This is a genomic window from Natrinema hispanicum, assembly GCF_004217335.1.
Classification (GTDB): Archaea; Halobacteriota; Halobacteria; order Halobacteriales; family Natrialbaceae; genus Natrinema; species Natrinema hispanicum.
Genome location: NZ_SHMP01000005.1, coordinates 111,690 through 223,587, shown reverse-complemented (window position 1 = coordinate 223,587; position 111,898 = coordinate 111,690). Strand labels below are relative to the sequence as shown.

112 protein-coding genes, 1 tRNA gene and 1 other RNA gene (1 of these 114 running past the window's edge) are annotated in these 111,898 nt (G+C 62.9%); 70 read left to right on the top strand and 44 right to left on the bottom strand.

The features are described from left to right. The 10 genes from BDK88_RS13215 to BDK88_RS13170 form a co-directional block, all read left to right on the top strand. A protein-coding gene (locus tag BDK88_RS13215) for a TOBE domain-containing protein (protein ID WP_130501051.1) crosses the window boundary here: on the top strand, window positions 1–241 show its final stretch. Its footprint begins 497 nt before the window's first position; the window shows 241 of its 738 coding nt (coding positions 498–738); its start codon lies off the left edge, out of view; it ends in the stop codon at window positions 239–241. 100 nt (window positions 242–341) lie between these two features. Continuing rightward, window positions 342–785 carry a universal stress protein gene (locus BDK88_RS13210; protein ID WP_130500827.1) on the top strand — a complete coding sequence of 148 codons (444 nt, stop codon included), beginning with the start codon at window positions 342–344 and terminating at the stop codon, window positions 783–785. Window positions 786–946: 161 nt separating this feature from the next. Continuing rightward, window positions 947–1,447, top strand: coding sequence for a universal stress protein (locus BDK88_RS13205; protein WP_130500826.1), 501 nt, complete (start codon window positions 947–949; stop codon window positions 1,445–1,447). Between the two features lie 138 nt (window positions 1,448–1,585). Continuing rightward, window positions 1,586–3,577 carry an acetate--CoA ligase gene (gene acs, locus BDK88_RS13200; RefSeq protein ID WP_130500825.1) on the top strand — a complete coding sequence of 664 codons (1,992 nt, stop codon included), beginning with the start codon at window positions 1,586–1,588 and terminating at the stop codon, window positions 3,575–3,577. Between the two features lie 125 nt (window positions 3,578–3,702). Further along, the gene (locus BDK88_RS13195; RefSeq protein ID WP_130500824.1) at window positions 3,703–5,919 is read left to right on the top strand and encodes a bacterio-opsin activator domain-containing protein; all 2,217 of its coding nucleotides are present in this window, start codon (window positions 3,703–3,705) and stop codon (window positions 5,917–5,919) included. Window positions 5,920–6,257: 338 nt separating this feature from the next. Beyond that, entirely contained in the window at window positions 6,258–8,234 is a 1,977-nt protein-coding gene (gene acs, locus BDK88_RS13190) for an acetate--CoA ligase (RefSeq protein WP_130500823.1), read from the top strand. A 55-nt stretch (window positions 8,235–8,289) separates the two neighbouring features. Continuing rightward, window positions 8,290–8,736: a DUF4212 domain-containing protein gene (locus BDK88_RS13185; protein ID WP_130500822.1), complete on the top strand. Its 447-nt coding sequence runs from the start codon at window positions 8,290–8,292 to the stop codon at window positions 8,734–8,736. Beyond that, complete coding sequence (locus BDK88_RS13180) at window positions 8,733–10,418, top strand: sodium:solute symporter family transporter (protein WP_130500821.1); 1,686 nt, start codon at window positions 8,733–8,735, stop codon at window positions 10,416–10,418. Before BDK88_RS13185 ends, BDK88_RS13180 begins: the two co-directional genes overlap by 4 nt. Before the next feature lie 4 nt (window positions 10,419–10,422). Further along, window positions 10,423–10,884 (top strand): universal stress protein, encoded by a 462-nt coding sequence (locus BDK88_RS13175; RefSeq protein WP_130500820.1) that lies wholly within the window; start codon window positions 10,423–10,425, stop codon window positions 10,882–10,884. Between the two features lie 424 nt (window positions 10,885–11,308). Beyond that, window positions 11,309–11,740: a hypothetical protein gene (locus BDK88_RS13170; protein ID WP_130500819.1), complete on the top strand. Its 432-nt coding sequence runs from the start codon at window positions 11,309–11,311 to the stop codon at window positions 11,738–11,740. A gap of 360 nt (window positions 11,741–12,100) precedes the next feature. Here BDK88_RS13170 and BDK88_RS13165 read toward each other — a convergent pair whose 3' ends face one another. The 4 genes from BDK88_RS13165 to BDK88_RS13150 all read right to left on the bottom strand — a co-directional run bounded on the left by BDK88_RS13165 (window position 12,101) and on the right by BDK88_RS13150 (window position 14,518). Then, on the bottom strand, window positions 12,101–12,316 hold the full coding sequence (locus BDK88_RS13165; RefSeq protein WP_130500818.1) for a hypothetical protein: 216 nt from the start codon (window positions 12,314–12,316) through the stop codon (window positions 12,101–12,103). A 92-nt stretch (window positions 12,317–12,408) separates the two neighbouring features. Further along, complete coding sequence (locus tag BDK88_RS13160) at window positions 12,409–12,774, bottom strand: cupin domain-containing protein (RefSeq protein ID WP_130500817.1); 366 nt, start codon at window positions 12,772–12,774, stop codon at window positions 12,409–12,411. A 52-nt stretch (window positions 12,775–12,826) separates the two neighbouring features. Beyond that, a complete protein-coding gene (locus BDK88_RS13155; RefSeq protein WP_130500816.1) occupies window positions 12,827–13,303 on the bottom strand; it encodes a cupin domain-containing protein in 477 nt (158 codons plus the stop codon). Between the two features lie 57 nt (window positions 13,304–13,360). Continuing rightward, a complete protein-coding gene (locus tag BDK88_RS13150; protein ID WP_130500815.1) occupies window positions 13,361–14,518 on the bottom strand; it encodes a LolA family protein in 1,158 nt (385 codons plus the stop codon). A gap of 101 nt (window positions 14,519–14,619) precedes the next feature. Here BDK88_RS13150 and BDK88_RS13145 point away from each other — a divergent pair, with 101 nt between their 5' ends. Further along, a complete protein-coding gene (locus BDK88_RS13145; RefSeq protein WP_130500814.1) occupies window positions 14,620–15,810 on the top strand; it encodes a M24 family metallopeptidase in 1,191 nt (396 codons plus the stop codon). Window positions 15,811–15,909: 99 nt separating this feature from the next. After that, window positions 15,910–17,313: an FAD-dependent oxidoreductase gene (locus BDK88_RS13140; protein ID WP_130500813.1), complete on the top strand. Its 1,404-nt coding sequence runs from the start codon at window positions 15,910–15,912 to the stop codon at window positions 17,311–17,313. Between the two features lie 130 nt (window positions 17,314–17,443). Here BDK88_RS13140 and BDK88_RS13135 read toward each other — a convergent pair whose 3' ends face one another. Beyond that, window positions 17,444–18,454 (bottom strand): aldo/keto reductase, encoded by a 1,011-nt coding sequence (locus BDK88_RS13135; protein WP_130500812.1) that lies wholly within the window; start codon window positions 18,452–18,454, stop codon window positions 17,444–17,446. Window positions 18,455–18,584: 130 nt separating this feature from the next. Between BDK88_RS13135 and BDK88_RS13130 the strand changes: the two genes are divergently transcribed. Beyond that, window positions 18,585–20,213, top strand: a complete 1,629-nt coding sequence (locus BDK88_RS13130; protein ID WP_130500811.1) for a potassium channel family protein — start codon at window positions 18,585–18,587, stop codon at window positions 20,211–20,213. Here the strand turns inward: BDK88_RS13130 and BDK88_RS13125 are convergent. Then, entirely contained in the window at window positions 20,210–21,163 is a 954-nt protein-coding gene (locus BDK88_RS13125) for a TIGR03557 family F420-dependent LLM class oxidoreductase (RefSeq protein ID WP_130500810.1), read from the bottom strand. The two genes, BDK88_RS13130 and BDK88_RS13125, sit on opposite strands and share 4 nt — an antisense overlap. 141 nt (window positions 21,164–21,304) lie before the next feature. Here BDK88_RS13125 and BDK88_RS13120 point away from each other — a divergent pair, with 141 nt between their 5' ends. The 7 genes from BDK88_RS13120 (at window position 21,305) to BDK88_RS13090 (ending at window position 27,055) form a co-directional block, all read left to right on the top strand. After that, window positions 21,305–22,285, top strand: coding sequence for an ABC transporter ATP-binding protein (locus BDK88_RS13120; protein WP_130500809.1), 981 nt, complete (start codon window positions 21,305–21,307; stop codon window positions 22,283–22,285). Continuing rightward, window positions 22,282–23,055, top strand: coding sequence for an ABC transporter permease (locus tag BDK88_RS13115; protein WP_130500808.1), 774 nt, complete (start codon window positions 22,282–22,284; stop codon window positions 23,053–23,055). Before BDK88_RS13120 ends, BDK88_RS13115 begins: the two co-directional genes overlap by 4 nt. Before the next feature lie 58 nt (window positions 23,056–23,113). Further along, a complete protein-coding gene (gene truD, locus BDK88_RS13110; RefSeq protein WP_130500807.1) occupies window positions 23,114–24,466 on the top strand; it encodes a tRNA pseudouridine(13) synthase TruD in 1,353 nt (450 codons plus the stop codon). Between the two features lie 76 nt (window positions 24,467–24,542). Beyond that, window positions 24,543–24,839, top strand: a complete 297-nt coding sequence (locus tag BDK88_RS13105) for a hypothetical protein (protein WP_130500806.1) — start codon at window positions 24,543–24,545, stop codon at window positions 24,837–24,839. Window positions 24,840–24,908: 69 nt separating this feature from the next. After that, entirely contained in the window at window positions 24,909–25,340 is a 432-nt protein-coding gene (locus BDK88_RS13100; protein WP_130500805.1) for a zinc ribbon domain-containing protein, read from the top strand. Between the two features lie 62 nt (window positions 25,341–25,402). Next, window positions 25,403–26,239, top strand: coding sequence for a 5'/3'-nucleotidase SurE (gene surE, locus BDK88_RS13095; RefSeq protein ID WP_130500804.1), 837 nt, complete (start codon window positions 25,403–25,405; stop codon window positions 26,237–26,239). Window positions 26,240–26,299: 60 nt separating this feature from the next. Beyond that, the gene (locus BDK88_RS13090; protein ID WP_130500803.1) at window positions 26,300–27,055 is read left to right on the top strand and encodes a DUF2103 domain-containing protein; all 756 of its coding nucleotides are present in this window, start codon (window positions 26,300–26,302) and stop codon (window positions 27,053–27,055) included. Here the strand turns inward: BDK88_RS13090 and BDK88_RS13085 are convergent, their stop codons facing one another. Beyond that, complete coding sequence (locus tag BDK88_RS13085) at window positions 27,056–30,526, bottom strand: CARDB domain-containing protein (protein ID WP_130500802.1); 3,471 nt, start codon at window positions 30,524–30,526, stop codon at window positions 27,056–27,058. Window positions 30,527–30,758: 232 nt separating this feature from the next. Here BDK88_RS13085 and BDK88_RS13080 point away from each other — a divergent pair, with 232 nt between their 5' ends. From BDK88_RS13080 to BDK88_RS13055, 6 genes are all read left to right on the top strand, one after another. Next, complete coding sequence (locus tag BDK88_RS13080; RefSeq protein ID WP_130500801.1) at window positions 30,759–30,965, top strand: hypothetical protein; 207 nt, start codon at window positions 30,759–30,761, stop codon at window positions 30,963–30,965. Window positions 30,966–31,039: 74 nt separating this feature from the next. Beyond that, entirely contained in the window at window positions 31,040–31,303 is a 264-nt protein-coding gene (locus BDK88_RS13075) for an eL43 family ribosomal protein (protein WP_092928881.1), read from the top strand. A 19-nt stretch (window positions 31,304–31,322) separates the two neighbouring features. Further along, on the top strand, window positions 31,323–31,457 hold the full coding sequence (locus BDK88_RS13070; protein ID WP_006181151.1) for a DNA-directed RNA polymerase subunit P: 135 nt from the start codon (window positions 31,323–31,325) through the stop codon (window positions 31,455–31,457). Window positions 31,458–31,466: 9 nt separating this feature from the next. Then, entirely contained in the window at window positions 31,467–31,736 is a 270-nt protein-coding gene (locus BDK88_RS13065; RefSeq protein ID WP_130500800.1) for a KEOPS complex subunit Pcc1, read from the top strand. A gap of 284 nt (window positions 31,737–32,020) precedes the next feature. After that, window positions 32,021–32,416, top strand: a complete 396-nt coding sequence (locus tag BDK88_RS13060) for a prefoldin subunit beta (protein ID WP_008009632.1) — start codon at window positions 32,021–32,023, stop codon at window positions 32,414–32,416. Continuing rightward, window positions 32,417–32,671, top strand: coding sequence for a DUF3194 domain-containing protein (locus BDK88_RS13055; RefSeq protein ID WP_130500799.1), 255 nt, complete (start codon window positions 32,417–32,419; stop codon window positions 32,669–32,671). A gap of 175 nt (window positions 32,672–32,846) precedes the next feature. On the opposite strand, the gene BDK88_RS13050 is transcribed toward BDK88_RS13055, so the two are convergent. Continuing rightward, window positions 32,847–35,123, bottom strand: coding sequence for an LUD domain-containing protein (locus BDK88_RS13050; RefSeq protein WP_130500798.1), 2,277 nt, complete (start codon window positions 35,121–35,123; stop codon window positions 32,847–32,849). Between the two features lies 1 nt (window position 35,124). Further along, window positions 35,125–35,631: an LUD domain-containing protein gene (locus BDK88_RS13045; protein ID WP_130500797.1), complete on the bottom strand. Its 507-nt coding sequence runs from the start codon at window positions 35,629–35,631 to the stop codon at window positions 35,125–35,127. 203 nt (window positions 35,632–35,834) lie between these two features. Here BDK88_RS13045 and BDK88_RS13040 point away from each other — a divergent pair, with 203 nt between their 5' ends. The 4 genes from BDK88_RS13040 (at window position 35,835) to BDK88_RS13030 (ending at window position 39,618) form a co-directional block, all read left to right on the top strand. Beyond that, window positions 35,835–36,263 (top strand): hypothetical protein, encoded by a 429-nt coding sequence (locus tag BDK88_RS13040; protein WP_130500796.1) that lies wholly within the window; start codon window positions 35,835–35,837, stop codon window positions 36,261–36,263. Window position 36,264: 1 nt separating this feature from the next. Next, window positions 36,265–37,230, top strand: a complete 966-nt coding sequence (locus BDK88_RS13035; RefSeq protein WP_092928865.1) for an alpha/beta fold hydrolase — start codon at window positions 36,265–36,267, stop codon at window positions 37,228–37,230. Beyond that, on the top strand, window positions 37,175–37,549 hold the full coding sequence (locus BDK88_RS22540) for a DUF7331 family protein (protein ID WP_449406706.1): 375 nt from the start codon (window positions 37,175–37,177) through the stop codon (window positions 37,547–37,549). Before BDK88_RS13035 ends, BDK88_RS22540 begins: the two co-directional genes overlap by 56 nt. 500 nt (window positions 37,550–38,049) lie before the next feature. Further along, a complete protein-coding gene (locus BDK88_RS13030; RefSeq protein ID WP_130500795.1) occupies window positions 38,050–39,618 on the top strand; it encodes a YybS family protein in 1,569 nt (522 codons plus the stop codon). 87 nt (window positions 39,619–39,705) lie between these two features. Here the strand turns inward: BDK88_RS13030 and BDK88_RS13025 are convergent, their stop codons facing one another. Beyond that, entirely contained in the window at window positions 39,706–40,260 is a 555-nt protein-coding gene (locus BDK88_RS13025) for a GMP synthase subunit A (RefSeq protein WP_130500794.1), read from the bottom strand. Window positions 40,261–40,439: 179 nt separating this feature from the next. Here BDK88_RS13025 and BDK88_RS13020 point away from each other — a divergent pair, with 179 nt between their 5' ends. The 4 genes from BDK88_RS13020 to BDK88_RS21225 all read left to right on the top strand — a co-directional run bounded on the left by BDK88_RS13020 (window position 40,440) and on the right by BDK88_RS21225 (window position 43,231). Continuing rightward, window positions 40,440–41,453 carry a thiamine pyrophosphate-dependent dehydrogenase E1 component subunit alpha gene (locus BDK88_RS13020; protein ID WP_130501050.1) on the top strand — a complete coding sequence of 338 codons (1,014 nt, stop codon included), beginning with the start codon at window positions 40,440–40,442 and terminating at the stop codon, window positions 41,451–41,453. Continuing rightward, a complete protein-coding gene (locus BDK88_RS13015) occupies window positions 41,453–42,496 on the top strand; it encodes an alpha-ketoacid dehydrogenase subunit beta (RefSeq protein ID WP_130500793.1) in 1,044 nt (347 codons plus the stop codon). Before BDK88_RS13020 ends, BDK88_RS13015 begins: the two co-directional genes overlap by 1 nt. Next, window positions 42,493–42,756, top strand: coding sequence for a lipoyl domain-containing protein (locus BDK88_RS13010; protein WP_130500792.1), 264 nt, complete (start codon window positions 42,493–42,495; stop codon window positions 42,754–42,756). The genes BDK88_RS13015 and BDK88_RS13010 overlap by 4 nt, the downstream gene beginning before the upstream one ends. Before the next feature lie 334 nt (window positions 42,757–43,090). Beyond that, window positions 43,091–43,231 (top strand): hypothetical protein, encoded by a 141-nt coding sequence (locus BDK88_RS21225; protein WP_165396965.1) that lies wholly within the window; start codon window positions 43,091–43,093, stop codon window positions 43,229–43,231. A gap of 171 nt (window positions 43,232–43,402) precedes the next feature. On the opposite strand, the gene pan1 is transcribed toward BDK88_RS21225, so the two are convergent. Next, window positions 43,403–44,620 carry a proteasome-activating nucleotidase Pan1 gene (pan1, locus tag BDK88_RS13005; RefSeq protein ID WP_130500791.1) on the bottom strand — a complete coding sequence of 406 codons (1,218 nt, stop codon included), beginning with the start codon at window positions 44,618–44,620 and terminating at the stop codon, window positions 43,403–43,405. A gap of 126 nt (window positions 44,621–44,746) precedes the next feature. Between pan1 and BDK88_RS13000 the strand changes: the two genes are divergently transcribed. The 4 genes from BDK88_RS13000 to rad50 all read left to right on the top strand — a co-directional run bounded on the left by BDK88_RS13000 (window position 44,747) and on the right by rad50 (window position 49,954). Next, window positions 44,747–45,016 carry a MarR family transcriptional regulator gene (locus BDK88_RS13000; RefSeq protein WP_008009614.1) on the top strand — a complete coding sequence of 90 codons (270 nt, stop codon included), beginning with the start codon at window positions 44,747–44,749 and terminating at the stop codon, window positions 45,014–45,016. A 196-nt stretch (window positions 45,017–45,212) separates the two neighbouring features. Next, window positions 45,213–45,845 carry a zinc ribbon domain-containing protein gene (locus BDK88_RS12995; protein WP_130500790.1) on the top strand — a complete coding sequence of 211 codons (633 nt, stop codon included), beginning with the start codon at window positions 45,213–45,215 and terminating at the stop codon, window positions 45,843–45,845. Window positions 45,846–45,911: 66 nt separating this feature from the next. Further along, complete coding sequence (gene mre11, locus BDK88_RS12990; RefSeq protein ID WP_130500789.1) at window positions 45,912–47,270, top strand: DNA double-strand break repair protein Mre11; 1,359 nt, start codon at window positions 45,912–45,914, stop codon at window positions 47,268–47,270. Continuing rightward, entirely contained in the window at window positions 47,267–49,954 is a 2,688-nt protein-coding gene (gene rad50, locus BDK88_RS12985) for a DNA double-strand break repair ATPase Rad50 (RefSeq protein ID WP_130500788.1), read from the top strand. The genes mre11 and rad50 overlap by 4 nt, the downstream gene beginning before the upstream one ends. A gap of 112 nt (window positions 49,955–50,066) precedes the next feature. Here rad50 and BDK88_RS12980 read toward each other — a convergent pair whose 3' ends face one another. The 3 genes from BDK88_RS12980 to BDK88_RS21220 form a co-directional block, all read right to left on the bottom strand. Then, window positions 50,067–50,525, bottom strand: coding sequence for a DUF7346 family protein (locus BDK88_RS12980; RefSeq protein ID WP_130500787.1), 459 nt, complete (start codon window positions 50,523–50,525; stop codon window positions 50,067–50,069). Further along, window positions 50,522–51,007, bottom strand: a complete 486-nt coding sequence (locus BDK88_RS12975) for a DUF7322 domain-containing protein (RefSeq protein ID WP_130500786.1) — start codon at window positions 51,005–51,007, stop codon at window positions 50,522–50,524. The genes BDK88_RS12980 and BDK88_RS12975 overlap by 4 nt, the downstream gene beginning before the upstream one ends. A 208-nt stretch (window positions 51,008–51,215) precedes the next feature. Continuing rightward, complete coding sequence (locus BDK88_RS21220) at window positions 51,216–51,392, bottom strand: DUF7331 family protein (protein WP_165396964.1); 177 nt, start codon at window positions 51,390–51,392, stop codon at window positions 51,216–51,218. A gap of 184 nt (window positions 51,393–51,576) precedes the next feature. Between BDK88_RS21220 and BDK88_RS12970 the strand changes: the two genes are divergently transcribed. The 7 genes from BDK88_RS12970 (at window position 51,577) to BDK88_RS12945 (ending at window position 60,589) form a co-directional block, all read left to right on the top strand. Then, window positions 51,577–55,542 (top strand): DNA polymerase domain-containing protein, encoded by a 3,966-nt coding sequence (locus BDK88_RS12970; protein ID WP_130500785.1) that lies wholly within the window; start codon window positions 51,577–51,579, stop codon window positions 55,540–55,542. 222 nt (window positions 55,543–55,764) lie between these two features. Further along, window positions 55,765–56,670, top strand: coding sequence for an ABC transporter ATP-binding protein (locus BDK88_RS12965; protein WP_130500784.1), 906 nt, complete (start codon window positions 55,765–55,767; stop codon window positions 56,668–56,670). A 61-nt stretch (window positions 56,671–56,731) separates the two neighbouring features. Beyond that, window positions 56,732–58,162 carry a Fe-S cluster assembly protein SufB gene (sufB, locus tag BDK88_RS12960; protein WP_092928836.1) on the top strand — a complete coding sequence of 477 codons (1,431 nt, stop codon included), beginning with the start codon at window positions 56,732–56,734 and terminating at the stop codon, window positions 58,160–58,162. Window position 58,163: 1 nt separating this feature from the next. Then, window positions 58,164–59,378 carry a Fe-S cluster assembly protein SufD gene (gene sufD, locus BDK88_RS12955; RefSeq protein ID WP_130500783.1) on the top strand — a complete coding sequence of 405 codons (1,215 nt, stop codon included), beginning with the start codon at window positions 58,164–58,166 and terminating at the stop codon, window positions 59,376–59,378. 160 nt (window positions 59,379–59,538) lie between these two features. Next, window positions 59,539–60,033: a hypothetical protein gene (locus BDK88_RS12950; protein ID WP_008009597.1), complete on the top strand. Its 495-nt coding sequence runs from the start codon at window positions 59,539–59,541 to the stop codon at window positions 60,031–60,033. After that, window positions 60,030–60,164 carry a hypothetical protein gene (locus tag BDK88_RS22110; RefSeq protein WP_277613479.1) on the top strand — a complete coding sequence of 45 codons (135 nt, stop codon included), beginning with the start codon at window positions 60,030–60,032 and terminating at the stop codon, window positions 60,162–60,164. The genes BDK88_RS12950 and BDK88_RS22110 overlap by 4 nt, the downstream gene beginning before the upstream one ends. Continuing rightward, entirely contained in the window at window positions 60,161–60,589 is a 429-nt protein-coding gene (locus BDK88_RS12945; protein ID WP_130500782.1) for a metal-dependent transcriptional regulator, read from the top strand. Before BDK88_RS22110 ends, BDK88_RS12945 begins: the two co-directional genes overlap by 4 nt. Before the next feature lie 86 nt (window positions 60,590–60,675). Here the strand turns inward: BDK88_RS12945 and BDK88_RS12940 are convergent, their stop codons facing one another. From BDK88_RS12940 to BDK88_RS12930, 3 genes are all read right to left on the bottom strand, one after another. Further along, window positions 60,676–62,463 (bottom strand): phospholipase D-like domain-containing protein, encoded by a 1,788-nt coding sequence (locus BDK88_RS12940; protein WP_130500781.1) that lies wholly within the window; start codon window positions 62,461–62,463, stop codon window positions 60,676–60,678. 99 nt (window positions 62,464–62,562) lie between these two features. After that, window positions 62,563–63,900: a HEAT repeat domain-containing protein gene (locus tag BDK88_RS12935; RefSeq protein WP_130500780.1), complete on the bottom strand. Its 1,338-nt coding sequence runs from the start codon at window positions 63,898–63,900 to the stop codon at window positions 62,563–62,565. 66 nt (window positions 63,901–63,966) lie between these two features. Then, the gene (locus BDK88_RS12930; protein ID WP_130500779.1) at window positions 63,967–64,698 is read right to left on the bottom strand and encodes a protein sorting system archaetidylserine synthase; all 732 of its coding nucleotides are present in this window, start codon (window positions 64,696–64,698) and stop codon (window positions 63,967–63,969) included. 106 nt (window positions 64,699–64,804) lie between these two features. Here BDK88_RS12930 and BDK88_RS12925 point away from each other — a divergent pair, with 106 nt between their 5' ends. Beyond that, window positions 64,805–65,242, top strand: coding sequence for a cupredoxin domain-containing protein (locus tag BDK88_RS12925; protein ID WP_130500778.1), 438 nt, complete (start codon window positions 64,805–64,807; stop codon window positions 65,240–65,242). A 208-nt stretch (window positions 65,243–65,450) separates the two neighbouring features. On the opposite strand, the gene BDK88_RS12920 is transcribed toward BDK88_RS12925, so the two are convergent. From BDK88_RS12920 to BDK88_RS12905, 4 genes are read right to left on the bottom strand one after another with little or no spacing between them, the layout of a single operon-like run. Then, window positions 65,451–66,092 carry a 30S ribosomal protein S3ae gene (locus tag BDK88_RS12920; protein WP_130500777.1) on the bottom strand — a complete coding sequence of 214 codons (642 nt, stop codon included), beginning with the start codon at window positions 66,090–66,092 and terminating at the stop codon, window positions 65,451–65,453. After that, window positions 66,089–66,394, bottom strand: coding sequence for a KEOPS complex subunit Pcc1 (locus BDK88_RS12915; RefSeq protein ID WP_130500776.1), 306 nt, complete (start codon window positions 66,392–66,394; stop codon window positions 66,089–66,091). The genes BDK88_RS12920 and BDK88_RS12915 overlap by 4 nt, the downstream gene beginning before the upstream one ends. Next, window positions 66,391–67,584 carry an exonuclease gene (locus BDK88_RS12910; protein ID WP_130500775.1) on the bottom strand — a complete coding sequence of 398 codons (1,194 nt, stop codon included), beginning with the start codon at window positions 67,582–67,584 and terminating at the stop codon, window positions 66,391–66,393. Before BDK88_RS12910 ends, BDK88_RS12915 begins: the two co-directional genes overlap by 4 nt. 6 nt (window positions 67,585–67,590) lie before the next feature. After that, window positions 67,591–68,061, bottom strand: coding sequence for a 30S ribosomal protein S15 (locus BDK88_RS12905; RefSeq protein WP_130500774.1), 471 nt, complete (start codon window positions 68,059–68,061; stop codon window positions 67,591–67,593). Window positions 68,062–68,402: 341 nt separating this feature from the next. Here BDK88_RS12905 and BDK88_RS12900 point away from each other — a divergent pair, with 341 nt between their 5' ends. The 4 genes from BDK88_RS12900 to BDK88_RS12885 all read left to right on the top strand — a co-directional run bounded on the left by BDK88_RS12900 (window position 68,403) and on the right by BDK88_RS12885 (window position 73,110). Continuing rightward, the gene (locus BDK88_RS12900) at window positions 68,403–68,870 is read left to right on the top strand and encodes a DUF5793 family protein (protein ID WP_130500773.1); all 468 of its coding nucleotides are present in this window, start codon (window positions 68,403–68,405) and stop codon (window positions 68,868–68,870) included. Window positions 68,871–69,002: 132 nt separating this feature from the next. Beyond that, a complete protein-coding gene (locus tag BDK88_RS12895) occupies window positions 69,003–70,172 on the top strand; it encodes an ABC transporter ATP-binding protein (RefSeq protein ID WP_130500772.1) in 1,170 nt (389 codons plus the stop codon). 142 nt (window positions 70,173–70,314) lie between these two features. Continuing rightward, on the top strand, window positions 70,315–70,593 hold the full coding sequence (locus tag BDK88_RS12890) for a UPF0058 family protein (RefSeq protein ID WP_092928810.1): 279 nt from the start codon (window positions 70,315–70,317) through the stop codon (window positions 70,591–70,593). A gap of 48 nt (window positions 70,594–70,641) precedes the next feature. Next, complete coding sequence (locus BDK88_RS12885) at window positions 70,642–73,110, top strand: DUF7527 domain-containing protein (RefSeq protein WP_130500771.1); 2,469 nt, start codon at window positions 70,642–70,644, stop codon at window positions 73,108–73,110. A 192-nt stretch (window positions 73,111–73,302) separates the two neighbouring features. On the opposite strand, the gene BDK88_RS12880 is transcribed toward BDK88_RS12885, so the two are convergent. Next, the gene (locus tag BDK88_RS12880; protein ID WP_008009576.1) at window positions 73,303–73,608 is read right to left on the bottom strand and encodes a hypothetical protein; all 306 of its coding nucleotides are present in this window, start codon (window positions 73,606–73,608) and stop codon (window positions 73,303–73,305) included. 307 nt (window positions 73,609–73,915) lie between these two features. Here BDK88_RS12880 and BDK88_RS12875 point away from each other — a divergent pair, with 307 nt between their 5' ends. From BDK88_RS12875 to BDK88_RS12860, 4 genes are all read left to right on the top strand, one after another. Further along, the gene (locus BDK88_RS12875) at window positions 73,916–75,280 is read left to right on the top strand and encodes an adenylosuccinate synthase (RefSeq protein WP_130500770.1); all 1,365 of its coding nucleotides are present in this window, start codon (window positions 73,916–73,918) and stop codon (window positions 75,278–75,280) included. A gap of 159 nt (window positions 75,281–75,439) precedes the next feature. Then, window positions 75,440–77,158, top strand: coding sequence for an MFS transporter (locus tag BDK88_RS12870; RefSeq protein WP_165396963.1), 1,719 nt, complete (start codon window positions 75,440–75,442; stop codon window positions 77,156–77,158). Between the two features lie 108 nt (window positions 77,159–77,266). Beyond that, window positions 77,267–77,461 (top strand): methytransferase partner Trm112, encoded by a 195-nt coding sequence (locus BDK88_RS12865; RefSeq protein WP_008009572.1) that lies wholly within the window; start codon window positions 77,267–77,269, stop codon window positions 77,459–77,461. Window positions 77,462–77,473: 12 nt separating this feature from the next. Continuing rightward, window positions 77,474–78,064, top strand: coding sequence for a DUF7524 family protein (locus BDK88_RS12860; RefSeq protein ID WP_130500769.1), 591 nt, complete (start codon window positions 77,474–77,476; stop codon window positions 78,062–78,064). Between the two features lie 24 nt (window positions 78,065–78,088). Here BDK88_RS12860 and BDK88_RS12855 read toward each other — a convergent pair whose 3' ends face one another. Together BDK88_RS12855 and BDK88_RS12850 are read right to left on the bottom strand one after the other, a co-directional pair. Next, a complete protein-coding gene (locus tag BDK88_RS12855) occupies window positions 78,089–79,213 on the bottom strand; it encodes a DR2241 family protein (RefSeq protein ID WP_130500768.1) in 1,125 nt (374 codons plus the stop codon). 3 nt (window positions 79,214–79,216) lie between these two features. Continuing rightward, window positions 79,217–80,122 (bottom strand): CbiX/SirB N-terminal domain-containing protein, encoded by a 906-nt coding sequence (locus BDK88_RS12850; protein WP_130500767.1) that lies wholly within the window; start codon window positions 80,120–80,122, stop codon window positions 79,217–79,219. Between the two features lie 132 nt (window positions 80,123–80,254). Between BDK88_RS12850 and BDK88_RS12845 the strand changes: the two genes are divergently transcribed. Continuing rightward, on the top strand, window positions 80,255–81,013 hold the full coding sequence (locus tag BDK88_RS12845; RefSeq protein WP_130500766.1) for a DUF2797 domain-containing protein: 759 nt from the start codon (window positions 80,255–80,257) through the stop codon (window positions 81,011–81,013). 170 nt (window positions 81,014–81,183) lie between these two features. Further along, complete coding sequence (locus BDK88_RS12840) at window positions 81,184–81,543, top strand: hypothetical protein (RefSeq protein WP_092934054.1); 360 nt, start codon at window positions 81,184–81,186, stop codon at window positions 81,541–81,543. Window positions 81,544–81,697: 154 nt separating this feature from the next. Here the strand turns inward: BDK88_RS12840 and BDK88_RS12835 are convergent, their stop codons facing one another. From BDK88_RS12835 to BDK88_RS12825, 3 genes are all read right to left on the bottom strand, one after another. Further along, window positions 81,698–83,476, bottom strand: a complete 1,779-nt coding sequence (locus tag BDK88_RS12835) for an ABC transporter substrate-binding protein (RefSeq protein WP_130500765.1) — start codon at window positions 83,474–83,476, stop codon at window positions 81,698–81,700. A 126-nt stretch (window positions 83,477–83,602) separates the two neighbouring features. Then, window positions 83,603–84,454: a phosphatase PAP2 family protein gene (locus BDK88_RS12830; RefSeq protein ID WP_130500764.1), complete on the bottom strand. Its 852-nt coding sequence runs from the start codon at window positions 84,452–84,454 to the stop codon at window positions 83,603–83,605. 5 nt (window positions 84,455–84,459) lie between these two features. Continuing rightward, complete coding sequence (locus BDK88_RS12825; RefSeq protein ID WP_130500763.1) at window positions 84,460–86,289, bottom strand: ABC transporter substrate-binding protein; 1,830 nt, start codon at window positions 86,287–86,289, stop codon at window positions 84,460–84,462. Between the two features lie 209 nt (window positions 86,290–86,498). On the opposite strand from BDK88_RS12825, the gene BDK88_RS12820 reads away from it, so the two are divergent. The 3 genes from BDK88_RS12820 (at window position 86,499) to BDK88_RS12810 (ending at window position 88,025) form a co-directional block, all read left to right on the top strand. Next, window positions 86,499–86,774: a ribonuclease P protein component 4 gene (locus tag BDK88_RS12820; protein WP_130501048.1), complete on the top strand. Its 276-nt coding sequence runs from the start codon at window positions 86,499–86,501 to the stop codon at window positions 86,772–86,774. A gap of 79 nt (window positions 86,775–86,853) precedes the next feature. Next, window positions 86,854–87,102 (top strand): YhbY family RNA-binding protein, encoded by a 249-nt coding sequence (locus BDK88_RS12815; RefSeq protein WP_130500762.1) that lies wholly within the window; start codon window positions 86,854–86,856, stop codon window positions 87,100–87,102. After that, window positions 87,099–88,025, top strand: a complete 927-nt coding sequence (locus BDK88_RS12810; RefSeq protein WP_130500761.1) for a mechanosensitive ion channel family protein — start codon at window positions 87,099–87,101, stop codon at window positions 88,023–88,025. Before BDK88_RS12815 ends, BDK88_RS12810 begins: the two co-directional genes overlap by 4 nt. A 229-nt stretch (window positions 88,026–88,254) precedes the next feature. Here BDK88_RS12810 and ffs read toward each other — a convergent pair. After that, window positions 88,255–88,567: signal recognition particle sRNA (ffs, locus tag BDK88_RS12805), an RNA gene on the bottom strand. Between the two features lie 197 nt (window positions 88,568–88,764). Between ffs and BDK88_RS12800 the strand changes: the two genes are divergently transcribed. Further along, window positions 88,765–89,103, top strand: a complete 339-nt coding sequence (locus BDK88_RS12800; RefSeq protein WP_130500760.1) for a DUF5798 family protein — start codon at window positions 88,765–88,767, stop codon at window positions 89,101–89,103. Between the two features lie 91 nt (window positions 89,104–89,194). Here BDK88_RS12800 and BDK88_RS12795 read toward each other — a convergent pair whose 3' ends face one another. The 5 genes from BDK88_RS12795 to BDK88_RS12775 form a co-directional block, all read right to left on the bottom strand. After that, on the bottom strand, window positions 89,195–89,605 hold the full coding sequence (locus BDK88_RS12795) for a CoA-binding protein (protein WP_130500759.1): 411 nt from the start codon (window positions 89,603–89,605) through the stop codon (window positions 89,195–89,197). 86 nt (window positions 89,606–89,691) lie between these two features. Further along, window positions 89,692–90,747 (bottom strand): M20/M25/M40 family metallo-hydrolase, encoded by a 1,056-nt coding sequence (locus BDK88_RS12790; RefSeq protein WP_130500758.1) that lies wholly within the window; start codon window positions 90,745–90,747, stop codon window positions 89,692–89,694. A 141-nt stretch (window positions 90,748–90,888) separates the two neighbouring features. Then, window positions 90,889–91,521: an RAD55 family ATPase gene (locus BDK88_RS12785; RefSeq protein WP_130500757.1), complete on the bottom strand. Its 633-nt coding sequence runs from the start codon at window positions 91,519–91,521 to the stop codon at window positions 90,889–90,891. A 175-nt stretch (window positions 91,522–91,696) separates the two neighbouring features. Continuing rightward, window positions 91,697–92,557 carry a geranylgeranylglycerol-phosphate geranylgeranyltransferase gene (locus tag BDK88_RS12780; RefSeq protein ID WP_130500756.1) on the bottom strand — a complete coding sequence of 287 codons (861 nt, stop codon included), beginning with the start codon at window positions 92,555–92,557 and terminating at the stop codon, window positions 91,697–91,699. A 135-nt stretch (window positions 92,558–92,692) separates the two neighbouring features. Next, window positions 92,693–92,875, bottom strand: coding sequence for a DUF7511 domain-containing protein (locus tag BDK88_RS12775; RefSeq protein WP_130500755.1), 183 nt, complete (start codon window positions 92,873–92,875; stop codon window positions 92,693–92,695). Between the two features lie 148 nt (window positions 92,876–93,023). On the opposite strand from BDK88_RS12775, the gene BDK88_RS12770 reads away from it, so the two are divergent. The 3 genes from BDK88_RS12770 (at window position 93,024) to BDK88_RS22535 (ending at window position 94,871) form a co-directional block, all read left to right on the top strand. Beyond that, window positions 93,024–93,098: transfer RNA gene (locus BDK88_RS12770), tRNA-Arg, on the top strand. Between the two features lie 552 nt (window positions 93,099–93,650). Then, window positions 93,651–94,607 (top strand): hypothetical protein, encoded by a 957-nt coding sequence (locus BDK88_RS12765; RefSeq protein WP_130500754.1) that lies wholly within the window; start codon window positions 93,651–93,653, stop codon window positions 94,605–94,607. A 27-nt stretch (window positions 94,608–94,634) separates the two neighbouring features. Continuing rightward, a complete protein-coding gene (locus tag BDK88_RS22535; RefSeq protein ID WP_092933933.1) occupies window positions 94,635–94,871 on the top strand; it encodes a DUF7386 family protein in 237 nt (78 codons plus the stop codon). 58 nt (window positions 94,872–94,929) lie between these two features. Here the strand turns inward: BDK88_RS22535 and BDK88_RS12755 are convergent, their stop codons facing one another. The 4 genes from BDK88_RS12755 to BDK88_RS12740 form a co-directional block, all read right to left on the bottom strand. Then, window positions 94,930–95,325 (bottom strand): helix-turn-helix transcriptional regulator, encoded by a 396-nt coding sequence (locus BDK88_RS12755; RefSeq protein ID WP_130500753.1) that lies wholly within the window; start codon window positions 95,323–95,325, stop codon window positions 94,930–94,932. A 205-nt stretch (window positions 95,326–95,530) separates the two neighbouring features. Continuing rightward, window positions 95,531–96,328, bottom strand: coding sequence for a 5'/3'-nucleotidase SurE (gene surE / locus BDK88_RS12750; protein WP_130500752.1), 798 nt, complete (start codon window positions 96,326–96,328; stop codon window positions 95,531–95,533). Between the two features lie 133 nt (window positions 96,329–96,461). Then, the gene (locus tag BDK88_RS12745) at window positions 96,462–98,012 is read right to left on the bottom strand and encodes a class I SAM-dependent methyltransferase (RefSeq protein WP_130500751.1); all 1,551 of its coding nucleotides are present in this window, start codon (window positions 98,010–98,012) and stop codon (window positions 96,462–96,464) included. Next, complete coding sequence (locus tag BDK88_RS12740) at window positions 98,009–98,776, bottom strand: prephenate dehydrogenase/arogenate dehydrogenase family protein (RefSeq protein ID WP_130500750.1); 768 nt, start codon at window positions 98,774–98,776, stop codon at window positions 98,009–98,011. Before BDK88_RS12740 ends, BDK88_RS12745 begins: the two co-directional genes overlap by 4 nt. Before the next feature lie 147 nt (window positions 98,777–98,923). Between BDK88_RS12740 and BDK88_RS12735 the strand changes: the two genes are divergently transcribed. Next, entirely contained in the window at window positions 98,924–99,658 is a 735-nt protein-coding gene (locus BDK88_RS12735) for a histidine kinase N-terminal 7TM domain-containing protein (protein WP_130500749.1), read from the top strand. Between the two features lie 68 nt (window positions 99,659–99,726). Next, window positions 99,727–100,770, top strand: coding sequence for an NAD(P)/FAD-dependent oxidoreductase (locus BDK88_RS12730; protein ID WP_130500748.1), 1,044 nt, complete (start codon window positions 99,727–99,729; stop codon window positions 100,768–100,770). On the opposite strand, the gene trkA is transcribed toward BDK88_RS12730, so the two are convergent. The 6 genes from trkA to BDK88_RS12700 all read right to left on the bottom strand — a co-directional run bounded on the left by trkA (window position 100,765) and on the right by BDK88_RS12700 (window position 106,744). Next, window positions 100,765–102,102, bottom strand: a complete 1,338-nt coding sequence (gene trkA / locus BDK88_RS12725) for a Trk system potassium transporter TrkA (RefSeq protein ID WP_130500747.1) — start codon at window positions 102,100–102,102, stop codon at window positions 100,765–100,767. The two genes, BDK88_RS12730 and trkA, sit on opposite strands and share 6 nt — an antisense overlap. Window positions 102,103–102,256: 154 nt before the next feature. Then, window positions 102,257–102,778, bottom strand: coding sequence for an SRPBCC family protein (locus BDK88_RS12720; RefSeq protein WP_130500746.1), 522 nt, complete (start codon window positions 102,776–102,778; stop codon window positions 102,257–102,259). Window positions 102,779–102,850: 72 nt separating this feature from the next. Beyond that, window positions 102,851–104,038 carry a M48 family metalloprotease gene (locus BDK88_RS12715; protein ID WP_130500745.1) on the bottom strand — a complete coding sequence of 396 codons (1,188 nt, stop codon included), beginning with the start codon at window positions 104,036–104,038 and terminating at the stop codon, window positions 102,851–102,853. A 268-nt stretch (window positions 104,039–104,306) separates the two neighbouring features. Beyond that, on the bottom strand, window positions 104,307–104,828 hold the full coding sequence (locus BDK88_RS12710) for an FKBP-type peptidyl-prolyl cis-trans isomerase (protein WP_130500744.1): 522 nt from the start codon (window positions 104,826–104,828) through the stop codon (window positions 104,307–104,309). Then, the gene (locus tag BDK88_RS12705) at window positions 104,825–106,252 is read right to left on the bottom strand and encodes a sulfite oxidase (RefSeq protein WP_130500743.1); all 1,428 of its coding nucleotides are present in this window, start codon (window positions 106,250–106,252) and stop codon (window positions 104,825–104,827) included. The genes BDK88_RS12710 and BDK88_RS12705 overlap by 4 nt, the downstream gene beginning before the upstream one ends. A gap of 54 nt (window positions 106,253–106,306) precedes the next feature. Further along, window positions 106,307–106,744, bottom strand: coding sequence for a plastocyanin/azurin family copper-binding protein (locus tag BDK88_RS12700; protein WP_242611671.1), 438 nt, complete (start codon window positions 106,742–106,744; stop codon window positions 106,307–106,309). 244 nt (window positions 106,745–106,988) lie between these two features. Between BDK88_RS12700 and BDK88_RS12695 the strand changes: the two genes are divergently transcribed. Further along, on the top strand, window positions 106,989–107,741 hold the full coding sequence (locus BDK88_RS12695) for a helix-turn-helix domain-containing protein (RefSeq protein ID WP_130500742.1): 753 nt from the start codon (window positions 106,989–106,991) through the stop codon (window positions 107,739–107,741). 31 nt (window positions 107,742–107,772) lie between these two features. Here BDK88_RS12695 and BDK88_RS12690 read toward each other — a convergent pair whose 3' ends face one another. After that, a complete protein-coding gene (locus BDK88_RS12690; RefSeq protein ID WP_130500741.1) occupies window positions 107,773–108,009 on the bottom strand; it encodes a DUF2061 domain-containing protein in 237 nt (78 codons plus the stop codon). Between the two features lie 186 nt (window positions 108,010–108,195). On the opposite strand from BDK88_RS12690, the gene BDK88_RS12685 reads away from it, so the two are divergent. From BDK88_RS12685 to BDK88_RS12670, 4 genes are all read left to right on the top strand, one after another. After that, on the top strand, window positions 108,196–108,933 hold the full coding sequence (locus BDK88_RS12685; protein WP_130500740.1) for an NAD(P)/FAD-dependent oxidoreductase: 738 nt from the start codon (window positions 108,196–108,198) through the stop codon (window positions 108,931–108,933). Between the two features lie 138 nt (window positions 108,934–109,071). Continuing rightward, window positions 109,072–109,806, top strand: coding sequence for a competence/damage-inducible protein A (locus BDK88_RS12680; protein ID WP_130500739.1), 735 nt, complete (start codon window positions 109,072–109,074; stop codon window positions 109,804–109,806). Between the two features lie 70 nt (window positions 109,807–109,876). After that, window positions 109,877–111,049 carry a bifunctional phosphopantothenoylcysteine decarboxylase/phosphopantothenate--cysteine ligase CoaBC gene (gene coaBC, locus BDK88_RS12675; protein WP_130500738.1) on the top strand — a complete coding sequence of 391 codons (1,173 nt, stop codon included), beginning with the start codon at window positions 109,877–109,879 and terminating at the stop codon, window positions 111,047–111,049. Window positions 111,050–111,242: 193 nt separating this feature from the next. Next, complete coding sequence (locus tag BDK88_RS12670) at window positions 111,243–111,860, top strand: DUF7344 domain-containing protein (RefSeq protein ID WP_130500737.1); 618 nt, start codon at window positions 111,243–111,245, stop codon at window positions 111,858–111,860. The last annotated feature ends 38 nt before the right edge of the window (window positions 111,861–111,898 follow it).

The following is a 111,898-nucleotide window of genomic DNA, read 5'->3' as shown; positions in this document are numbered from 1 at the left end:
TTCGGGTACCATCACGTGGCTCGATACCGGTGATGCCGTCGTGCGGGTGGGAATTGAACTCGAGCGTGACACAAACGGCGATGGGGCCGACCCACCAGAACTCGTGGCGCTTGTCACCCGCCAGAGCGTCGAGACGTTAGGGCTCGAGCCCGGCCGATCGATCGTCGCCTCGGTGAAGGCAACGGCGGCGCGGGGGATCGCACGGGACGAGTTGGACGCCGTTTCGACCGACGCAAACTGATCGGACTGTCGGGACCGTTGGGTTCGATATCGCCTCGAGCAGTCGTGTGATACCCGGTCGGAGCCACAGCCCTTTCTCGCGGGGGCACCTATTACCACGTATGTACGATTCGATTCTGGTCGCAACTGACGGCAGCGAGACGGCGACGACTGCGGTCGACTACGCGCTCGCGCTCGCAGCGCAGTTCGACTCGCCACTGTACGGTATCGCCGTCGCCGACGACCGGACCGACTACGACACGGGGATCGTCGATCCCGACGAGGCCCTGCAACACCTTCGAAAGCGGGCCACAGACTGGCTCGAGACGGTCGAATCGAAAGCGGCTGACGCCGACGTGGCCGTCGAGACGGTGGTTCGGACCGGCGTCCCCCACGAAGAGATTCTCGCGTACGCAAGCGAGAACGACATCGACGTGATCGTCGTCGGTGCCCGGGGTCGCTCGTCGCTCAAGGGGGCACTGCTCGGCAGCACCATCGATAGGGTCGTCAGGGTCGCCGATCGGACGGTACTGGTCGTCGGTGACGACGATGTCCGGGACCAGTGATACGGACGACTGGACGTCAGTTCCGACACACCCGCATGACGGGCTGTAGGTGCGCTGGGACATAGTGACAGAATCCGTATGAGTGTCAGACAGTACTCGAAACCGAGTCCCCGTTTGCTGGAGGGAGAACATTTACGTCCGCTGTCGTATGACATACCCCTATGTCATTGCTCGTTCCCTTCGACGGGTCGGAGTTGGCCATGAACGCACTCGAGCGCGCCTCCACGTTCGGTGATCTCCTCGACGAAGAAGTCGTCGTTCTGACGGTCATTCCGGACGACGAGGAGTACGCACGGGATCGCGGCTGGATCACGCAGGGCGAACCGTTCGATCCGGAGGCGATTGCCGCAGGTATGCAGACCCGCGCCAAAGAGGTCGCACCGGAAGCGACCGTCCGCTCCGAGCGAGTCAGTTCCGACGAGCCGACCGCAACATCGACGACGAACGTCGTCCGCGAGATCCGACGGGTCGCCGGCGACCTCGAGGCGTCGGTCGTCTTCATCGGTTCCGAGAACGCGGGCTCGGTCATCGCTCCCCAGTCGAGCGTCGGCAGTCCGGTCGCAAACGACCAGCGGTACGACGTCTACGTCGTCCGCGAACCCGGCGACGAGGGCGATTCAGCGGACCGCTCGGATATCGATTCCACCCAGAGCGGATTCTGAGCCCAACGGCACTTGGTCGCCCTGCCGTGGGCCGGACACGATTTAACCGACCGTTTCAGTGATTGCACCGGCGCGTCTCACTGCGCGGTGGTCCAGAGGAACGTTTATTCCTCTGACCGACCACGTTTCGAACGATACATGGTCGAACGAAACGGGCGGAGCCACGAGACCTCGACACCGTCAGGCTCCACCCTCAGTCCTCCCGACTCGTTCGTCGAGCAGGCGAACGTCTCGGATCCGGCGATTCACGAGCGCTTCGAGACGAACTGGCCGGACTGCTGGACGCGTGCGGCCGACCTCCTCTCGTGGGACGACCCCTACGACACCGTCCTCGAGGACGACGACGCCCCCTTCTACCGCTGGTTTTCCGATGGCCGACTGAACGCCGCCTACAACTGTCTGGACCGTCATCTCGAGTCGGGTCGGAAAAATCACGCCGCGATCCGCTGGGAGGGCAAGCAAGGCGAGCGCCGGACCTACACCTATCGGGACCTCTACGTCGAAGTTAACGAGTTCGCAGCAGCACTGCGCGAGCTGGGTGTCGAAGAGGACGACGTCGTGACGATCTATCTGCCGATGATCCCCGAACTGCCGATCGCGATGCTGGCGTGTGCCCGGATCGGTGCACCTCACAGTGTCGTCTTCGCCGGCCTCTCTGCGGACGCGCTCGCGACGCGGATGGACGCCGCAAACAGCGAGTTTCTGATCACCTGCGACGGCTACTACCGGCGTGGTGATGCCTTCAACCAGAAGAGCAAAGCCGATAACGCCCGTATCGGCCTCGAGCAGGACGTCCGGACGGTCGTCGTCGATCGGCTCGGCGAGGATATGCCACACGTTCTCGGCGACGACGAGTGGGACTACCACGAGCTGTGTGACGAGTTCGCAGGCGAGACGGTCGAGCCGGTGTCACGCAACGCCGAAGATATGCTGTTTCTGATGTATACCTCGGGAACGACTGGCCAGCCGAAAGGCGTCGTTCACTCGACGGGCGGCTATCTCGCCCACGTCGCGTGGACGAGCCATGCGGTCCTCGATATCAAACCCGAGGACACCTACTGGTGTGCGGCCGACATCGGCTGGATTACGGGCCACTCTTACATCGTCTACGGGCCGCTTGCGCTCGGGACGACGACAGTCATGTACGAAGGGACGCCCGACTATCCCGACCGGGATCGACTCTGGGAGATCGTCGATCGCAACGCCGTCGACGTCTTCTACACCGCGCCGACGGCGGTCCGCGCGTTCATGAAATGGGGCTCTGATTATCCTGGCCGACACGATCTCTCCTCGCTGCGGTTGCTCGGTACTGTTGGCGAGCCGATCAGTCCCCGTCCCTGGAACTGGTACCGCGAGCATATCGGCGGCGGCGATTGTCCCGTCGTCGATACGTGGTGGCAGACCGAGACCGGCGCAGTGGCGATCTCGACGCTGCCGGGCGTCGACGAGATGAAACCCGGCTCGGCCGGCCCGCCGCTGCCAGGCCTCGACGCTCGCGTGATCGACTCCCAGGGAGAGGCGGTTGAACCCGGCGAAACCGGCTATCTCACGATCGCTCGTCCGTGGCCGGGGATGGCCCGGACACTGTATGACGGCGACGAGCGGTTCGTCACCGAGTACTGGCAGCGCTTTTCCGATCCCGATGCCGACGAGTGGCGCTACTTCAGCGGCGACACGGCCCGGGTCGACGAGGACGGCTACATCACTGTCCTCGGCCGCGTCGACGACGTCATCAACGTCTCCGGCCATCGGCTCGGCACGATGGAGATCGAGGGCGCGATCGCCGACGTCGATGGCGTCGCCGAGGCCGCCGTCGTCGGTCGCTCGAACGAGACCGGCAACACCGAGATCTACGCCTATGTCAGCACCGAACGCGAACGCGAGCCGGATGCGAGCATCCGTGCTGCCATCCTCGAGAGCATCGAGGCAGCGATCGGCCCGATCGCTCGCCCCGCCGAGGTGATCTTCACGCCGGAACTGCCCAAGACCCGCTCGGGCAAGATCATGCGCCGCCTGCTCGAGGACGTCGCCAACGGCGAGGAGCTCGGGGACACGAGCGCACTCCGGAATCCCGAGATCGTCGGTGAGATTCAGGCCGAGGTCGGGGACGGCAGCCATTCCCGCCAGTAACGTTTCGTAAACTCAGATAGTCCGAAATCAATCCGGGTCGTGATTTCTGACTGATCTCGATTACTCCTCACGAGCGCCGGGAAGAGGCGATACAATTATGTTCGCGAAACCAAAAGGACCGAACTATGAGCCTCGAGCAGGGGATGGGAGCGATACTCAGGAGCCAGGAGTACGAGTCGCTTCTCGACGCTGCCGAGACCTACCGCGAGGCGCTGGTGATCCGCCTCTGTGCCGACGTCGGCCTTCGGCCGGCGGAGCTCACGCGGCTCACGATCGACGACATCGAGCAGGTACGGATCGATCCACCACGGTATCTCGTCCGGGTTCCGACCGAGGACGGTGGACGGGATCGAACCGCGTATCTGCCGACGCGTGTCGAACGCGAACTCCGGCGATACGCACGGAGTAACGGGCTCTCGACCGATGACCGGATTTTCTCGGTGACGCCTCGCCGGCTCCAGATGCTGGTCTCCGATGTCGCCGAGCGAGCAAGCGAGCTGTTTAACGACCCTGGCCTCGCCGACCTCTCGACGAGCGATCTCCGACAGTACTTCGCCCACACTGCCTTGGTCGAACACGACGTCAATCCCCGCGTCGTCAAGACAGCGGGCGGCTGGCGCAGTTTCGAGGCCCTCGAGTCCTATTTACCCGAGCCGACCGACACCGAAATCGTCGACGCCTTCGACGCCGTCGAGCGGCCGTCGGGCCCCGGACACGACCGATCCGGCGGCCAGTCGGGGCCAGTGATCGGCGACGACAGCGTCATTCGCCTTTTACTGGCGGCAAGCGATCGGTACGCGTTGCTTCGGCTCGATTCGGATGGCTACGTCGAGCGCTGGAATCGGAGCGCAGCGGCCATGTTTGGGTACCGAGCCGGTGAGATCGTCGGCACGCACGTCTCGACGTTCTATCCCGACGCCGCCGTCGAGGACGGCGCGCCCGAACGAGCGCTGTCGACGGCCATCGAGGAGTCCGGCACCGAGACCGAGGGGTGGCGCATCCACAAGGACGGCTCACAGTTTCGCGCGACCGAGGTCATCTCGCCGCTGCGGGACGATCAGGGCCGTCACCGGGGGTTTGCCGTCTTCGTCCGCGATGTCACGGTCGCCCACGAGGACCTCGCGACCGCTCGCGAAAAGCGAGACGAACTCGATCGACTGTACGCGGTCGCGCGCCGTCATCGAGACGTCACGCACGCGTTACTAGATTCAACAGATCACGAAGAGATCGAAACGTCGACCTGTACCGCCCTCACCGACGGCACGGCCTACGAGTTCGCGTGGATCGACCGCGCGACGATGTCGGACCACCGTCGGGAGTGGCGTGCATCCAGCGGACTCGAGCCTGACGCAGTCGAGCGCGTCCTCCCTGAGGAATGGGACAACGAGCCAGCCACCGGTCCCGACGGCGCGGATTCGGCGACGGCGGCCCAGGCCGGGGACCGGACGGTCCTCGTCGCAACCGACGTGACGGCATCGCTCGAGGACGACACGTTCGAGGGGGCCGTCGCGCGAGTCCCGCTTGCCTACGGCGATACCGTCTACGGGCTCCTCTCGGTCGCGACCGAGCGCCCGGGGGCGTTCGGCGACGACGAGCGGGCCTGGCTCTCGACGATCGGCCGGCACGTCGGCTACGCGATCGCCGCTATCCGCCGGCGAAACCTCCTGTTGTCCGACCGCGTGACGGAACTCGAGGTCGTCTGTCGCGACGAACGGTCGTTCTTCGTCGACGCATCACAACGGCTCGACTGTCGCTTTGAACTCGACTCGCTGGTCCCGATCGACGAGTCGACCCAGCTCTACTACGTCCGTCTCGAGGGGGCGTCACCGGCTGATGTCTTCGAACTCGCCGAGGACGACCCCGGTATCGATGACTGTCGGCTGGTCGAAACCGACGAGGACGGCTGGCGTGTCGAGTTCGTTATCGACGGCTCCTGTCCGATCGTCACGCTGACGGAGTACGGCGTCACCGTCCGCGAGGCGGTCTTCGAGGACGGGACGGGGACGATCACCGGCGACTGTGCAGTCGATGCGGATATTCGGACGATCCTCGACGGCCTTCGATCCGTGTTTCCGGACTCAGAACTGGTCGGGAAACGCGAGACCGAACGAACCGTCCAGACTGCCCGCGAGTTCCGGGAAGGACTCGAAGATCGCCTGACGGACCGCCAGGAGGCGGCGCTTCGCGCGGCGTATTTCGGCGGCTACTACGACTGGCCCAGAGAGAGCACGGCCGAGGAGGTCGCGGACGCGATGGGTGTCTCCTCACCCACGCTGCACAATCACCTGCGAAAGGGCCAACACGAGTTGCTTCGAACGTTCTTGGACGATCCAGACGGTTAGACCGTCCGTTCACGAGACACTGCCGGCAGTTCGGGATCGCGCGACTGTGGTGGGAGGCGTTGGCGCGTACTGTTCGATTTGAGACTAAGTCTCTAGATCCGTCGTTCGATTCGGTATCACTGACGCTCGATATGGTACCGACTGGCACGCACGAGATGCCAGCTTGACATCGAGTGACTCGTCGCACCACCGATTTCACCCCGTTTTTCGCGTGTGAGGGCTGCCTATCACCCCCTAATATAGTCAATATTCCCTATGTCACCCCGCGTGTATCGGGTCGATTTTGCACAACTAGAGGCCGCCTTTACTATGGTAGTCGATAATTGACTGGGTGTACCATGTCACAGGACAATGCCGATCTCGAGGCACGACTCGCGGAGCAGGACACGTTCGAGCCGCCCAAGTCGTTCGTCGAGCAGGCAAATATCACTGACCCTGGGATCTACGAGGAGTTTGAGGAGAATTGGCCGGGCTGCTGGGAGCGTGCGGCCGATCTCCTCTCGTGGGACGAAGAGTACGACGCTGTCCTCGACGACGGCGACGCGCCGTTCTACGAGTGGTTTACCAACGGCGAACTCAACGCCTCGTACAACTGTCTCGACCGGCACGTAGAGGACGGTGCCGGCGACAACGTCGCGATCGAGTGGGAAGGCGAACTCGGCGAGACGCGCACCTACACCTACGAGGAACTGCTGGACGAAGTCGAAGACACCGCCGCGATGCTGCGCGGCCTCGGCGTCGAAGAGGACGACATCGTCACGCTGTACATGCCGATGATTCCGGAGCTGCCGATCGCGATGCTGGCGTGTGCCCGCATCGGCGCTCCCCACAGCGTTGTCTTCGCCGGCTTCTCGGCGGACGCACTCGCAACCCGGATGAACTCGGCCGACAGCGAATACCTCATCACCTGCGACGGCTACTACCGCCGCGGGGACGCGCTCGATCACATCTCGAAGACCAACGAGGGCCTCGAGGGTGTCGAACACGAGGTCTCCGACGTCGTTGTCGTCGACCGACTGGGCGACGATCTCGACCACGAGCTCGCGGACAACCAGCACGACTACGACGACCTCGTCGCCGAGTACGAGGGGTCGACGGTCGAGCCGGTCGCACGCGATTCCGAGGACATGCTGTTCCTGATGTACACCTCGGGCACGACCGGCCAGCCGAAGGGTGTCAAACACACCACCGGCGGCTATCTCGCCTATAGTGCCTGGACGAGCCACGCCGTCCTCGACATCGAGGCCGACGACACCTACTGGTGTTCGGCCGACATCGGCTGGATCACGGGCCACTCCTACATCGTCTACGGGCCACTCGCACTGGGTACCACCAGCGTCATGTACGAGGGCACGCCGGACTACCCCGACAAGGACCGCATGTGGGAGATCGTCGAGAAAAACGAGGTCGACATCTTCTACACCGCACCGACCGCGATCCGCGCGTTCATGAAGTGGGGCGAGGAGTACCCCGCCCAACACGACCTCTCGAGCCTGCGCCTGCTCGGGACCGTCGGGGAGCCGATCAACCCACGCGCGTGGAAGTGGTACTACAAGCACATCGGTAACGAGGAGTGCCCGATCGTCGACACGTGGTGGCAGACCGAAACCGGCGGCATGATGATCACGACGCTGCCCGGTGTCTGTGAGATGAAACCCGGCTCCGCCGGGCCGCCGCTGCCGGGCATCGACGCACAGGTCGTCGACGCCAACGGCGAGGAAGTCGACGCCGGGCAGGCCGGCTACGTCACGGTCAACAACCCGTGGCCCGGCATGCTCCGGACCCTCTACGACAACGACGAGCGGTTCATCCAGGAATACTGGGATGAGTACTCCGACGAGGAAGCCGACGAGTGGGTCTACTTCCCCGAAGACGGCGCGAAGATCGACGAGGACGATTACATCACCATCCTCGGCCGGGTCGACGACGTGATCAACGTCTCCGGTCACCGGCTGGGCACGATGGAGATCGAGTCGGCTGTCGTCGGCGTCGAAGGCGTCGCCGAAGCCGCCGTCGTCGGTGGCGACCACGAGGTCAAAGGCGAGGCCGTCTACGTCTACGCCATCCCCGAAGACGGCTACGAGGGTGGCGAGGAACTCGAGGGGCGCGCCGCCGAGGCAATCCTCGACTCCATCGGTCCGATCGCCAAGCCAGAGGAAATCGTCTTTACACACGAGCTGCCCAAGACGCGCTCGGGCAAGATCATGCGCCGCCTGCTCGAGGACATCGCGAGTGGCAACGAGCTCGGGAACACCTCGACGCTGCGTAACCCGGATGTCGTCGACGACATCGCGGAGCAGGTCTCGACCGACTAACCAACCCATATCTTTTTAAGATAACAAACAAGTCAATAACACGATTCGTCACAATATGCCAGATAATAACAGCCACAATTCGACTGACAAACAGATCGAAACGGACGGGGGGGTGGCCGGACAACCAGGCCAGTCCCACCGAAATACCGACTACCTCAGTGCGGAGATCAACCTGCTGAACCCGAGTACGCCGTTCATGCGCGATCACCTGCGTGTGATCTGGACCGGCTTTATCGCCTGGTTGGTTCTCGTGTTCGGCCCTGTGTTCGCAACGATCGTGGCACCGGGCGTGATGACCTCGCCGATTCCGGTCATCGAGTTCCCACTGCACTACTTCCTGGTGGCCTTCTGTGCCCCATCCGGTGCGCTGGTCCTCTCGGCGTGGTACGCCCGCAAGCGCGATCAGCTGGACGCGAAGTACGGCATCGACCACTCGGAGCCGACGGGAACGGCCGGCAGCGCCGAAGACGCCGCGGCCACTGACGGAGGTGTCGACCAATGACGGGCACGGGAACCCTCCTGCAGTCGGGCCTGCTACCGCAGGGAATGGACGTCTCGTTCAAACTTGCACCGGCTGTCCTCGTTTTGGGGATGCTTGCGATCTTCCTCCTGATCGGCTTCGTGTTCCGCGTGGCCGACACGGAGGACATGTGGGTCGCGGGCCGGTCGATCGGGAACATCGAGAACGGGATGGCGATCGGGGCCAACTGGATGTCGGCCGCATCCTACCTCGGGATGGCGGCACTGATCGCCCTCTCGGGCTTTTACGGACTTGCCTTCGTCGTCGGCTGGACGACGGGATACTTCATCCTGCTCATCTTCATGGCCGCACAGATGCGCCGGTTCGGGAAGTACACCGCACCGGACTTCGTCGGCGACCGATTCAACTCTGACACCGCACGTGGCATCGCAGCAATCACGGCGTTCCTCATCGCGTTCGTCTACGCGATCGGGCAGGCCCGCGGGATGGCCCTTGTCGGCCTGTACATCTTCGGCGACATCGGCTTCGCCGGGCTCAGCGGCTACCAGGCGATGGTCATCGTCATGATGACCATTACGGTCCTCTACCTCACCCTCTCGGGCATGATGGGTGCGACCAAGAACATGGCCGTCCAGTACGTCATCCTTATCGGTGCCTTCCTGGCCGGCATGTACGTGGTCGGCTGGACGCAGGGCTACTCAACGGTGCTCCCGCAGATCGAATACGGGATGCTGATCAGTGAACTCGGCACCGAGTTCAGCGAACCGTTCGCAACCGCCAGCCCGTACCTCTGGATCGCGACGTGTTTCTCGCTGGTCGTCGGGACCTGCGGACTCCCACACGTCCTGGTCCGCTTCTACACGGTTGAAAACGAACGAACTGCCCGCTGGTCGACCGTGACCGGGCTGTTCTTCATCCTCCTGCTGTACCTCGGTGCGCCGGCGTACACGGCCTTCGGTGTGCGGCTGTTCGACGTGAACCCCAACACTGCGACGACGTACGCCGCAGAGGGTGGCATGTCCGCAGCAACTGCCGACGTTCTCGTCGTGGTCGCCGCACAGTTCGCGAACCTTCCACAGTGGTTCGTCGGCTTCGTGGCTGCTGGCGGGATCGCCGCCGCGATCGCGACGACTGCCGGATTGTTCATCACCGGCTCCTCGGCGGTCTCCCACGACATCTACGTGAACCTCATCAATGAGGACGCGACGCAGCGCCAGCAGATCCTCGTCGGTCGGCTGGGCATCGTCGCCCTGGGCGTCCTGACCACGCTGGCTGCACTCGACCCCGCAGCACCGATCGGTGCACTGGTGTCCTACGCGTTCTCGCTGGCCGGCACGGTGCTGTTCCCGATGTTCTTCCTCGGTCTCTGGTGGGAGAACACGAACCGTCAGGGCGCACTCGCCGGGATGCTCACTGGCTTGACCATCTGGTTCATCCCGATGATCAACGAAGTCTTGCCCACGTACATCAGCAACGGTGAGCCGTACGTGGCCGCACTCGCACAGTGGCTGCCGGCGATCGGCTCGGCGCTCATCGGCGTTCCGGTCGTCTTCGCCGTCACCATCATCGTCTCCGTGATGACCGACGAACCGTCGCTCGAGACCAAGAAGATGGTCCGACAGTGTCACAGCCCCGAACCAATGGGCCAGCAGCAGTCTGCAGAAGACGTCGTGACCGACGGCGGCGAACCCCTTGACGACTAAGACAATGTACGAGAAAATACTCGTTCCGACAGACGGCAGCGAAACGTCCGAAGCGGCAGTCGAGCACGCGGTCGACCTCGCTGAAAAGTATCGGGCCGAAGTACACGCCCTGTACGTGGTCGATACCGACTCGATGAGTCTCAGTCTCGGGGCTGAACAGCTCGATCGTATCGAACAGGGTCACTTCGGCGAGATGACCGAGATCAAAGACCGTGCCGACAGCGCCACCGGCTTCGTCGCCGACCGCGCCGCCGAACACGGCCTCGAGACCGTCGAGCACGTCTCAGCGGGCAAACCTCACTCGCTGATCGAGGACTACGTCGAGGACAACGACATCGACCTCGTCGTCATGGGATCGCACGGCCGTTCAGGCATCAAGCGTGCGTTGCTCGGCAGCGTCGCCGAACGAACGCTTCGTAGCGTGACGGCACCAGTGATGGTCGTCGATAGCCGCGACTCGGCATAGACGCAGCGTTTTTCACGGTTTTATTCGACCGCAATACGTCTATTTTCGACTGAAATAATTTGTAGCTGTTAATTCGGACCCGATCGAACTGCGCGGCTGGAAGTCTGGTTACTGCCGATGGAGAACCTGTGCTGTCCAGTCGTCTGACTCGGCTACCCTCGGCACTCAGTTGCGACGGCTTTTGCTTATCAGTAGATAGTAGCGCGGCTTCTGTATCCAGAATTACGTCCGAAACCAAGCCGACAAATCCGGTCACTGCACGTGCGAACTGATCGCTGAAATTCTTTCCAGTTGTAGATGATGTTTATAAGGTCGTGCAGGATACAGAACGCATATCTTCAACGGCCAATCGCTCAGATTTGGCGAGAACGAATGAGTCTGGTCAGAGCACAGGTTTATCAGTTATTCATTTGAGAAAGGCAATATGGGAAAATGTGCGAGATGCGGGACGGAGGATGCAAACCCACCTAAACACAATAGACATCTTGATTACGAGTATTGTGATGAGTGCCAAGAGATGTTCGATTCGGTATGGGAGAACGGTGTCGTAGTTCGGAGTCGGCACTCAAATCGTGCTTTCGATGATCTTCCGTATGAGGTTTCTATTAGGGCAGATGATGTTAATACCACGGAAAACTGGCGCGACAAACGTAATCCACAGAATCAAGTAGAAGCACTTGGTGAAGCAAAGAAAGCCATGGAAACTTATGATTTACCAGGCCTGTTCATATATCAAAAAACAGGTTCAGTTTGGTTGATAGATGAATATCTTGAAACTCATCCGAAAATCCGCGGGGACGTGGAAGACTACAATGATTCATCTGGTGGCGGATTCCTATCAAACATACTCTTTTAATTATCAAATTCAATTAATTTTGTTGGTAGAACTCTCTGAGTCTCGCAGTACGTTTCTGCCAGACACTTGGTAGCTTATTGGTGACCTCGGTAACTCCTCATCCTGTACTGAACGCGGGTTTCACGAGCTGCGCTGAATAACAAAACCGTATTACCAACGACTGTTATCGGAACGACTGAATCGCGTTACACACCGATCGCATCGTCCGCGGTTCTCGCTCCGAACCGCACTCCTATCGTGCGGCCGGTGTGCAGTGACGTTCAGTGGCTACGATAGCCGATCGGAAAACCGTCTTTGGCGGCACGACTCGCTGACAAAACCTCGTCTGGTGTCGCTCCCGACTGCAACCGACAGCGGTCACTACTGTGTTTGTTTCGCGGCTTCGAAACTCCAGACGAGCCCGAAGTACGCGACGATCCCTGCGGCCATGAACATATAGCGGGCCCAGTCTGGCCCATCGAGGAGACGGACGATGAGATCGACCCCCGTCACCCAGAGGATTGCAAAGACCAGATCCGTTAACATTCCCCATCGCTCTTCGCGGGCCGTTTGAATCCACTCGCGAACACCTGTCATCGAACCATCACCCGGCTCGTAACGTTGTCCATTGTGCGACTGTTTCGCAGGGCCACGGAAAAAGCCTATCGGCGTCTCACGATTCCGATCGGCTACTGTTCGTAGAACTCATCGACTTCGGCTGCCGGAAACGACGGCGTTGCGGCGGAGACGTACTCGAGCGGTCGGTCACCGGTGTTCTCGAGGCTGTGTTCGGTGTTTGACGGAATATGCACGAGATCGCCGGCCGCAACTGTGCGCTCGTCGTCGCCGACGGTCATAATGCCAGTGCCGGAGAGGATGACGTAGACCTGTTCCGGGTCGTGTTCGTGTCTCACTTGCCGTGCCCCCGGTTCGACATCGACCCAGGTAATCGTCAGGTCAGTCTCCGAGACCTCGTGCTGTGAGTGGAGGATGTGAGAAACCAGCCCGTCGTTGCGAGTGAGTGCCGGCGCATCGGATTTGTTCACTTTTCTCATATTGGTAGAGAATCATGTATGGGATATAAATTTTCAGGAGCCGACACTATCGTCACTCCTCCCAGTACTCGGTCTCGTCGTCGATGTGGTAGTAGCCCTCGAGCGTCCGTTCTCCGCGGCCGCCCGGCGGTGAGCCGACGAAGACGCCGAACTTGTCCATTTCCGGATAGACAGTGACGTCCGGCTCGTTCATCGTCGAAATCGCGAGATATCGAAGTGGCTCCTCGCTGTCGTTGAGAACTCGGTGCCCGCCACTTTCGTTCGCCGGGAGCGTGACGTAATCGCCGGCCGTCAGCTCTACGAGGCCCGTTTCGGCCTTGAGTTTGCCCTTGCCCGCCAGCACGTAGAGCGCCTCCTCGTTGGCCGTGTGGTAGTGATAGGGCCACGAGCACATTCCCGGCGAGAGTTCATACAGGCTACACCCGAGGTCGGCTGCATCGACGGCGCTCGAGAGTTCCTTCCGACGAAACGTCGTCTCGTCGGGGTCGTACGTTTTCCAGTCGACGGTCGCTTCGTTCGTCTTCTCCATCCCACGACTAGTTGTCCCTTCGGTCACATATTACTGCGGGCCAGTCCCGGCGCACCATCAGGGACAGCCGATCGACGACGCGATCTCGAGCAGCGGCGCGTCGTCGGTGAGACTCGAGACCTCGTAGCTCACGTCATCACAGGTCCAGAACACGCTTTGAATCCCCCCATCGCGACGGTAGGCCGTGTGGCCATCGATCTCGATCGCCTCGAGGACGTCGGGGCTGAACCGCTGGACTTCCCGGACGGCCACGTAGAGTTCGCGTGCGACCACGTTCGGATCGTTGTACCACAACGTCGTCGTCGTCCCGAACCGCTCGGCCTTCTCGACGACGGTGACTCGATCGAGGGTGTACGACGCTGGGACTGCTGGCTCCGGCAGATTATACGGAGCGACGGCTTCGGCAGCCGCTTGCGACTCGAAGACGCCCAACGGCTTGCGCCCGTCGGTGACGACGGTCGCGTCGTTCGGTGGCTGGTACGTGAACGTTCCCGGCTCGAGCCCTTTGTCGATCACGAGATCCTCGTACGTGACGGTCAGCCTGTGGCGGACCTCGCCGTCGATACTGACCGTGTTTCGCTCCCTGATCGGATACCGGTACTCGTCGTCGATCCAGACCTCCCGGGAGACGTCCATTGCGTCGGGATCGCCGGTCGCCCGGAGTGGGACGACGAAGGTCGTCTCCCCGACGACGAGGTCGACCGCTGGGCCGATGTCCTCGACCGGCGGCTTCGTCTCGACGACGTGTGCCTCGCGGCCGTCGACGGTCTCGACGCCGTCGTAGCCCAGCCGGGACTCTTCGAGCAGGCTCTCGAGGACGAGTCGCGTCCGATCGGTGTCGACTTTGTTCGGATGATACTGTTTATCGACGACGTCCTCGGATGGGTCGTACTCCCACGTCGTGGCCCGGTTGGTCACGGTCACAGCGCCGGCCGGGACGTCGGGATCGCTCGACTCGAGGACGTCGATGCGCTGTTTGGCCGGCGGTTGGCGTGCAATCTGCTCGATTCTCTCGACGGTCTCGTCGGGTGTTTCGACCGTCATGGTCCGACGGGCCTGCAGGTCGGTCATGTGGCGGCGCGTCTCGATGGCGTCGCGAACGAGGGTTTCGCTTTCGGGGGGCTCAGTTCCGGACGGCTCGTCGTCACCCGGATAGCTCACACAGCCGGCAAGTGCAGCCGTGACACCCACAGCGAGGAGCCGCCGACGATTCATACGCGGGAGATTACCATCTCTAATGATAAGTGTGTGGGTTCGATCAGTCGATGATGGCCGTGACCCTCGGTGTTTTGTGCGCGGCTCGCACACGTCCAGTCATGAACGTCGATGCTGATCTCGCCGCACTTCGGGAGTTTCTCGCAGCTAACGGGCTGGATGGCTACCTGATCGACGACGACGCCTCGGATTCCGACCAGCGGTACGTCTCGGGGTTTACTGCACCGGACCCCTACCAGACACTCGTCACGCAGGAGGGTGTCTCTCTGCTCGTCTCCGGACTCGAGTACGGCCGCGCGACCGCCGAGGCGAACGCGGACTCGGTTACGCGACGGGCCGCCTACGACTACCAGCAACTAGTGGCCGAGCACGGCCAGTACGAGGGGCGGATTCAGACGATCGCGGCCTTTCTCGCGGATCACAACGTCGCCTCGATCGCCGTGCCACAGGGTTTTCCGACGGGAACCGCCGACGGCCTCCGCGAACACGGCCTTACGATGACGGTCGAATCCGAGGGGATCGTGACTGACATCCGCGCGACGAAAACCGACTGGGAACTCGAGCAGATCCGGGCGAGCCAGCGGGCCAACGAGGCTGCGATGGCCCGCGCCGAGGAACTGATCGCCACCGCCGACATCGAGGACGGAATCCTCGTCTACGACGGCGACCCGCTCACCAGCGAACGCGTCACAGAGGAGATCGAAATCACCCTGTTGCGCCACGGCTGTTCGTTGGACGAGACGATCGTCGCCTGCGGGGCTGACGCCGCGGATCCCCACGACCGGGGCAGCGGGCCGCTCGCAGCCGACGAGCTGATCGTGATCGATATCTTCCCCCGAGACAAGGAGACGGGCTACCACGCCGACATGACTCGCACGTTCGCCCGCGGCGATCCCGGCGCGGCGGCCCGTCGGCGCTACGAGGTCACCCGCGAGGCCTACGACGCTGCCCTCGAGGCCGTCGAGGCTGGCGTCACCGGCGCTGCCGTCCACGGCGCGGCCTGCGATGTGATCGAAGACGCAGGCTACGCGACGCTGCGGAGCGATCCGAACACGGAGACGGGCTTCATCCACAGCACCGGCCACGGCGTTGGCCTCGACGTCCACGAACAGCCAAGCGTCTCACCGGCCGGCGGCGAGTTGCAGCCGGGCCACGTGATTTCGATCGAGCCCGGCATCTACGATCCCGCAGTCGGCGGCGTTCGTATCGAAGACCTGGTCGTCGTCACCGAGGACGGCTACGAGAACCTGACGACGTACCGCGTCGGCCTCGAGCCGACGGCCGGCGAGTGACCGTAGACGGGAGCAGCGGACCCTGACCGTTGCCGGGCTGGCGGTGACGTTCCAGAGCGACTATCAGGTGTCGCGCAGCTACGTGATAGGGTACGAGGAATGACGCTGGCCAACATCGCACGATACGACGAGCGGCGAGCACCATCCATCGGTCAGCGGGCAGTCGTCGTCGGCGGGAGCGTGGCGGGACTCTGTGCGGCACGGGTTCTCCGCGATTCGTTTGCCGAAGTAGTGGTCCTCGAGCGCGACGAGATTCCCAACACGCCAGTGGCCCGCGAGGGGGCACCACAGACGAGCCAGCCACACGCGATGCTCGAGGCCGGGCGGACGACACTCGAGGACTTCTTTCCGGGATTCGGGAACGCGATTCAGTCCGCCGGCGGGCTGCAGCTCGATATGAGCAAAGACTTCGTATGGTACGAGCAGGGAGGGGCCGTCGCGGAGGCGACTGCCGAACTGCCTGCCCTCTATGCGAGCCGGCCCCTGTTCGAGCACGTCATCCGCGAGCGGGTCCGGGAGTTCGACGAGGTCCAGTTACGCGGCGGGTGTCGCGTCCTCGGCTACGAACACGACACCGAGACGGAACGGGTGACGGGAGTACGATTCCGCGACGAGAACGGGCAAGAGACCACTCTCGAGGCACCGCTCGTGGTCGACGCGACCGGCCGACAGAGTCGAACCCCGACGTGGCTCGAGGCGCACGGGTATCCGGTGCCCGATGTCGACGCGGTCGAGATCGACGTCACCTACAGCACCGTCCGGATCGACCGACCGCCGGCGGTCCGGGGTGGCGTGCTCGTCGCACCGGAGCCCCATCGGCCACGCGGTGCGGCGATGCTCCCAATCGAGGACGATCAGTGGGAGGTGATCCTGCAGGGGATTCACGGCGAACAGGCCCCGGCCGACCGCGAGACGGTCCTCGAGTGGGCCGAGACGTTACCGCGGGACGAAATCGGTCGTCGGCTCCGCGAACAGGAGTGGGTCTCTGGGACGTCGCGGTATCCGTTTCCATCCAGCATCCGGCGACACTACGCTTCCCTCGACCGGTTCCCGAAGGGGTTGGTCGTCACGGGCGACGCTCTCGCCAGCTTCAATCCGATCTACGGACAGGGGATGTCGGTCGCCACACTGGACGCACTCGCGTTGCATCACGAACTCGAAGCCGGGTTCGAGGGCCTTGGGTCGCGATTCTTCCGCCGGACGGACGAAATCATCGACGAGGCGTGGAAGATCGCTGTGGGAAAGGATTTCATGTTCGATGAGACGACGGGACCGAAGCCGTTCGGGACCGATCTCTTCAATACGTACGTCGCTCGCCTCCTCCGGCGGGCCCACGACGACGGCAACCTCACCGAGGCGTTCTTCCGCGTGTTCCGACTGGAGCGGTCGGCAACCAGTCTCCTCCGTCCGAGCGTCGTCTGGCGCGTGCTCCGCCCGCGGTTCGGATCGACGACGGCGAACGGCTCCGAGACAGCACCCGCCTCGTCCTCGATGAGAGACTGACACCGACCCCTGTCCGTCGAAGACGGATCGCCGGTTCGACGTCAGGTGACGGGAGCCGCGTACTGGTGCCGTCCCTCGTATGCAGACGCAGAATCGAATCTTGTTTGGCGGAGGGACAACCCGTCGACACTTAGCGATAGCCGTCGTCGTCCCCACCACGCGCGTCGTCGATCCGGGCGAACTGCTCGTCGCTCAACTCGAGGTCGACCGCGCCGACGTTCTCTTCGAGTTGGGCCGGGGTGCGTGCGCCGACGATCGGCACGCAGGTGAATCGATCCTGGTCCATTAGCCATCGCAGGGAGACCTGTGCGGGCGTGGCGTCGAGGTCGTCCGCGACGGACTCGACGGCCTCGAGGACCTCCCAGGCAGTGTCGCTCGTATAGCGATCCTCGAACAGGTCGGTGAGGCTGGCTCGCGAGCCGTCCGGCGCGACGACGGTGCCGTCCTCAGCGCGCTCGTATTTGCCGGTGAGGAAGCCACCGGCAAGCGGCGAGTACGGACAGACCGCGAGATCCTGGTCCGCACAGACATCGAGGTAGTCGCCGACGTCGTCCGTATTGGCCGCGTTGAACATCGGCTGGGTCACGTCGAACCGCTCGAGGCCCTCCACGTCGCTTTCCCACAGCGCCTTGGTGAGCTTCCAGGCGGCCATGCTCGAGGCCCCCAGATAGTTGACTTTCCCCTCGCGAACGAGGTCGGTGAGCGTCCGCAGGGTCTCTTCGATCGGTGTGTCGTCGTCCCAGCGGTGGATGTAGTACAGATCGAGGTAGTCGGTCCCCAGTCGCTCTAAGGTGCCCTCGATCTGGGCGCGGATGTGCTTGCGTCCGAGTCCGGAGTCGTTCGGCCCGGGTTCGCCCCAGCCATCGAAGGGGAAGTAGACTTTCGAGGCGATGACGAAGTCCTCGCGGTCGTGGTCTGCGAGCCACTCGCCGATCCACTCCTCGCTGGTGCCGTCGGGATCGCCGTAGACGTTGGCCGTATCGATGAAGTTGATCCCGTGGTCCCAGGCGGCGTCGAGAAGGTCGTGGGCCTCATCGCGGCCTGTTTCGACGACGCCACCGGTCTCGCGACCGAAGCGCCAGGTGCCGAAGCAGAGTTTCGAGACGGTCGTGCCCGTGTTGCCGAGCGTGGTATACTCCATGGAAGCGGGTTCGGCGGCGACCGCTAAAACGGGTTTGGAAGCGGTGATCGCGCGCCAGCAGGCCGGTCGCGAGCCGCTCAAGGGCAGTGTTTCCGAAGCTACAAACTGCTCGACGGACACCTAACCGATGATGAATTACTGGTGGCGTCGGATCGCGCTCTCACTGGTGGCTGTTTTCGCCCTCGTGTTCGTCTATGCCGGCATCTATCAGGCCGGAATGGCCGCCTTCGAGGGGGTGAACATGTCGTACTTCGAGGCACTCCAGTTCGTGATCGAAGCGTTGACGACCGCCGGCTTCGGCGGCGATTCGGCCGACTGGCAGAGCGCCCCGACGAACCTGATGGTGATCGCGATGAACCTCACTGGCGTCTTGCTCGTCTTCCTTGCACTGCCGCTGCTCGTCGTCCCGCTGTTCCAGCAGGCGCTCGAGGACCGGCCGCCTGAGTCCACCGACCTCACCGATCACGTCGTCATCTGCTCGTACACGCCGCGATCGGACGTGCTCGCAGAGGAACTCGAGGCGGCGAACGTTCCCTACGTCTTCATCGACGACGATCCCGAACTCGTCGTCGAACTCGATCGCGACGGCATCGACGCCATCTACGGCGAACTCGATCAGGCAGAGACGCTTCGTGCGGCAAACGCCACCGACGCCCGGGCGCTCGTCACCGACATCGACGACGAGACCAACGCGATGGTGATCCTCACCGCTCGGGAACTCTCGAGCGAGTTAACGATCGTCAGCGTCGTCGAGGACGCGGACGTCGCGAGCTACCACCGCTACGCTGGAGCCGACGAGATCGTCCGCCCGCGACGGGTACTCGGCCAGAGCCTCGCAACGAAGGCGACGACGGCAGTCTCAACCGAGCTTCGAGACACGATCGAACTCAGCGAGGACTTTACGGTGACCGAGCTGCTCGTTCAGGCACACAGCGACCTCGTCGGCCAGACGATACCGGAGTCGGGCATTCGCGATCGCATGGGGATCACTGTCATCGGCGCGTGGTTCAACGGCGAGTTCGTCCCCGTTCCCGGCCCCGACGACGTGATCGACGACAACACGATCTTGCTCGTCGCGGGCCGTCGTGACGACCTCACGGAACTGAAATCGCGAACGGTGTCGACCCTGCAGCGCCGCCCGGAACGCGTGGTCGTCGGCGGCTACGGCGTCGTCGGCCAAGCCGCGGTGGAAACGCTAGCCGATGAGGGCATCACCACGTTCACGATCGATACCGTCGACGCCGACGGTGTCGATATCGTTGGGAGCGTCACCGACGAACCGGTCCTCGAGACGGCGGGTGTCACCGACGGCCGCTCGGTCGTGCTGACCCTCGACGACGATGCAGCGTCGATCTATGCCACGCTGGTCATCAAACAGATCGCGCCCAGTATCGAGATCATCGTCCGAGCGAACGAAACCGAGAACATTCCGAAGTTCTACCGGGCCGGTGCGGAGTACGTCCTCTCGCTGTCGACGGTGACCGGCCGGATGCTCGCGTCAGTGCTGATCGAAGACGAAGAGGTCCTCACGCCGGAGACGCAGTTCGAGCTCGTCCGGACGGCCGCACCGGAACTCGTCGGCCGAAGCCTCGGAGACGTCGATCTACGGGCGCGGACAGGGTGTACCGTCGTCGCGGCCGAACGCGGCGACGAGTTGCTGACCGATCTCGGGCCGGAGTTTATCATCCGAGAGGACGATACGCTGATCGTCGCGGGCAGCGACGAGGCGATCAACCAGTTCGTCGCGGTTGCAACCTAGAACGACGGTAACACCTCCTCCTCGTAGAACTCGAGTGCCGTCGCTTGCTCCGGGCCGATCTGGTGGTAGTACACGTGGTCGTAGCCGGTATCGATCGCCGCCTCGATGCTGTCGATATGGGCCTGCGGGTCCGGTTCGGTCGTCGTCCCGCTCTCAGCGATGTCTTCTCGCTCGACCAACTGCGCTGCCTGCTCGAAGTGGGCCGGCGTCGACAGCTCCTGGCCGAGTTCGCCCGGAATCGAGCCGTTGGGCCACTGCTCGTAGATCGTGTCGATCGCCTCGTCCTCGCTGTCGGCATAGCAGCCGTGTAACTGGGTGTATTTCGGCCCGTCGCCGCCCGCATCCTCGTAGGCCTCGACTGGCTCCGATTTCGGGCCGGAACACCAGAGCCCGTCCGCGTTGTCGGCGACCCACCGGGCCGTCTGCGACCCGAACGCGCTCCCGATCACCGTCGGCTGGTCGTCGGGGACGGTGTAGAGTCGGGCGTTCTCGACAGTGTAGTGGGTGCCGTGATGGCTCGTCGTCCCGCCCGTCCACAACTTCCGCATGACGTCCATCGCTTCGTCGAGTTTCGCGAGGCGGACGGCGTGTTCGGGCCAGCGCTCGCCGGTGACGTGCTCGTTTAGGTTCTCGCCGGTGCCGACGCCGAACGTAAAGCGGTCGCCGAGCATCTCGTCGATGGTCGCGACGGCGTGGGCGACGTTGACCGGATGGATGCGGGTCGTCGGACAGGTGACGCCGACGCCGACCTCGATTTCGTCGGTCACCGTCGCAATTGCGCCGAGTGTCGACCAGACGAACGGCGATTCCCCCTGTGCGGAGACCCACGGGTGGAAGTGATCCGAGATCGAGACGAAATCGAAGCCAGCCTTCTCGGCGCGACGGGCGATGTCGACCAGTTCCGTCGGGCCGAACTCTTCGCTCGAGAGGGTGTATCCGAGCTGGGGCATTCTCGAGGCAGTACCACAGTCCGGCCGGTAACGGTTGAGCCTGCGACGGCAAGAGCGCGGTTCGTACTCGCGTCGCTCGCGCCGACCCCCGCGGCCGGCCGAATCGAACCCCTTACCCGCGATGCGTGGGAACCGACCCCTATGGAAGCCGTAGTCGAAGCAACGGATCTCGAGAAGACCTACGGCGAGACCGTCGCCCTGTCACGGGCCTCGCTGTCGGTTGCACGCGGCGAGGTCTTCGCACTGATCGGGCCGAACGGGGCCGGGAAGACGACACTCGTCCGCGCGCTGACGGGGACGACCGAACCCGACGACGGTAGCGCGCGAATCCTCGGCGCATCGCCAGCAGCCGTCGATCGCGACCGGCTCGGTGTGTTGCCACAGGAGTTCTCGCCGCCGGGCCGGCTCAGCGCTCGCGAACTGCTCGCGTACTACGCCGGCCTCTACGACGACGCGCGCGACCCCGAGGACGTCCTCGCGGATGTCGGCCTCGTCGACGCCGGCGACACCTGGTACGAGGACCTTTCGGGCGGCCAACAGCGCCGGGCCTGCGTCGGCTCCGCGCTGGTCAACGACCCCGATCTGCTCTTTCTCGACGAGCCGACGACGGGCATCGATCCCGCCGGTCGGCGCACCGTCTGGCGGCTGATCGAGGATCTCGCCGACGCCGGGACGACGGTCGTCCTCACGACACACGACATGGCCGAAGCCGAGCGACTCGCCGACCGCGTCGGCCTGCTCGCCGACGGCTCGCTTGTCGCCCAGGGCACACCCACCGACCTCGTCCGGGACCATGGCGGCTCGAGTCGGCTCACCATCGAGACAGAAGCGGATCCTGACGCCTTTGCCGACCTCGCGTATCCGGTCGACCGACCGGAACGCAGTCGGGGCCGAACCCCCGACAACGCGGTCGTCGTCCGCGATATCGACCCTGCCGCGATCGGGAGCGTCGTCGACTACCTCGAGACACATACCATCGCCTACACCGAGCTCTCGTGGGCCGAACCGGATCTCGAGGACGTCTATCTCGCGCTGGCCGACGCGACCGAACGCGAGCGGACGGATCGCCTCGAGAGCGAGAGCGGAGCCACAGACCTCCCACAGGCGGGTGAGACCGCATGAGCCGGATGGGACGCGTCGGAGCCGAGACGAGCGCCGGCTGGCGATCCTTTGTCCGCCGACGGACGGCAGTCTTCTTTACGTTCTTCTTCCCGGTCATCCTGATCGTTATCTTCGGCGCACTGATCCGCACCGATCCGACGGGAGAGGGACTGTTCACGGAGCCGGCAGCTTACTACGTGCCGGGCTATCTCGCCGTTGTCGTCCTCTTTACGCCGCTGTCGCGGATGGGCAGTGAGGTCGCACGCCACCGCGAGGGCAGTCGGTTCGAGAAACTCGCGACGACGCCCCTTACTCGAGGGGAGTGGTTGCTCGCCCAGACTGCAGTCAACGCCGCGATCATCGGACTGGCGAGCCTGCTCATCCTCGGCCTGGTGATCCTGCTGACTGGCGCACAAATCGCGTTCTCGCCGCTTTTGATTCCGTACATCTTGATCGGCGTCATCTGTTTCTGTGGCGTCGGCGCGATGCTCGGCAGCTACACCGACTCCCAAGACGGCGCGGTCGCCGCCAGCAACGCGATCGGGCTGCCGCTGCTCTTTCTCTCGGAGACGTTCATCTCGCTGTCGCAGCTGCCCGCCTGGTTCGGCCCGCTCGTGAATCTCTCGCCGTTGACCTACTTCGCACGCGGCGTGCGGGCCGCGACGTACACGGGCACAGAGGTGCCCGCGGTCGCCGGCATCGATCCGGCACTCGCGAATCTCGGAATCCTCACTGCACTCGCTGTCGTTGCCTTCGCGCTCGGCGCGCGGTCGATCCCGCGGACGGACTAGTCGGCCGCCGCGAGAACGAACCGATTTAGGCTCCGCACACCAAGCCCCGGCAACCAGCATGCGCCCAGCCCATCCCACCGAGCAGGCCGTCGGTATGGACCACTACGTTAGCGATACCGACGGCGTCGGCGGCCGCCTTCGCGAGGACGACGAACATTTCCGGGTGCGCGAACTCGAGCGCTTCGACACCGAACCCGTCGACGCCTCGATGGACGCCTACCCGCATCTCGTCTTCCGGGCGACGCTGCAGGGTTGGGATACGAACGACTTCGCGTCGCGGGTCTCCGATGCGCTCGGGATCTCTCGCGAACGCGTCAACTGGGCCGGGACGAAAGACAAGTACGCCGTCACCACACAGCTGTTTTCGGTCTACGGTGCTGACCCCGCGGACATCCCCGATATCAATGGGGCCGAGATCGAGGTACTGGGGCGGGCCGGACGAAACCTCGAGTTCGGCGACCTTGCGGGCAACGCCTTCGAACTCGTCGTCAGCGATCCCGACCGACCCGACAACGCCGCCGCGATCACCGACGAACTGCACGCGTTCGGTGGGCTCGAGGACCAAGGGAGCGACGAGGCGACCTCGATCGGCGTCCCCAACTTCTTCGGCCAGCAGCGCTTTGGCAGCCGTCGGCCGGTCACCCACGAGGTCGGCCTCGCGATCGCTCGCGGCGACTGGGAAGGCGCAGTGATGGCCTACCTCGGGAACCCGACGGACGCAGAACCGGAGTCGACCCAGGAAGCCAGAGCCTTCGTCGAGGAAACGCGCGACTGGCAGGAAGCACTCGAGCGAGTTCCCCACCGGCTCCGGTACGAACGCTCGATGATCCACGCGCTCGCCGAGTACGATGGCGAGCCCGGTCCCGACGAGTTCCGGACCGCCCTCGAGCGCGTGCCCTCGAACCTCCAGCGGCTGTTCGTCCACGCAGCCCAGTCGTACGCGTTCAACCTGATGCTCTCCAAGCGGCTCGAGCGCGGCCTGCCGTTCGATCGCCCCGTCGACGGCGATGTGGTCTGCTTTTCCGATACCGACGCTCCCGAGGGCCTCGAATTGCCCGACCCCGACCGACTCCAGCGCGTCGACGAGCGCCGCGTCGACTCGGTGACGCGCCACTGCGAGCGTGGCCGGGCGTTCGTCACCGCACCGCTGGTCGGCACCGAGACGGAGTTGGCCGACGGCGAGCAAGGCGAGATCGAACGCGCCGTCCTCGACGACCTCGGCCTCGAGCCGGCGGATTTCGACCTTCCCGGCGAGTTCCACTCGACGGGCACCCGGCGGGCGATCCTCCTGCGGACGGACTTGTCGCTCGAGACCGACCCGCTGACGCTCTCGTTTGCACTCCCCAAGGGATCGTACGCGACGGTCGTCTCCCGGGAGTACCTGAAAGTCGATCCGGTCGACCTCGGCTAACGCTGTTGTACCCGGCAGCGACGCATCTCGAGACGGTCGCCGAAGCGTTTAGACGGCGGTGCGAGTAGACTCGCACATGATCGGCACGGACGAGACCCGCGAGATCGTCGATTGGCGGAAGACGACCGAAGACGGGCAACCGATGTACGAAATCGAGTACAGCGAGCCGGTTCCGGAGCCGACGGGGCGATCGAAGCCGCTCTTCGGCGCGAGCAGCGGCGGGACGGTACCGGCCGGCGAGCAGTCGTTTCTGCTGCCGGACGGCGAGCGAATTCCCGCGACAGAGGCAGCCTGCGAGGCCGACGGGACCACGCTACGCGTCCGCCACGAGCCATCGACGCTGGCTCGTCTCCGGCGATACCTACCGTGGTGACCGGGGCTGATCTCGACCGCGTGCAGGGTCGCTGACAGCCTTTTGCCTACTCGCGTCCAACGAATACCCATGCGTAGCAAACGCGTCCAACGAGAGATCGACGACCTCGTCGCGCAGGGCTGGCGAATCGAGGAGGAGACGCCCGACCGCGTCGTGATGGTCGACAGAGAGTTCGGCTCAGTCGGCTCGCACATCGTCGTCGCGCTGCTGACGTTCTGGTTCTCGCTGGGCGTTGGAAACGTCGTCTGGGCGGCCTACAACTACGTCTCGAACTCGCGGCGTCGCGTGCTCTGGGAAGACGACGACGCCTGTCCGGCATGTGGGGCCGTTGTGTCGGCGACCGATGACTACTGCCCGTCCTGTGGCGACCCCCTCGAGACTGGCACCGACCCGACCGGCGCGATCACCTGTCCCGACTGTGAGGCGGTCGTCACCGACGGCTCGCGGTACTGCCCGGCCTGCGGGGCAAAACTCTCGAATACGGTCGATACGGCCTCGTAGCGGACGCCGCACTGACGAACCGAACTGATAGGTACATCGACCGCTAGACGGTGTATACGGCAATGGAACTGGATTCTGACCCCCACATTCTCCTGACGAACGACGACGGGATCGACGCACCCGGCATCCGGGCACTGTACGACGCGCTCCAGTCGGTCGGTACGGTCACCGTCGTCGCGCCCGACCGGAACCGCAGCGCTGTCGGCCGCTCGCTCTCATATGGCCGGACGCGATCCTCGCCCGACGACCTTTCGCTGGATCTAGAAGCGGATTCCTTTACCTCACCGGTGCCCCACACCGACCACGAACTCGGCTACGCGGTCGACGGTACCCCCTGTGACTGTGCCATCGTCGGTGTCAATGCCGTAGAGCCCGACCCCGATATCGTCGTCTCGGGCTGTAACTCCGGTGCGAATCTGGGTGCCTACGTCTTCTCCCGGTCGGGGACAGTCAGCGCCGCAATGGAGGCGGCGTTCCTCGAGACGCCGTCGATCGCCGTCTCGATGGACACGCTCGGCTATGACGGGGAGCTCGAGCCGACCGATTTCGAGCGCGCCGCCGAGATCACCGCCACGATCGTCGACGGTGCACCCGGGACCGGCCTGTTCGACCGCGTCGACTACCTGAATGTCAACGTTCCCCGTCCGGGTCTCGAGCCGAACGGCTATGCGATTACGCGCCCGACTCGGGTCTACGAGATGGACGCGACAGTCGACGATGGCAACTTCCAGCTCACGAACAAACTCTGGCAGCAGATGTCCAATCGAGACATTCCCGATCCCGAAGACACCGACCGCCACGCCGTCCTCGCCGGTCAGGTCTCGATCTCGCCGCTTCGTATCCCCTACGACGTCGTCGATACCGAGGCCGTTCGGACGATCATCGATCGCATCCTGTAGCGCCGCGACCGCCGGCGAGGAAACACGGCTGTTTTACACGATCAGTGTCAAGAGACGACTATGGAGTGTCGTCACTGTGCGTCGCCGCTCGAGAAACCTGGCGACTACTGTCTGGTCTGCCGGGATGCCAACACCGAGGCGATCGTCCTCGAGGCGGCACGTGACAGAGCGACCATCACGATGCTCGCGGGTGACGACGAGACACACGGGGACGATTCCCGAGACCCCGACGAGCAGATCCTCGGGAAGACGACGATCACGACGACGCCGGAGGACGGCGAGAACGAGCCGATCGAACTCCGGAACTTTGCGGGCCTGATCGGCGACGAAATCCGCCGGAAGCGCCCCGAGGAGGTCTACGCCGGAGGCACACGGGACGTTATCCGGGCCGTCCGCGAGCGCATCCACTATCCGTTCTACCGCGTCGACGACGACGATCCCGTCGAAGCCGTCCTCGAGCGCCGTGGCAATCGCGCACTCGACGTCGTCGAGACGCCGCCGGCCGAGAAGATCGGCGGCAGCCACACAACGCTCATCGGCGGCCGGACGGGGATGGAGGCGATCCACGCCGTCGCAGGCCATCCCCACGTCAAGAAGGTCATTCCGGGGCCCATCGATGCCGGCGGCAAAGGCTCTCAGTCTGGCATGCGCGCGAAGGTCACCCGCGCCGACAATGGCGGCAACGTTCGAATGTTGCTCCGGGACGGCTCGAGCGTCCAGGAAAATCGCGTCGTGACGACCGCTCGAGATCGGGAGATGGGCGAGCGGATCCGGGCGGATTTGAACGACGTGCTCGCTGACGCGGAGTTTCAGTAGCTATTCTTCGACCGATTCGACTGATTGATTATCCGGCTGCCCATCAACCGGTTCCTCCAGGGTGTCTTCTGTCTGTTCGTCTCCGGGTGAGTCGGGCGATTCCGGTTCCTCGGAGGGGACAGGTTCCTCCGGCGGCTCTGATTCTTCGGGACTGTCTTGCTCTTCCGGTGATCCTGGTTCCTCGGGCGAGTCAGGCTCTTCCGGTGGTCCCGGTTCCTGGGGAGCGTCGGGCTCTTCTGGCGGTTCTGGTTCCTCTGCGTCAGGCTCTTCCGGTTGCTCGTCGGGAGTGCTATCGGGCGATTCGCCAGCCGTTTCGGGCTCAGTCACCGTGAGCTGGGTCGACGCAGTGTCATCGTCGGTGCGCACGGTTGCGGTGCGGTCACCGACATCCGTCGAGGTCGTCGCATACGTCAGCGTGACTGATACCGTCTCGTCGGCAGCGAGTGACACAGATTGGGTGTCGACGCCCTGTTGCTGGCCGATATCCAGGGACACGTTAGTCTCGCCGGCTTCGGTGCCGACGTTCGTCACCTCGGCGGTCACCTCGAGTGTCTCACCGGCCACCACGGGAGCTGTCGTCTCGAGGATGGCGACCGAAAACGCGGGCTCCGAATCTCGATACTCGCCGGCTGGCTCCGTCTCGGCCCGGAGCGTCTCGTCGTAGAGATAGTGCTCGAGGTCGATCTCCCAGACGAGTCGCTCGTCGTTGGTTTGGGGCGTCCACTCGACGGCGAACGAGTGGGTACCGGGCTCGAGCGCGGGCGGTTCGGCCCCAGTTGTTCCCGCGACGAACGCGCCGCCAACGAGTTCGAGATCGTTCGGGTTCTCGTAGCCGAACGTAACTGTGTAGCTGTCGCCTTCTGCGGGCGTGACGTCCTCGAGTGCGATCATCGGCCGCTCGGGCCGGCGTTCGTCGATGCAGTCGTTTGGGTTGCTTTCGCGGCGCTCATCCGATTCGAACCAGTTGAGGAAGACGGTCCCGATAGTCGAGCCGAAGCCGTCGTCTCGGAGTCCGACGATGACCTCGTCGTCAGTCCGCTCGAGGACCCCTTCGTTATCGCTGATCTGGAGCCGAATCGTCCCGGAAAACGGGGCATCGATCGCGTCGCCGATCGTGAGCCCCGGATGGGCGTTGCCGACGCCTACCGAGTCGACGAAGAGCGTCTCGACGGTCAGATCATCGCCGTCTTCGAACGTTCCGGAGACGGTCGCCTGCGTGCAGTCGACGAATTCGATCTCGAAGTCCCTGTCATCGGTACCGTAGACGAGGACCGTCCGTTCGTCCGAGGCAACGGCGCTCTCGACGCGAACCGGGAACTCTTGGTCGTTTTCCACGAGTGCCGTTTCGAACGCCATCGTGACCGTCTCACGGGCACCCGGTTCGAGCCGTATCGACGCGGTATCCACGACGGTTGGATCGTGGCCGACGACGAACTCGAGATCCTGCGTCACGGTGACCTCGCTCGCGTTCTCGACTTCGGCGGTCACCTCGAGGACGTCGCCAGCGTCGACGGGATCGTTCGTCCCGGTGATCGTCACGGTTACATCGACATCGTCTGTGCCGATCACCTCGACGTCGCGGACGGCCGCGTCGTCGTCGCTTTCGACCCGTACGGGAAACGTCTGAGTTCGCCGGACGAGCGCCGTTTCGAATTCGAGACCGACCGTCTCGGTCTCGCCGCCGGCGACCGTCACCGACTGGGAATCGACGAGTTCGGGATCGTGACCGACGATCAGTTCGATTTCCTGGGTCGTCTCCGACTCGGCAGTGTTCTCGAGTGTTGCGGTCACCTCGAGGACATCGCCGGTCGTGACCGGATCGTTCGTCTCGATGTTCGTCACTGCCAGCGGCGGCTCGTCGACGTAGACGAAGACAGGAACCTCGTCCGAATCACTCTCGGTTTCGATCCGGGCCGGGAACTCTTGAGCATTCCTGATGACTGCGGTCTCGTACCCCATCGTGACCGTCTCGGATTCGCCAGACTCGAGCGAAACCACCGCCGTATCGACCACCGTCGGATCGTGACCGACGATCAACTGCACCGCTCGCGTAAGGCCCGTGGTGTGGCTGTTCTCGAACTCGGCAGTCACCTCGAGAAACTCGCCCGTCTGGACCGGTGCGTTGGTCTCCACGATCGTCACGTCCAGTCCGATATCCTCGGTGCCGATCACTTCGACCGTCCGTTCATCGGCGCTGTCTTCGGTTTCGACCCGCGCGGGGAACGTCTGGGTTCGCCGGACGACCGCCGTTTCGAACTCGAGATCGATCGTTTCGGACTCGCCCCCGCCGACCGTTACCGACTGGCTGTCGACGAGTTCGGGATCGTGGCCGACGATCAGATCGACGTCCTGTGTTATTTCGGTGTCGGTCGTGTTCTCGACCGTCGCCGTGACCTCGAGCACCTCGCCGGCGTCGACGGGATCGTTCGTTTCGGTGATCGACACGGCCAGGTCCGCGTCGGTTTCACCGACATCGTCGATCACCCACGGCCGTTCGGACGTGATCGTTCCATCCTCACTGATTACCCAGGTGATGATCGGACAGCCGTGGCAGCCGCTCTCGAGCGTGAGCGTCGCGGTGTCTTCGCTCCCGCTCACCGCTGTCTCACCGAGGATGACATCCGCGTGGCCGAGCCACCAGACGACGCGGTCGAGCGCGCCGTCGGGATGTGCGACATCCAGTTCGAGTTCGATCGATTCGTCGGTGGTCACCGCGAGTGACTCGTCGGCCGGCCGCCTGCCCTCGATGGTCGGCGCTGCGGTCCCGGTTTCCGCCACGGTGATCGTCCACGTCGCTCGACGGGGGTTCTCGTCGCCGACGGCAGCAGCGACCTCGTAGGTGCCTGCCGAGTCGAACGTCGTCTGCCAGTAGTCGGCTCCCCGATGGCCGTAGTACGTGCTAAACCAAGGTCCCATCGACCAACCGACGTACTCGCCATCGACGAACCACTGTGTTCGCCCACCGTACTCCCCAAGTGCGTCGGATTCGACCTCGAAGAGCACCGTCGTCCCCGGCTGTACCGTCAGCTCCGGGTCCGGTGATAGCTGTGCGGTGTCCAATTCCTCGACGGCGAGGACGTCGACAGTGCGTTCAGCCGTGTCGTCGTCGGTCTCGAACCGAATCGTGACCGTCTCGTCCTGGCTGACGGGATAGGTACGATAACTGAAGTAGTCGATCGTCTCGGTTTCACCGGGACCAACCGTCGTTTCGACGGTCGATCGATGTTCGCCCTCGTAAAAACTCTCGACTGTTGCCCGTACTGCCGCCGTACCTGTGTTTTCGACCGCTACGCTCACCTCGAGCAGCGATCCACCTTCGACGGGCGCGTTCGTCTCGACGATTCGAACCCCGGTGGTGCCGTCGTCCTGAACGGCACGCCGCCTCGCGACCTCTCGTTCGATCGCTTCCACACTCCCCGTAAGCGTCGCCGCCAGACCGCCCCCGGCGGCGAGATAGCGTCGTCGCCGCATGGGTACGCTGTCCACGACGGAACCCATAATACATTGTCACCGTTTGCTTGATCGTCATTCTGCAGCGGTAACGAGACGCGAAACAGGTGGATAGGTGCCGTCAGCGAGTCTCAAAGAGGTGTGTCACGCACAGTATCGGCGGGCGCAAATACTGTCAGTACCCAATGGAAGTGACACTTCCTGCTGGTTGTCCGAGCCTTAACCGGACGGCTGTAATTAGATATAATTAGCCATGGTCGAGCGACCGGACGCCGTCCTCACGCTGATCCCGCTGCTGGCGGTCAGTGGCCTCGCCGTTCGCACACTGCTTGCGGTACCGAGTATCGGATCGGGACTGTTCACGACGCCGCTTGCGGCGGCCGGCTATCTCGCTGCACTCGCGCTCATTCTGGTGGAACTGCTGGCGTGGCCGGTCGCCCAGCGGCTCAGTGGGTCGTGATCGGCGTCGATCGCGTTCGCGAATCGACGCGACTCAACAGGTTTAAGAATCCGCTGGCGATAGAGAGCACTACTATGGCCAAGAAAGGACAGGTCGGTAGCGCTGGCCGCTTCGGTGCCCGCTACGGCCGCGTCGCACGACGTCGCGTCAGCGAGATCGAAGACGACATGCAAAACGCCGAAGTCGACGGCGACGACGTCACCCGCGTCGGCACTGGTATCTGGAAGAACGAGGAAACTGGCGAGGTCTTCACCGGCGGTGCCTACCGCCCGGAAACCCCCGCCGGCCGCACCGTCCAGCGCTCCATCCGCGCTGCCCTCTCCGAGGACGACGACTAACACCCCCTTTAGGTCCCGTATGAGTTACAAATGCTCTCGCTGTAAACGCGACGTCCAGCTCGACGAGTACGGTGGCGTCCGCTGTCCCTACTGCGGCCACCGCGTGCTCCTGAAAGAACGCAGCCGCGACGTCAAAGAAGTCGACGTCCAGTAACGCGCCAGCGTGTCTTCTCACGACGCGACCCTCGAGTTCGACTACGAGAGCACCGCGCGTGCCGAACTCGTCGCCGCAAGCGTCGCCCGCGAAATCGGCGAGATCGACGACGACCGCTCGCGGACGACCCTCAAGCGGGACGGCGCTCGCGTTTGCATCGAGATCGATGCCGACGATGTGATCGCCTTACGCGCCGCGTTGAACACCTGGTTTTCGCTGGTCGATGTCGCCGAACGGACTGCCGACGCTGGGTTGGGCGTTCTCGAGTCCAATCAGTAGATAGCGACTCGTTCGCGATCGATACTGGCAGACCTGCAGTCCTTTATCGTCACTTTCAACCCACCGGAGCGGACTCCCGTCAGTCAGTTCCGGTACACCCGCGACCCGCACTGCGGCCCCACCGGCACATCGGGACAGCAGCCCGTATGAATGGTGGCCCAGACCGTGACGTGGCTCGGACTGGAGACCGGAGTGAGCCCGGTCGGGAATCAAAAACGGGGCGGACTCGATCTGGACGAAGCACAAAGCTTGGCTTTATCAGTCCGGAGGGCGAGGGTCGAGGTATGCAAGGAAACCTGCCGCCGGAAGCACAGGAGAAAATCGAACAGCTACAGGATCTGCAGGAGACGGCACAGCAAGTCGCCGTCCAGAAACAGGAAGCGGAAACCGGTCTCACCGAGGCCCAGAACGCCCTCGACGAACTCGAGAACATCGACGAGGAGACGACCATGTACCGCAGCGTCGGCGAACTGCTCGTCGAGACTGACTACGACCAGGCAGAGGAAGACTTAGAGGACAAGGTCGACTCGCTCGAGCTCCGCCTCGAGACCCTCGAGAAGCAGGAAGACCGCGTACAGGACCAGTTCGAGAGCCTGCAGGACGAGCTCGAAGAACTGCTCGGCGGCGGCATGGGCGGCGGTCCGAGCCCAGCTGGCGGTCCCGGCGCTGGCGGCGCATAAATGCCGACTGACGAGCCGACGGCCGACGACGTCGTCCAGACGGCGTCGGACGCTGCGGAAGGCTACGTCTTCTCGCAGTACAAACAGTCGGCCGTTCGCGATCTCGACGTCACCGTGACGTTCGAAGACGGCGTCCTCGAGGTCGACGTCTACCTCAACGTGCCCGAGGACGACGGCGAGGCCGATCCCGAACAGGTCGCCGACGATGCCGCGCTCACGGCTCGGCAAGCGGTCGACGAGCTGTTCGAGGAATAACGACGCAATCCCGCGTTCTGAATAGCCTCTTTCGGCCTCTCTGAGACCCCTTCTCTAGTCAGTGCGGAGCTCGTGGTCTCCGTGTGAGTGGCGTAGCTGTGTTCGGGTGTTCGCCGGTGGACAGTGCCGACGCGGTGAGTGCTACAACTCACTCAAACGGCCGTACCGGCGGCCGCTACAGCCGAGAGCCGGGTGCCAGCAACTCGATCGGATGTGGCACGTCCCGCTCGAGCAATCCCTCGAGTTGGTCGCCACACGACGTGCCAGACGCGACGACCGTTTTGGCACCGGCGACCTGTTGGGCCAGTCGCTCGCCGACATCCACACTGAGTTCGTAGTACTCGCGTTTGTAGCCGAAGGAACCAGCCATCCCACAGCACTCGGCACTCGAGGTGTCGGGCGCGTAGCCACAGCGCTCGAGGACGGCGACCGTCGGTGCCTCGAGATCGAGCGTGCGCTGCTGGCAGTGGGAGTGGTAGGCGACCGGTTCCGCGCCGTTGCCGGTCGACAGCGCCGACGGGTCTGCCCCGTTCTCGAGCAGTCCGTAGACGTACTCACAGATCTCGTAACTATTGTCGCGCAGGCGCTCGAACGACCGCTCGGGCAGCAGCCGCTCGTACTCGCGGTGCATGGCTGCCAGATCAGAGGGTTCGACGACGACGACATCTCGGCCGGCATCGAGGTCCTCAGCCAGCGCAGCGTAGAGCCGGCTGGCCTGCCGGTCTGCGGTCGCGACCATCCCCTGGGAAAGCGCCGCGCGGCCGCTTTCGGGCAGGTCCGGAACGCACACTGGGATGCCCAGCGCCTCGAGCGTTCGGACGGCGGCTTTTCCACGGTCGACGTCGACGTAGTTCGTGTAGATGTCGGGATAGAGGACGACCTCGCGGTCGATATCTGCTTCATTGGCCCGAGACGCTCGTCGACTCGAGGCGGCTTTGCCACCTCGCTTCTCGAACCAGTCGACGAGCGATTCGCGCTGGAACGCGGGCAGCTCGCGCCGCCGGTCGATCCCGAGGGTGCGCTCGAGCAGCCCGCGGATGGGATCGGCGTCGGCCAGCCAGTTCGAGAGCGGTGCGGTCACGCTTGCGGCTTTCGCGACTGTGCCGATGTTGCCGAAAAAGCGCTTGCCGAGGTCGATCCCACCGTCTTCCATGTCGGGTGTGAGACCGTCGACGAGGAAGTCGGTGGCCGCCGGTTCCTCGTTGCGGTTGATCCGATCCCGGACGACGGTGTTGATCCACGGGATGTCGATCTTGACCGGGCAGGCGTCGACACAGCGCGAACAGCCGGTACAGAGGTCGTTGAACTCTGCGGCCGACTCCTGACTGTGGACGCCGGCCTCCCAGCCGGTTGCGATTCCGCCGGAGTAGGTCTCGCCGCCGAAGCCGTGGCCGCCAACGGACTGGAAGTTCACACACGAGTTCGAACAGGCCCCACACCGAATGCAATACAGCGTTTCCCGGAGCTGGTCGTCCTCGCGCATGTCCATGCGGCCGTTGTCCAGCAAGACGAGATGGAAGTCACGGTCCGTCTGCTCTTCATCGCCGGCCGTGATCGGCTCCTCGGGGTCGTCGAAGTCCAGCGTCGGCGAGTCGGTCGGCGGCGAGAGCATCGTCACGTACTGTGCGATCGACTGGCCCGTCGCGCTCTTGGCGATGAGGTCGACGAACGGCTCGAGGTCCGACAGCGTCGGAATCAGCTTCTCGACGCCTGCGATCGCGACATGAGTGTCGGGCGTGACCGCACACTTGCGCGCGTTGCCCTCGTTCGTGACGAGGGTGATCGTCCCACTGTCTGCGACGACGAAGTTCGCGCCGGTGATTCCCACGTCGGCCTCCTGGATGTGATCGGCGAGATAGTCGCGGGCAAACTGGGTGAGTTCTTCGGCTGTTTCCAACGGCTCGTCGGGATCGAATCGCTCGTTGAACAACTCGGCGATCTCCGCGCGCTCGAGGTGCATCGCCGGCCCGACGATGTGTGAGGGCGTATCGTCCGCAACCTGCAGTACCCACTCGCCGAGGTCGGTCTCGGTGACCTCGATTCCCGCAGCTGCGAGCGCGTCGTTGAGATCGATCTCCTCGGTCGTCATGGACTTCGATTTGACGACCGACGGGGTGTCGCCATCGCCAGCGATCCCGTGTTCTTCGGTCTGGGTGTCGACGACATCGGCGACGTACGCGTTCGCATCCGCCGCGTCGTCGGCGACGTAGACGGTGCCGCCGTTTGCTTCGACCGCGTCCCTGACGGTGTCGATTAAATCGGGAAGCCGGTCGATGGCGTCTTCCTTGATCGCCCGCGCCTCGGATCGCAGCGCCTCGAGATCGTCAGCCGCATCGTACGCCTCTCCCCGCTGTGCGTGGAACGAACTCGCTTTCGCGTGGACGGCGTCGCCTTCGGTCTCGAGCAGGTGCCGGATGTGGTCGGCCTGCTGCGACTTGGTTCGCTGAGCCATCTTAGCGGTCCTCCACGACGATCACGTCGACGTCACCGGGGCCGTGGACGCCATGGACGAGATCGCCCATGTCCGCGGTCGCGCTCCGACCGGTCGCGAAGACGACGCTGTCCTGACCCGCCGCGAAGCCGTCGGCGAGACGGTCGAAGCCGGCGCTCAGGTCCGGGACTACGTCGCTTTCTGCGACGACCGCGACGTGGCGATCCGGATAGAGGCTGATCGCTTCTGCGCCGTCGGCCGTCGACTCGACGGCGACGGTACCATACTCCGCGATCGCAAAGCCGACCGGCGTCACGCCCGTTCGGGCGGCCTCGAAGTCGGCACTCGTCGGCTCCGTCGTCACCGATTCGGGGAGCGTGACACCCTCGAACGGCAGCGGCGCGCCGACAGCTGGCTCCTCGACGATCATCTCGATCCGTTCGCTCGCGTCGGCGGCCGGAACGCGCTCGAACCCCACTTCGAGTCCCTCGAGTGCGCGCTCGAACCGGCCGACAGTGTCGACTGTCATCAGTACTCATATCTAAGCGGACGGTGAAGACACTGACGGTCGATTTGGGATGGCGATCGGGCTGTCGACCGCGACGACCAGAGCCGTGTGATGGAGTTCGATAGGCCGTCTATCGATATCCGAGGTTGTATTTAGGGCGAATGTGTTGGGAATTATTGTGTGAGCTACTTCGAGTCGTTCGGCGAACGAGCCATGTGGTTTCGATGAACGATACAGAACTTGGCACCCACGAGTGGTGGGAGTCGTACAAAGAGACCGTCAACAGCGACCCGGAAATGAAAGTGCGAGGCCACGACAAGTTCTCCGAAAACTTCTACGTCGAGATCAGTGACGAGCGCGTCCTCCTCGAGATGGACGGCGGCGAGATCAAACAGCTCGTGCCGAATCCGACAATGAACAACCAGTGGTCGTTCGGCGTCGAGGGCGATCGAGAGGCCTGGGAGGAGTTCGTCCAGGAGACACCACCCGCGTTCAACCACGAAATCATCGCGTCGCACTATCGGACAGCGGTTCGCAACGAGGATGGCCACCTCCAGTTGACCGGCAACAACAAGAAAATCTTCCAGCATCTCCGCGCGTTCCAGCGAACGCTCGATCTGATGCGGGTCGCACACAACGACGGAGGGAGCTAACATGTCGACGACCTACCAGCCAGGCGATGTCGAACCGATCAGTGGATCGTACGTCCACACCGAGGTCGAGGGCGTCAACCACCGGATCTATTTCGAGGAGAACGGCCCCGAAGACGGTATTCCGTTGCTCTGCCAGCACACGGCCGGCAACAACTGTCAGGAGTGGCGTCATCTCCTGACCGACGAGCAGATCACCGAGGAGTTCCGCGTCATCGCCCACGACCTCCCCTATCACGGGAAGTCAGTGCCACCGACGACCCAGAAATGGTGGACCGACGACTACACGATGACCGCTGAGAAGTTTACCGAGACGCTCGTCAACCTCGCCGATGCCCTTGAGCTCGAGGATCCCATCTACATGGGCTCGAGTATGGGCGGCAACATCGCACTCGAGTTAGCTGACTGGTATCCCGAGCGATTCCGAGCGCTGATCGGCCTCGAGTGCGGTGCGCACAGTCCAGGGTTCTACATCGACTGGCTCGACCATCCCGAAGTGAACACGACGGAGGTCAATGCCTACTCGTGTTGGGGGCTGATGGCTCCTCAGAGTCCCGAACAGACCAAGCGCGAGACGATGTACCTCTACGAACAGGGCGCGACGGGGGTGTTCAAAGGCGATCTCTACTACTACTCCGTCGATCACGACTACCGCGACAAACTCGATCAAGTCAACGCCGACGAGTGTCCGCTCTATATTGCCAACGGCGAGTACGACTACCTGACGACGCCGGAAGACGGCCGCCAGACCGCCGCGGGAATCGGCGAGGGTGCGACCGCGATCGAACTCGCCGAGATCGGCCACTTCCCGATGAGCGAACATCCCGAACTGTTCAACGCCTATATCCGGGAGATCCTTGCCGACATCACCGGTGATCGAGACGAGGAACTACCAGACGTCCTCGAGCCGGACGATGTCGGAATCGAACTCCACCAACGGGGTCCCGCACGCGAGAAACCGGCCGAATAGTCATCGAATCGGCGCTGATCGCCGGTCGAGGCGCTTTCGGCCGACCCCGGCGGGATTTCAGTCAGTTTTCGTCCAGCACCTGTTTCAGTCAGTCTACGACTGTGTTCTCTGCTCGTGGCACGCCGGCAAGACACAAGACCTATATCGTATGTGGCTAGTTCTCATCTGTCGCTACCATACTATGTCGGAAGCACCGTCCGAACCCGCCCGATGTGCCGCAACAGAGACAGACGACGGTACTGTTCGTATCTTCGACACAAATAACGATGCGGCCTGGATCGAATCCGATACGACACTCTCGCTCGCTTGGCAGACCTGATGCGCTCTTACCAGCACACAAGAAACCCAGATATCGTTACATACAATTCATGAAACCACCGATGTGATTTCTCGCCTCATGGATTCGGCGCATCGATCTATGATTCAAAAGAATGACTAAGTTGAGCAGATAATACGGCCAGCGTGTAGGGCCGTTTACATACTCCGCCGCGATTAAAACCTGGGGACGCTGATGGACGTACTGGCGCGAGTAGTCGGACTTATCTGCAAGGCAAACTACCCCGGATCCTGGATATCGGTCTTTGGCGCAGGAAGGATTCTCTTGTTTGGACGGTCCAATTCGTACGATCCTATAGCATAGATGCACCAGGGCCTCGTCTATTATTAGATTATGATAGTATTTTTATCTTAGGCAATAGCGACATATATTTATATTTGGTATAAAATATCTGACTTTAGTGAATTCAAAATGATATACAGAATGAGATCGAGCATTCGACCGACGGCGACAGATGGTCCGAACGAATGGGTGATAGAATTATGAGTACCTCAGACGACGTCGAAATAAACAGTTCTCGCGTGAAGATTGGGCTCTACGGTCTGCTTGTGCTCGTCGCTACCATCCTCGCACTTCCAAGGGTTCAAGGCGTGCTCTACTCAACAATTTTCGGCAATCCCAGTATCCTTCAGTGGGGGATTGTGTCGCTGCTGATCACAGTGGTCGCAATAAAGCGAGAGAGCTTTAGATTGCTTGTTACTGCTGCCGTCGTATTTGTGCTCCTCGGCTTGATTGTCGGCCCGATAGCCGGTGGAGCATATGCTCACACAGATATGGCGAATCAGATGCAGAGTGATGCCAAGGAATTAGAGACACTCCCCAACAGCTCAAAAGAGAACGTTAGGGTGCTGCCGCGGAGTGTGTCGGACAATTACGCACAATCTTCAATGCAGTACCCGCAGTACAAACTCAGTTCTTCGGATATAACATATCGAAACGGATCGTACACGTGGTCTTACGGGCTTGAGCCCGACAACCCGATGGTGGCGTTGTCAGGACAGCAGAAAGGTGCCCTGTACGTGGATATAACTGGTACAGAAAAGCAAGTCAATATTGAAGAAACCACGTTCTCGAACGGTCGCGGTCAGTATATTTTCGATTCATACCGATACCAGAGTGTCCTTAGCTCACCGTTCAAGAAACACAATTGGGATACAACGTTCAATGCAAAAGCAAACGGAAAATCGTACATCGCCCACTCGACAACCACCTACAAATGGAAGTTCAGAATGGGACCTATTCCGCAGTTCTACGCGACCCCCCAGCATGGGTCAGTCGAAGTGATGTCGCCAAGTGGCGAAATCGAAAGTCTGTCTCCCGAAGAAGCGCAGGAGTCGAGCCTTCTTCAGGGGCAAAATTTCTACCCATACGACATTGCGATGTTCAAAGTAAAGTCAATGCAATACGTCAATGGGGCGCTTAATAAGTGGCTCTGGAAAGAAGACGTGCTCCAAATCGCTAACCTTCCAGAAGACGGTAACAATTGGCCGATCGCCGTCCCAACAGAGGGTGACTCACCTGGCTTAACGTACTTTATCGCAACCGAGCCAACAGGAAGCGGCAACGGTGTCTATGAGATCTGGACAATCGATGGTCAGACCGGGGAAGCAGCCGTTCAACAGTACAATGAATCACAACTCGGTCCTCAGAAAGCTGTGGACTTCACTGAACGGCGCTCGGAGGTAAATCAGTTGTCGAACGCCAAAGCAATTGCACCAGTCCCCGTCGTGAATGGGGAGACACTCTATTGGCACGTCAAGGTAGTCGCCGAGAGTAATTCTGGGATCATCTATACCGCATTTGTGAACGCTGAAAGTGGCGATGTAACGCTTATCGAAGGAACGGAACCGATCTATGCCTTCCTGACACAATCAGAGGCCGAGGAGATACAGAACGGTACAGAAGCCGACAGCAGTGGTGGAATGTCAGTGAACGTGGTTGTGACCGACGAAGATGGTGAAATCGTAGGGGTGGAAAATATCACTGTTCCCAAAGGAGGGAACTTTGACGTGAGTGTGCAAGATCAATCATCCAATAGATCATCGACGTAGATGTTTAAGTAGTATCTTTTCTATTAGGTAATAGCATGGCATAGAGCCCGTCTGATACCATCGATACGAGGAACTTCGGCCGCGAGATTATTGCGATTCGCAGATCGACAGGAAGTTCTCGAAGATTTCGTCACCTTCCTCGGTATGAGCAACCTCGGGGTGCCACTGCACACCGTAGAGGTCCCGATCGGTGTCGCTCATCGCCTCGACGTCACAGACATCGCTTTTCGCAGTCAGTTCGAACCCCTCGGGCAGTTCTTTGACCTCGTCGGCGTGGCTCGCCCAGACGCGCGTTTCGGGATGCAGTGAGCCGGTTAGGGGGTCGGCTTCGTCGACGATGTCGACCGACACGTCGGCGTACCCGCCGTACTCGCCGCCGCCGACCGTGCCGCCGAGTTCCTCGGCGATCAGTTGCATGCCCAGACAGATACCCAGCACTGGCATGTCCGCCTCGAGGTACTCGGCCGACTTCCCGATGCGGTCCATGTCGGGGCCACCGGAGAGGACGACGCCGTCGGCATCGACCTCCTCGGGTGGCGTGTCGTTGTCGATCAGTTCCGTGTCGACGCCGAGGTCGCGAAGCGCCCGGCGCTCGAGATGGGTGAACTGTCCGTGATTGTCCACCACGACGATTTTCGTCATTGGGTGTCCGTAGCGGGTCACCCGGTAAAAACGGTCCGAAACGCACGCTCACGATGGCTGGATCGGTTCCCCTCCCCGGTGGTTCGGACCGGACACCGTCTGGGGGGACTGCATAGATATTTGTCGACCGGTCTGGTACGTGTCTGGACACCATGGTTGCCGTTAGCGAATTACGAGAGATGTATGAGAACATGGTGACGGCGCGCCAGTACGAAGAACGGTTACAGGAGGAGTACATGGAGGGCAAACAGCCCGCGTTCGATATCTCCGCCGGTCCGATTCCAGGCGAACTCCATCTCGCAGCGGGCCACGAGGCCGCCGGCGCGGGCGTCTGCCAGCACCTCCGGGACGACGATACGGTTACGGCACCGCACCGGCCCCACCACATCGCCATCGCGAAGGGCGTCGACCTGAAGCGAATGACTGCCGAAATATTCGGGCGCGAAAGCGGGCTGAGCGGCGGGAAAGGCGGTCACATGCATCTGTTCGATCCAGCTGTCAACTTCGCATGTAGCGGCATCATCGCCGAGGGCTGTCCGCCTGCAGTCGGTGCCGGCCTGGCCGCCAAAAAACGCAACACCGACAGCGTCGCCGTCGCGTTCCTCGGCGAGGGTGCGATCGATCAGGGAGCGTTCTTGGAGTCGCTCAACCTCGCGAGCGTCCAGAACCTCCCCGTCGTCTTCGTCGTTGAAGACAACGACTGGGCGATCAGCATGCCCAAAGAGCGTGTTACTGACGTCGAGAACGGAGCCCAACGCGCCGACGGGTTCGGACTCTCCGGTGCTCGCGTGGACGCTGACGACGCCGTTGCCGTCTTCGACGCCGCCAGAGAGGCCGTCGGCCGCGCTCGTGACGGGAACGGGCCGACGCTGCTCGAGGTACAGGTCCACCGGCGCATGGGCCATTTCATGGGTGATCCCGAAGCGTATCGCCCGGACGAGGACAAAGACGCCGCCGAGCAGCGGGATTCGATCGAGCGGCTCGAGGCGGACCTTCGGGCCCATGGCGTTGACGACGAGACGATCGACGATCTGCGGTCGCGGGCCCATGATCGCGTCGAAGAGGCGATCGAGTGGGCGAAAGACCAGCCCGAACCAGACCCGGACGACGCCTACGAGGACGTGTTCGTGAATCCGCCCTCGGGCGTGACAGACAGCGAACCGTCGGCCGCGGACACAGGGGGTGATGACTAATGGCACAACAAGAGAAAGACGACGCGAGCGGACAGCAGACCGGCCGGTCGCTGACGATGAGTCGGGCGATGGTCGAGGCGATCGCCCACGAAATGCGCGCGAACGACGAGGTCTTCTACATGGGCGAAGACGTCGCTGACTACGGCGGGATCTTCGACAGCACCGAGGGCCTGTTGGATGAATTCGGCCGTGACCGCATCATGGATGTGCCGATCAGCGAGACGGCGTACCTCGGCGCGGCCGTCGGTGCAGCTCAGGAGGGGATGCGCCCCATTGCGGAGCTCATGTTCGTCGACTTCTTCGGCGTCGCGATGGACCAAATCTACAACCAGATGGCTAAAAATACCTACATGAGCGGCGGGTCGGTGACTGTTCCGATGGTGCTTACCGCTGCCGTAGGTGGAACGTACAACGACGCCGCCCAGCACTCCCAGACGCTCTACGGGACGTTCGCACACCTCCCGGGGATGAAGGTGGTCGTGCCCTCGACCGCCTACGACGCGAAGGGGCTGATGCACAACGCCATCCGCGACGATGATCCAGTCGTCTACATGTTCCACAAGCGGCTGATGGGGATCGGCTGGCTGCCGGCACCTGACGGCCCGAAGACTGGCGTTCCCGAGGACGACTATACGATTCCGTTCGGCAGTGCCGACGTCAAACGCGAGGGCGCAGACGTGACCGTCGTCACCCTCGGGTTGCACGTCCACCGGGCGCTCGAGGCCGCCGAAGACCTCGCCGACGATATCGACGTCGAGGTCGTCGACCTCCGGACGCTCGTGCCTCTTGACACCGAGACCATCCGCGACTCGGTGGCCAAGACTGGTCATCTGGTCGTCGTCGACGAGGACTATCGCTCCTACGGCGTCACCGGCGAGATCATCGCGAGCGTGGCCGAGGCTGGACTCGACGACCTCGAGGGCGTCGAGCGGGTCGCCCTCCCGGACGTGCCGATCCCGTATGCGCGACCGATGGAAGACGAGGTCGTTCCAGGGACGGACGACATCGCGGCTGCCGTTCGCGCCGTTCGAGGGGACGAATGAGCGGGACCGATGACCGCGTTGCCGTCGAGACGAGCGATCGCTGGCCCGACGACGCGGACGAAGATGTCGGCGTCGTCGTCAACTGGTTCGCAGCAGAGGGCGGCCACGTCAAGGAAGGCGACTCGATCTGCGAGTTTCAAGTCGAAAAGGTAAGCGTCGACGTGCCGGCACCGGCCACCGGCACGCTCGCGGAAATCGCGATCGGGGAAGACGAGGAGTTCGAGCGGGGCGATCGACTCGCCTGGATTCAGCCGACATAGTCGTCACCGCTTCTGAACTATCGCAGCCACTGACAGTCATTGCACACCTGATCGCACAACGGCTGTGCGATCAGTGTGTAAATCGTTTCAGCTGTTACTATAGGAGGGTGCGGATCGCGTGCACTGATACGGTCTGCTGTCACGATGTACCGGTGGGCCCGCAGTGCGGGTTGCGGGTGTACCGGAACTGACTGACAGGAGTCCGTATGAAAGACGAAACTAGTCAAGGCGAGGCTTAGAACAGCTACCGCGACTCGACTGGGCTCACAGAAAACGCTACATCGCGAGCCAGCGTTCCGGTACGCTTATGCGAACGTCACCGGATGAACGTGACATGGCAGTCGATCTCAGCGACTTCGAGCATCCAGCGTGGCGTACCGCGGCGGGGATGGGTATCGGGTATGTGCTGATTCTCGCAGTGCTGACTGTGGCGATGTTCGTCGTGCCGTGGCTCGTCTTCTCGGCACTCGTCTAGACATCGCGTCCCATTGTCGACCGATTTTCGACTCCCTCGAGCGTAGCTACGACTTTCGCTACTGACCACTCGCCGATCGGAGCGTGACTGCACTCTCGGCGTTTCAAGTGCCGTTGCTCGACTCGAGTCGAGAGAAAACGAAGAGACAGATCGCCGTCGACCTCGAGAGCGTCAGGCGAAGGTCTTCGAGACGTCCTCGGTATCCTCGGATTCGGCTTGGACCTTGTCCCAGGCGCTGCGGAAGTCCTCCATCCGGATCTCGGTGCGGTCGTCACGGATGGCGAACATGCCGGCTTCGGTACAGACGGCCTTGATGTCAGCACCGGAGGCTTCCTCGGCCTCTTCAGCCAGTTCGGCGAAGTCAACGTCGTCGGCGACGTTCATCCCGCGCGTGTGGATCTCGAAGATGATCTCGCGACCCTCCTGGTTGGGCTTTGGCACTTCGATGAGGCGGTCGAAGCGGCCGGGACGGAGGATGGCTCGATCGAGCATGTCGAAGCGGTTGGTGGCGGCAATGATGCGGATCTCGCCACGCTCCTCGAAGCCGTCCATCTCGGAGAGCAGTTGCATCATCGTCCGCTGGACCTCGGCGTCGCCGGAGGTCTTGGATTCCGTCCGTTTGGCGGCGATCGCGTCGATCTCGTCGATGAAGATGACGGCGGGCTCGTGCTCGCGGGCGACATCGAAGAGGTCGCGGACGAGCTTGGCACCCTCACCGATGAACTTGTGGACCAGCTCCGAGCCAGCCATCTTGATGAAGGTGGCGTCGGTCTGGTTGGCCACGGCTTTGGCGAGCATCGTCTTCCCGGTCCCTGGCGGCCCGTAGAGCAAGACCCCGCTTGGCGGGTCGATCCCGACGTCGTCGAACATCTCGGGTTTCTCTAAGGGCATCTCGACGGTCTCGCGGACCTCTTGCATCTGCTCTTCGAGTCCGCCGATGTCCTCGTAGCTGACATCCGGGCTCTCGGTGACTTCCATCACGCGAGCGCGAACGTCGGTCTCACTCGAGAGTGGCTTGACGATAGACAGCGAGTTGTTGACCGCTACTCGAGCGTCGGGCTCGAGATCGGTGCGCATCTCGTCAGTAACTTCGGTCAGCGCCTCCTGGTTGTTCCCGTGTTGTTTGATGATGACGCCTTCGTCCGTGATCTCCTGGACGGTGGCGACGAACAGCGGGGACTGCTTGAGTTTCTTGTTCTCGTGCGTGAGCCGCTCGAGTTTCTGCTGGTACTTGTTGTTCTCGGCGTTGGCATCGAGGAGTTTGTCGCGCATCTCCTCGTTTTGCGCCTCGAGGATCTCCAGCCGTTCCTCGAGCGCCTGGATTTTCTCCTGTTGGGACGCCTCGTCCTCATCATATGGGAGGTCGACGTCGTCCACAGTGTCGCTCATCACCCGTCCTTTGGGTGTTGGTTCTTAAGAGGCTTCGGGTAGGTTCACTTAACTACGTCGTATTACTACTGAGCATTATATGGAATAGAAAATATTATTACCCCGTATTCGGAATGGTGGAGTAAGATGAGTGCTTCAGAGCCCCTCCAACAGGAGACCAGCGAGCGGGGAACGTGGGACGACGTCCGCGAGCTACCGCCGAGCGCGAAACTCGTCGCGAAAGTTCTCGAATACAACGACACGATGACCCAACAACAGATCGCCGACGAGACGCTGCTGCCGTCCCGGACGGTTCGGTACGCGCTCAACCGACTCGACGAGAAGAACGTCGTCGATTCGCGCTTTTCGTTCTCGGACGCACGCAAGCGTCTCTACAGTCTCGACATCGACGCCTGATCGGCCTCTCGAGTTCGTCGCCGTTGCTCGTTGACGCGAGATCACCGACGTTTCTCTTGGGACCGCTTCGCGCGCCGAACGCGTCTTCTCCGCCGCTTGTCGCACGAACATATTAATAGTGAGGAGTGTCCTCTCTCCGGAAATGATCGACCGATGACCGCGACTGCCACGAGACTCGTTCGACCGGAGCGTAGCGATGAGTGAGGGGTCCCTCGATCCGCACTGTCCGGAGTGTGGGGAACCCGTCGGGCAGACGGCGACGTACTGCATGCACTGTTGGGAAGATCTCCCCACGGAGCCGACGACCGCCGACCACGCGACCGAGCGTCGGTCCGCTGCCGATACGGATGCCGACTCGTTTGCTACTCGCGGAGAGACTGATGCGTTCGCTGACGACGACTCGGAGCGACTGCTGGATCCGGACGGCTTCATTGACAACGCGCTTACTGCCCTCGTCGGCATCGCTGGTGGACTCGTCGTCGGTGTCGTCGAAACCCTCGTGTTGTTGATCGTCACCGAGAGCGGCTGGGTCCTTTTTCTCGGTCCCGTCGTGTGGCTCGGTGCGACCGGCTATCTCGTCCGCTGTCGGACCGTCCAGGAGGCGATCGCGAAGACCTGCTATGCCGTCTCTCTCGTCTTGGTGTCAGTTCCCCTGATCGCGTTCGGGCCCGGCGTCACCGTCGACGGCGGGTCAGGGGGACCCGTTGGTGCCTTCTTTGGATTGTTGCTTCTCGTTGCGATTCCCGCAGGTATCACCGCCGTGATCGGCTGGATCGCCTCGCGGTTCGTGCCGGCCGAGACCGACGGCGAGACGTCTCATTTCGGCTGACGGTCCAGCTTTACTTTCACTCCGGTCACGGAACCCCTTTAGTGCAGGCTGGCCAACCACTGGCCAATGACGCGGGTTATCCACACGGGCGATACCCACATCGGGTACCAGCAGTACAACTCGCCCGAGCGACGACGGGACTTCCTCGAGGCGTTCCGATCGGTCGTCGAGGACGCCGTTGCCGACGACGTCGACGCGGTGGTCCACGCCGGCGACCTCTTTCACGACCGCCGGCCGAGTCTGGTCGATCTGCAGGGAACGATCGACGTGCTCCGGACGCTCTCCGACGCCGACATCCCCTTTCTCGCCGTCGTCGGCAACCACGAGTCGAAACGCGACGCCCAGTGGCTCGATCTCTTTGCGGATCTCGGGCTGGCGACGAGACTCGGTGCCGACCCGGTCGTCGTCGGTGACGCTGCCTTCTACGGCCTTGACTTCGTCCCTCGATCGCGCCGTGACGACCTCGAGTACGCGTTCGAGCCGGTTCCCGAGACGGCCGACCACACCGCTCTCGTGAGCCACGGCCTCTTCGAACCCTTCGCCCACGCAGACTGGAACACCGAGACCGTCCTCGAGCAGTCGACGGTTGATTTCGATGCTGTCCTGCTGGGTGACAACCACACACCGGACACCGCAGAGGTACGTAACACCTGGGTCACCTACTGTGGCTCGACCGAACGGGCAAGTGCCAGCGAACGCGAGGATCGTGGCTACAACATCGTCGAGTTCGACGAGTCGATCGCGATCAGCCGCCGCGGGCTCACCGACACCCGCGAGTTCGTTTTCGTCGACGTCGAACTCGCCGAGGGCGAGGGCATCGATCGCGTCCAGGAGCGCGTCCGCCAGCACGACCTCGTCGACACCGTCGTCATCGTCACGGTCGAGGGCGAAGGCCGCCCGATCACGCCCGCTGCGATCGAAGAACTCGCGATCGACCGCGGGGCGCTCGTCGCTCGCGTCAACGACCGCCGAGAACTTCCCGACGAGGACGACGAGGTGTCGGTCAGCTTCGCCAATCCGGACGACGCCGTCCGGGAGCGAGTCCGCGAACTGGGGCTCAGCGACGCCGCCCTCGAGATCGACGAGACCGTCCGGAGCGGCGATCTCGCCGATTCGAACGTCCGCGAGACCGTCGAGCGACGGGTTCGCGAGTTACTCGATGATGACCGATCGGCCTTCGAGCCCGCGCCGGAACGCGAGCTGGGCGACGAGGACGTAACGACGGTCGCCGACCACCTCGCCGACGAATCCGATTCCCCAGTCGATTCGACCGACACCACCGCTTCCGATGCAGGCGACCGCACCGAGGCGGCAGCCGACTCAGGCGACCGCACCGAGACGGCTGCCGACCGTGCGACCGACGACGACGGCGAGGCTGACGACCCTGCCGACGCCGACACCGCCTCCCTGGGTGATTTCGCATGAGAGTCGACCGCGTTCGCCTGCTGAACTTCAAGTGCTACGGTGACGCCGATCTCGCCCTCGAGCGCGGCGTCACCGTCGTCCACGGCGTCAACGGCAGTGGGAAATCGACGCTGCTCGAGGGCGTCTTCTTTGCGCTCTACGGCTCGAAGGCCCTCGATGATCGCACGTTAGACGACGTCATCACGACCGGCGAAGACGAAAGCGAGGTCGAACTGTGGTTTACTCACGACGGCCGCGAGTACCACGTCGAGCGCCGGCTCAAACTGCGCGGTGATCGCGCGACCACGACGAAATGCGTCCTCGAGACGCCGACCGAGACGATCGAGGGAGCCCGCGACGTGCGCCGCGAAGTGACCGAGCTCCTGCGGATGGACGCCGAGGCGTTCGTCAACTGCGCGTACGTCCGTCAGGGCGAGGTCAACAAGCTCATCCACGCCTCGCCGAGCGACCGCCAGGACATGATCGACGACCTCCTCCAGCTTGGCGCGCTCGAGGACTACCGCGAACGCGCCAGCGACGCCCGACTCGGCGTCAAAACGGTGCTCGACGGCCAGCGCGAGGTACTCGAAGACCTCCAGCAGCAGGTCGAACAAAAGGAAGCACAGGACCTCCACGCGCAACTCAACGACCTCAAGTCCCGCCGCGCCGAGCTCACCGAGGAGATCGACCACTACGAAACACAGCGCGAGCAAGCCCGGAAGACCCTCGAAACTGCCCAAAAGGTCCTCGAGCGCCACGAGGAAACTCGCGCAGAGATCGACACACTCGAGGACGAAATCGCGGCGCTTCAGTCGAAAATCGAAGCCACCGAACGGGAGCGCAAGGATGCAAGCGACGAGATCAGCGAGATCAGAGCGCAACGTGAGGAGCTCGCCGACGAGCGGACCGGACTGCTCGAGACGGTCGGCCTCGAGACTGCCGACCCCGATGAGGAAACGATTCAGGCCCGAATCGAGGAACTCGAGGCCCGCGACGAGGAACTTGCCGACGAGTTACAGGACGTCACGGTGACGATCGAAACCGGCACCGAAGAGATCGAACGACTACGCACGGAGGCCGACGACCTCGAGGCGCAGGCCGAAGCCGCCCGAGACGAAGCCGACGACCTCACAGCGCGAATCGAGGACGACGAGGAGACGATCGCCGAGCGTGAGTCGAAACTCGAGGAGCTCGAGGCAGAGATCGCGGACGCGCGGGCATCGTTCGACGACGCACCCGTCGACTTCGGCGCGGCCGAATCGTACCTCGAATCCCTCGAAGCCGACCGCGAGGAGCTGACGGCGGAACTCAACGACGTCACCGCGGACATCCGGGCCGCCAAGAACGCGATCGAGGAGGGCGAACGGCTGCTCGAGGAAGGAAAATGTCCGGAGTGTGGCCAGCCGGTCGAGGACTCGCCACACGTCGACGTGCTGGACGAGCGTCGCGCGGAGCGTGACGAGTTAGTGGCCGAACGCGAGGAACTCGAAGCCGAACGCACCGAGCTAGATGACCGGATCGACCGCGCCGAGGCGTTGCTCGAGGCCGAGCAGCGAGTCGACCGGCTCGAGGACAACCGCCAGAACGTCGAACAGTTGCTCGCCGAGAAACGCGAGGCCATCGCGGACCGGCGCGACCAGCGCGATCAGTTGCGAGCAGATGCTGACGAGTACGAGTCCGAGGCCGACGCGAAGCGGGCCGCAGCCGACGAACGCGAAGCCGAAGTTGACGACGCGCGGGCCGCCCTCGGCGAGATCAATACCGAGCGCGGGGAGATCAAAGAGACGCTGCAGACCCTCGAGCGGATCGCCGAGATCGCCGACGAGCGGGCTTCCCTCGAGCGCGAAATTGACCAACTTCGCGAGCGCATCGCGGACTGGGAAGAAATGAACGACGAGCGCCGCGAAACGCTGTCGGCAAAGCGCGAGCGCAAGCGCGACCTCGAGTCCGAGTTCGACGACGAGCGGGTCGAAACCGCCCGCGAGGACAAGCAAACCGCCGAGCAGTACATCGAGCAGGTCGAGGAGAAACTCGAAGCCCTCGAAGCCGACCGTGCCGAGGTACAGGGGAAGATCGGCGGTGTCGAGGAGAAACTCGAGGAACTCGAGCGGCTCCGTGAGCGTCTCGACCGCGTCGAGGCACAATGTGAGCACCTCGAGTCGCTGTATGGCGAAGCCGAGACGCTCCAGACGACCTACGGGGAGTTGCGGGCAGAGTTGCGCCAGCGCAACGTCGAGACCTTGGAACGGCTGCTCAACGAGACGTTCGACCTGATCTATCAGAACGACTCCTACGCGGCGATCGACCTCGACGGCGACTACCGACTGACGGTCTATCAGAAAGACGGCGAAGCTCTCGAGCCAGAACAGCTTTCGGGTGGTGAGCGGGCACTCTTTAATCTCAGCCTGCGGTGTGCGATCTACCGGCTGCTAGCCGAAGGCGTCGACGGAACCGCGCCGATGCCGCCGCTGATCCTCGACGAGCCGACAGTTTTCCTCGATTCAGGTCACGTCACACAACTCGTCTCGCTGATCGAATCGATGCGCAACGATTTCGGTGTCGAGCAGATCGTCGTCGTCAGCCACGATCACGAACTCGTCGGGGCGGCCGATTCGCTCGTCCGTGTCGAAAAAGACGCCACGTCGAACCGCTCGCGACTCGAGCGGGGCGAGCCACCAGAGGTGGACCTACTCGCGTCGGACTGAGAAGGTGGAGGCGTGATCGTCTCGTCGCGTCATACGGTCTGCTGGACCGATGTACCGGCGCACCCGCATGACTGGTCGCGGGTGCGCCGGAGCTGACTTCCAGGAGTCCGTATCAGTCAGAACCCGTGTTTTCGTCCGTCGATGCAACTGCTGGTCGAACTGCCTCGAGTGCCGTCTCACAGGTATCCGTAACCTGATAGCCGCGTTCGCCGGCGGTCTCGGTTTCCTCGAGCAGTCCAGCCGCTGTGAGGACTGTCAGCCGGCCGTGCAGGTCACTCTCGCACAAGTCGTAGGCATCGAACAGTGTGCGAACGCCGAGCGGTCCGCTGTCGGCGAGTTCGATCAACAGCCCGAGCGTTTCCTCGTCGTGAACGGTCGTGAGCAGCGTCAACACGGGATCGCCGACGCTGCGAGCGGCCGTCTCGAGGGGTGAGTCTCCGTCAACGCGCTCTAAGCGGTCGTTCTGGACGTAGCACTCGTTGCCGGTTTCGGGGTCGCGAACGAGACTCGCGCTGTCGGAGTGTTTGAGAAGCAGGTATCGTTTTCCGGTGTCGTCCTTGACGGTATTCATTTGCGATCGGATCGGGTTGGTGACTGTTGTTGGACACCGTCCCCCGAAGCCGTTTCGATTGCATCGTCCGCGGACCGACCCTCGTCAGTGGGGTCATCGGCTGCACCACCGTCGCTGTCGGCGCGAAACGCACGGTATCGTCGCCCGGCGAGCCCGAACAGGACGGTGCCGGCCGCGACGAGGGCACCGCCGCGAGTCACGTCGCCTTCAAACACGAGCAGTAAGGCTCCGAGCGAGACGACGAAGAGGGCAGCGTTGACGACCAACACCAGCGCCCAGAACGCCTCCAGGACGTCGCTTGGAACGTCGGTCTCGTCGGTGGACACGTTCGGTATATCGATCGCAGCCGTGGACTCGGCGTCGGCATCCGAGTCGTCGTCGGTCGTCACCTGCGGAATCGTCAACCCGTCGCTGTCGGGGTCGTAGAACTCCTCCTCGGGATCCCACTCCTCGGGTTCGTTCTCGGTCCGGTCGAATACCACACCGAAATCGATGATAAGCGGGCGGAAAAGCGTTCGCTTCGCGATCGGTTTCAGCGAATCGGTCGAAACTGCGTCCCGACGGACACGTCGGTCGCAGTTGTGCGGAGACTGGGTCCGCAGTCCGTCTCATACGGTTTACTGTCAGTCATTGCCGGTGCACCCGCGACCGTCCTTCGGGTGCACCGGTAAACAGTGGCAATAATCCGTCTCAGGCCAGGTCCTCGAGCGTGAGCGTCCGGGAGGTTTCTACCCACGCGAGGGGGTTCTCCGCGTCGTAGAAGACGACGCCGTCGTCGGTCTCGTAGGATTCGATCGTCGCAGTGCCTTCGGGGATGCTACTCAGCTCGCTCCGATCTGCCGGGTCGTCGTTTAGATGGGAAGACATATCCAGTACCCGATTATATGCTATGTGTTACCACGTTAAATGTCTTCTTGCTGCTGCAAGGCTTGTCAGCGACGGGCTCCTCGCCGCCCACGTCGCGTCCCGACCCTCGAATCTGGCTCCGAAGACGGTCTCGGCGAGCGGTGAATCTGGGGGTTTTTACCCGCCGCCTGCCAATCCCAGCACTATGACTGAGGCGGGCCAGACCGGACTCACGGATTTCGGCGGCGAGTCCGGCGACGCTGACGACCGGCCGGCAGAAGAGGCGGTCGCCGTCGCCGGCAACGGCGGGACCGACGCCACGGAGGTGATCGACGTCCTCGAGGAGACCCTCCCCGAACCCGAGGGCGAACTCGAACTCGCAGTGATGCAGGTCGATTATACCATCGCCGGCTACGGCGACGAGGAACGACCGATCATGCACGTCTTCGGGCGCACGCCCGATGGCAACTTAGAGCACGTTCAGGTGGTCGGCTTCAAGCCGTACTTCTATGCACCGACGGAGACGCTCGAGCGGCCACCCGAAGAACAGTACGACCGGCTGACTGGGAGTCGGGAGTACGATCACGACGGCGAGCCCTACGAGAGTATCCGTGGCGAGAAACTCACCAAAATCTTCGGCCAGACGCCACGGGACGTCGGGCAGGTCCGTGACGATTTCGAGCACTACGAAGCCGACATTCTCTTTCCGAACCGATTCCTGATCGACAAGGACATCCGCAGCGGGGTTCGGGTACCCGAACGGCGTGCCGACGACGGCTCGCTTGTCGTTCCCCACGACGAGGTCGAGGCCGCGGACGTCGACGCCAACCCGCGCGTCAATACCTTCGACATCGAGGTCGACGATCGCTCGGGCTTTCCCGAGGACGGTGAAGAACCGATCGTCTGTCTCACCAGCCACGACTCCTATCGTGACGAGTACATTATGTGGCTCTACGAAGCCCCGATCGGCGACGGACCGATTCCCGACGAGATCGACGACTACGACCCGATCGAGGGCGCGATCGACCACGAAGTGCGGAGCTTCGAGAAAGAAGAAGCGATGCTCGAGGCCTTTATCGAGTACATCGAAGCCACCGATCCGGACCTCCTGACCGGGTGGAACTTCGAAGATTTCGACGCGCCCTATTTCCTCGACCGGCTCGAGGAACTCGACGGCCCCCACCACGATTACGATCTCTCGATCGACCGCCTCTCCCGGGTCGACGAGGTCTGGCGCAGCAACTGGGGCGGCCCCGATATCAAAGGCCGGATCGTCTTCGACCTGCTCTATGGCTACCAGCGGATGGTCTTCTCCGAACTCGACTCCTATCGGCTCGACGCCGTCGGTGAAGTCGAACTCGGCGTCGGCAAGGAACGCTACGCCGGCGACATCGGTGACCTCTGGGAGGACGACCCGACTCGGCTGCTCGAGTACAACCTCCGGGACGTCGAACTCTGTGTCGAACTCGACCGCCAGCAGGAGATCATCCCCTTCTGGGACGAGGTGCGATCGTTCGTCGGCTGTAAACTCGAGGACGCCCCCACCCCCGGCGACGCGGTCGACATGTACGTCCTCCACGAGGCCCACGGCCGCTTTGCACTGCCCTCGAAAGGGCAACAGGAGGCCGGCGAGGAGTACGAGGGCGGTGCAGTGTTCGAGCCGATTACGGGCGTCAAAGAGAACGTCACCGTGCTCGACCTCAAATCGCTGTACCCGATGTGTATGACGACGATCAACGCCAGCCCGGAGACGAGGGTCGATCCCGACGAGTACGACGGCGAGACCTACGAAGCGCCCACGGGCACCCACTTCCGGAAGGAACCGGACGGCGTCAACCGCGAGATGATCACGGAACTGCTCGACGAGCGCGAGGAGAAGAAGGCGCTCCGGAACGAACACGAACCCGGGACACCCGAGTACGAGCAGTACGACCGCCAACAGGGTGCAGTGAAGGTTATCATGAACTGCTTTACACCGGATACGGAGGTACTAACTCCAGACGGTGTCCGTGATATTACTGACCTCGAGATCGGCGACGAGGTGTATTCGCTCGATCCAGAGACGGAAAAACTGGAGATCAAGCCCGTCGTCGAAACGCACGCCTATCCCGACTACGACGGCGATCTGATCGATATCGAGACGAGCAAGATCGACTTCCGCGTGACGCCGAATCACCGCATGCTCGTCCGCAAGAACGAGGCGAACGGGATCACCGAAGACGAATACAAGTTCGTCGAGGCCGGCGATCTCGATCGGGCGACGAACTACGAACTTCCACACGACTGGGACGGGCCCGATGGAGAGGAACTAACGGAGGTCGACCTCACAGAACTGATCGACGGTGACTACGAAGTGTGGGTCAGACCGTCCGTTCACGGTCATACGTTCACCGCGGAACTAGGCTGGACGCCACGTCGTGTGCCGAAAGCCGACATCGGACAAACGGGCTACGTGTTCACTGCCGAGGAGTTCGAAAACCATCGCGAGTACATCGAGTCGGTCTGTGAGACGAGTTTCGTTCACCGCGAATCCGGGCGGAAGTGGGTACCACGGACGTACGACGGAGACGACTTCCTCGATCTACTCGCGTGGTTCGTCACGGAAGGAAGCGTCTACACGTCCAACGATAAGCAGTTCGGCGAGAAATTCCGTGGATCTGCAACGACAGTAAATCTGGCACAGGACAAACTGCCGGTCGCTGATGGCGGTGTCGATCAGCACGCGACGATCGGTGAGTTACTCGATGACATGGGTTTCGACTATTACGTCGACGACCGATGCTACACGGTCACGTCGAAACTCCTTGGGGATCTGTTGACATCGCGCTGCGGTGACGGCAGCTTCGAGAAGCAAATCCCCGAGTTCGTCTTCGACTGTAGCAGCCGACAGAAACGACGGTTCCTCGAGGTTCTCATCGACGGTGACGGAGACCGCCAGGTGAACTCGTGGCGGTACTCTACTTCGAGCGATGCCCTCCGAGACGATGTCCTTCGGCTCTGTACCCATCTCGGGCTGACGGCCAACTACAATCGTGATAGTGGCTCGTGGCGGATCTACGTGACCGAAGGTTCGAAGAATACGCTTCGAATGCATCGAAGTTCGTCCCGCAGTACCGCCGAAAACGGCGTGTACTGTGTCACCGTCGAAGACAATCACACGTTGCTTGCAGGCCGAAACGGGACATTCCAGTTCGTCGGTCAATCGTTGTATGGTGTCTCCGGCTGGGACAAATTCAGACTCTATGACAAAGAGGCCGCAGCCGCGATCACGGCAACTGGCCGTGACGTGATCGAATTCACGGACGAAGCGGCAAACGAACTGGACTATCAAGTTACGTATGGGGACACCGACAGCGTCATGCTCGAGCTCGGCCCCGACGTTCCCAAAGACGACGCGCTCGAGCAGTCCTTCGAGATCGAGGAGTACATCAACGGCCGGTACGACGACTTCGCGAGCGAGGAGCTAAACGCCGAACAGCACCGCTTCCAGATCGAGTTCGAAAAACTCTACCGGCGGTTCTTCCAGGCGGGCAAAAAGAAACGCTATGCGGGCCACATCACCTGGAAGGAAGGCAAAGACGTCGACGACATCGACATCGTCGGCTTCGAGTACCAGCGCTCGGATATCGCGCCGATCACCAAAGAAGTACAACACGAGGTCATCGAGATGATCGTCAGAGAAGGTGATGTCGAGGGCGCAAAAGAGTACGTCAACGGCGTCATCGAGGACGTGCTCGCCGGCGACGTCTCACTCGAGGAGATCGCGATCCCCGGCGGGATCGGCAAGCGACTCGACAACTACGACACCGACACGGCACAGGTCCGCGGCGCGAAGTACGCCAACCTCCTGTTGGGGACCAACTTCCAGCGCGGGAGCAAGCCGAAGCGACTCTACCTCGAGCGCGTCGATCCATCGTTTTTCGAGCGCCTCGAAGACGACGAAGGATTCGACGCCCGAACTGACCCACTCTACGGGGCGTTTAAACGCGATCCCGATGTGATCTGTTTCGAGTACGAAGATCAGATTCCGGACGCCTTCAAGGTCGACTACGACACGATGCTCGAGAAGACACTTCAGGGGCCGATCGAGCGAATTCTCGAGGCACTGGGTGTCTCGTGGGAGGAAGTGAAAAGCGGCCAGGAACAGAAAGGGCTCGATTCGTTCATGTGAGACGGCCGGCGGTACCGATTCGGGCCCCGTGAACTGGCGTATATTCGTCGCTCGCGTCTCAGTGGCCGTCATCGCGGCGATTGGTTCGTATGCCGGTCGTTCACGGACAAACCGAACCGTAATTTCCGAATGGGGAACTTATTTTGCTAATACGAGATTGTATCCAATTGGATACGAAACCGTTATGGGTCATACGGCCCATTCATTAGACGACAGAATACTATGGCACGTCTCGAACTACGCAACCTGCACGCGGAAGTAGCGGAGGGCGACGAGAAAATTCTCGAGGGCGTCGATCTCGAAGTCGAGTCCGGCGAGATCCACGCCCTGATGGGGCCGAACGGCTCCGGGAAGTCGACGACTGCGAAGGTCATTGCCGGCCACCCTGCCTACGAGGTCACTGACGGTGAGGTGCTGCTACACCTCGAAGACGAGGAGTTCGGCGAGGACATCGAGATCGACGAGGACCAGCGCACCTGGGACCTGCTCGACCTCGAGCCCAACGAGCGTGCCGCGCTCGGCATTTTCCTCGGCTTCCAGTATCCTGCCGAGATCGAGGGCGTCACGATGACCAACTTCCTGCGGACGGCGCTCAACGCCAAGATCGAAGAGCGCGAGGAGCTCTTCGAGGGCGAAGACGGCGAAGACGACGAGGAGGACGAAGGCTTCGAGACCTCGCCGATGGAAGGCCCCGCGGACGAGGGCGAAGTCGGCGTCGCCGAGTTCCAGGAGATTCTCCAGGAGAAGATGGAGCAACTGGACATGGACGAGAAGTTCGCCCAGCGCTATCTCAACGCCGGCTTCTCCGGCGGGGAGAAAAAGCAGAACGAAGTGCTGCAAGCCGCCATCCTCGAGCCATCGGTCGCCGTCTTAGACGAGATCGACTCCGGGCTCGACATCGACCGGCTGCAGGACGTCTCCGCCGGCATCAACGCCTTGCGCGACGAGCAGGGCACCGGCGTTCTCCAGATCACCCACTACCAGCGTATCCTCGACTACGTCGAGCCCGATCACGTCCACGTGATGCTCGACGGCCAGATCGCCAAAAGCGGCGGGCCAGAGCTCGCCGAGAAGCTCGAGGACAAGGGGTACGACTGGGTCCGCGAGGACGTCTACGGCACCGCGTAACCGGATTCAGCTAGAACAAGCGTAATACCGCTACAGCCGTAACCATAATACTGATCAACCAATGAGTTCCGATCAAGACCACCTACAAGAGACAGACACCGAGGCCCGGTTCGAGTTCAAGAAAGAACAGAACGCCGCGGTCAAATCCGACAAGGGCCTGACCGAGGAGGTCATCCGCATGATCTCCGAGGACAAAGACGAGCCCGACTGGATGCTCGAGCGCCGCCTGCGTGCGCTCAAGCAGTATCAGAACATGCCGATGCCGACGGACTGGCCCGGCCAGCCGGACCTGTCCGAACTGGACATCGAAGAGATCGTCCCCTATATCCGCCCGGACGTCGACAAGCGCGAAGGCGTCGACGACTGGACGGAGCTGCCCGACGAGATCAAAGACACCTTCGACAAGCTGGGTATTCCGGAAGCCGAGAAGAACGCTCTCTCGGGCGTCGGTGCCCAGTACGAGTCGGAGGTCGTCTACCAGAACATGCAAGAACAGTGGGAGGAGAAGGGTGTCATCTTCATGAACATGGACCGCGCGGTCCAGGAACACCCCGAGCTCGTCAAAGAGCACTTCATGACCTCCTGTGTGCCGCCAAGCGACAACAAGTTCGCGGCGCTGCACGGCGCTGTCTGGTCCGGCGGCTCGTTCGTCTACGTCCCCGAAGGCGTCACCGTCGAGATGCCCGTGCAGGCCTACTTCCGCATGAACTCGGAAGGGATGGGCCAGTTCGAGCACACGCTCATTATCGCCGAGGAAGGAGCTGAAGTCCACTACATCGAGGGCTGTTCCGCACCGAAGTACGGCACCCACAACCTGCACTCGGGTGGCGTCGAGGTCTTCGTCGGCGAAGACGCTCACGTCCAGTACTCGACGGTGCAGAACTGGTCGAAAAACACCTTCAACCTCAACACCAAGCGTGCCATCGTCGAAGCAAACGGCACGATGGAGTGGGTCTCGGGCAGCATGGGCTCGAAAGCCACCATGCTCTACCCGTGTTCGATCCTCAAGGGTCGCGGCGCAACCGACACTCACATCACCATCGCCTTCGCCGGCGAGGGCCAGGACATCGACACCGGCGCGAAGGTCTACCACAACGCGCCCGACACGAGTTCGACCATCGAGTCCAAGTCGATCTCCAAAGACGGCGGCCGCACCAACTACCGCGGCCTCGTCCACATCGCAGACGGTGCCGAGAACTCCTCGACTGCCGTCGAGTGTGACGCGCTGATGTTCGACAACGAGTCGACGTCGGACACCATGCCGTACATGGAGATCGAGGAATCGAAAGTCGACGTCGCACACGAGGCGACCGTCGGCAAGATCGGCGACGAGGACATCTTCTACCTCCAGTCCCGTGGGCTGGACGACGACGACGCCAAGAAGATGATCGTCGCCGGCTTCATCGAGCCGATTACGGAAGAACTGCCGATCGAGTACGCGGTCGAACTGAATCGCTTGATCGAACTCGAGATGGAGGGAAGCCTCGGATAATATGAGCACGCAGGTACATGCCAATCTGACGGAAGAACAGGTACGCCAAATTTCGGGCGAGTTAGACGAGCCCGACTGGCTCGTAGAGACACGTCTTGAGGCCCTCGACGCGCTCGAGGAACTCGATATGCCCGATGTCATCCGGACGCCGGGTCGGGACTGGACGAACCTCCACGAACTCGACTTCGAGTCGCTCGTGGATCCGCTCAACGCAGCGGAGAACAAAGACCAGGTCGGTCCTGACGAGGTCGACGTGCTGTCGTGGGCCGACGCCGTCGACGAACATGAGGAGCTGCTGAAAGAGCACTTCGGCTCTATCGTCGACCCACAGGAGAACTACCTGACGGCACTCTCGACTGCCCTCTTTAGCACCGGGACCGTCATCTACGTCCCCGAGGGCGTCGATGCCGAAGACGTCACCGTCCGAACCGAGCAAAACTCCCGCTCGCTGTTCAACTACACGCTCGTCGTCACCGAGGAATCGTCCTCGGTCACAATCCTCGAGCGTCAGTCCACCGGCCGGGAGGCCGACGAACAGTACTACAGCGGCGTCGTCGAAATCGCCGCCGGCGAGAACAGCTACGTCCAGTACGGCAGCCTCCAGAATCTCTCTGAGGACGCCTACAACTTCACCGTCAAGCGCGGCGTCGCCGACACCTACGCCACGATCGATTGGATCGAGGGGAACCTCGGCACGCAGCTGACCAAGACGGAGGTCTCGACGGAGCTTAGCGGCGATAGCTCCGAAACGCAGATCGTCGGTGCATTCTACGGCCACAACGACCAGCACTTCGACCTCGACGCGAAGGTCTGGCACCGTGCCGAGCACACGACCGCAGATCTCGTGACCCGTGGCGTCACCGACGACGTCGCCCGCTCGGTCTACGAGGGTGTTCAGGACGTCGGCAAAGAGGCCTGGGACACCAGCTCCTACCAGCGTGAGAACACGCTGATGCTCTCCGACGAGAGCGAGGCCGACGCCTCCCCGAAGCTGATCATCAACAACCACGACACCGAGGCCAGCCACTCCGCGACGGTCGGTCAGATCGACCAAGAGGATCTCCTCTACATGACCTCCCGCGGTGTCGACCCGCGGTCGGCCCGCAATATGCTCGTCGACGGCTTCTTCGTGCCCGTCCTCGAGGAGATCGACGTCGACGAACTCCGCGACGACCTCGAAGCGCTGATCGGCGCGCGTCTTCGCAAGCGAGAGTAAACGAGCGAGTGAACGGCTCGTGGGATCGAAGATCCCACGGCGACTCCGTCAGCGCGACTAACTGCGCTCACAGCGCGTTCGAATCGCAGGTGCCTGTTCTGCCCTTTTTCTCGATTCGTGCTCCGAGACGACTAAGTAACAGCGGCCCGCTTGTCGAGATATGAGTCTGGGACAGCGTGTCTCGAGCGACCATCAGCTGACCCGGTTGCTACAGATCGGGGTCGTGCTGGAAGAAGTCGTCGAGTCACGCGCCGCCCTCCATATCGACTCGCTCCCGCCGGAAGAGCGAGCGGAATTCGACGCGGAAGTGGAGGAGTTACTCGCGGAAGCCGCCGCGGAGTCGGCCGACCACCGCGAGCGACTCGAGGCGCTGATCGACGATCTCGAGGCTGACACGGTCGAATACGAGGAAATCAACGCACTAGTCGACGCCCAGTACGGGCCGCCGGAAGACACTGACGGCGTCCTCTACGACCAACTGGCCAACGAGGAGACTGCATACAAGTTCTACGACGACCTGATAACAGCGATCGAGGCCTCCGACACCGAGTTCGCAGTCGATCGCGATCGACTGCTCGAGACGCTCTCCGAGATCCGCGAGGAGGAAAAAGAGGGTGTCCAAGAAGTGACCGAAATCATGGAGCACAGAGCATGAGCGAGAGACGGGAACCCGCGTCGATCACCACCGGCGAGACGCCGTTCGACGCCTGTACCGGGACCCGGGCGCGGTTACACCGGCGCAACACGGCCGGAGCAGACACCGGCACCGACGGAGGGATGGCATGAACACTGCAGATCAATATCTCAAGGCGATCTATCTGGCTCAGCGCATCGAAGACGGCCCCGCATCGACCGGCACGCTCGCGGATTTGCTCGACGTGAGCCCTGCGAGTGTCAACGAAATGGTCGGCAAACTCCAGGATCGCGACCTCGTCGAACACGAGAAGTACAAGGGCGCAAGCTTGACCGACGAGGGCCTCGAGCGTGCTCATGACGCCCTCCAGACCTACTGCATCATCGAACGCTTCCTCGCGAACGTCCTCGAAGTCGAGGAGTTCCGCGAGGAAGCACGCGCACTCGAGAGCGTCATCGACGACACCGTCGCAGAGCGTCTGGATACGATCATCGACCGGCCCGAGCAGTGTCCCGACTGTTTCGACCCCGAGGCCGATCACTGCGAACTCCTCGAGATCAGCGGCCGCGCGGACTGATTTCCCTACGGACTTCTGTCAGTCAGTTCCGGTACACCCGCATGACGGACTGTGGGCACGCCGGGACACAGTGACAGCAGACCGTCTCAGGTATATTCGGATGGGGGACCTCCGAAGCGCACGTAGCGTCGACCGACGATCGCCGCGGCGACGAGGGCAGCGACGACAGCGGCGCTGAGCCCGATAGGGAACCGCCAGGCGTCGCCGGACCAGTCCGCCTCGAATACGTCCGCGTAGTAGGTCGCGATCTCCGCGCCGTGGAGGGCGACGAGCACCTCGCGATTGTTCTCGAGCGAGTTTTCGTTCCAATTGGCGCTGCCGACGATCGCCACCTCCCGATCGATCACGATGCCCTTCGCGTGGATCTTCTCGAAGCGGTCGGTATCCGAAACGAGTTGCACCTCGAGGGACAGATCGTCGCTGGCAGCGAGTCGCTCGAGGTCGGCTGCGAGCCGCTCGTTTTCCTCGGTGTTGTACCACGTCGATCCGAGCAGGATGCGAACGTCGACGCCGCGGCGAGCCGCCTCGAGTGTCGACTCGAGGAGCGAAACGTCGGTTGCGATACTGGGCTGGACAACGAGAATCTCGTCGTCGGCCCCACGGAGCAGCTCCTGAAGTCGGTACTCGGCGTTGTCCGGTGCGACTAACAGTTCGGCCGACTCGACAGGTACCGTTGCGGGTTCGTGGACCGTCGGGAACGCAGTATCGCGCGCGGTGACGACCGGGTCATCGTCGTCGACGAACGAGGTGTTCGCGCGATAGGCCGCGCCAGCGGTCGTATCCCACCCCTCGAAATCGGCTCGGAAGACACCCGCGAGATCGGCCGCGAGGGCCTCGTCCTCGAGGCGGACGCCCCAGCCACGGCTGCTTTCACCACCGACGCCTGCGGGTTTCCAGTTTTCCGTGGTGACCAGCACGCGGTCGTCGGCGACGGCGTATTTGGGATGGTGATACCGGTAGCGTGCATCGTCGCCGCCGATGACCCGCACTTCGACGCCGCCGTCCTCGAGCGTCTCGAGGACGGCTGCGGTCGGTGCTGGTGTCCCGCCGACGGGACTTGCCTCAAGGAGGACTGCGACCTCGACGCCGCGTTCGGCCGCGTCGACGAGGTCGGCGGCGACCGCCTCCGAGGTGACGGTGTAGCCGGCGAGGAACAGCCGTTCGTCGGCGGATCGGATCGTCTTCCGTGGCACGCCTGGCGCGTCGGGAAGGACGAACGCCGTCGCCTCGTCGACCGCGGCACTCGAGACGGGCAGGCAGGTCGCGTCTCGTGGCCACCACCGGCCGTCGGTAACGGGGATCGCCTCGTCAGCGGCCGCTGTCCGATACCACCGCTCGGCCGCCGGCGCGCTGTCGTATGAGACTGCATCGACCGTCGTCGTTGCGTTTCGAAGGCGGAGCCGATCGCCGCCGTTGGCGAGTTGGAGGTGTCCCTCGAGTGCGAGGACAGGGGTGTCAGTCAGCGTCTCGGTGACGTTCGGAGCCGTACTGAGGGCGACGCGCCCGGAGACCGTTTCGTTCGGGAGCGCGGCCGTCGTGTGGCCATCAGTGAGCGTCAGCTCCGCGAGCCGAGTGTCAGGTGGCGTTTCGAGGACGACGAACTCGCCAGCGTTGTCGTCGGTCGTGGGGTTCGGGGAGAGGCCGACGATCCGCGGGTGTGGTGGCGGCGCAGTTGGGGGGCGAGTCGTGGATGCTCGAGCGGGGCAGGCACGAGCAGTCGCGCTGTCGCTGCCACCCGATCCCGACGGTGCTCGAGCGACGTGTCGATCGCTCGCTGCCGGTTCAGTGGCAAAGGCGAACCCGGCGAGTATCGTGGCGCTGGCGAGCAGACAACAGCCGAACACAGCGACGAAGGCGGCCCGTCGGGCGGTCATCGCCCGGTTTGGGCGCGTCTCCGTACTTAAACGCTCGGAGCGGAGCCCCAATCACCGCTGTGTGCGTCGAATGCGGATCGAAAAAGCCGTGTCGCGTCGTCAGGCTGCTGGCTCGAGGTCGACGCTCTCGGCTTCGGCCTGGACGAGATAGGCGCGGTCGTCGTCGTATCCGGCGACGACCTCGAGGGCCTCTGTGGTGCCGATCTGGCGAAGTGCCCACGCCGCGCTGGCGCGGACACGGTCGGCGTCGTCGTCTGCGAGGACGTCCGCGAGCGGTTCGATCGTGCGGGTGTCGCCGATTAGGCCGAGTGCGCGGGCGGCCCAGCTGCGGACGTCCGCTTCGTCGGCGACGAGTTGCTGGGCGATCGGCTCGACAGCGTCTTTCGCACCGATTTCCCCGAGCGCGCGAAACGCGGGCTGCTGGAGGTTCGGGTTGGAGTCGACGTAATCGAGGAGCGCGTCGACGACCTTCTCGTCATCGACGCCGATTTTGCCGAGGACGGCCATTGCGGCCTCGTCGCGGCGGTTTGCCTTCTGAAGCATCGGCTCGATGGCCTCCTCGGGTCCCATCCGCTCTAAGGCCTCCATGCAGTGTTCCTCCATGTAATCGGAGTCGAAGGTCTCGAGCGCGAGCAGGATCATGTCGACGTTGCCGCGTTTCTCGTGGACTTTGAGTGCGTGCCACTCCGGCGGATAGTCTTTGACGTGCTCGAGCACGTCGTAGTAGCCCTCACGGCGGAGCTGTTCGCGGACCTCGAGATCCGACCACTCGGTCGCATCGTCGATGTCGCTTTGGAGGTCGTCAGTGGCCTCGAGTAAGCCGGCGATCGTCTCGGCATCGTCGTCTGCGTCGAGATTCGCGTCCTCGACAGCGTCGACCGTGTCGTCGAGGGTCGCGTCGAGTCGGGCCGATACGTCCTCGCCTTCGTCAACCAGCGTGACCGAACTGTCGAGCAAACTGTTGAGTTCGTCGAGGAAGGCGTCGACTGCCTCGATCAGTTCGGCGTTGCCCTCTTCGGTCCAGCGGGTGCCCGTGATCGTGCTGCTGGCGCTGTTGATCTCACTGACGACGTCTTCGCCGTAGGGACCGCGCTGGTCTTCGAGGTCGGACTCGAGATCGGAGAGGTCGCTTTCGATCTCATCGTACTCGTCCTGTAGTTCCTCTTCGGGCGCGGGCTCGTCGTCCTCTTCCTCGTCCTCGTCGGGTTCCGGTGGCTCCGGAACCTCGACGCTCTCGAGGTCCTCGCGAAACGAGTCGAGGTCCGCCTCGACGACGTCGAGGTCGGCTTCGGTCTCGGCTGCCTCGAGCTCCGAATCGAGGGCTTCGAGGTCATCAGCGAGCGTCGAGAGTTGCTCGTCGATGGCCTCGAGGTCGACCGACTCCTCCTCGTCTGGCTTGGCAGCTCCGTCGTCACCGTTTGCCTCGTCCTCACTCATCGTACCACCCGGGGACGACGCCGACGCGTGACAGTGTGCATACCTTACAGTCGTGTCAGCACGGTCCTAAGCGTTTCCATGCACATCGACGTCCGTCTCCGACGATCGTTCCGTCTCACCCCAGTAGAACCAGGGACTGAGCGTCATGTACGCTAGCCCGAGCGTGAGGAGCGCATACGGAAACGTCCGCCCGGCAACGCTCGGCACGAGGATCGCGAGCGCATGGACGACGCCCATAATCGCCGCGTCTCGAGCCAGCAGATCGGGATACTCGATCCGTGAGACCATCAGATAACAGAACGCGGCGGTGACTGCGAGAACGAGCTCGGGCTGGGTTTCGCCCGCGAGGATCGCCGCACCGAGGATCGTCGCGGCCAGTGTTGTCTGGACGCCTTCGGTGTGGTTGCCGGTGACGTCGTAGGCGGTGTACATCCCCAGTCGCGTGACAGCCATCGCGACGAACAGCGCACAGACGCCGGTAACGATCAGGAGTTCGGCGGTGATCGCGTCGAACGCGATCTCGAGGCCGTCGGCGACGACGGTAAACGAGAGGACAGCAGGGGCGACGGCAAAGGAGGCGACATCGGCAAGCGAGTCGAGATAGGGGCCAGCGTCGGTGCCACCATAGCGGCGTGCGAGGATGCCGTCGAGGCCGTCCGCGATCGCCGCCAGCAGGATCAGTCGGGCGGCCAGGTCGATGTTGACGCCTGCGATGACGACTGCGACGAACCCCAGCGCGGCGTTGGCGATCGTCACCGCGTCAGCGACGCCCAGTCGACCGACGAACCGGGGGAGCATATAGCCCGATTCGACGGGGAGATACCTTACGTGTTTTCGTTTCCACGGGGCCGCTTTCGAGAACCGAACCGGGGCGGTTATACGGCAACTGTCCTAACGAGGGGATATGCACCGGCGTGTCTATCTCGCTGCTGTCGGGACTGCCGTTTCGGCTGGCCTGGCAGGGTGTTCGTCCGCGATCAGCACCGGCGGGAGCGATCCCTGTCCCGGCGAGGACTGTCACATCGGTATGAATCGAACTACGTTCCTCCCTGATGTCTACGAGATCTCCGTCGGCGAGACCGTCGTCTGGAAGAACACGAGCGAGGCCTACCACACCGTCACCGCCTACGACAACGGGATCCCGGACGGGGCTGCCTTTTTCGCGACCGGTGGCTTCGAGAATCAGGAGTCGGCACGCAACGCTTGGCAGCTCGAACAAGCCGGTCGCCTCGGTCCACGCGAGACGTTCGAACACACCTTCGAGGTGCCGGGCACCTACGAGTACTTCTGTATCCCACACGAACGCGCGGAGATGGACGGGAAGATCGTCGTCTCCGAGTGACGACTGCGAGCCGCGTCAGTTCGCTTCTTCTATCGACGCTCTCACTGTCAGTTCCGCTCGAGCCGTCGGCTCCCGGCTCGAGAGACCGCACCAAAAAGTGGCAGTGAAATCGAGTAGCGACCGTCTCATACGGTCTGCTGTAACGATGTACCGGTGCAACCGCAGTGCGGGTCGCGGTTGCACCGGAAATGACTTACAGTAGTCCGTCTCAGTCGTCCGTCGCGACGTCCTCTTCGTCGACGTCGACGGCGGCCGCTTCCTCTTCGGCGACTTCCTCGGGGTGGGCCTCGAGGGTGGTCTTCTGGATCTCGACGCGGCGCAGCGGGTAGATCGTCTTGGCTTCGCCGTAGATGGCAGAGGAGAGTCGGCCTTCGACGACGCTGTCGATGAGTTCCTCGAAGGAGCGCTCCTCGGCAGCCTCTTCGATCATTTGGACCATCTGCTCGCGGATGGCCTTCTCCTGGCTTGCGTCTGCCTTCTTGGTCGTGAAGGCGACGGGCTGGATCTGGACGCGGTAGTCGTCCGTCGTGAGGACGGTGACGTAGGCCTCGATCTTCGAGGCACCGCGACGGACCAGCGAGCGCAGGTAGTCACGGGTCAGGGAGTGTTCCTTGAACTCCGTGTATGCGCTGTCGCTGCCGACATCGGTGATCTGGAAGGTCAGCTTCGTGTTGTTCTCGCTGGCGTTGTTCGTGAGTTCGCCGAGCGTCGTTTCGATGGTTCGGTCGTAGACTTTCTCCGGCTCGTCAGCGGGGGTCTCGCCGAGTTCCTGGCGGTCGAACTGCTCGGGTGCCAGGACGGTGTACCACCGCTTCTCCTGTTTTGCGCGTGAAACTGATCGTTCACTCATTGTGTATCGTGTGTTGAGTCGCTATCGCGGTCGGACACAGATCCCGTGTCCGTCGGTTCTGCGTGCTGTTCGGTTCGTGCCTGTGAAACAACGTCGATCGCAACCTCGAGGTTGACGACGTAGTCGTCGACCGTCGACTGCAGGCCGCTGGTCGTCTCGCGTTCGATGTGCGTGACGACCGTCGCGGTCTCACCGTCGCGGTCGACGGTCGTCTCCATCTCGTCAGTGTTGTCCGGGCGAAGCGCCCGTGCGACGAGCGCCGCGTCGTCGTGGGCCGTCCGAATCGTCGCGTGCCGACTCATAGGAGTTCCCTCACTGCTGCGATGATCGTCGTCTCGTCCACGTCGGGGTCGAACTGCAGGTAGCCACGCCGCCTGCCGCCGTCGTAGCCGACGTCAGCCTCGGGCACTCGCTCTGTGAGCTCGCGGGCGACTGCCTCGACGGTCGCGCCGAGAGAGCCAGCCTCGCGGGTCGCGATTGCCGCCTCACCGTCTCCGACGGCGAGGACGGCCGGCTCGGGCGACCGGTAGGCCGCCCCAACCCGTGCGACGGCTTCGACAGGGCCGTCATCGATGCCGACGACGAACAGCCCGTCGTAGCGGCCAGTCGAGCCGTCCCTGAGCGCCACATGGGTTCGGCGTCCATACTCGCGCCAGCCCTCGAGTGCGCGCTCGCGGACGTCGTGGCCCATCGCCAGCGCGACGCCTGTTCCGGGGGCTGCGCTGGCCATCGCCTCGAGTACGTCGGCGAAGCCGCCAAGCGTGTCGAAGGGGCCGTCGGGCGTCACGTACGGCTGTAACGCTCTGCCGATCGTCTTTGCGGCGGCGTCAGTCGCCCCGTCGGCACCGACGACGTCGAGTGCGACCAGCGAGGCGATTGCCCGGTGGTCGTCCGCGTCGAAATCGGCGAGATCGCCATCGACAACGTCAGCGAGCGCCTCGCGGGTCGTGTCCCGGTCGCCCGACCACGGCGCGTGCAGCCGTGTCGAGTGGGCGAGTCCGTCGACCGGATCTGCGGTCGGAATCGCGACGCCCGGGCGCTGCTCGAGCAAGCCCCGCTCGCGTGCGGCTGTTTCGAGCCATTCGCTTTCGCCTGCGCCGGGTTCGCCGCCGCTTGCGACGATGCCGGCGAGTGCGATGACTGGATCCGGCGTCACATCGAGGTCACGGACGAGATCGACCGCCTCGAGTGTCGCCGGCCGATCGGGAGCCGCAAGCTGGATGACGTCGTCCGCGTCGGCCGCGTCAGCGGTGCCGACGACGACGGTGACGTCGCCCTCACTCGCCGGTGTGTGAACCCGTTTGGATCGTGTCGCAACTGTGGGCGCGACGGTCACCTGAAACGGCGTTTCGCTGTCGTCGAGCGCGCTCGCGAGCAGTCCGCTCGCGGCGAGGGCGTCGCCATCGGCGCGGGTGAGCAGCCGAACGAAGCCGGCGCTCTCGAGTGCGTTCGTGGCGGACGCCGGCTCGGCGGATCGACCCTCGGTGGACATGTGGTGTTACTCGTTCTCGAGGAGCTCGACTGCGACGTCGTAGGAGTACGTGAAGTCGGGCTCGAGTTCGTCGCCGCGGTAGTAGTCGACCAGACGGCGGACCTTCGCTTCGGTGTTCTGCAGGGCGCGTTTGTTCTGGTGGTCCTGCTGGTTCTGCTGGACGTGCTCGCGCAGGCGCACGGCGCGCTCCATCAGGTTCCGGAGGTCCTCGGGGATGTCGGACGTGGCGTCGTTCTCCTCGAGGATCTCGGTGACTTTCTTCCCGGTTGCCAGCTTGACGTCCGGGACGGGCGTGCCGGTGACGCCTTCGTCACGCAGCTTCATCCCGATCTGACTGGGATCGTAGCCCTGCTCTGCCAGTTCGACGACCCGAGATTCGATGTCTTCGGGGTCGACGTCGCTCCACTCCGGCGGTTCGTCTGCCGACGGCTTGTCCGAACCGGACGAGCCGCGACGGCGGGTGTGCATTCGTGCCATTGTTTGAGGATAGGAATCGCACTGACCGCTCGTGTTCGCTGTCGAGCGCGCACGCGCCTCGATGGCGGCGTGTCCGCCGACAGCAGCCGGCTCTCGCCGTGCACTTCCGCAATCCCAAGCCACCCGGAAAAGGGGGTGACACAGTCGGATTTGCGGCCGTGCGCTTCCCACCGTCGGTACCGTCGTCGCAGACTAAAGGGTTTCTACTCGCTGCGACGCCGACACGGTCGGGCCCGCACTCGCCGGTAGCTCGGCCGAGCCGACGACCTCGATGTGTCACCGGAGACGTGTTCTCCGTGCGTTACGTTCATACTGCGCGAGGCCGAAAGGTCATATACGGAATGAGGCGCGAGCACTTCACGTTAGATGTCACCAATATCGACTGGGCCGAAACCGACGGCGAGCCGAAAAAGCCCTCGGTAGCGATCGACTTCACCGGCCCGGAAGCGATGCTTCGCGAGCGCCTGACTGGTCCCGACGGCGACGTTCTCGAGGCGAGCGAGACAGACACAGCCCTCCGACTACAGGGACCGCTCGAGGACGATACTGCGGGGGTAGTGAGCGTGACCAACCGCATCACCGGCGAGTTCATCCTCGAACTCAACGAAGACGCCACCGACGTCTTGCAGTTCATCCGCGCTGCACGACGCTACGGCGAGACCGCGGGCGACGAGGGCCAGTATCGTGTCGAGATCACGCTCGATGGCGAGGCGTTCGTCAGCTACGAGAAGCGAACGTTTCTGGTCTACGACGACGAGGGGAGTTTGCTTCGACAGCATAGCCTGATCCCAAGCGGCGTCGAACTCTGAGCAACAGCGGGCTCGCCCGCTGTTCTCCCGAGTGAGCCGTTATCTCCGCTGTCTGGAGCCGAACCGGCAATTATAAGTGATTTAGGCACGCCTAAATGGAATGTGTGCCGGCAGCTGCCGGAGGGTCGAGATATGGCCAAAGGAGAACTGCTTACGACGGCGGTCGAGAACCGATCCAACGAGCCGACGACGAGCGAGACGGTTCTCGAACTCGACGGTATCGCGAAACGCTACGGGACCCAGGAGGTCATCGGTGACCTCTCGATCGCCGTCCGTGACGGTGAAATCCTGACCCTGCTCGGCCCATCCGGCTGCGGAAAGACCACGACGCTTCGGCTGATCGCCGGCCTCGAGGAACCCAACGCCGGACGGATTCGATTGCAAGGTGAGACGGTCTCGGGCGACGGCCAGTTCGTTCCGCCGGAAGACCGTGACGTCGGCGTCGTCTTTCAGGACTTCGCACTGTTCCCACATCTCACCGCCCGCGAGAACGTCGCCTTTGGCCTGCAGGATCGATCCGAAAGCGAGCGCGCGAGCCGCGTCGACGAACTCCTCGAGCTCGTCGGCCTCGAGGCCCACGGCGACCACTATCCGAACGAACTCTCCGGCGGCCAGCAACAGCGGATCGCGCTCGCGCGCTCGCTGGCTCCCGAACCCGAGATGCTGTTGCTCGACGAACCCTTCTCGAGTCTGGACGTAGATCTGCGCGTCGAGATGCGCGAGGAGGTTCGCCGGATCATCAAGCAGACGGGCGTCACCGCGATCTCCGTGACCCACGACCAGGAGGAGGCACTGTCTATTTCCGACCGCGTCGCCGTGATGAATGACGGCGACATCGAACAGATCGATACCCCCCAGCAAGTCTTTCAACAGCCCGAATCGCGGTTCGTCGCTGGCTTTCTGGGCCACGCCAGCTTCCTCCCGGGAGAGGTCCACGGCGACAGCGTCGACACCGCACTCGGTCGCGTCCTCCGCGGTGACGTTCACGGGCTGGCCCACCAATACGACGGCTCTACTGTCGACCTGCTTATTCGACCCGACGACGTCACAGCCTACCCTGCCGACGGCGCGGAGGCCGACGGCCATGTCGTCTATCGGCGCTATCTCGGCCCGACCGTCCTTTATCGCGTCGAACTCGATGGTGGCGAAACGATCGAGTGTATGCACAACCACTCCGATCATATCCACTTAGACGAGCGCGTCGCCGTTCGCGTCACCGCCGATCACAAACTCGCGTGGTTCCCCGCCGACCACCGTGAGGGGGCCGAGGATGCAGACATTACGTCTGCCAGCGCCGACTGATCACGACACGCTACGACTCCACGTCCCGGAGTTTGCTCCGTTCTCGACAGGACTCCGTCAGACCACCCGCTGAGCGATCGCGGTCGATTTTGCGACACGGGGCCACACAACGCTTAAATCGAAACCCTTCCTAACGGCGCGTATGCATAAAGACGAACTCCTCGAGCTCCACGAAGAACTCGTCGTCATCATGGAGTACTTTTCGGAGCGTGAGGAGGTCGATGAAACGCTGTTCGACCCCTACCGCCAGCTCGACGTCGACCCCTCGCACGTCCACAAGTCGAAAAGCGAACACAAACACGCGGTCTTCGTCCTCGGGAACGCACTCGCCAATGCGATGAGCGACGACGAGTTCTCGAGTGCCGGCCGGATCGGCAAGCGGATGAAAGAACTCGCCGAGGACGCGGAATCCAAGATCTAGTGACTGTCTAGACGAAACGTATTTGGTGCGGTTCCCGCTTGTTGACGTATGGATCCGCGCACGCAAGAGCGCGTCGAGGAGTGGGACTCCCGCCCGTTTAACGGGGGGTTCGACGGTCTCTCCGATCTCGCCCACGCTGATTTCTCCGGTGCTGTATCGGCGGCTGGCACGTGGCTCTGTATGCTCAACGGCCGCGTTGTCGGCGTCATCGATGGCGATATCGACGACTTCGAAACCGCCTCGGGAACGTGTTATGAGGCACCCGATCCGTCGCTGCCCCTGCTCTGTACGATGGAAGAACAGGGTGGCGAGACACGGGCGAAGTACTATACGAACGAGACGCCGCTTCGAGAAGTCGACGAGACACTCCAGAGCGGATCGTTTACCGGGTATATCGAACTGAGCGAGAACGTTCTCAGCGGCGACTACTACGCTGTCTACTACGGCGGCCGTCGCATGGCTGCAGCGTACATCGGGAACGCCGAACGGCTGCTCACCGGCGAGGAAGCGTTCGAACGCGCGGCCGACGAGGTTGGCATCTACGAAGTCACCGACGTCGAGATCGATGTCGTCGACGTTCCGGGGACGGCCGACTCGGCGTCGGAGCCGGACTCGGGGACCGAGTCTACGACCGCTGACACCACGACCGATACCGGCACTTCCGACGCGCCGACCGCTGACGCGTCGGAGTCCGACCCCATGGGATCGTCGTCGCTCGAGCCGATCGACATCTCGAGTACTGAAACCGTTGACGCTGCCCACGCGGCTGGGACAGAGTCGACCGAAGACGTCGGCAACGACGAGTCGCCGCTGTCGTCGGAAACGGACCTCACGGATGATCCGACGGGTATCACGGCGACCGATACCAGCGAGGCCGAACCTGAGCCACCGTCGGCCGGGATTACCGAGTCACCGTCAGACGGTGACGCCGAACCGGCGTCCGCATCCGAGACGGCCGCTGTCGATGACTCGCCGCAGACCGCGACACACGACGCCGAGACGGATGCTGAACCGGTTACCGCCGAGTCAGAACCGGAGTCAGAATCGGAGCCGGAGTCGGAGTTAGCGTCGGCTGACGAGTCGTCGACAGGGGACGTCGACGTCGCGACGGACCCCGAGCTTGCAGAAATCGAAGCGGCCGCGGAGGAACTCGATCGCAACGACATCTCCTGGGTTGACGACGATGACGAGCCAGCGACTGGCTCGACCAGTGACAATCCCGTCTCCGAGTCCGAGACGACGGGCGACGGACTCGAAGAGGAGTTCGAACGTGAAGAGGAGTGGCGCGAGACACGGCGCATTCCCTCGATCGACCCGGACAGCAGCGATTCGGACACTGACTCGAGCTCGAGCACGGGTGGCCGCGAACTGCGCATGGACCAACCGTCGACGGCGTCCGAGACGAACACGGACGCCTCCTCGTCCGCTGTCCAGTCACCGACTCAGTCGTCGGACCAAGCCGCGACGTCGGCCAGCACGTCCGGCTCCCGTGCGAACCGATCACGCACACAGGCTGGCAGCCAAACACAGGGTACTGCCGCCGCGACCGATGCACACAGTGACCGAGTTGCGACGCTGACCGAGAAAGTCGAGACACTGCAGGAACAACGCGCCTCACTTGCAACGAAGGCCGAGGAACTCGAGGCCGAACGCGATCGGCTGCGCGCGGAAAACGACGACCTGTCCGCGACGGTCGATCGGCTGCAGTCCCGGATCGACGACCTCGAGACGGAGCTCGAACAGGCTCAAACGCAAGACGCCGGTAGCGCGGCGGCCGACGTCAGCGCCGGGACGCAGCTATCGCCCCAGCAGGCGCTTTCGCAGACGAACCTCTTCGTCAGATACGCCTCGAAGAGCCAGCCAACCCTCGAGACGGCCCACGACGGCGACGCCGATCGGAGCGAGGTCGCATCGAACCTGCGACTGGAACATCACACCGGCTTCGACTCGAACGACGCAGCCGTCGACGAACAACCGTACGACGACTTTCTCGAGACGACGATGGAGTATCGGTTCGTCGACTGGCTCACCGAGATGCTCCTGTATGAGATCCGTGACACCGGGAACGCCGACGGACTGGGCGACCTCTACGATGCGATCCCGCGAATCGACCGGGCCGAACTCGGCGCGACCATCTCGCTTGCCGACGACGACACCGACGACGTCCCCGAGGAGTTGACGTTCGACATCGTCGCGTTCGACAAGATGGGGAACCCGTTACTGCTTGTCACGCTCAACGACTCGCGCGAGCCCGCGACGAAAGACCTGCTCGCAGAACTCGAGGAAGCCGCCTCCGCCGTCAAGGCCAACTATCCGGATCTGGCGGCCGCGATCGCCGTCACCTCGAGTTATTTCGAGCCCGGCGCGCTCGAGGTGGCCGAACAGGCGACGAGCAGCGGCTTTCTCAGCCGCAGCTCGAAGCTGAGTTACGTCAACCTCTCGCGGAAATCCGGCTACCACCTCTGTCTCGTCGAGTCGCGCTCGGAAGGCTTCCACATGAACGTGCCGGAGCTGTAGTCCGTCGCGCTCGATCTCGTCTCCGTCGTTTCGTTCTGTGTCGTTTTCGGGTGCAGTCTCGTCAGTGACTGGTAGATAGCACGGCCGACGGCTCGAGGCTGGCCGAAATACGGCTGCAAAAAGTGTACACTGTCCGTGTCGTACCGACGTCGATCGCGGGGATGGGCGACAACGTCCGACGTGGACGAGAGTCTATCCTTCGATCTCGGCGACGTCTTCGATCTTCATGCCGTCGAGCTTGTCGACGATGTCGTCGAGCTTGTCGTCGAGTTCGTCGACGAACTCGGCGGTACGCTCGGTCTTGATCGCACCCTGGCTCGAGGGCTCGATGAGGTTCTCCTCCTCGAGAACGCGAAGCGAGTAGCGGACCTTGTGGTGTGGGTAGCCCGTCTCGTTCGACATCTTGACGATCCCGATCGGCTCGTTCTCGATGACCATCTTCAGGACCTGCAGATGTCGTTCCAACATATCGACTTCCTTCTCAAGTCGGTCTATCATGGCATTTGTTAACTTGTCTTTGGGCCTTTTAAAAGTTACTCTCGAGCGCTGAAACGACTGTGCTCAACCTGTCAATCGCTCCTGTCAGTAGTTAACGCTTCCGATGTGACCAGTTTCCTGTCGCTGGACGTGTCTCTCCCAGCGAGTTATACGACTGGCAGCGAGCGGTCCGGGTTCGGTCATCCACATGCGGGTTGGACACCATAATAGGGAGCGTCGGTCGATCGGTAGTCAACGTTGTGGAGTTCGGTGTCGACACCCGTATACCGTAATCTGTTTATCGGCCGGGCAAGAACCCGTCGCTGTTATGACCGTCACTATCGTCGGGTCGCAACTCGGCGACGAAGGCAAGGGTGGGGTCGTCGACCTGTACGGCGACGCCGCCGATGTCGTTGCCCGGTATCAGGGCGGCGACAACGCTGGCCATACCGTCGTTCACGACGGAGAGAAGTACAAACTGTCGCTCGTGCCATCGGGAGCCGTCCGAGGAAAGGTCGGCGTCCTCGGCAACGGTTGTGTCGTCAATCCCGAGACGCTGTTCGACGAGATCGACACGCTTCGCGACCGCGGCCTCGAGCCGGACGTCCGTGTTGCCGAGCGCGCACATGTCATCCTCCCCTATCATCGCGCACTCGACGGCATCGAAGAGGAAGAAAAAGACGATCTCGCCGCCGGCACGACCAAACGCGGCATCGGCCCAACCTACGAAGACAAGGCCGGCCGCCGCGGCGTCCGGATCGGCGACTTGCTCGATCCCGACGCGCTGCGCGAACGCCTCGAGTACGTCGTTCCCCAGAAGAAGGCCCTCGCCGAGGAGGTCTTCGAAAAGGAGACCGGTGAGGAGTTCGACATCGACCATCTCTACGAGACCTATCGCGAGTACGGCGAACGCCTCGCCGAGGAGGACATGACTGTCGACTGTGGGGACTTCCTGCAGGAACGGATCGAAGCCGGCGACAACGTCATGCTCGAGGGCGCACAGGGAACGTCACTCGACATCGACCACGGCGTCTACCCCTACGTCACCTCCTCGAACCCGAGTTCTGGTGGCGCAAGCGTTGGCACCGGCCTCGGCCCGACAGTCGTTGGACAGGGAGACGTCATCGGGATCGTCAAAGCCTATCTCTCGCGGGTCGGCACGGGTCCGCTCCCGACCGAACTCGGCGGCGTCGAGGATCAGACCCCCGACTACGACGCAAGCGAGGGTGCTGGTGAAGACGAAGAGGAACTCGCGACCCGGATCCGCGACGAGGGTGGCGAGTACGGGACTGTCACCGGCCGTCCACGTCGTGTCGGGTGGCTCGACATGCCCATGCTGCGCCACGCAACCCGTGCGAACGGGTTTACGGGACTCGCGATCAACCACATCGACGTGCTGGCCGGTCTCGACGAGGTGAAAGTCGGCCACAGCTACGAGTTCGACGGCGAGGAAATCTTCACGATGCCCCCAACGACCGAAGCCTGGGGCCGCTGTGAAGCGACGTTCAAGTCCTTCGACGGCTGGCCGGAAGTCGACTGGGCCGACGTCGCCGCCGAGGGCTACGAGGCGATCCCCGAGAACGCACGGACCTACCTCGAGTACATCAGCGACGAACTCGACACGCCGATCTACGCGGTTGGCGTCGGTCCCGGCCGCGAGGAGACCGTCGTCGTCGAGAACCCGTACGAATAACGCTGTCGTCGCGATTCCCGACGACCGCTGTTTTTGCCGTTTGCACGGACGCTGTGGTCGAACGCTGGCGTGTAGACGAGTCCCCCTCTTGTCAGCCTCGGCTGAATCGCTGTCGCCGGGACACACCGATTATTTTTCGCTCGGACGTGTTGAGACCCTATGGCAGCCGGGCCCGGTCCCAGTGTGGATACCCCCAAATCCAAGAAGAGGGTGGACTACTGGGGGCCACTGATCGCCGTGAGTCTGGCGATGTTCGTCGTGTCGATCAACTCGGCGCTGATGAACGTGGCAGTGCCTGCGATCGTCGCGGAGTTCGACACCACAGTCACCGTCATTCAGGGGGCGATCTCGTTTTACTCGCTGGTGCTCGGCGCGCTGATCCTTCCAGGCGGGACGCTGCCGGCCATCTACGAGGTCAGGCGTGTGATGACAGCCGCACTGATCGTCTATGCCGGCGGGACGCTATTGGCAGCGCTCAGCTGGAACGTCGTGGTGCTCACTATCGGATGGTCGCTCATCATGGGGATTGGGGCCGCCGTGTTACTTCCCCTGACGTATACCGTGTTGATGTTCAGTTACGAAGCGGACAACCGGGCAACGGCGCTCGGACTGTTGGCCGGTGTGAGCGCGGTCGGCGCAGCCGTTGGCCCGATTTTCGGCGGGGCAGTCACGACGTACGCCAGTTGGCGGTGGGGGTTCGCACTGGAACTGGTCGTCGTGGGGGCGACGTTCGTTTTCGTTCGGTACGTGAGCCCGGGCCGGCTGACGGACACGCGTCGCTCACTGGATCTCGGCGGGGCAGTCCTCTCTATCGCCGGCGCAACGGCGCTCGTCACGGGATTCCTCTTGAGTGGGAAGTACGGGTGGCTCCTCGCACGGCGGCCGTTTTCCGTCAGCGGCGTGCAGTTCAATCCGTTCGGGACATCACCCGCGATCTGGTTTCTCGGGCTCGGACTGCTCACGCTCGCCGCGTTCGTCCAGTACGAACGCCGCATGGAACGCGCCGGAAGGTCGCCGCTCGTTCCACTGGGCGTCCTGACGAACAGCCGTTTTCTGTCGGGTGTTGCCACGTACAGCGTCCGTTCGGTCGTCATGGCTGGCTTCATGTTCGTCGTCCCGGTCTATCTCCAGTCGGCACTCGGTCACACCGCCTTCGAAGCCGGGCTTGCGATGCTTCCATACTCCCTCGCGACACTCCTCTTTTCGACGGTTACGACCGGCTGGCGTGCGTCCCTCTCGCCGAAGACGCTCGTCCAGGCCGGTATCGCGTGCATGGGTCTTGGACTGATTCTCCTGTACGGGCAGACGAGCCCCGAACAGACGATCCGGGGGATGGCCATCCCGATGGCATTCGTCGGAACCGGTCTCGGGCTTCTCATGGGCCAAATCGTCAATATGACGCTCTCTGCTGTCCCCACCGCGAACTACGCCGAGGCATCCGGTGTCTTGAACGCGAGCAGTTCGATGGGGTTCTCGCTGGGAACGGCAGTCGTCGGTTCGGTCCTACTCGGCCGGTTCTACGGCAGCGTCGTCGATGGCGTCCTGCAAGCAAGAGGCGAGACCGTGTCAGTGGAGCAACGAATTGAACTGGTGCTAGCACTCGAGGACACCGCGGAGACGGCAACCGAAGCCACGCAGCAAGCGTTTCTGGCCCAACTCACGCCGACGGAACGACGATTACTCGAGGGGATCTTCGAGACCGCGATGGTCGACGCCCAGCAGGCGGCGCTGCTCCTTCTTGCCCTGTTCGTGTTGCTCTTGCTCGTCGTCTCGACGTTTCTGCCACGGCAGGTCCCAGAGACCGATGAGTCATCCGAACCGCTCGAATTAGCCCAGGAACCGACGAGTGATTCATCTGAAGCGGCCGTAGATGACTGACTCGAATGACGAGGCCATGCAACTCCGATGCACGCGCTCGGATTGGAGGGACCCTGCCAGGAGCAACGTTCCCGAAACCTTTTGCTGGAGGCGACGAGCCTACGTAGTATGAAGGAGTCGTTGCTGGACATTCTCTGCTGTCCGCTCGATAAACACGATCTGGAACTCGAGAACGCCGAGTACGACGGCGACGAGGTCGTCGGCGGCGAACTCGTCTGTACGGAGTGTGGCGAGGCCTACCCGATCGAAGACGGGATCCCGAACCTGCTGCCGCCGGACATGCGCGACGAAACGCCGGCCTGACGGACACAAACCGTGTCACCAACCGAGGTCACCGTCCACGTCAACCGCGGGTCCGCAGACGCACTCGAGCCGGCCAGCACCGCGCTCGAGACCGACGGCTCGTTTCGGCTCTCGCTTGCAGGACACGAGTCGCCTGCCCACGTCCATTGTCGTCTCCACGGTGATCTCGAGCGAATCGCATCGCTCGACGGCACGAACTACTACGTCGAGCCAGACAGCGTCACGGCCGTTCCGATCGCCGTCGACGCCGACGCGATCGAGCAGCCAGTCGACGGTCGGCTCGAGGTGCTGACGGGCTATGGCTCCGAATCGGTCACGATCGACGTCACCGTCGTCCCGGGGCCGCCGGACGTCGACATCGACGAATCGCTCGCTGAACCCACCCGTACGGAACCCGAGCCGACGGTGTTCGAACAGGCAGTTGGCCGAATTACTGCCGTCCGCGGGGTCGAGACGGGAACGCTGGCAGTGCTGGCGCTGGGCGTGGTCGCGCTCGCGATTGCAACGCTGACGACGGCGTCGATCGGGAGTCCGATCGCGACGGCCGGCCTGGGAATCGTCGTCGCCGGCGTCGTCGTGGCGCTTGTTCTGTTACTCCAATAATAGTGGGGCGACTCCGCGAGCGAGCTACTCGTCGACCTGCGTCGCCTCGAGTCCGTCCTCGCCGACTCGCTTCGCCCGGAGGTATCGCGCCCGATAGCGGTTCGCACCGTCGTAGACGTCCGCCTCGCGGATCTCGTCAGTGCGGCCCTCCGCGACTGCATCGATCAGTTCCTCGAGCTGGTTGAGTTCGCTGGTCGTGAGCTCGAGCTCGTAGGTATGTTCCTCCTCGGACTCGAGGATGGCCCACTTGCGGGCCGCGGCGACGACGAGCGAACAGGGTTCCCGACAGGGGAACGGGCCGTCGCCGCCGTCGACGTCTACATCGTCGTCTTCGTCGTATTCCCATTCTCGACGACGCAGACACTGCGAGTCGACACAGCAGGCTTCGGCCATCCAGTCGACGGCCTCGCGCGGAAGTTCGTCGATCACGTCGTAGATGCCGGTCTGGCGCTCGGCGGTCTCGGTCCAGTGGTCGACGTCCAGATTGCCACGTAGTTCGCGGTGCCAGTTGGCGATCGTCGCGGGATAGAGAAAACCGACCGTCTCGACGAGTTCAGCACCCGAGAGGCCGGTAAACGCCCAGCCCGAAACGAGCGTTGGTGCGGTCTTCAGCGGCCGGTAGCGGCCGTCCTCATCGTAGGTTGCGATCTCGCGAGCGTCACGCGGGTCGTCGTAGACCTCGAGGTCGGCGAGGTCGCTGTCGGCGTCGTCGACGTGCCAGAGATCGTAGACGCGCTCGCCGTCGGGGTCGTCGACGTCGACGAAACGGGCCGTGATCGACAGTTGACCCCACTGCCGGTCGATGCCGTCGCGAAGCGCGTCGTACCGTGCTGGTACCGCGAGGCCATCGGTCGTGGTCGTCTGTTCGTCGGCGTCCGGGATGGGTGCGTGCTCGCACCACCGGAGGAACGCACGCCGGGCGGTTCCCTCGCCACCGACAGTCTCCTGCCAGTAGCGCCAGTTGGTCACGTACTCCTCGCAGGCCTCGAGTGTGTCCCCAAGGGCGGCCTCGTCGAGGCCGTGCCACTCGTCGGCGGGCGTCTCGAGGACGTAGTTGCCGTCTTCCGCGTCGATACGGAGGCCGTCGAACGTGACACCAGCGGACGCGCGGTCGAGCAGCGTCTCGAGGCTCCCATGTACTGCTGTCATGTCTCAGTCACCCGCGCCCGCTCCCGCGCTCGGTTCGTGGTCGGCGTCGGCGACTGAGCCGGCGATGTCGCGGACCGTCTCGCGAGCGTCGCCGATGTCGGCCCCGGCGTCGGCCGCGCGCTCGAGGACGACGTCGGCCATGAGGTCCTCAGTGCCGACGGCTCCGGTGTACCAGATCCGATGGCCGTCGACCTCGGCGGGCACGTCCCACCCCAGGCGGTAGTCCTCGGTCAGCCCCATGTCTTCGGGGATGTCCTCTTGGGTGTGGTAGCCGTCGGCGATAAACAGTGGGACGACGACGATGTCGTCGCTCTCGAAGAAGTCCGTGACGTCGTCGACCTCCGGTTCCTCGTCCATGAACAGCGCCTTGACCTCGTCGAAGCGCTCGCGCTCGCGGATGCGCTCGCTGTGGTACTCGATGGCCTTCGCGGAGTTTTCGTTGCGTTCGGTCCCGTGGCCGACGACGGCCAGCCCGACGCCCTCGCCGACGTCTGGATCGCCAGTGGCGGTCTCGGCCCGCTGGACGATCACGTCCGTCATCGCGTCGTGAGTGCCGACCGGCCCACAGTAATGGATGGTCTTGCCGACGTCGTCGGCCTCGAGCGTGGCCTGTGAGGCGCTGGTCCCGTCGGAGTCCCACTTCTCGGGGTCCCAGTCATCCAGCCGCAGTTCTCGCGGAATGACCTCTTCGGTGAAATACCCCTCGCTGATAAAGAGGGGGACGACGAACACCTCGTCTGCCTCGAGCATGCGGATTACCTCGCGGAAGTGTGGCTCTTCTTTCCAGAACGCCTCGCGGACCTCGTCGAACGCGCCCGTTTCGCGGATCGTATCCGCGTGGGCGTAGGTCGGATCCGAGGCGTCCGGATTCAGATGCGATCCGTGTGCCGCGATGACCAGCGCTTGCATGGACGGCGCTTAGGATAGTACCGGTATAGGGTCTTCGCTGCCGGTCCTCGTCGCCGGGTCCGACGGTCCGACACGCGCTGCTTGGGTCCGGAGAGCGGTACGGCTATTTGCGCCCGGTGACAACTCGCGTGCGTGCAACTGGTGGGCTACGAACCGAGTGGACGGGGCTCGGCGCTGCTGATCAGCGACGGCAGCGGCGAGATCGATCACCGCTCGCTCGCTGCTGGCGACGACCTCGCGTACACGCTCGGCGAGCGCCACTGCGCCGGGACGATCGACGAAACCGGCACGCACGTCGCCTGTGACCGGCCGTCTGCGCCCTACTGTGAGTATCACACGAGCACGTGGGTCTGTGCCCGCTGTACCGGGACCTGCCTGAAAGACGAAATGGACTGTTACGAAGAGCACGCGGTCTACATCGCCGCGTTCGCCCCCGACACGTTCAAGGTCGGCGTTACCAAGCTGTGGCGTCTCGAGACCCGACTGCGCGAACAGGGGGCCGATCGCGCGGCCCACGTCCACACCGTCTCGAACGGCCGAATTGCCCGCGAACTCGAGGGCGAAATCGCCCAACGGCTCGTCGACCGCGTCCGAACCGGTCCCAAAGTGGCTGCACTCGCCGCCGACATCGACGACGATGCCTGGGAGGCCGTCCTCACCGAGTTCGACGTCCTTGAGCGATTCGACTTCGACTACGGGCTCGACCTCGATACGCGACCGGTCCGCGAGACGCTTGCGTCGGGAACCGTTATGGGCGTTAAAGGGCGGTTGTTAGTCCTCGTCAACGGTGGGACGACCTATGCCGTGGATATGCGCGATCTCGTGGGCTACGACCTCGAGGCGGGCCGGTCGGATCGGAACCTCCAGTCCTCGCTCGGCTCGTTCGGGTAGACTACCGACTGAGACGGGCTGCTCGTTTGTCGTGACTGCTCCTGTGCTCGCAGGTCGATTCTGCTCCGCTGAGCGATTCGTCCCTGGACTCGAGGAGCATCACTGCTGTAGGGAGCGTGCCGATCCGAGACATGGCAATCCTTTTCCCCGACGCAGGAGAATCCGATGGTATGACAGACGAACCCGATTCCGACGGCGACGCAGGCGACGACAGCGAGGAGAAATCGTTCCGCGAGCGGGTCGAAGAAATTCGCGAAAAGCGCGCCGAAGAGGGCGAGGGCGAAGGCGAAGCCCCTGAAAGCCCGTTCGGTGGCGGTGGCGGTCCCGGCGGCATGGGCGGCGGCGGCAACCCCTTTGCCCAGATGATGGGTGGCATGATGGGCGGCGGCCCCGGCGCTGGCCCCGGTGGTCGCGGCGGACAAGACGAGAGCAACGAGGAACTCGTCCGCGAAGTCCGACAGCTGCGTGACGAAATGCGCGATCAGACCCGCGCGCTCAAGCGCATCGCAGACGCGCTCGAAGAGCAGTAACGGACCCGTTTCATCGCACCCCGTTTTTGCCGGTCATCCGTTCCGCTGAGCGATGGCTGTCCTGTGTGGTAGACGACGCGAGCGTGCGTCCAGAACAGTCTCCGTGCTCCTGTCTCGAGCGTGATCGAGGTGCGATCCGCGTTGGCTGGCAGTCTTATTGTCTGACACGGAGCCGGTCCCGATCGTCGTACCGGAAGCCGGCATCTTCGAACGCCGCTCGTGCTGCATCGACGTCGACCTCACCGTTTGATCCCAGAAATGGCGTTTCGGGGTCCTGGCCGTCCCACGTGAGGGTGTCGGGGACCCATTGCTCGGTAACCGGCGTCGCAACCGGTCGCGCGTGCCCATAAAAGACGTTCTCGACCAGCCACTCCTTGTCGATCAACCGTGCGATAACCCGCCTGAACCGAGGGTTCCCAAACGGTGCCTTCCGCGTGTTGAACCCAAGGAAGTAACACGTCCATGACGGCGACTCGAGCAACTGCTGTCCGCCTGCTTCATCGACGCTCCCGACGCGATTCGTATCGACGGCTGCGATCGTGACATCGGCAGTGTCGTTTTCGACCGCCTGAATCGCCGTTTCCGAGTTCGGTGAGATATCGATCGAAAACGTCTCGACCATCGGGGCTGGCCGCTCGACGCCGGACCGGAGCGTAAAGTGATCGTCGAACCGCTCGAGTGTGAGTTGGTCGCCTTCGGATCGAGCCACGAACTGGTAGGGGCCGCTGCCAACTGGCGGAACGTTGTTCGTGACGACTGCCGTCGTGGTGCCCTGCGAGAGCACACTGCCGCCAAGCCCCATCGGACTCTCCGAGCGCTCACGCCAGATGTGAGCGGGCAGTATCGGGACGAGGAGGGCACGTTCGCCGACCGCCTGCCCCGCATCGACCGTGAGCTCGAGGCGATCGCGGTCCCGAACGTCGATCGCCTCGACGGCGTCGATCCGGCCGCGAAAGCGGGGTGTCGGAGCGACTCGGTCGTCATCGTCGCCGGACATGTCCGCGAGAAACTGGTACGTAAACTCGACATCGGCGGCAGTCACCGGCTCGCCATCGTGAAACGTACAGCCGTTCCGAAGGTGAACGTCAAGCGTCGCCCCGCGCCGCTCCCACGACTCTGCGAGCCACGGCTGGATCTCCCCAGTCGCGTCGTCGGTCGCCAGCGAATCGTAGAGTAACTGGGTAATCGTTCCCCGACCGCGATAGTCGGCCGCGAGCGGATTGAGGTTTTTCGTCGGGCGACTATCCGTGTGGACAGCACGCAGGGTCTCGACGTCTGCTGTGGGCTCGAGCCCGAGATAGCCGCTCCGGGTCGCGAGATGACCGTCAGCCCAGCCGGTAACCCGATCCGTGCTGACGACGCGGTGTTCCTCGGGGACGCAAATGGGAACGAACGGCTGTTCGGTCGCGATCGCCTCGAGTGCGTTCGTGACGGCATCACGTCGTTCTGTCCCGTCGGCGTGGCGTTGCTTCTCGAGGAGGTCATCGACGGCCAGGTTCGCGTAGCCAAAGGGGTTCTGCCAGCCCGATTCGTCGATATACAGCGAGTGCAACGCTTCATAGAGGAAGTCGGGATCGGTCCCGCCCGGATGACGGCCGATACAGATGTCGAACTCGTGATCGTACAACACCGCTCGGTTGAACTCGGTCCCGGAGCGGACGTCGAACGAGACGTCGATCCCGACCGTCGTGAGGGCCTGCTCGAGCTCGTTTGCGATCCGGATGCTTTCTCTGTCGCTGTCGGCAGGGAGGGTGGTGATCGTCAGCGAGAGCTGTCTGATGTTGCGCTGCGTAAAGAGATCGCGGAGTCGGCCGACACAGCCGCTTACCGAGGCCGTCAGGCCGGCCGTCGTTGCCAGCGCGGCTCGACGACTGAGACGCGTGCCGTCAGCGCCAGCACGGTCTGGTTCTTGGGCGGCCTGTCCTCCGTTCATGTTGTTACTCTACCATGATTCGGCACCACGACATAACAGTATTATGTTCGCACGGGGCCGGATGGCGATTGAGACCGAGACGCTTGTCACAAGCCGTATCGATACCACTGACCGGGAACGTCGGTGTCACTCCTGGTTCTGGGGCCAGGGCAGCCGATCGGCGAACTGCGCCGAAAGCTCCGCGACTGACCAGCGGCCGACGAGCCGATCAGAGAGGGAGACACAGGCTGCCGCGAGCATCGTGCCTGCGACGACGTCGAGTGCCCAGTGGATTCCGAGATACATCGTCGAGATTGCAACGCTTGCCGCCAGTACGACTGCGATGGGGAACCACTTCGGAAACTCCGACCGCGTCTTCCATGCAAACGTTGCGACAGTCGCTGACAGCGAGGTATGAAGCGATGGAAACACGTTGGTGTTGGTGTTGACCTCGCGCGTGAGATATTGGTACTGTGGATTGGTATTGTACAGCATTCGTTCCATGAGCTCGGCGGGCATCAGGTTCCGAGGACCGTACGCGACCACGAGAATATAGAGGACCAAACCGATCGCGTAATTGAGCGCGTAGGCCGTCAACAGTCGCCGAAAGATCCGGGTATCGGGGAGCGTAAAGTATGCGATCACCGGGAAGATCAGCAGGAACGTGTACCCGTAGACGTAAATCGTCGAGAAATACGCCGTCGTCTCCGGCGTCTGGATCGACTGGAAGATCAGGATGAACTCCCCCTCGAGCTCGTAAAACGCCCCGGAGAGGCGAAACCCGATCTGCCGCGAGAGCTCCGGTGCGGTCTGTCTGGCGACGCGGTTTACCAGTAACACGCCGATCAACACGGCAATCACCGGGCCAGCGGTTCTGAGTCGACTTCGCCACTCCGACCGCGTCCGAGCGAGGCGCTCACGGCCGATGAAAACGATGACCGACACCGGCACCAGGATCGAAATGACGAGAGCGAGCTGCGTCAACACCTCGGCGAGCATCGCTTCTAGTAGCCTCCAAGCAAGCGACCGTTATCATCATACCGGAAGCCGGCAGTCTCGAACGCCGCTTTCGCGGCTGCAACGTTGAGTTCGCCGTTGGACCCGAGAAACGGAGTCACTGGATCCTCGCCGTCCCACGTGAGCCGTTCGGGGACCCATTCGTCCGTCACCGGCGTCGCGGTCGGGGTGGCATAGCCATAGAAGACATCGTCGACGATCGCTTGCTTGGGGAGCAACTGCGCGACTGCGCGGCGGAAGTGGGTGTTGCTAAAGGGCGCTTTTCGGACGTTGAACCCGATGTGGTAGAAGGTCCGCGATGGGTGGTGTAGCTGCTCGATATCCGATGCGTCGGGGATCGCATCCAGCGTATAGGCATCGAGCATCGAGGCCGTCACGTCCGCATTGCCATCTGCGATCCGCCTGACCGCTGACGCACTACTCGGGTCGATATCGAAGCGGAGTTCGTCGACGGGCGGGCCGGGCAATTCGACGTCGTCCCGGCGCGTGAAGTGATCGTCAAAGCGTGTCAGAACGAGTTGATCCTCTTCGATCCGGCTTTCGAACTGGTAGGGCCCACTGCCGATCGGCGGAACGTGATCGCCCGTCGCGGCGATCCACTGTCCCTGTGGTGCGGTAAACTCGCCGTCGGCCGCCCGCCGGTCGACCAGCCCACGCCAGAACTGTTTTGGCAGGATCGGCACGGTAAGCGCCCGTTTGGCGACCGGCCGACTCGCGTTCATCGAGAACGTCAGTTCGTACTCGCTGTCGGCGGTGACGCGATCGACTGCGCTGACGTGACTCTGATACCGCGGTGCCGGCGAGGGAGTCGGCGCTCGTCCGAGCGACGTATCCTCGAGGAATCGGTAGGTAAAGGCGACGTCCTTTGCGGTCAGTTGTCTGTCTTCGTCGGATAGCTGTCCGTCCTCGCTGGCTAGTCGTTCGTCAGCATGGAACTGACACCCTTCGCGAAGGGTGACCGTCGCAGTCAGGGTCGGCCCCTGCTCACCGTCGGCTGGCTCGATATCTGTCCACGTGATGTCCTCGGCGAGCCATGGCTGGACCTCGCCCTCGTGGACGGTTGCCAGCGAATCGAAGAGCAGCTGGATTATCGTCTCCCGCTCTCGCATCGTCGCTGACAGCGGATTGAGGTTACTCGTTGGACGGGAATCCGTTTTGAGCGCGAGTAACTCGTTGCCGCCGTCGGCTGGCTCGGGCTCGAGGTAGCCGTGGCGGGTCGTGAGCGCAGCCTCGCTCCAGCCGTCGAATCGATCCGTGCTGGCGACGCGATACTCGTCGGGCCGACAGATCGGCTCGAAGGGCTTGGACTTTGCCAGCGCCGTCAGGACCGACTGAACGAGCCTTTTCCGTTGCGCTCCCTCGACTCGCCGTTGGTCCTCGAGTAGCGTATCGAAGACCATATTGGTGAACCCGAAGGGGTTCTGCCAGCCGGCTTCGGTGGCAAACGAAGAGTGGAGCATTTCATAGAGGAAATCGGGGTCGTAGCCGGCGGGATGATGGCCGACGTAGAGATCGAAGTCGTGTTCGATCAGCACCGCTTTCAGTAGCTCCGACGGCGACCGCATGTCGATCGAGACATCGATCCCGACCTGCTGGAGGTTCGACTCGAGTTGTCGGGCAATCTGAATGCCCTGCCTGTCTGCGTCTGCTGGGAGCGTGGTAATGGACAGCGACAGCTGTCCGTTGGCGGCCTTCCCGACGACGTTCTGCACGCTATCGACACAGCCGCTTGTGGCAAGTGTCGCTCCCGCTGCACCGGCCGCCAGAAACGAACGGCGGCTGACGCCGGTATCAGGGGAAGTGGGGTCCCAATTCATATCGTTGTGTAACACCTCCTCTCATTTGATATATAACAATATTGCGTACTCTAAACCAATACCTGTCACACTAAAGAATCTTTCCAATCAGGGGGACATTATATTCGATGTGTTTGGTTCGATGATAATAAACTTCGTTCGCGGTATCATTTGATGAGTCTCTCGTGCTGGAGCGCAACATCAATAGGGACACCGACGAAACGAACGCCATGGACATCGCTGTCGAACGGATCGAGCGACTTCACGAGCTTGCTCGAGCGGCAGCGGCGGAGGATGAGCCCGACCGGGCTCGCTACTACGTTCGGCTCGCACGGCGGGTCGCGGAGCGAAACCGACTCACGCTGCCGCGATCGTTTCGCCGGTTTACGTGCGACGAGTGTGATGCGTATCTTCGACCGGGGGACAACGCTCGCGTGAGACTGCAGGACGGGCACGTCGTTATTACCTGTGAGTGCGGTACGCAGGCGAGGTATCCCTACGACTAACCAGGAGTCGACGCGGCCGATCCGGTTTCCTTGTGCCGTTCGGGAAGATTGAAACCGCTCGGCTCTCTTAGAAGCTGATATGGACACTCAGGAACGAAAGCGCCGCGCACACGATCTCGACGTCACCGTCTGGGTCGGGAAAAGCGGCGTCGATGCCGTCGTCGACGAACTCGACGATCAGCTAACCGACAGAGACCTCGTGAAAGTAAAATTCCTGCGGGCAGCCCGCGCCGGCAGCTCGACCGATGAGAAAGCGGCCGACCTCGCCGAACGTGTCAACGCCGACCTCGTTGATACACGCGGGCACACTGCAGTGTTGTATCGATGAGCGGTTCCGTGGTCCCGCTCCAGAACGCTGTCAATCTCGGTCCGATCGGCAACGCCCTCGAGGACGTGGGGCTGACCACAGCACAGGCCAGCACGGCGGAAGGTGCGATCAAGTTCGTCGTCGCGCTCGCCGTGATTTGGATCGTTGGCCGACTGCTTCTCGTGCCGCTGGTCGAGCGAGCCCTTGACAGGCGGGACCTCGATGAGCACGCGAAGAACCCGCTGTTGTTGCTGACGCGCTTTGGCCTCGCCTTCCTCGCGCTCTCGGTTGCCTTCGGTTTCGCCGGGTACGGGAACTTCCTCGTCTCGATGGCCGGGATCGCAGCGGCCGGCGCGCTTGCGATCGGGCTCGCGATGCAGAACGTGATCTCGAACCTCGTCGCCGGCGTCTTCATCTACACCGACAAACCGTTCCGCATCGGCGACTGGATCGAGTGGGACAACGGGACGTATGCGGGCGTCGTCGAGGACATTAGCCTTCGCGTAACCCGCGTGCGCACGTTCGACAACGAACTGCTGACGGTGCCGAACTCGGTGCTTACGGAGGACGTTCTCAAAAACCCCGTCGACGCCGATACGCTCCGGTTGAAGTTCGTCTTCGGAATCGGCTACGACGACGACATCCAGCAGGCAACCGACATCATCGTCGAGGAGGCCGAACGCCATCCTGACATCATGGACGATCCCGCCCCCTCCGTTCGACTGACGGAACTCGGCTCGTCCGACGTCGGCCTCCAATCGCGTTTCTGGATCGCAGACCCGTCTCGAGCCGACTTCGTCCGCATCCGCGGCGAGTACGTCACCGCCGTCAAACAGCGCTTCGACGAGGAGGGAATCGATATCCCCTACCCCGTCCGCACGCTCGAGGGTGGCCTTCACCTCGAAAGCGGCAGCGGTCGGAGCGTCGTCCAACCGGCCGAATAACGCGGCTCGATCGGTTTGGTTTTCGGATCAGTCGGATCTCCTCGAGTCTCAAATCGATGGCCGAGAGCGCAGGCGCTTACAGCGTAATGACCGCGAGCGACCGCAGGGAGCGAGCGGGCTGACGACTGATGTGAGTGTAACGAACGGAAGAAGAACGCTTTTAATCAAAATTTTGCCGAGCGAGCAAGGCGCAGAGCGCCGCCGCTCGCGCAGTGTAAAATTTTGTATGAATGCGGAAGGCCGCCCTTGCCCGGCGTTCCGTCCGGGGGAATCTCGGTTGCCTTCTCCACCCCGCGACCCGTCGAGCGACAGGTGTCCGGCGGTCCACTGCTCGCTTCCGCGCCTGATGGGCTGTCGCCGACTAACTGCGATGGGACGTCCCTGCGGACGGCCATCGCAGACCGCTGTCCCCGACGGACGAGGCTTCTATGTTGGCTCCCGAGGCCCCGGCCGGTCTGACCGGACGCCTGCGGTGTTCGGTCCCCGCTAAAGACCATAGCGCGGGTAGTGAGCAGGGCCTAACTGCCCGACCTATCCAGATCGACGTAGGCGATCGGTACTTAAGGGCCTTTCGCCTCGAAAATCGACCGACTGCGGGAGGGCGGTGAGCCAAGACGTGATCGACCGGAGCGACCCGATGGTCCGGTGGGAACAGACGATCGATCAGTTGGCCCGCCGAGCCTCTCATCGAAGCGGGAGAGGGAAAAGGCCCATTAGCGCCACGACATATCTGTCTGCTATGGGACTCGGCAGCACCGCAAAGAAGATTCAGACCCTCTCGGATCGAGCCGAGGCGATGTACAAGCAGGTCCAGAAACTCCAGCAGCGGATCACGGGCCTCGAGGAGAAGGCGGAGGAAACCCACGAGACGGTTACGCGCATGGACCACCAGCTCTCCGAACAGCGCGCGCTCTTGCTCGCGCTTGCGGATGAACAGGGACTCGACGGCGAAGCGATCCTCGCGGAGGCGGCGATCGACGACGCCGAACGCGAGGCTGAGGCCGACTCCGCCGCCGACTCGGCGACGAACGCGGATGCAGCGTCCGACGCAGCTTCCGGCGACGCGACCGCCGAATAGCGTCAAGAGGTGTCTCCCTTGGCTTCGCTGTGTTACGGGCGATTGCGCCGGGATAGCGCTCGAGCCGTCAGTTCGTAATCGAACGTCCGTCTTAGGCGACGAGCCGACGGTACTCAACCTTCATACATCGATCTTGGACGACGGTTCTGCCGTCGGCTTCCGCGCGGGCCGCCGCGTCGTCGTCACGAATGCCCGATTGCATCCAGATGGCCTGTATATCGTCGCGCTCGAGGGCCGCGTCAACAATCTCGCTGATCTCCTCGCTGGGGCGAAAACAACAGACGACGTCGATCGATTCTTCGACGGCCGCCAGTGAGTCGTACGCCTTGCGACCGAAAATCTCGTCCGCAAACGGGTTGACCGGAACGATGTCGTAGCCGTGCTCGAGCATGTACTTCGGCACGTTGTGGGCTGCCTTCCCGGGCGTGCTCGAGCAGCCAACGACTGCGATCGTCTCGTATCCGAGCACGGCCTCGAGGTCGTCCGTAGAGTCGACTGCCATGCCGCGGTGTAGGAACGCGAGCGGGAAACGTCTCCGGGTCGCGGTGACGGTCGCGATAAATGAGTGGCGCTCCTCGCGTGCAGCGATCAGAGGTCGACCGCGAACTCGAACTCGTGGGCTGTGGCCGCGAACGCCCCGAGGAGCGTCGCCGTCGCGTCGAGATCGTCGAGATCGAGGACTTCGACGGGCGTATGCATGTAGCGGTTCGGCACGCCGAGGTTGAGCGAGGGAATCCCGCCACGTGAGGTGTAGAAGGCGTCAGCGTCCGTCCCGGTCCGACTCCCTGCGGCCTGTAACTGCACGTCGATGTCGGCGTCGGCTGCGACCTCGCGGACGGCCTCGACGACCCGCGGATGGTTCGCGCTGCCGCGGGTGACGACCGGACCGTCGCCGAGTTCGATCCCGTTTTTCTCGCCCGAGGGAGTGCCAGGTGCATCCGTCGCGTGGGTGACGTCCGTCGCGACGACGACGTCGGGCTCGAGATCGAAGCCGACCATTTTCGCACCCTGGAGGCCGACCTCTTCTTGCACTGTCGAGACGGCGTAGACCGTCGCGTCGGGATCTGCCTTCGCTGCCCGACGAAGGCCTTCAGCCGCAGCCCACACCCCAATACGGTTGTCCAGCCCTCGCGCTGTGATACGGTTGTTTTCCAAGTCGTTGATCGTCTGCTCAAACGTGATCGGATCACCACGCTCGACTAGCTCCGCAGCCTCGTCCGCGTCGGCGACGCCGATGTCGATGTGCTGTTCGTCGATATCATCGATCGATTCATCCTCGCGGTCGCGCATGTGAATCGCTGTTTGGCCGATGACACCCTGCACCGGCCCATCATCCGTATGAATTCGGACGTGCTGGCCCTTCGAAATCGTCCGATCTGCACCCCCAATCGCCGTCATTCGAATCGCACCGTTGTCCTCGATATCCCGTACCATAAACCCGATTTCGTCGCTGTGTCCGGCCAGTGCGATGGCCGGCTCGCCACCCTCGAGAACGGCGACGGCGTTTCCGTACGCGTCAGTCCGCACCTCGTCGGCGAACTCCTCGACGTACTCGATCCAGTGACGTTGGCCGGCCGCCTCGAAGCCAGACGGTGTCGCGGTCGTGAGCAACGTCTCGAGGAACGCTCGTCGTGGTTGGTCCATACACGACCTTTGTGGGCCCTGTGTGTGAACATACCGGTCTCTCAGCGCAGGTGGAAGAACTGGTGGACGTCTGATACGGACGCCTGTCAATCAGTGCCGACGGGACAGCAGCCCGTCTGAGCCCGTGACGACCGCGCGACCTTACGGCGAGAGCCCAGCCGTCCGAATCGTGGGCTCGTCGCCGTCGGCTGACTCCTCGAGTTCGATGACGGCGTCGAACAGCTGTTTGAGCGTGTTCATGGCCTGATCGTCGTGTGTTGTCGAGTCGATCACGTAGAGACCCAGCGCGTCGGCGCTTTGAATGCGACCCGTGAACACGTGGAGGAATCGAAACACGGTCTGCAGATCAGCGTACATCAGGAGTGTCGAAACGGAGTGGAAAAGCACGCGGTTCTCGGTGTGTCCCCGCGTCTCATAGAAGTCCTGGAGGAACTCGGAGAGTTTGATTCCGATGCCCGTCATATCGACGGGCGACGAGGCATATTTGATCCGCGGATCGTCGTCGATGGTTCCGATACCGCGCTGTTTCGTCACACAATCGACGACGCCGATATCAGGCTCGAGCCCGTCGTCGAGACGGGAATCGAACCCCTCGAGAACCTTGTCAGCGCTGTCTTTCGTCGTAACGATGATAGACCCATCACCGCGGTTTGCACCACTTGCAAGGATGTCGTAGGCAATCTGCCGTTTGCCCGTCAGTGGCGGGCCTGCGACGAGTACGTTCGTCCCCGGATCGAGCTCAACGTCCGGAAGGACATCTGCAAGGTCATACATACGGGATACTCACATCCATCGCCGTGGCGACGAGCTGGGACCACAGCGTACCCAGTAGCCGGCGTGTTATGTTGAACTATGCGAAGCGGCTTATAGAACTTTTGATTAGAAAGCTCACTGATCGATTACGGATCGAAACGGACTCCCAAGTGACTGCTCACCCGCTTGCTGTGTCCTATACCGAGACCGAAAGCTCGAGGGCGACGCGCCCGACGATAAACGCCAGTGCGGCGAGAAACATCCCGTATTTGAGATGTGATTGGCCGGCGGTCGGGTTCTCGAAACTCTCGTAGGCGGCAACCAGCATGATGGCATCTGCGGGTGCGACGACGAGTAGATATGCGACGCCGAACTCCGCGCGCAGATACGGAATCGGACTGGCGACGACGGCCGCCACGAGCAAGCCGGCTGCGATGGCGAGTGCGCGCCGTTCCCCGATCGCAATCGGAAGTGTCTGTAGTCCCTCCTCGCGGTCCCCCTCGATGTCTTCGACGTCCTTGATGATCTCACGGGTCAGCGTCGCGACCGCCGCGAGCACGAAGAGAACGACTGCCGGCCCGACGCCGCTGCCGTCGATCGCTGCAGCCCCAAAAAGAAACGTGCTGCCGACCAGATAGGCGACGAGCGCATTGCCCACGCCAGGCAGTCCCTTGAAAAACTCAGTGTACGCGACGAGCGCGAGGAGATTGATAGTCGCGATCCCGATCGCCAACCGCGGCAGTGTCAGCGCGAAGGCGACCGCCCCGGCAAAGAGAACGACGCTAAATGCCAGCGCACCGCGTGGGCTCACCGCCCCGCGAGGGATCGCCCTATCGGGCTGGTTGATCCGGTCGATTTCCCGATCGAAGTAGTCGTTGATCGCGTTTCCCGCACCGACTGCAAGCCCCGTCGCCGCGACCGCAGCGACGACCGCCATCGGCTCCTCGGACACACCGCCGGCAATGAACGACCCAATAAACGTCAACACACTCGCTGCGATGACGTTTACCGGTCGCGTCAACTCGAGCAACCCACGACCCGTCTCGCCGACTGTCATACGCGAGCATGGTCATGGAAACTGGTTAAACGGTGCGATCCACCGTCGTCGACAGCAGTGTCGCTGCCGACTCTCAGAACAGATTGCTATCCGATCGACCGCTAAGACCGTGTTTGCCCATCTCGGCGCAGCGTTTTAGCGCCACTCCTCGAGGTCACAGAGCAGGTCGCTCTCGACGGCGAGCCATTTGCTCACTCGTTCGTCGCCGGTTGCGTCCGCGGGAACGGCGGTCCAGACGTCCTCCTCGTCGGCCAGCAACTCGAGTGGCGTGGTGCCGGACTGATCCGCGTCCAGCAGCGGGGCCTCGGTGTCAGTCATGGTCTCTGTTGGTACTGAGGTCTCGTCCCAAAGGCGTCCATCGGTGATTGTCAGCGGATGAAAATCACCGATAATGGGTGTGTCGGTCCCTGTCGGGACCGGTGAAAATCGAGTGACTTATACGGATCCGTCGGAAACGAACCGATGAGGGCGCTTAGCTCAGTCTGGACAGAGTACTTGGCTTCGGACCAAGCTGTCACGGGTTCAAATCCTGTAGCGCCCACTCACAAACGGCCCGGTTCTCAACTAATCCTAATTCCCCGGTAGAAGGGTCTGTACCCTCACTTTCATCGGATTCTACAGTCTGTCTGAGGGGTCCGAAATCTGATCCCAACAGGGAACTGGTTGTGGCCCCGCCGCGTCAGGCGATTCTCGTCGCAAACGCGGGGTGGTCGGTGTGATGGTTGCACCGTGGCCCTCGGTCGACCACTCGACGTGCGAGCACTGCGGAAGCCATGTTACAGATCGGTGCCGACGAGGACCGAGCCCACCGCTGTGGGGACTGTGATACCTGCGCGCGCGGTTCGCAGCGCGCGGGCGGTGCCGTGATGAGGTCTCGAGCATCAGAGTTCGAGAGTTCGAAAGCGAGCGGCGATGTGCTCGAGGGCGAGATCGACGGTAACCACTACATTCACAGTCGCCACGCCGATGACGGTCAGTAGAAACTCGATCTCGTCGAGCGTATCGACAGGTAATTGAACAGATTAGCTTGTTGAACACTCCATCCACTGGACAGCTACACAAGACACTTATATTTCTCCTAACACTCGACGGTATGCACCGCCGAACGCTTCTCGCAAGTCTCCCAGCCGGAGCGATGTCTATCGTTGCCGGTTGTTCTGACTGGACAACTTCCTATCACTCAGTTTCCCTCGATCCCGTCAATCACGCCGAAATTGCGGACAACACAACGAAAACAGCAGCCGACCTCGTCCCATCTCTGCTCATTGACGATCTTATCGCGACGGTCCTTGAGGGAGATGCAGTCGAACTCGAGACCATAACAGAACTTAGAATCCTCACTGACCCTCCCTCTAGCGACGAGTCGTTTTACTACCAAGATGAGAGTGCAGTCTATGAGATCTCCAGAGAGAGACTCACGGCGGGAGGAATCACTGGGCCGAAATACAGCGCCTCTCGGGGAGCGAAGCTTCCAGACGACGTGTCGCCAACAGACGAAGACGAGGTCCTTCCATTTACGGACCTCCCAGCACATGACCAATGGCGACTTCACGAGACGTTCGAATTTTACAAGGGAAGATTAATCGTCTTTGACAATACGACTACTGTTGGATACCTTGAGCCGGATCGTGAGGCGGATTCACGTCTCTTCGATGGTATTCGACAGCGCTTCCTCGAGTACAACGGCAAATATATCGAGCTCGCCAAACTGGAGGAAGGAACAGCAGTTGCCGAACGCATTCGTGTCTCAGCAGCGCAGATTGCAGCGAATGCGACGGCATTTGCAGAACACCTCCTCGACCAGTACGCCGTTGATGCGACATCACTGAGCGAAGAAACACAGGAACTGCTCAACGAAGTGCAGGAAAACGGCGGTTCAATCTCCGCTTCGGACGAAGATGACGGATTCGAGCAACGCGAAGTCGTTCTTGCGCAACTCCAAGCAGAACGGAGAGAGATGGATATGCCAATTGCAGGTGGGACTGAGATGTATATTTCAGACGAGAACGAATACTATCGTTTCCATTGGTCATCCCATACAGCTCCGTAACCCGATTTCGTTCGTTACTGTTCGCCGATGTGCAAGCGCGCGAACGCGATCGTGGCTGCAGACGACTACGACGACCCGTCGATGATCGTGGTGATCGAGGCCGCGCTCACGTACCTGATTGCGAGTGAACAGAACATCGACGATGCTCGAGGCGATAATCATCAAAATTGGGGGAATAGAGCTTGTATCCCTTCTACCGGTTACAAACATGGTACTAAACCCACCAATATAGTTAGCAGTGCGCAAGTCGCTGGACGGCGGTGACCGTGATTCGGTCTCGAGCACGTAGACGAGCGAGAGGAACGGGCCAGAGACAGCGGGCTTACTCGTTGAGATGTGACCGGTATCCTTTGGGTTCGAAGCCGCGGCGACAGATCACGCGCTTGCGACCGACGGTGATGGCGCTGATCTGGTCGTCAGCTTCCATCCGGTCGATGACGTCCTCGAGGTGATCCTGTGACCAGTCAGTTTCGTCTAGAATGGTGGATTGATCGACGCGGCCGCCGCGTTTGACGAGCAGTCTGAGAATTTTGTCTTCGTCCGGGAGGTCGCGTTCGTCGACACCGTACTCGAGTTGTTCGGCATAACTTAACGTCTCGTCATCGGCTGCCGGACTCGAGTCTGTGTCCGGTGTCGGCCCGGACTCGTCGGCGTCGGACTCGTCGGTCGAACTGCGCCGGAGAGACGAGAGACGGGCCCGGAGTGCATCGAATACCATCTATTGATCACCGTCCATTGGGTCTGTCACAACTTGTACGCCCACCTACCTTGATTTTATGTTTTGTGGATGGCATGGGTAGTGTCCGTCGGAGATGTTGTAGCTATCGAGACGGTGTGGGTATCAAATAGCGGCCGCCTTGCGACCCGCAAGTCAGTTATCATTTTCGGCGACCGACTGGTTCGTCGACACCGCGAACGGCGACTCACTCGAGTCGAAAGCCGTCGTAGTCGTCGGCGAGCACGTCGAGGGCCTCGTGGTGGTTCGTCGAGTGGGGTGCGGTCAGCGGCGAGACGCTTACGTTCCCCTCGACGACGGCCCGGCGGTCCGTCCCCGGCGGATCGGGGAGCGCGTCGGGGGTCATCTCGTCCCAGACGCGGTCGTGAAGCGTGACGTGTGCGCCGTCGCGTTCGGCGTCCATCTCGTAGCGTTTCGAGGGCCGAGTGATCTCGAGCGGTGCGGGCTCACCGTCGGGCAGCGGGACGTTGACGTTGAGATAGGCGGCGTGCTCGAAGACGCCGGCCTCGAGCGCACGCTCGGCGAGGTAGGTCGTGACGCGGGTCGCTTCGGCGTAGTCGTCGGCTGTGATCTCGACGTCCTCGAACGGGGTGTCGTCGACGGGGACGTACAGCGAGGTCGCGATCGCGGGCACGTCGAAGAAGGCGGCCTCGACGGCTGCGCTGATCGTCCCCGAGCGCCCGAGGACGTACTCGCCGAGGTTCGCACCCTTGTTACAGCCCGCGACGACGAGGTCGGGAAACGGGCCGAGTTCCGCGAGGCCGGCGACGACGCAGTCGGCTGGCGTCCCGTGGACGGCGTAGCCGAGTTCGTGGTCGTCGACCTCGACTTCGTGGGAGATCGATCGCCCGCACGCGCTCCGATCGCCGGCGGGCGCGACGACGGTCACGTTGGCGTGTTCGGAGAGGGCGTCGTACAGCGTCCGGATGCCGGTGCTGTCGATCCCATCGTCGTTGGTCAGCAGAATCTCGAGGTCGTCGCTCATGTCAGTTCCGTCGGGCAGCGGTGCGAAAAGGTCACCGCTTCCGGCACTCGAATTATACGGACTCGTAGACGTCAGGCCGGTGGGACCACAGGACGGTTGCGGTCCCACCGGTCACTCGGGACAGCAGACCGTCTTAGGCGAGCCGGTCGACGATCGTCTCCTCGTCGACGACCAGATTGTAGGCTTCCTCGTCGTCGTTCCAGAGTGCGAGGATCCGCTCGAACGAACAGACCTCACCGTAGTCGGCCTCGAGCAGCGGCCGGTTGAGCGACGTCTCGTTTGTCACCACAGCGTAGTGATCGATCGACTCGCTGCCGTCGCTGATCTTGAACAGTGGGTTCGAACGGCCACCGCCACGACCGTCGCGGTCGTCGCCGCTTAGCGACCGGCTGAGCTTCGCCGCGACGAGGTCGATCCGGTTGGTGACGTGGCGTTCCATCTCGGCCATCTTCGCCCACTTGCTGGTCTCGAGGGCCATGTCGATCCGCCGCCGGCCGTCGAGGCGCAGCTGGGAGTAGGAAAACTGGACGTCGACGTTGACGAACTCGCCGGGATCGTGGTCAGCGTCGTCGGCTGGCGTCGCCTCGTCGAGGCAGCGCTGGAAACCCGGCACGGCCAGATCCGGTCGCACGTCGAACGACCAGCCACGATCCGAGGGCGTGTCACCGGGCCAAAGCCGAACGGTTGGACCGTAGACGGTCACTGTACCGCGTCGGCGGTCGGCTGCCGTCGCTTCGTCATCACCGTCGGCGGGCGCGACCGCATCCCGGTCCCACAGCCGCTGGCCCTCGAGTTCGCGTTCGACCTCGCGCAGGCCTACGCTGGTGTTTTTATCTGCAGGTGCCATCGCGAGGAACGTCCCATCGGGTGCGAGCGTCTCGAGGAACGACCGTGCCACTGCGGCAGGCTCGTCGAGTTCGCTCAACACGTTACAGGCGAGCACGAGATCGAAGCCGTCGTCGGGGGCGGTTGGATCAAAGCCATCGCTGGCGGTTTCGCTCGGGTCGAACGCCTCCGCAGTCGTCCGATGGATCGTCGTGTGGACGTTTCGCCCCGTCTCCGCGAGCAGGTCCTCGAGGACATCCGCGGCCGCGCTGGGTTCGATCGCGTGATAGTCGACCAGCGCGTCATCGGGGAGGTAGTCACAGAGCCCGAGCGCGGGCCCGCCGACGCCAGCGCCGATGTCGAGAACTCGAAGGTTGCGTCCCAGCAGCCCTCGATCAGCGAGGTCGTCGAGCGCGTACTGGACGGCGGCGTAGTAGGCCGGCAGGTGGTAGATCGCATAGCCCGCCGCCACGTCGTCGTCGTACTCGACCGAGCGGCCATCGAGGTAGTCGGCTTTGAACCGCCGGATCGTCGACCGGAGTAAGTCGCCAGAGACCCCCTCGTACCAGTTGGGCCCATAGCGGTCGGCAAGCAGGTCCTCGAGCTGCTGTTCGTACTCGGCCGGGAACGCCTCGACCGGTCCCCGGCGGGGCCGCACCGGGTCGTCGTCGACGGGGACGAACGTTCCATCGTCTCGCTCGAGCAAGCCGAGATCGACGGCCTCCTCGCGAAGGAGTTGTTTGACGACCGCTGGATGCGGCGTTCCTTCGATGTAGTCAGCGATCTCGTCGGGGTCGATCGGCCGAACGTTGCGCAGATACTTCGCGTTCGAGCGCACGGCCTCGCGGTGGTCGCTCACGTCGTCTCACCTCCGCTGTCGCCGCGGTCGTCGTGCCAGTTCGCGGCCGCCTCTTGGTACAGTGTCTCGAGTTCGTCCGCGTCGGCGGCAGCGATCTCGGCGGCGGCGTCGGCGACGGCGTCTGCGCCGTCGAACGTCGCCTGAATGTCAGCGTACACCCGCGGCGTCCCTGCCGTCACCTGTCTCGCGAGTCTTCCCATCGTCTCGTAGATCGGCGTCTCGAACCCCTCAGGGACCGACTCCGCTGCGAGAGCAAAGGAAAGCACCGCGGCATGAGTTGCCGCCTGCACGGTCTCCATCGCTTCGTCGTGTTCGACCGCCGTCGTCTCGAGTAACTCGTTGCCACGGGCCTCGAGCGTTGCGAGCAACTCGTCAGTTACCGGCCCCGACCGATTGCAGACGACGGCGATCGAGCCGGGGGCCCGTTCGGGGGCAAACAACGGGTGGAGGCTGACCCGTTCGACGTCCGGCGCGTGACGTTCCATCGCTGCGAGCGCGGGTTCCATCACGCCCGAGACGTCGACGATCGCCCGCTCGGCCCGCGGGGCTTGGGCGGCGATCGCATCGGTGACGTGAGTCATCGGCACCGCGAGACAGACGACATCGTAGCTCGTCTCCCCCTCGAGAGCCGCGACATCGCCCCCGACGGCGTCCGCCGCAGCGGCTGCGGCGTCGCCGTCGATATCGGCGAACGCGACTCGAGCATCGACGGCGTTGCCGAACCACGTCCCCATCGACCCTGCGCCGACGATCAGTACGTCCATTGCTCGCTCCTACCTGCCGGCGTCGCAAAAGCCGTTCGATCGATACCACGCAGTCGCACCGATACCCGCCACAGGCGTACTCGTTACCAGTTCCGTCGTGCGACGCCACGTCAGAATATACAAGTTATTTGAAACGGGACTGAGTGTATGGATTCCGGCCAATTGCTATCCGTATTGCTTATTGCAGGGGCCGGTCTCATCGTCCTCACGACTTACCCCTACCTTGCGACCGGGATCGCGTACCGCGACCGCGATAACGGCCTATCGTATATCCTGTTTCTCATGGGCGTCGCGGTTTGGAACGGGCTGTTCGCCGCACAGGCGCTCGATCCACGGCCGATCGTGAAGGGGTTTTTCTTCAGCATCGCGACGTTGGGTGCTGTTCTGGCCGGCCTGGGCTGGCTGCTGTTTGCCAGTACAGCGAGTAGCACACCGCTTCTCGATCGCCGCCGACTGGTCTATCGCGTCGTTGCCCTGCTTGCTGGGATCGACATCACGCTCGCGATTACCACGCCGACACACTCGCTGTACTGGACCGTGACGGCCACTCCGTCCGTCTCGCTTGCCTTCACCGACATCGTCCCAAACGTCGGCTACTGGCTGCATACGGTGTTCCTCACGGCCCTGTTCGGTGCTGGTGCGACCCTGTTCGGCCGCGCATGGCAGAACGGAACCGACGTTGCATACACGCGATTGTATACCCTTGCCGGGTTCACGACGGCTGTGGCGATCCTCGGGAGCAGTGTCCTGCTTTCGGGCACGACATCTATCGCACCGCTTGCTGCCGGGAGTCTGACGACGATCGGCTGGATACAGGCCCAACAGAAACGGTATCTCCGGCTCCCGCGGCCATACCGGTGGCTAAACAACTTGCTTCGGTGACTGCTCGCCACTGCACCCTAACAATGTCAGCCAACAGTCTACTGTAGGCCCGGGTCCAAACTGCACCCATGACACATGTTGGGATCGTCGGGGCTGGCGTCGGCGCAGCAGCCGCGACGTACACTCTCGAGGAACCACGCGACGACGTGACCGTGACGGTCCTCGAGAAATCCGGCGGACTCTGTGGACGAGCCGCGACCAGACGCCGCGACGGGATCGTCTACGACTACGGCGCGAACTACGTCAAATCCGACGACGACCGAATCGTCGAGTTGCTGACGGAGACGCTCGACACCGAGGGGTTAGTCGACGTGACCGATCCCGTGTGGACGTTCGACCACACGGGCGAGGTGTCGCCGGGCGATGGCCGTGACGAACACAAGTGGACCTACCGCCAGGGATTGACTCAGATCGCAAAGCGGCTCTTTGCACGCACCGACGCGACCGTCCACCGCAAGACGCGCGTCGAGACGATTATCCGAACTGCGGACGAGACGTGGGAACTCGAGGACGCCTCCGGAACCCGGTGGGGCCCCTTCGACGTCCTGGTTCTGAATCCGCCAGCCCCGCAGACCGCCGAGTTGCTGCGGACGGCCGACTGGGAGAGCGACGCCCGCGAGTCGCTCCTCTCGGCCGTCGAAGGTGTTCCTTACCGAACGGTCTGGACCGGGGTCTTCCACTACCCGTTCGAACTCGAGCGTCCCTACTACGCGCTCGTGAATTCGGACAAGGCCCACGCGGTGGGCTGGGTCGGTCGCGAGGAGTGCAAACCCGGCCACGTCCCCGACGGCGAGTCGCTGCTGATCGTTCAGGCCACTCACGAGTGGTCGGTCGACCACTACGACGAGCCACCAGCCGACACGCTCGCGGAACTCGCGGCGCTGACTGCTGACCTCGTCGGCGACGAGCGCCTGCACGATCCAGACTGGACGGACCACCAGGGCTGGCGGTATGCGCTCCCGGAGGGGGAGGTCCCCCGCGAGCCACTCGCGCGTGCCGAACGCGCGGGCCTGTACTGTCTCGGCGACTGGGTCGCTGGCGAGGGACGCATCCACGCCGCGCTCCGAAACGGCCTCGCGGTCGGCGAGCGAGTCGCCGACGCCGACCTATAGCGCGGCGGTCGCTTTGTCGACTACTCTCGTATCGACGAAGACCACCACGTGATCGTCGCCCTCGATGACGGTCTCCCCGCGTGGCGTAATCAGCTCCCCATCGCGAGTGATCGCCCCGATGACGATTCCATCCGGAAGGTCAGCCATCGCCTCCTCGATCGGCGTCTCGAAGAGCACGCTGTCCGAACCGACCTCGATCTCGAGGACCTCGGCGCGGTCTGACTCGAGCATCGCGACGTTTTCCGTTCGTCGGGCGCGGGTAAAGCGGGTGATCTCCTCGGCAGTGACGAGACGGGGGTTGACACCGACGTCGAGCCCGACCGTCTCGAAGAGGTCGACGTACTCGCCGGCATCAACGACGCCGATGGTTCGCTCGACGCCGACCCGCTTTGCGAGCAGCGAGACCAGCAGGTTCTTTTCGTCGCTGTCGAGGGTGGCGACGACGAGGTCGGACTCGTCGACGTGTTCGCGGACGAGAAAGTCGATGTCGGTCGCGTCGCTTTGCAAGACCAGCGTCTCCGGCAGGTTCTCTGCCAGTTCCCGCGCCCGCGCGGGATCTTGTTCGACGAGTCGCGTGTCGATTCCCTCGGCTTCGAAGAGTCTGGCCGTCTGTGCGGCGATCTCGCCACCGCCGACGATGACGATCTCGCGGACGTCCTCGAGCGAGGGGGGTGGCGTCACGAAATCGGCAAACGAACGGACACTCTCCACGGAGCCAATGACGACGATGGCATCGTCGGCCCTGATGTCCGTCTCACCGGCCGGAATGATGATGTCGTCGCCACGCAAGAGTGCAGCGAACGTCAGCGACTCGTAGCGGTCGGCGTCCGAGACCGTCTCGCCGGCGAGCGGACTGTCGGCCATTACTTCGAACTCGGCCATCTGAACGAGCCCGTCGGCGAACGTCTCAGCGTCGTGTGCGCCGGGTAGGCCGGCGATCCGAACGATCGATTGGGCGGTCTGGAGGTTCGTCCCGACCATGAAATCGACGCCGAACGCCCCCTCGGATCGCTCCCAGGTCCGCAACAGGCCCGTTTGCTTGACGCGAGCGATCGTGAACGGATCGCCGACGGCCTTCGCCGCCCCGCAGATGACGATGTTCGTCTCGTCGATGTCGGTGCTTGCGATGACCAGATCCGCGTTCTCGATGCCGGCCTCCTCGAGCGTTTCGATGGCGGTGCCGTCGCCCTGGACGGTCAGCACATCGTGGGAGTACGTGATCGCCTCGATCCGGCTGGGGTCCGTGTCGATGACGACGACGTGGTGGTCGTGCTCGAGGCTCGCGGCGATGTTCGACCCAACCTGTCCTGCACCGACGACGATTACGCGCACCGGCGGCTCACCCGCGGCGATCGCGGACGCGAAACGGCGTGGCTCCGGCTCATGGTCTCGCTATCGGGTCCCGCCAGTAAGTCGGTTGGCCCTGCACTCGACTCGTGAACTGACCGGCCGGGCTAGCCGTCGGCAAGCAGTCTCCGACGGAGGATCAGGGCATCTCGTGGATCGTCAACTCGACGTTACGCCGCTGGCCCTCGATGTCGGCGACCAGTCGCTCGACGACGGTTTCCGCCTCCGCGAGCAGTTTGGGCTCGACCTTGTCGATGACCCAGTCTAACGAGACGAACCGCGGCAGCGAGATCGCGTTCGTATCCGCCGAGTAGGGGTTGTAGATGGCATCGAAGTAGATCCGACTCGCCGTCGGGGCGTCCGTCGGTGCCGATTCCGGCTCCGGTTCGACGCGCCACTCGCCGCGGGCGTCGATGTCGTTGACCAGCCGCCACTCGAGCGAGTGCGGCGGCGTAATGTCGGTCACCTTCGAGCGGGCGGTGTAGCTGAGTTTCCACCACGTCAGCGTGAGGTCGTAGACCGAGCCGACGTCGCCGTCGCCGTTGATCCGGACCTCCTTCAGATGGTCCGTATATCGCGGATAGTCGGCGAACGACCGCACATGCGGAAACACCTCCTCGGGTGACCGGTGGGCGAGCGTACTGAGGAGAATCCTGTCCACACCCATAGTAGGGCGCGTTCAAACGTAAGGATTTCTATAGGACCAATTGGAAGCCGCACATACTAGTGGCCCTCAGTCACTCGAGGCCGTTCGTGACCGTTCTCCATCGACGCCGTCGCGGAGCGCAGCGATGCGGTCTGCGATCGGCGGATGATGGGTCGCGAGACTGTAGAGGAGTCCTGCCTCGAGTCGAACGTCGTTTGCGTCGGCCAGCGTCTCGAGGGCGGCAATCGTCGCCTCGCGACCGACCGTTCGAGCCGCGTAGGCGTCCGCGCGAAACTCCTGCCAGCGCGCGAGCGCGCCCAGCAAGAAGACGCGATACAACACGTAGAGTCCGATGAGCGGCACGAAGTAGCCGACGAAGCCGAACGTGGCCTCGAGCCAGCCGAACTCGACCCGCTGGGCGACGAGCGCCCAGCCGCCAATGACAGCAACAGTGAGCGCCCCGCGTTGCCAGAGATGACGGTCCACGACGTGGCCGAACTCGTGAGCAAGGATTGCCTGGAGTTCGTCGTCGTCACACTCCTCGAGCAGGTAATCGGTCAGGAAGACGTATCGCCGTCTGGGAAGTGTGCCCGCGACGAGCGCGTTGGCGGTCTTGGTCGACTCGCCCTCGAGCAGGGAGATCTCGCGAGGGCGGTAGCCCGCCGCCGAACAGAGTCGCTCGATGCGCTTACGGCGCTGTCCCTCGAGCGGGACGTGATCTCGCGTGAGGACGTGTAGATACGGCGAGAGGCCGAAGCTGGCGAAGACGAGCCCGCCGAGCGTGACGATGAGGGCAAGCCGCGACACGCTGACGGCCGAGCCGAGCGCGATGACACCGCCGATTCCGACCACCGCAATGGCGATGGCGATCGTCAGCACAGTAACCACTTGCCTGACACGCCGCCACGCCGACGCCGTCGTCTCCCGCAGCGAGCGGACCGTAGGGTACGTTCCAAGTGTCATCGACACGAGTGGCACGGCGACAACGCCGAACGAAACCAGCACGGTCACGGCGAACTCGGGAACGTTGATCCCGAACAGCTCGGGTCCCGCCGTGTCGATGTGAGCCGTCGCGCGGTCCATCAGTCCGAACGCGTACACCCCCAGAATCGCGAGGGCTGGGAGTCCGAACCCGGCTGCCTGCTGGACGCGATTGAGGCGGTGCAGGCGGTCTTCGGTCGGCGTCTCCATCGCCTCGACGCGTCGAGCGTACGCTCGAAACCCGAAGAACGGCCCGACCGCAAGGACGAGAACGAACGCAGCGACGGCGAGCATAGCCTGTGTTCTGATAACACCCTCCTAAGTTATAGTTCCCATTCTACACGGCGTCCATCGACAAGGCACATGGTAACCCGAAGATTGCTGGGCACTAAAACGCGAATTATATCGACCAAGACGGTTCACACACCGATTGTACTCGAGACGTGACCGGCACCTATGAACAGTCGGCTGGCAGTATCAGCGACGACAGGCAGCGCCCCCAACACCGGACCCCTGAGCCGACACTGATCAGGGCGTCCCGACCCCGACGGCCGGCCACCGATCAAGATGCCCCGACCCCGTCTGCGGGCTCGACGTCGTGACCGGTCTCGGTAGCATGTGTCTCCAAGATCTTGATCTCGAACTCCACTCGTTCGCCAGCGAGTTCGTGATTGAAGTTGATCGTCACCGTCTCGTCGGAGACATCGACGATCCAGCCGATCTCGCCAGTCTCGCTCTCGACGAGTTCACCCACCTCGGCCGTCGTCTCGCTACGGGCCTCGAGTTCCTCGCGGGGAACCGTGACGATGGCGCTCTCATCGACGGTGCCGTAGGCCGATTCGGGCTCGAGGACGACCGTTTTCGTCTCGCCGTCGGCCATCCCCAGGACGGCCTCGTCGAGTCCCGGGAGGACGTGGCCCTCGCCGACGCGGAACTCGAGGGGTTTGAAATCGCGGGTGTCGTGGTAAATCCCCTCCTCGAGGGCAACGTCGACATCAGTGGTCTCGAACACCGCTCCTGCTGCCGGGCCGTCGACGAGGCGACCGGTCAGATGAACGATGGCGATGTGTCCAGGTTCGATCATGACTCCTCGACGGTGCAGTCGACGGCGTGGGGCATGTAGGCGTTGTTGCCGTAGCCGCTCTGGTTCCACGGATACTGGTCGTCCGCGATGCTCCGGAGCTGGTCATCCGGGTCGGAGATGGTCGCCGGCTGCGTGTAGCCCCGATCGTCGGTCGCCCGCGAGGCGAGCGTGTGGTCGCCCGTCGACGGATCTTCCCAGACATAGCGGAACTGCCGCCAGCCAGAGTTGCCATCGACCGGACCAAAGAACTCGGCTTCACCCCACGAGTCGCCGCCGTCGGTCGAGACTTCGACCATCTCGAGGCCGTCGTCGCCGGCCCACGCGACGCCGATGACCTCGATGGTGCCGGCGGGTGACGGCGAGACGGTCTGTCCTTCACCCGGATAGCCGATGAGTGACTTCTCGACCTGATCGTACATGTAGGCGTTGTTGATCGCGTCGGTCTGTTCCATCTGCTCGCGCGTGTCGTAGACCGGGATGTCCTCGTAGTGTTCTGCTCTGGTGTCTTCGTCGGGGACGATCCGATAGGAGTACTGCTGCCAGTGGGTGTAGGTCCGCTGTCCGTCTTCCGGCGCGCCTTCTTCTTCCCAGTCGGTGCCGATAACCATCGTCTCCATGACGTGCATCCGGTTGACCCATTTGACGTTGTTGCAGCCGAACCAGCCGGGCACGAGCAACCGGACCGGGAACCCGTGGTCGGGCGAGACCGGCGACCCGTTCATGTTGTACGCCAGCAACGTGTCGTCCAACACTTTCTCCATCGGGATCGACCGGGTGAAGACGTCTTCCCCTTCCGGGTGTTCGCCGCCCATCACGGTAAGGAAATACCCCTCGCTCGTCTCGGCTCCGTAATACTCGAGAATCTCAGACACCGGCGTCCCTGTCCAGACGGTGTTACCGACAGCACCGAACGTCCACTGGTTGCCACCGACTTGCGGGTCGAAGTACGACCGACCGTTCCCGGCACACTGCATCGTGTGGGTGACCGATTCGGTGCTGAAGGAGTGTTTGAGCTCCTCCATCGACAGGTCGACCTCATCGTCGACGAGCCCGGTCAGTGAGACGGTCCAGTCCGATTCCTCGATGTCGGGGGTCGGGTAGTGATTCCGGATGTAGTGTTCCTCACGCGGCGTAATGTAGTCCGTATACGTCGCTCTGGCGGCTGCCTCCGCGTTCTCCGGCTCCGGCGACAGGATTCGCAGCCCCGGATACCGTTCCTCGAGTGATGGACCGCCATCTCCGCCGCCGTCCCCGCCGTCCCCACCGTTCGATCCATTGCCGTCGCCGCTTTCTGCACAGCCGGCGAGAACGCCGACACCGGCCAGCGCCCCGGTTGCCATCAGAAATCGCCGTCGTTCGACGAACCGATCGCGTCGCGAGCCGTCCGCTGCCCCGTTCCCCTCGCTCGATTGCTGACGTGACATACCGTGTATTGTCCATGGTGGACAATATCAAACATTGGCTGGTCCACACCAACCCTACTCGGAGACAGTTACCGTCCCGACCATCCCCTGTCCGGCGTGGGGCGTACAGACGTAGACGTACTCGCCGGGGACGGGAAACTCGTGTTCGAAGGTTCCGTCGACGGCCATGATGGCGAAGTGGTCGTCACCCTCATAGGACGTAAACGGCTCTGCACCCTCCGGATTTTCACACTTCGGCGACGCGTCCGGATGGCTCGTGACGTTGTGTCCCTCGCTCAATGCGGTCCATCTGACGGTGTCGCCGACCGCGATCTCGACCGCTTCGGGCTCGAACCGGAGGCGTCCCTCTGGACCAACATCGACGTCGGTGACACCGCCGTTCTCGTCGTCTGTTCCGTTCTGCTCACCGGTATCGCCACTGGAACACCCTGCCAGGGCCATGCCAATCGTGACCGTCCCAGCCGTCCGAAGGAACGTGCGTCGTTCGATCATCGTACAGGCCATCGCAAGCCACGGGCCCCCATATAATCTGAATTGGCACAGGCCAACCGCAGCCCCCTCGAGACACAGTCATAATCGCCAGGAGACGTTACCGTCGTTTGATCACTCGTCTGGGATCGGCGGTCTAGACAGCGATCGGAACGATTTTTCAGCCCGTCTCGAGCCTTACGGAGAAGACGAGTCGCGTCTTAAAATAAATAGTACATATTTAACCACACCCATGGTATATTACCACATGCGCGAGCTGACTTTCGCGCTCGAGTATCAGGACGGGGTCGATCCCGTGATGGACGCGTTCATGGAATACCCAACGCTGTCCTCGGACTCGATCGCCAGTTGCGTCCGACGGGATCGGCTGTGGTGTATCGAGCGGTTCGTGGGACCCGAAACGGCGCTCGACCGGATCGAGCGCCTCAGACTCGAGGCGGACACGCCGACCGAAAAAATGACCGAGACGGACTGTGGCGCGGTTCGACAACACGAGGTTCTCGAGCGTTCCTCGACGACGCTCGTCTTCTACTCGTTTCTGAAACGGCTCCACACCTGTAACTCCGTGGCAGCCCTCGCGGCCAGACACCTCGACCTCGGGCTCGTCTTTCAGTCACAGCGACGCGGGAATTGCCACGAGTGGCGTCTGCTCATGCCATCGGACGAGAACGTCGACGTCTTCTCGGAAAAAGCCCAAACCCATCTCGATGACGGGGTCCGATTTACCATCGGTCGCCTCGGCGACGCCGAACAGTTAAACTACGACTCGCTGGCGACCGTCTCGATGCCCCGCGAACAGCGAGCCACACTCCGGGCGGCCATCGAACACGGCTACTACGAGACGCCACGGGAGATCACCATCAGCGAACTTGCGGCCGTCCTCGACGTGCCCCAATCGACGGTGTCCTATCGTCTCCGGCAAGCCGAAGCCCAACTCGCCAAGGGCTACCTCCATCGCTCCGATGAGACGTTCCGAACGCAGGCTGCACACTCCACATGATCGTGGCAGCAGGTTCCGGGCTCGTGTTCGGTCACGCGAGACGACCCCACGCGATGTGATCCCAGAGGCGTTCGTAGGCGTAGTACGTCCCGGTTTTGACCACGTTAGCCACGAGGCCGATGTCGATGGCAGTCCGTACGTCCCCGAGGACGACCCAGGCGACGACGACGGTGACCGCGACCATCAGAAGCCGATAGCCCAGCGTCTTGATCACCGCCCGCTTTCGCGCCTGAAACGGACGAGGCGTGCTGTCCGTTGAGCGATCCATAACACTACTAACCACGATCTGGGCGATAAATGTAACCAGTACAGGGTTCGTTATCTCATTCATATAATGATATCTGGTTTCTCCCCTTCGAACCGCAACGTACGGACTGGCACAACTGTGTGTGTCGCGTACTGAGCGCCGCCCAGCATGACAATCTTCTATACGCGGCCTCGACAAGCGCGAGCCATGCGAGACGTCTGTATCGTCGGCGGCGGCACCGCCGGCCTCGCCGCGTCGATCTTCACCGCCCGCGCGGGACTGGACACCCTCGTCGTTGACGGGGGCGAATCGATCCTCGCGCGCAACGCTAGCCTCGAGAACTACCCCGGCTTCCCGGACGGCGTCGACGCCCGTCGGTACCTGCAACTCACCCGCGAACAGGCCCGAAAAGCAGGTGCAGAATTCGAACTCGGGCGTGTGACGCGTGCCGAGCCGATCGATGAGGACGATCTCGAGGAGGGCTTCGTCCTCGAGATCGAGGGCGGCGAACCGATCGAGACGCGCCGTATTATCGCGGCTTCGTGGTCGGACAGCGAGTATCTCGTCCCGTTAGACGTAGGCCGCATCCAGCGCGGGAGCAAACACTTCGTCGACACCGACGACGCCGGTCGGACGGCCGTCGACGGCGTCTATGCTGCGGGCCGACTCGCGGACGAACCCCATCAGGCGATCGTCGCGGCCGGCCACGGCGCGAAAGTCGGGCTCGCCGTAATCCACGACTCGGATGCGAACTTCTATCACGACTGGGTCGTCCCCGCGGGCTACTTCACCGGCCGCGGCCGCGAGGTGCCACCGGGCTGTGAGGAGATCGACGACGAAGAGCGCCGCGCGCGTGACGAACAGGCACGAACGCGGCTGCTCGAGGCCTTCGCGGAACCGCTTGATGAGGTGCCGACGATGCACCCGAGCGTCGAGGACGACTGAGTCATACGGACTGCTGTCAGTCAGTTCCGGCGCACCCGCAGGACGGTCGCGGGTACGCCGGTAAATCGTGACAGCAGACCGTATCAGCCACGCGACGCGACCGTATCCTTTTGCCGAACGCGTGCGTCGACTCGGTCGATGGAGGTCGCCATCCTCACCGTCGGCGACGAAGTACTCGCCGGGGATATCGCGAACACGAACGCACAGTGGCTCGCGACCCGGCTGACCGACAGCGGCGTGACCGTCGACCGAATCCTGACGCTCCCAGACGATCGTGACCGCATTGCGGCGACGATCGACGAGTGGACGGCTGACGTCGACGCCGTGATCGTGACTGGTGGCCTCGGCGGCACCCACGACGACGTCACCGCCGACGCGCTTGCGGACGCGTTCGACCGCGAGCTGGTCGTCGACGAAACTGTCCGACAGGACGTCATCGAGACCGTCGCGAACTACCGGAATCTCGATCCTGAGACGGTCACGGCCGCGGAACTCGACTTCGATGTCGACGCGTGGGCGGCGCTGCCCGCTGGGAGCCGCCCCCTGCACAATCCGGAGGGGCTGTGCCCCGGCTGTGTCCTCGAGAGCGTCTACGCGTTCCCGGGCGTGCCCGCGGAGATGCAGGCGTTGTTCGAGCAGGTCGCCGCGGAGTTCGATGGCGAGACGATCTCGCGGATCGCGTACACGCCCCAGCCGGAGGGGACGATGGCCGAGGCCATCGACGGCGTTCGCGAGCACTTCGACGTGACGATCGGCAGCTATCCGGCGACGGAGCGACAAAACCGGCTGAAGGTGACCGGCACCGATCCTGCAACCGTCGACGCGGCCCTCGAGTGGCTCGCCGAGCGGGTCGATCTCGTAGCCGAGGAGTAGAACAGGTGCCGGCGCGCAGTCGGCGACGCCTCGCTACGCTTAACACACCCCGAGAGAGACTAGCAGCCGAATGCTCGAGGGAGTCAACGTCGCGCTCGGAGTGACGGGGTCGATCGCGGCCGTCAAGACGGTCGAACTGGCCCACGAGTTGCGACGCCAGGGTGCCACAGTTCGCGGGGTGATGACCGGCAGTGCACAGGGGATCATCCACCCCTGGGCCGTCGAGTTCGCCACCGACAACGACGTGGTCACGGAGATCACCGGCAGCGTCGAACACGTCGAGCTCTGTGGGTACGACGGCTGGGCCGACGTCTTTCTGATCGCACCAGCGACGGCCAACACCGTCGGCAAGATCGCCGGGGCCGTCGACGACACGCCCGTGACGACGTGTGCGACGACCGCACTCGGTGCCGACACGCCGGTCGTGATCGCCCCCGCGATGCACGAACCGATGTACGACCACCCCGGCGTGCTCGAGGCGATCGACACCGTCGCCGAGTGGGGCGTCGAGTTCGTCGACCCGCGCATCGAGGAAGGGAAAGCCAAGATCGCAAGCGAGGACGCAATCGTCTCCGACGTGGCCCGTGCGGCCGGCGACCGGCCGCTTGCAGGCAAGCACGTCGTCGTGACCAGCGGGGCGACCAGCGAGGCGATCGATCCCGTCCGCGTCATCACGAACCGCTCGTCGGGGAAGATGGGCCGCGCCGTCGCACAGGCCTGCTACGTCCGCGGCGCAGACGTAACGCTCGTCCACGACGGTCCCGACGTGCCCTACGCCACAGTCCAGCAGGTCGAAAGCGCCGCGGAGATGCTCGCGGCCACTCGCGAGGCCTGTGACGACGCCGACACGCTCGTCTCGGTGGCCGCCATCAGCGACTACACCGTCGAGGCAAGCGACGAGAAGTTGCGTTCGGGACAGGAGCTCACGCTCGAGCTCGAGCCGACGCCGAAACTCATCGACGAGATTCGCGACGAGTACCCCGAGTTGCCGATCGTCGGCTTCAAAACCGAGACCTCCGGCGACGAGGGGGCGATGATCGAACAGGCCAGACAGACCTTGGAGCGGGCCGGGCTCGCCTTTGTCGTCGCCAACGACGCGAGCGTAATGGGATCGGAGACGACGTGTGCCCTGTTGGTCCACGCGGACGACGCCGCTCGCTACGAGGGGACGAAAGCTGGATTGGGTGGCGAGATCGCCGACTCGATCGCGGCGATGCTTGGCGTCGGGTCGACGGGCAGCTAAGGTCGGAAGGGAGAATTATGTCTATTTATCAACAGATGTAACTCGCCGTGTGGCTGGGCCGTGACCTCGTGACACCACCGCTCTCGACAAGCCCGTCAAGACAATTATATGGATGGAATTCATTCGTTCGAACTAATGAGTATTCGATCTTATCAAAGGGGAGTGCAAGGCCGGGCCGGCCCGGCACTGGGAGGTGACTGAGGTGGCACAACAGCTACGGACTGAGGACGCTTCGACGGCCGACAGTGACGAGCACGACGTGACCGACGAACCGCTCTCGAAAGGCGAGGTCTTCGAAGTCCTGCGGAACCAGCGACGGCGCTACGTCGTGCAGTATCTCAAACAGGACGAGCGGCCGGTCGAACTCGGCGATCTCGCCCAGCAAGTCGCCGCCTGGGAGTACGACACGACACTCGAGGGTGTCACACCCGAGCAGCGAAAGCGGGTCTATACGACGCTCCAGCAGACCCATCTCCCGAAGATGGACTCGACCGGCATTCTCCGCTTCGACTCCGATCGGGGCCTCATCGAGTCGACCGACCGAACCCGAGACATCAGCGTCTATCTCGAGATCGTCCCCGGCCGAGAGTTCGCATGGCGGGAGCTATATCTCTCCATGGGGGCGATCAGTTGTGCACTGGCCGCGTCGCTCTGGCTGGAGATCTATCCGCTAAGCCAGTTCTCGGATCTGACCTGGCTGTCCGTCATCGCAGGCATGTTCACGGTCACAGCGGCTGCACACATCTACTACGAGCGAAACATGCGTCTCGGACACGGCGACCAGCCGCCGGAACTCAGCTACAACGAGTGACGACTGGCAGTGAACACCCCGGCCAGCCCGGACTCGTG

Excerpts from the sequence above, each read along its gene's own strand:
- BDK88_RS13210 (WP_130500827.1), top strand. The coding sequence starts at position 342 with ATGTACGATTCGATTCTGGTCGCAACTGACGGCAGCGAGACGGCGACG.
- BDK88_RS13205 (WP_130500826.1), top strand. The coding sequence starts at position 947 with ATGTCATTGCTCGTTCCCTTCGACGGGTCGGAGTTGGCCATGAACGCA.
- acs (WP_130500825.1), top strand. The coding sequence starts at position 1,586 with ATGGTCGAACGAAACGGGCGGAGCCACGAGACCTCGACACCGTCAGGC.
- BDK88_RS13195 (WP_130500824.1), top strand. The coding sequence starts at position 3,703 with ATGAGCCTCGAGCAGGGGATGGGAGCGATACTCAGGAGCCAGGAGTAC.
- acs (WP_130500823.1), top strand. The coding sequence starts at position 6,258 with ATGTCACAGGACAATGCCGATCTCGAGGCACGACTCGCGGAGCAGGAC.
- BDK88_RS13185 (WP_130500822.1), top strand. The coding sequence starts at position 8,290 with ATGCCAGATAATAACAGCCACAATTCGACTGACAAACAGATCGAAACG.
- BDK88_RS13180 (WP_130500821.1), top strand. The coding sequence starts at position 8,733 with ATGACGGGCACGGGAACCCTCCTGCAGTCGGGCCTGCTACCGCAGGGA.
- BDK88_RS13175 (WP_130500820.1), top strand. The coding sequence starts at position 10,423 with ATGTACGAGAAAATACTCGTTCCGACAGACGGCAGCGAAACGTCCGAA.
- BDK88_RS13170 (WP_130500819.1), top strand. The coding sequence starts at position 11,309 with ATGGGAAAATGTGCGAGATGCGGGACGGAGGATGCAAACCCACCTAAA.
- BDK88_RS13165 (WP_130500818.1), bottom strand. The coding sequence starts at position 12,316 with ATGACAGGTGTTCGCGAGTGGATTCAAACGGCCCGCGAAGAGCGATGG.
- BDK88_RS13160 (WP_130500817.1), bottom strand. The coding sequence starts at position 12,774 with ATGAGAAAAGTGAACAAATCCGATGCGCCGGCACTCACTCGCAACGAC.
- BDK88_RS13155 (WP_130500816.1), bottom strand. The coding sequence starts at position 13,303 with ATGGAGAAGACGAACGAAGCGACCGTCGACTGGAAAACGTACGACCCC.
- BDK88_RS13150 (WP_130500815.1), bottom strand. The coding sequence starts at position 14,518 with ATGAATCGTCGGCGGCTCCTCGCTGTGGGTGTCACGGCTGCACTTGCC.
- BDK88_RS13145 (WP_130500814.1), top strand. The coding sequence starts at position 14,620 with ATGAACGTCGATGCTGATCTCGCCGCACTTCGGGAGTTTCTCGCAGCT.
- BDK88_RS13140 (WP_130500813.1), top strand. The coding sequence starts at position 15,910 with ATGACGCTGGCCAACATCGCACGATACGACGAGCGGCGAGCACCATCC.
- BDK88_RS13135 (WP_130500812.1), bottom strand. The coding sequence starts at position 18,454 with ATGGAGTATACCACGCTCGGCAACACGGGCACGACCGTCTCGAAACTC.
- BDK88_RS13130 (WP_130500811.1), top strand. The coding sequence starts at position 18,585 with ATGAATTACTGGTGGCGTCGGATCGCGCTCTCACTGGTGGCTGTTTTC.
- BDK88_RS13125 (WP_130500810.1), bottom strand. The coding sequence starts at position 21,163 with ATGCCCCAGCTCGGATACACCCTCTCGAGCGAAGAGTTCGGCCCGACG.
- BDK88_RS13120 (WP_130500809.1), top strand. The coding sequence starts at position 21,305 with ATGGAAGCCGTAGTCGAAGCAACGGATCTCGAGAAGACCTACGGCGAG.
- BDK88_RS13115 (WP_130500808.1), top strand. The coding sequence starts at position 22,282 with ATGAGCCGGATGGGACGCGTCGGAGCCGAGACGAGCGCCGGCTGGCGA.
- truD (WP_130500807.1), top strand. The coding sequence starts at position 23,114 with ATGCGCCCAGCCCATCCCACCGAGCAGGCCGTCGGTATGGACCACTAC.
- BDK88_RS13105 (WP_130500806.1), top strand. The coding sequence starts at position 24,543 with ATGATCGGCACGGACGAGACCCGCGAGATCGTCGATTGGCGGAAGACG.
- BDK88_RS13100 (WP_130500805.1), top strand. The coding sequence starts at position 24,909 with ATGCGTAGCAAACGCGTCCAACGAGAGATCGACGACCTCGTCGCGCAG.
- surE (WP_130500804.1), top strand. The coding sequence starts at position 25,403 with ATGGAACTGGATTCTGACCCCCACATTCTCCTGACGAACGACGACGGG.
- BDK88_RS13090 (WP_130500803.1), top strand. The coding sequence starts at position 26,300 with ATGGAGTGTCGTCACTGTGCGTCGCCGCTCGAGAAACCTGGCGACTAC.
- BDK88_RS13085 (WP_130500802.1), bottom strand. The coding sequence starts at position 30,526 with ATGCGGCGACGACGCTATCTCGCCGCCGGGGGCGGTCTGGCGGCGACG.
- BDK88_RS13080 (WP_130500801.1), top strand. The coding sequence starts at position 30,759 with ATGGTCGAGCGACCGGACGCCGTCCTCACGCTGATCCCGCTGCTGGCG.
- BDK88_RS13075 (WP_092928881.1), top strand. The coding sequence starts at position 31,040 with ATGGCCAAGAAAGGACAGGTCGGTAGCGCTGGCCGCTTCGGTGCCCGC.
- BDK88_RS13070 (WP_006181151.1), top strand. The coding sequence starts at position 31,323 with ATGAGTTACAAATGCTCTCGCTGTAAACGCGACGTCCAGCTCGACGAG.
- BDK88_RS13060 (WP_008009632.1), top strand. The coding sequence starts at position 32,021 with ATGCAAGGAAACCTGCCGCCGGAAGCACAGGAGAAAATCGAACAGCTA.
- BDK88_RS13055 (WP_130500799.1), top strand. The coding sequence starts at position 32,417 with ATGCCGACTGACGAGCCGACGGCCGACGACGTCGTCCAGACGGCGTCG.
- BDK88_RS13050 (WP_130500798.1), bottom strand. The coding sequence starts at position 35,123 with ATGGCTCAGCGAACCAAGTCGCAGCAGGCCGACCACATCCGGCACCTG.
- BDK88_RS13045 (WP_130500797.1), bottom strand. The coding sequence starts at position 35,631 with ATGACAGTCGACACTGTCGGCCGGTTCGAGCGCGCACTCGAGGGACTC.
- BDK88_RS13040 (WP_130500796.1), top strand. The coding sequence starts at position 35,835 with ATGAACGATACAGAACTTGGCACCCACGAGTGGTGGGAGTCGTACAAA.
- BDK88_RS13035 (WP_092928865.1), top strand. The coding sequence starts at position 36,265 with ATGTCGACGACCTACCAGCCAGGCGATGTCGAACCGATCAGTGGATCG.
- BDK88_RS22540 (WP_449406706.1), top strand. The coding sequence starts at position 37,175 with ATGTCGGAATCGAACTCCACCAACGGGGTCCCGCACGCGAGAAACCGG.
- BDK88_RS13030 (WP_130500795.1), top strand. The coding sequence starts at position 38,050 with ATGAGTACCTCAGACGACGTCGAAATAAACAGTTCTCGCGTGAAGATT.
- BDK88_RS13025 (WP_130500794.1), bottom strand. The coding sequence starts at position 40,260 with ATGACGAAAATCGTCGTGGTGGACAATCACGGACAGTTCACCCATCTC.
- BDK88_RS13020 (WP_130501050.1), top strand. The coding sequence starts at position 40,440 with ATGTATGAGAACATGGTGACGGCGCGCCAGTACGAAGAACGGTTACAG.
- BDK88_RS13015 (WP_130500793.1), top strand. The coding sequence starts at position 41,453 with ATGGCACAACAAGAGAAAGACGACGCGAGCGGACAGCAGACCGGCCGG.
- BDK88_RS13010 (WP_130500792.1), top strand. The coding sequence starts at position 42,493 with ATGAGCGGGACCGATGACCGCGTTGCCGTCGAGACGAGCGATCGCTGG.
- BDK88_RS21225 (WP_165396965.1), top strand. The coding sequence starts at position 43,091 with ATGGCAGTCGATCTCAGCGACTTCGAGCATCCAGCGTGGCGTACCGCG.
- pan1 (WP_130500791.1), bottom strand. The coding sequence starts at position 44,620 with ATGAGCGACACTGTGGACGACGTCGACCTCCCATATGATGAGGACGAG.
- BDK88_RS13000 (WP_008009614.1), top strand. The coding sequence starts at position 44,747 with ATGAGTGCTTCAGAGCCCCTCCAACAGGAGACCAGCGAGCGGGGAACG.
- BDK88_RS12995 (WP_130500790.1), top strand. The coding sequence starts at position 45,213 with ATGAGTGAGGGGTCCCTCGATCCGCACTGTCCGGAGTGTGGGGAACCC.
- mre11 (WP_130500789.1), top strand. The coding sequence starts at position 45,912 with ATGACGCGGGTTATCCACACGGGCGATACCCACATCGGGTACCAGCAG.
- rad50 (WP_130500788.1), top strand. The coding sequence starts at position 47,267 with ATGAGAGTCGACCGCGTTCGCCTGCTGAACTTCAAGTGCTACGGTGAC.
- BDK88_RS12980 (WP_130500787.1), bottom strand. The coding sequence starts at position 50,525 with ATGAATACCGTCAAGGACGACACCGGAAAACGATACCTGCTTCTCAAA.
- BDK88_RS21220 (WP_165396964.1), bottom strand. The coding sequence starts at position 51,392 with ATGTCTTCCCATCTAAACGACGACCCGGCAGATCGGAGCGAGCTGAGT.
- BDK88_RS12970 (WP_130500785.1), top strand. The coding sequence starts at position 51,577 with ATGACTGAGGCGGGCCAGACCGGACTCACGGATTTCGGCGGCGAGTCC.
- BDK88_RS12965 (WP_130500784.1), top strand. The coding sequence starts at position 55,765 with ATGGCACGTCTCGAACTACGCAACCTGCACGCGGAAGTAGCGGAGGGC.
- sufB (WP_092928836.1), top strand. The coding sequence starts at position 56,732 with ATGAGTTCCGATCAAGACCACCTACAAGAGACAGACACCGAGGCCCGG.
- sufD (WP_130500783.1), top strand. The coding sequence starts at position 58,164 with ATGAGCACGCAGGTACATGCCAATCTGACGGAAGAACAGGTACGCCAA.
- BDK88_RS12950 (WP_008009597.1), top strand. The coding sequence starts at position 59,539 with ATGAGTCTGGGACAGCGTGTCTCGAGCGACCATCAGCTGACCCGGTTG.
- BDK88_RS22110 (WP_277613479.1), top strand. The coding sequence starts at position 60,030 with ATGAGCGAGAGACGGGAACCCGCGTCGATCACCACCGGCGAGACGCCG.
- BDK88_RS12945 (WP_130500782.1), top strand. The coding sequence starts at position 60,161 with ATGAACACTGCAGATCAATATCTCAAGGCGATCTATCTGGCTCAGCGC.
- BDK88_RS12940 (WP_130500781.1), bottom strand. The coding sequence starts at position 62,463 with ATGACCGCCCGACGGGCCGCCTTCGTCGCTGTGTTCGGCTGTTGTCTG.
- BDK88_RS12935 (WP_130500780.1), bottom strand. The coding sequence starts at position 63,900 with ATGAGTGAGGACGAGGCAAACGGTGACGACGGAGCTGCCAAGCCAGAC.
- BDK88_RS12930 (WP_130500779.1), bottom strand. The coding sequence starts at position 64,698 with ATGCTCCCCCGGTTCGTCGGTCGACTGGGCGTCGCTGACGCGGTGACG.
- BDK88_RS12925 (WP_130500778.1), top strand. The coding sequence starts at position 64,805 with ATGCACCGGCGTGTCTATCTCGCTGCTGTCGGGACTGCCGTTTCGGCT.
- BDK88_RS12920 (WP_130500777.1), bottom strand. The coding sequence starts at position 66,092 with ATGAGTGAACGATCAGTTTCACGCGCAAAACAGGAGAAGCGGTGGTAC.
- BDK88_RS12915 (WP_130500776.1), bottom strand. The coding sequence starts at position 66,394 with ATGAGTCGGCACGCGACGATTCGGACGGCCCACGACGACGCGGCGCTC.
- BDK88_RS12910 (WP_130500775.1), bottom strand. The coding sequence starts at position 67,584 with ATGTCCACCGAGGGTCGATCCGCCGAGCCGGCGTCCGCCACGAACGCA.
- BDK88_RS12905 (WP_130500774.1), bottom strand. The coding sequence starts at position 68,061 with ATGGCACGAATGCACACCCGCCGTCGCGGCTCGTCCGGTTCGGACAAG.
- BDK88_RS12900 (WP_130500773.1), top strand. The coding sequence starts at position 68,403 with ATGAGGCGCGAGCACTTCACGTTAGATGTCACCAATATCGACTGGGCC.
- BDK88_RS12895 (WP_130500772.1), top strand. The coding sequence starts at position 69,003 with ATGGCCAAAGGAGAACTGCTTACGACGGCGGTCGAGAACCGATCCAAC.
- BDK88_RS12890 (WP_092928810.1), top strand. The coding sequence starts at position 70,315 with ATGCATAAAGACGAACTCCTCGAGCTCCACGAAGAACTCGTCGTCATC.
- BDK88_RS12885 (WP_130500771.1), top strand. The coding sequence starts at position 70,642 with ATGGATCCGCGCACGCAAGAGCGCGTCGAGGAGTGGGACTCCCGCCCG.
- BDK88_RS12880 (WP_008009576.1), bottom strand. The coding sequence starts at position 73,608 with ATGATAGACCGACTTGAGAAGGAAGTCGATATGTTGGAACGACATCTG.
- BDK88_RS12875 (WP_130500770.1), top strand. The coding sequence starts at position 73,916 with ATGACCGTCACTATCGTCGGGTCGCAACTCGGCGACGAAGGCAAGGGT.
- BDK88_RS12870 (WP_165396963.1), top strand. The coding sequence starts at position 75,440 with ATGGCAGCCGGGCCCGGTCCCAGTGTGGATACCCCCAAATCCAAGAAG.
- BDK88_RS12865 (WP_008009572.1), top strand. The coding sequence starts at position 77,267 with ATGAAGGAGTCGTTGCTGGACATTCTCTGCTGTCCGCTCGATAAACAC.
- BDK88_RS12855 (WP_130500768.1), bottom strand. The coding sequence starts at position 79,213 with ATGACAGCAGTACATGGGAGCCTCGAGACGCTGCTCGACCGCGCGTCC.
- BDK88_RS12850 (WP_130500767.1), bottom strand. The coding sequence starts at position 80,122 with ATGCAAGCGCTGGTCATCGCGGCACACGGATCGCATCTGAATCCGGAC.
- BDK88_RS12840 (WP_092934054.1), top strand. The coding sequence starts at position 81,184 with ATGACAGACGAACCCGATTCCGACGGCGACGCAGGCGACGACAGCGAG.
- BDK88_RS12835 (WP_130500765.1), bottom strand. The coding sequence starts at position 83,476 with ATGAACGGAGGACAGGCCGCCCAAGAACCAGACCGTGCTGGCGCTGAC.
- BDK88_RS12830 (WP_130500764.1), bottom strand. The coding sequence starts at position 84,454 with ATGCTCGCCGAGGTGTTGACGCAGCTCGCTCTCGTCATTTCGATCCTG.
- BDK88_RS12825 (WP_130500763.1), bottom strand. The coding sequence starts at position 86,289 with ATGAATTGGGACCCCACTTCCCCTGATACCGGCGTCAGCCGCCGTTCG.
- BDK88_RS12820 (WP_130501048.1), top strand. The coding sequence starts at position 86,499 with ATGGACATCGCTGTCGAACGGATCGAGCGACTTCACGAGCTTGCTCGA.
- BDK88_RS12815 (WP_130500762.1), top strand. The coding sequence starts at position 86,854 with ATGGACACTCAGGAACGAAAGCGCCGCGCACACGATCTCGACGTCACC.
- BDK88_RS12810 (WP_130500761.1), top strand. The coding sequence starts at position 87,099 with ATGAGCGGTTCCGTGGTCCCGCTCCAGAACGCTGTCAATCTCGGTCCG.
- BDK88_RS12800 (WP_130500760.1), top strand. The coding sequence starts at position 88,765 with ATGGGACTCGGCAGCACCGCAAAGAAGATTCAGACCCTCTCGGATCGA.
- BDK88_RS12795 (WP_130500759.1), bottom strand. The coding sequence starts at position 89,605 with ATGGCAGTCGACTCTACGGACGACCTCGAGGCCGTGCTCGGATACGAG.
- BDK88_RS12790 (WP_130500758.1), bottom strand. The coding sequence starts at position 90,747 with ATGGACCAACCACGACGAGCGTTCCTCGAGACGTTGCTCACGACCGCG.
- BDK88_RS12785 (WP_130500757.1), bottom strand. The coding sequence starts at position 91,521 with ATGTATGACCTTGCAGATGTCCTTCCGGACGTTGAGCTCGATCCGGGG.
- BDK88_RS12780 (WP_130500756.1), bottom strand. The coding sequence starts at position 92,557 with ATGACAGTCGGCGAGACGGGTCGTGGGTTGCTCGAGTTGACGCGACCG.
- BDK88_RS12775 (WP_130500755.1), bottom strand. The coding sequence starts at position 92,875 with ATGACTGACACCGAGGCCCCGCTGCTGGACGCGGATCAGTCCGGCACC.
- BDK88_RS12765 (WP_130500754.1), top strand. The coding sequence starts at position 93,651 with ATGCACCGCCGAACGCTTCTCGCAAGTCTCCCAGCCGGAGCGATGTCT.
- BDK88_RS22535 (WP_092933933.1), top strand. The coding sequence starts at position 94,635 with ATGTGCAAGCGCGCGAACGCGATCGTGGCTGCAGACGACTACGACGAC.
- BDK88_RS12755 (WP_130500753.1), bottom strand. The coding sequence starts at position 95,325 with ATGGTATTCGATGCACTCCGGGCCCGTCTCTCGTCTCTCCGGCGCAGT.
- surE (WP_130500752.1), bottom strand. The coding sequence starts at position 96,328 with ATGAGCGACGACCTCGAGATTCTGCTGACCAACGACGATGGGATCGAC.
- BDK88_RS12740 (WP_130500750.1), bottom strand. The coding sequence starts at position 98,776 with ATGGACGTACTGATCGTCGGCGCAGGGTCGATGGGGACGTGGTTCGGC.
- BDK88_RS12735 (WP_130500749.1), top strand. The coding sequence starts at position 98,924 with ATGGATTCCGGCCAATTGCTATCCGTATTGCTTATTGCAGGGGCCGGT.
- BDK88_RS12730 (WP_130500748.1), top strand. The coding sequence starts at position 99,727 with ATGACACATGTTGGGATCGTCGGGGCTGGCGTCGGCGCAGCAGCCGCG.
- BDK88_RS12715 (WP_130500745.1), bottom strand. The coding sequence starts at position 104,038 with ATGCTCGCCGTCGCTGCGTTCGTTCTCGTCCTTGCGGTCGGGCCGTTC.
- BDK88_RS12710 (WP_130500744.1), bottom strand. The coding sequence starts at position 104,828 with ATGATCGAACCTGGACACATCGCCATCGTTCATCTGACCGGTCGCCTC.
- BDK88_RS12705 (WP_130500743.1), bottom strand. The coding sequence starts at position 106,252 with ATGTCACGTCAGCAATCGAGCGAGGGGAACGGGGCAGCGGACGGCTCG.
- BDK88_RS12700 (WP_242611671.1), bottom strand. The coding sequence starts at position 106,744 with ATGATCGAACGACGCACGTTCCTTCGGACGGCTGGGACGGTCACGATT.
- BDK88_RS12695 (WP_130500742.1), top strand. The coding sequence starts at position 106,989 with ATGCGCGAGCTGACTTTCGCGCTCGAGTATCAGGACGGGGTCGATCCC.
- BDK88_RS12690 (WP_130500741.1), bottom strand. The coding sequence starts at position 108,009 with ATGGATCGCTCAACGGACAGCACGCCTCGTCCGTTTCAGGCGCGAAAG.
- BDK88_RS12685 (WP_130500740.1), top strand. The coding sequence starts at position 108,196 with ATGCGAGACGTCTGTATCGTCGGCGGCGGCACCGCCGGCCTCGCCGCG.
- BDK88_RS12680 (WP_130500739.1), top strand. The coding sequence starts at position 109,072 with ATGGAGGTCGCCATCCTCACCGTCGGCGACGAAGTACTCGCCGGGGAT.
- coaBC (WP_130500738.1), top strand. The coding sequence starts at position 109,877 with ATGCTCGAGGGAGTCAACGTCGCGCTCGGAGTGACGGGGTCGATCGCG.